We start from the raw sequence: 115343 nt of genomic DNA on the forward strand, positions 1-115343 counted from the left end.
ATAATCGCCCCTTCCAATCCCGCAGCCCTGGCCGCTTCCATCGCGCGGCGGATCACATTTTGATGGCCGCGGTGCACGCCATCGAAATGCCCGATCGCCAGCGTCTTGGGAACGGCCGTCAGCACTGCCGAGGACGAAGCAATCGGATAATGAAGAGAGATAATTTCCACTGCAGTCACACCTGCTTTATGTTCTTCGCTATTCTCCTGTCTTGGTAAACACCTTGACAGCTTTAAGCGTTGCCGATTCTTCGTCCTGCTGGAACAACCCGACGAAGGAATCGTCTACGCCGTAGACGCGGATAATCGAGTTCGGCCCAAAGGCTTCATGCTCAAGTAGAGCATTCAGATAGATCCGCTTCCCTTGGAATGCACGCTGTACATTCTCCATGCTTACGGTCGCGCGCGGAAAGTGATCAAGCGCCACATCGGACGGCGTCAGCTTCCCCTCCAGCTCGCCGGCTGCATGAAGCTCTGCAATTTGATCCAGCGTCAAACACTGCTCTTTAGAAAATCCCCCCGACATCGTTCGAGTCAGCTGCGCCATGACCGCGGGCACGCCCAGCGCTTGTCCGATATCGACGCATAGCGTTCGGATATAGGTCCCTTTCGAGCATTCCACCGAGAATCGGATCGTCGGATGCGGCTGGTCAAGCTGCATGTCCAGCAGATCCAGTGAATAAATCGTCACCTTTCTGGTTTTCCGCTCGATGACTTGGCCTTCCCGAGCCAGCTCGTACAACCGCTTGCCGTCTACGCGGACAGCCGAGTACATTGGCGGCACCTGCTCGATTTCGCCGATAAACGAAGCCAAGACGCGCCGGATCTCCGATTCGGACAATTCCACGGAAGGGAGTTCTTTGGTGACGTTACCGGTCAAGTCCTCGGTATCGGTCGCCAGTCCGAACTGCATCACCGCTTCATAGCTTTTAGGCCGTTCCTGCACGTATTCAACCACTCGCGTGGCCCGTCCGATACAAAGCGGAAGCACGCCGGTAACGGCAGGATCAAGCGTTCCTGTATGGCCGATCCGCTTGACCTTCGTGATGCCTCTGACCTTCGCGACAACGTCGTGCGACGTCCAGCCGGCCGGTTTCCAGACTGCCAAAATGCCATCCATCATGGGTTCAGCGCCTCGCTTACGGCTTGGATGACGGTCGACATCGCATCCTGCATCGGCTGTTCCAGACGGCAGCCGGACGCACGGACATGCCCCCCGCCGCCAAACGATTGCGCAATCGCCGCAACGTCGGCTTTCCCAGAGGAACGCATGCTGACTTTCACGTCGCCGTTCTCGGTTTCTTTAAACAAAATGCCGACATCCACGCCTTCTACATTAAGCGCGTAATTGACGAGGCCTTCGAGATCGTCGCCTACCGCGCCTGTTTCCGCCATATCGGCGAAAGCGACATAGAGCCAGGCGATCCGGTTATCGTCCGAGAACGCCAGCCGGTTTAATCCGCGCTGCAAGAGCAGCAGCTGCGGCTTGGTCATTTGCTCGAGCAAATGATTCGCGATCCAATGGCCCGCAACGTCTTCCTCCAGCATGCGCGAGGCGGCTTGCATGACCCTTGGCGTCGTATTGGAATAACGAAAGCCTCCGGTATCAGTAAGTAATCCGGTATAAATGGCGGTTGCCGCTTCACGGTTAAATGGGATCGCTCCGAACTCAATGAGATCGTAAAGGATCTCGACCGTCGCGGCAGCATCGACCCGAATGAGATTAACCGTGCCGAACGCATCGTTGGTCGGATGATGATCGATATTAAGCAGTTGAGCGGATTCGGCAAATATCTCTTTCACGCGTCCGATCCGGCGGGAATCCGCGCAATCGATCGCGATGATCCGGTCGTAGGTTTCGTTCGGCAGCTGCTTGCTGTAGTTCACGATTTCCGCCGAAGCATCCAGGAACTGCATACGAACCGGTACGGCGCCTTCATTCATCATGACAGCTTGCTTGCCTAATTGCCGGAGAAGCCAGCCGACCGTCAGCGTTGAGCTGATCGCGTCGCCGTCCGGCTGAACATGCGAGACGACAAGAAACCGATTGCCGTCCCGTATGAAATCAAGCGCAGCTTGCAGCTGGTTGTTGTATGCGGCCGGAAAGGCCGCGGCTTTCGCCGCGGTCATTTGCCGCTCCCGTCATTAATGGTGTGCAGGAGCGCTTCGATCTTGCTGCCGTACTCGATGCTGCTGTCGAATTTAAACAACAGCTCCGGCGTATGGCGGAAGCGAATCCGTTTGCCGAGCTCCGAGCGGAGGAAACCGGTACCGCGGGCTAGTGCCTTCAGCGTTTCTTCTTTCTGCTCCTCGCTGCCGAGCACGCTTAGATAAACGCGCGCTTGCGACAGGTCGTTGGTCAAATCCACGCCGGTTACGGTAATGAAACCGATGCGCGGATCTTTGAGTTCAGTTTGGATCAGCTGGCTCAGTTCTTTCTTGATTTGCTCACCTACACGTCCTACGCGGACTTTAGCCATAGGTTAATCACCTCTCTACGCTTTCCAAGACATAAGCCTCGATGATGTCTCCTTCTTTGATGTCATTCATCTTATCGAGCGTTATGCCGCATTCATAGCCTTGCGCGACTTCTTTCGCATCATCCTTGAACCGTTTGAGCGATTCGATCTCGCTTTCGAAAACTACGATGCCGCCGCGGATCAAGCGAGCTTTGGCATTCCGCGTGATTTTGCCGGAAGTAACCATGCAGCCTGCAATAACACCGACCTTGGTGACTTTGAAAATATTGCGTACTTCTGCCTGGCCGATGACGACTTCCTTGTAGACCGGATCCAGCATCCCTTTCATAGCGTGCTCGATTTCGTCGATCACGTTATAAATAATGTTATGCAGACGGATATCGACCTTCTCCTGCTCGGCCGTTGCAAGCGCCTGCGGCTCCGGACGAACGTTGAAGCCGATTACGATAGCGCTGGACGCCGCTGCAAGGTTGATATCGGACTCGGTGATCGCGCCTGCGCCGCTGTGGATGATCTTGACGCGAACGCCTTCGATATCGATCTTGGCAAGCGAGCCTTTCAACGCTTCCGTGGAACCTTGTACGTCGGCCTTGATGATGACGTTTAGATCTTTGATCTCGCCTTCTTTAATATGATTGTACAAATCTTCGAGCGTTACTCTCGAGTTTGCGCCAAGTTCGGATTGACGCTGCTTGATCGCACGGCGCTCCGCAATGGCGCGCGCTTTGCGCTCGTCCTCGAACACGAGGAACGGATCGCCGGCTTGCGGTACTTCCGTTAAGCCCGTAATCTCGATCGGCGTGCTTGGGCCCGCTTCTTTGAGACGGCGGCCTTTATCGTTAACCATGGCGCGAACGCGGCCGAAACAGTTGCCTGCAACGAAAGCATCGCCGATTTTAAGCGTACCGTGCTGAACCAGAACGCGCGCGACCGGACCTTTGCCTTTGTCAAGCTCAGCTTCGATAACCGTACCGCGGGCACGCTTGTTCGGATTAGCTTTGTAGTCGTTGACTTCGGCAACGAGCAGAATCATCTCAAGCAGTTCTTCCAGGTTGATTCGCTGCTTAGCGGAAACGTTGACGAAGATCGTGTCGCCGCCCCACTCTTCCGGTACTAGCTGGTACTCGGTCAAGCTTTGCTTGATTTTGTCCGGATCCGCGCCAGGCTTATCGATTTTGTTGACGGCCACGATTATCGGAACGCCTGCCGCTTTGGCATGGTTGATCGCTTCGACCGTCTGAGGCATAACGCCGTCGTCCGCCGCAACAACGATGATCGTAATATCTGTAACTTGTGCGCCGCGGGCACGCATGAGCGTAAACGCTTCGTGACCCGGCGTATCGAGGAACGTAATTTTCTTGTGGTTAATTTCGACTTGGTACGCGCCGATATGCTGCGTAATGCCGCCAGCTTCGCCGCTCGTTACGCTAGTATGGCGAATCGCATCGAGCAGCGTCGTTTTACCGTGGTCGACGTGACCCATAATCGTAACAACCGGCGGACGAGTTTCGAGCGTAGCTTCTTCGTCCTTCTCTTCGATTGTCTCAAATGCGTCTTCTTCCACCGGAATTTTCACTTCGACTTCAACGCCGTATTCCGCTGCGATCAGTTGAACGGTATCCAGGTCAACCTCTTGGTTGATCGTCGCCATAACGCCCAGCGTAATGAGCTTCTTAATGACTTCGGAAGCGTCTTTATGCAGCAATTTCGCTAATTCGCCAACCGTGACTTCACCGCGGACGATGATTTTCTTCGGCGTATTGTCGATTTTCTCTCTGCGCTCAGGCTGTTGGCCTCTGCCGCGGTTGTTCTTGCCGCCGCGGTTCTTGAAATTGCCCGTACGATTATCGTCAAACCCTTTTTTCGAGCCGTAGTTGTTGTTCGCGGACTTAGGGTTGTTTCTCTTCTTCGCGTGATCGTCGGACGTTCCGCGGGAATCAAAAGACCTCGCCGGTGCATTGTTACGGCTAGGCTGCTGCTGCTGCTGCGCTGGCGGAGCCGAACGGAAGCCGCCTTGGCCGCCGCCTTGATTCGACGAGCCTTGACCCGATGGACGGTTGCCTTGATAGCCGCCACCGCCGCCTTGACCGCCTTGCGGACGATTGCCTTGGTAGCCGCCTTGACCGCCTTGCGGACGTTGACCCTGGCCGCCTTGGCCCTGCGGACGGTTGCCTTGGTAGCCGCCGCCTTGACCGCCTTGCGGACGGTTGCCTTGATAGCCGCCGCCTTGACCGCCTTGCGGACGTTGGCCCTGGCCGCCTTGGCCTTGCGGACGGTTGCCTTGATAGCCGCCGCCTTGACCGCCTTGCGGACGGTTGCCTTGGTAGCCGCCGCCTTGACCGCCTTGCGGACGGTTGCCTTGGTAGCCGCCGCCTTGGCCGCCCTGCGGGCGATTGCCTTGGTAGCCTTGACCTTGCGGACGCTGCTGGTTGTTCGAATGTTGTTGCGCAGGCTGAGTGTTAGTCGTCGATGGCGTGTTTGCGTCGGATGCTTGAGCTTGGCTGTTAGCCTGCTTGGCCGCAGTATCCGCAGACGAAGCTGCGTTCGTGCCAGGTGCTTGTGTATTTGTTATATTCATATTCCCCTGCTGTTCCTGAGTATTTTTGTTTACCTGTCCTTGTCCCTGCGCTGCGGCATTCGTGCTCGGCTGCGGTTTGCGCTCCGGTTGACCCTGCTGCTGGCGATTGGACTGAGCGGCTGCAGACACGGTCGCGCTCTCCTGGGCGCGTTTCGCGGCTGCATTCGCTTTGATGTCGCGGAAGAAGCCTTCCACTTTGGAAACCATTTCGTTCTCCATCACGCTCATATGATTGTTTACGGGAAGATTGAGGCGTTTCAGGATCGTAATGATTTCTTTGCTGCTCATATTCAATGACTTTGCGTATTCATAGACTCGTAATTTGTCTTTGTCTTGTTGTTTAGTCAATATACTCCACCTCCGAAGGTTCAGTTAAGCTCTGTGCAATACTATTGGAAAAGCCGGAGTCGGTTACACCAAGAAGCACCCGCTCAGACTTGCCGATTGCTTCCCCAAGCGTAATTCGGTCGAATGCTTCTACGTGTTTGACCTTGTAGGAGGCACATTTGTCCCGGAACTTCTTCTTCGTATTATCTGATGCATCACCGGCAACTATGACAAGTTTCGCCTTGCCTTGCTGGACCGCTTTTAGGACCGTTTCATCCCCTGTTACGAGCTTACCGGCCCGCATGGCCATGCCCAGCATTTGGAGCGCTTTATGCTTCGTCCTCGTCATCCATCTCATCCTTATTTGCGTTAAACGTATCCTCTACCGCGATAAAATCCTGCTCGAGCTGATCATAAATCTCGGAACCTACCGCATGTTTTAACGCCCGGTCGAGCGCTTTGCTCTTCTTGGCGAGCTTGAAGCATGCGACTTTGCCGCACAGATAGGCGCCGCGGCCTGCCTTTTTCCCCGTCAAATCGATCAAAACCGCTTCATCCGGCGTCCGAACGACGCGGATCAGCTCTTTCTTCGCCATCATTTGCTGGCATGCCACGCATTTGCGCAGCGGAATTTTTCTAGGTCTCACCGGTCATCCCCCCTCAGCATAAAACGGTTAGTCGATGGAGACGGAATCCTGATGCATCGTGCTCATCGGCGATTTCGGGCGGCCAAACTCCTGCTCGGCCTGCGTTTCGCTCTTAATGTCGATCTTCCAGCCGGTCAGCTTCGCCGCCAAACGGGCGTTCTGGCCCTTGATGCCGATCGCGAGCGACAGCTGGTAATCCGGCACGATGACGCGCGCCATCTTCTCTTGCTCATACACGATAACCTCGATGACTTTGGAAGGGCTAAGCGCATTGGCGACGTATTCTTCCACGTTTTCCGACCAGCGGACGATGTCGATTTTCTCGCCCTTGAGCTCGGTCACGATCGTTTGCACGCGCATTCCTTTTTGCCCTACGCACGAACCTACCGGATCTACCTCAGGGTTGCGGGAATGAACCGCGATCTTGGAACGGAAGCCCGCTTCGCGCGCGACGGAGCGAATCTCTACGACACCGTCGTAGATTTCCGGCACTTCCAGTTCAAACAGACGCTTCAGCAGGCCCGGATGCGTACGGGAAAGGAAGATTTGCGGGCCTTTCGTCGTATTTTCCACCTTGGTAATAAACGATTTCACGCGGTCGCCGTGCTTGAATTTGTCCGTAGGCATCAATTCCGTCAACGGCAGAACCGCCTCGACTTTGCCTAGGTCGATAAACAGGTTGCGCACGTCTTGACGTTGTACGATCCCGTTTACGATGTCTTCTTCTTTATCGATGAAGGCATTGTAGATCAGGCCGCGTTCGGCTTCGCGAATGCGCTGCGTCACGACCTGTTTAGCCGTTTGCGCCGCAATCCGGCCGAAGTCGCGAGGCGTTACTTCGATCTCCGCGATATCGTCCAGCTGGTAGTGCGGGTTAATTTCGCGGGACGCTTCCACCGAAATTTCGAGGCGCGGGTCCAGCACGTCCTCAACTACGGTTTTGCGCGCGTATACTTTGATGACGCCCGTAAACCGGTTGATATCTACACGTACGTTCTGGGCGGTATTAAAATTGCGTTTGTAGCTCGAGATCAAGGCTGCTTCAATCGCTTCCAGCAAAATATCTTTGCTGATCCCTTTCTCTCTTTCGATTTCCGACAATGCTTCAATAAAATCCATGCTCATTGGAAATGAGTTCCCCCTTTCGACTGGTTACCCTAACGTTATCATCAAGCCGCTCGCCTTCTTTCTTAGAAAACGATGGCTAAACGGGCGCTTGCTACCTTGGTATAAGGAATGGTGTGCTTCTTCTTGCCGATTTCGATGACGATCTCTTCTCCGTCAAACGAGAGGAGTGTGCCTTCAAACTCTTTCAAGCCGCCAACCGGCTCATAGGTCGTAGCATAGACATGCTTGCCGACCGCTCTGCGGACATCCTCCGGCTTCTTGAGCGGACGTTCCGCCCCAGGCGAGGACACTTCGAGAAAGTACGCATCGGAGATCGGATCGTTCTCATCGAGCTTCTCGCTCAAATATTCGCTGATCCGGCCGCATTCATCAATGTCGATGTTGCCTTCTTTGTCGACGTAGACGCGAAGGAACCAGTTGCTTCCTTCTTTGACGTACTCCACGTCAACGAGTTCAAATCCATGTTCGTCGAGATACGGTTTAACCATTTCCTCAACAGCGGTTTTGATTTTGGATGTGCTCAAAAAACATGTACCTCCTACTGCAGCTATGCGCCACATCAGAGGCGGCGAACTGTCAGTTTTAAATTTTCAGCCGAATGTCACCCTATTGCAGACTGCTTCTGCCTTCATCGTATAGGTAAAAAGGTGCAGACAAAACGTAAAGAGTGGGTTTCCCCACTCTTCTGCGAAAAGGTCGTATCATCAGCATTACCAAAAAGATTATAGCATAACCATGATGTGGTGACAATACGGGCGGCGCTGGAGAGTGCGCTCTGGGCGCGATCACTCCGTTCGAGGTGCGCCTGCGGCCGCTGTTGGAGGATGCGCTCGGCGCGCTCGGCGCGCTCGGCGCGCGGTCGCTCCATTCGAGGTGCGCCTGCGGCCACTGTTGAACCCAGGATGCTGGAGGGGGCGCTCGGCGCGCTCGGCGCGCGTCCGCTCCGTTCGAGGTGCGCCTGCGGCCGCTGTTGAACCCGGGATGCTGGATTGATCTTCAGCAAGGTTGCATCCCGGGTTCAAAGGCGGCACGTAAACTCTCCGGCTGCACCTCGAACTCCACTCCCTTCTCCCCCTCGCTTACCGGCGCGGGAAAGGCAGAGGCCGAAGCTGCCTAGGTCTTCCGGCAACTTCAGCCCCAATTGTAACGAACTCAGTATTGCTTATTTGTAATCAATCGTTAGTTGTTGGCCAGCTAACGAATTGAGGAATCGTTATTTGCTCCAAAATGCTAGCAATCACCCGACTCAGGCCAAATAACATCGCTGGAATTCGTTAGCTCAAAAGTAAAGCCTTTTTCGGCCAAATAGGCACTATACAATTCGTTAGCGGAGCTAACACATATGCGGCACAATAGAATAATTGCTCAAAACCGTATATGAAACCTAAAACAATGACAGTTGATTCGACTCCGGCAAGCCCCGGAAGCAGCCCATTTGCGTCAGTACTTCGACGATCGTTTTGGTCGCTTTCGACTTCTGCTGGAAGTCTTCAACGGACAGGAACTCGCCGAAATCGCGGGCGGCCGCGATGTTGCGCGCCGCGTTCTCGCCGATGCCGCTGATCGCGCCGAACGGCGGGATGATCGAGCTGCCGTCGATGATGAACCGCGTCGCTTCCGAACGGTACAGATCGACCGGCTTGAAGGAGAAGCCGCGAGCCGTCATCTCCAGCGCCATCTCAAGCAAGGATACGCTGTTTTTCTCTTTCGGCGTCGCGCTGAAACCCTTTGCCTCGATCTCAATCAACCGCTTCAGGATGGCATCGTAGCCCTTGCAGAGCAGCTCCAAATCGAAATCCTCCGCCCGGATCGAGAAGTACGTCGCGTAGTAGGCGATCGGGTAGTACAGTTTGAAGAATGCCGTACGAACCGCCGAAATTACATAAGCGGCCGCGTGGGCTTTCGGGAACATGTACTCGATCTTGAGACAGGAATCGATGTACCATTGAGGCACCTTGCAGCGCTTCATTTCCTCGATCCACTCCGGCGTCAGGCCACGGCCTTTACGCACGCTCTCGGTGATTTTAAAGGCAAGCCCCGCATCCATGCCCGCTTTGTAAATCAAGTAAAGCATAATATCGTCACGGCACCCGATAACGGTCTTGATCGTACAGGTGCGGTTCTTGATCAGCTCTTGCGCATTGCCAAGCCAAACGCCGGTACCGTGGGACAAGCCCGAAATTTGCAGCAAGTCCGCAAAGGTCGATGGCTTCGTTTCCTCCAACATCTGGCGCACGAACTTCGTGCCCATCTCCGGAACGCCGTAAGTGGCGACGGATGACCGGATTTGATCCGGCATAACGCCAAGCGCATCGGTCGAGCTGAACATGCTCATGACCTTCGAATCGTTCATCGGGATCGTCGTCGGATCGACGCCGGTCAAATCCTGCAGCATCCGCATCATCGTCGGATCATCGTGTCCGAGTATATCGAGCTTAAGCAGGTTGTCCTCGAAAGCGTGATAGTCAAAATGGGTCGTTTTCCACTCGGCGCTCAGATCATCCGCCGGATACTGAACCGGCGTTACATCCTCGACCTCGATATAGTCCGGCACGACGACGATGCCGCCTGGATGCTGCCCGGTGCTTCGCTTGACGCCGGTACATCCGTTGGCAAGCCGCGCCAGCTCGGCGCCGCGCCATTTTTTGCCGTATTCCTCTTCGTATTTCTTCGCGAAGCCATAGGCCGTCTTTTCCGCGACCGTACCGATCGTTCCGGCACGGAACACGTTCTCGGCGCCGAACATGATCTTGGTGAAGTTATGGGCAACCGCCTGATATTCGCCGGAGAAGTTCAAGTCGATATCGGGAACTTTATCGCCTTTAAAGCCGAGGAACGTCTCGAACGGAATATCCTGCCCTTCTCCTTTCAACGGTTGACCGCAATTCGGGCATATCTTGTCCGGCAGGTCGAAGCCGCTCGGGTAGCTGCCGTCCAGGAACCATTCGCTGTACTTGCACGCTTCGTTCAGGCACGTATAATGCGCAGGCAGCGGGTTTACCTCCGATATGCCGAGGAACGTCGCTACGATGGACGAACCTACGGAACCACGGGAACCGACCAGATAGCCGTCTTCATTCGATTTCTTAACGAGCTTAGCCGAGATCAAATAGTTAGCTGCAAAGCCCGCCTTCGTAATCGGCACAAGCTCCCGCTCCAGCCGCTCGACGACAACGTCGGGCAGCGGTTCGCCGTATAACCTCCGTGCCGTGTCGTAGCACGTATCGCGCATCTCGTCGTCGGCGCCTTCCAGGATCGGAACGAAAAGCTTCGGCGGGAACATATCGAACGGCTCGAACCGGTCCGCCAGCTCCGACGTGTTCTTGACGACGACTTCGTAAGCGCGGGCTTCCCCGAGGAACGAGAACTCCTGCAGCATTTCCTTCGTCGTGCGGAAATGGGCATCCGGTTTGCGGATATCCTTCAGCGGGCTAAAGCCGGTAATGCCATGGATCGTAATATCGCGGAACAGCTTGTCCCGCTGCAGCAAGTAATGGACGTTGCCCGTGGCGATGACCGGCTTGCCGAGCTTGTCGCCGATTTCGCACACGCGGCGGATCGCCTGCTCGATTTCGGCGCGGCTCGCTACAAAGCCTTTTTCGACCAGATGCATATAGAAGTCGATTGGTTGGATTTCCAGAACATCGTAATACTGGGCAACCTCTTCGGCTTCTTCAATCGACTTGTTCATAACAGCTTCGAAGAACTCGCCCTTCTCGCAGCCCGAGACCACCAGCAAACCTTCGCGCAGTTCTGTTAATTTACTCTTAGGAATGATTGCAACACGCTTAAAATGTTCCGTATGAGACAATGAGATCAGCTTGAACAAGTTTTTCTTGCCGGTACCGTTCAGCGCATATATGCAGCTGTGGAACGGACGCATGTTCGACAGGTCAAGGCCGACATAGTCGTTCAACATATGAAGGCCAGTAATGTTGCGCGCCGCCGCATCGTTGACGAGACCGAACAGAACGCCGCCGAGCGCGATGGAATCATCGATTGCGCGGTGATGGTTTTCGAGCGAAATTTTATATTTATCCGCTAACGTATTCAGCCTGTGGTTCTTCATCGCCGGATGCAGGAAGCGGGCTAGCTCCAGCGTATCGAGAACCGGATTTTTCACTTCAGGAAGGCCGTGCAGCTTGCAAGCCGCCTGGATAAAGCCCATATCGAACCGCGCATTGTGGGCGACCAGCACGGCATCGCCGATAAATTCGATGAACTCATGGATTTTCGGACCAAGCTCCGGCGCATCCTGAACCATTTCATTCGTAATATTAGTCAGCTGCTGAATGTTGTACGGAATTTGTTCATGCGGATTAATGAAGGTGGAGAAACGGCCGATTTCCTTGCCCTCGTGCATCTTCACGCCCGCAAGCTCGATAATCTTGTTGTTTACGACGGACAGACCGGTCGTCTCGACGTCGAATACGACGTATACCGCGGACTGCATGGATTCCTCGCGAGAATTCATGACCATCGGAACGGCATCGTTGACGATGTTCGCTTCCAGGCCGAACAATGCTTTAACCCCATGCTTCTTCGCAGCCTTGGCCGCCTCGGGATAGCACTGAACATTGCCGTGATCCGTAATCGCGATCGCTTTATGCCCCCATTTAGCCGCTTGCTTGATGTAGGCATCCACGGACGTCACCGCATCCATCGTGCTCATCGTCGTGTGCAAATGGAATTCGACGCGCTTCTCTTCCGCATCGTCCTTCGCCTCTTTAGGCGCAACTACCTCATGGAGGTCGGAAGGCATCATGACAAGCTCCGGCTCCATCATGAAGCGATCGTATTCAACGCGGCCGCGCGCTTTGATCCATTTGCCGTTAGCCAGCTGCTTCAATACTTTAACGTCTTCCTTCGTCTTGGCGAACATCTTCATCGCAATCGAATCCGAAAAGTCGGTCACGTTAAACGTAAACAGCGTGCTGCCGTTGCGAAGCTCTTTCTCATCCAGTCCGAAAACGGCGCCTTGCACCGTAATCTTCTTCTCTTCCTCGATAATGTTCATGATCGGCACGGCTTCATCGCGAATATCGTATCCAATCACGAGGCGAACATCGCCTTCCTCGACGGTTGGCGCTTCCGGCGCCGGAGCCGTCATCATCTGTTCGATAACTTCCCGCTCTTCTTGGATCCGCTTCTGGGTGAACTGCTCATATGCTTCTTGATTGGATTCGGCTACAACCATTTTCACGCGGCAAGTTATTGCGAACTGCCGTTTGAAGAACTCAACCGCCAGCTCATCGATCTTTTTCTTCTTCGCAAGCTCAAGGCCCATCTCGTCCATCAATTGGATCGTGACAAGCTCGCCTTCGACGTCCATCTTCGACTTGCTGATCCAGCCGTTTACGGTCGGATTGCTATGCAGCAGCCACTCCAAGAAAGCCGGCCAGTATTCTTGAATCACTTCGTACTTCCGCACTTCGCCGCCAAACTGGAACTGAAACGAGATTTGCGCAATATGAGCGAATTTCGAGACAACCGCGCGGCAAAAAACAGTAAAAGCCGGTAAAGGAACCAAGGCCGTCTTCACGATGCAAAACGTCCATTCCCGGTTACTCCGGCTTACGATTACTCGGTCTATATACCCATCGCTGAAATGCTCAGCCATCAATTGCTGCGGAAGTTCTGCCTGCTTCATCAGCAGCTCGAACCGTTGCCGCTTTTCCCCGGTTTGGTTCATATTGTTCCTCCCCCAAAAAGAAACGGCTGTCGCCGCTCTAAAGCGAATACAGCCGTTTATTCCCTTTTTACTCCCTTGCAGCAGGCGATTAGTACGCCCGTGCAAACACGACCGAGTGCTCGGCTTTCTCGCCGCACACCAGACATGATGTTTTATGCTCCGCAGGCTCGAACGGAATGTTACGGCTCGTTGCGCCCGTTTCTTCCTTCACCTGAGCCTCGCATGCGTCCGATCCGCACCATCCTGCTAGTGCGAAGCCGCGTTTCTCTTCAAAGAGCGACTTCATTTCATCGAGCGTCCCGACGGAATAGGAGTGCTCCGCACGGAATTGCATTGCACGCTCAAGCATATCATTATGCGTCTCTTGCAGCATACGATCAATTTCTTCCTTCAAATTGCTTTGAAGAACGATGCGCTTCTCGCCGGTAATCCGTGAAACGAGAACGACTTGTCCATTCTCCATGTCACGAGGTCCAAGCTCCAAGCGGACCGGTACGCCGCGCATTTCGTATTCGTTGAATTTCCAGCCCGGACTTACATCGCTGCGGTCATCCACCTTCACGCGGATGCCTGCTTTTTTCAGCTCGGCGTACAGCTCGTCCACACGGCCAACGACTTGCTCGCGCGTCTTAGGAGGGCCGATCGGAATCATGATGACCTGCGTAGGCGCTACCTTCGGCGGAAGCGCAAGACCTCGGTCATCGCCATGCACCATGATCATGGCGCCCATCAGACGCGTCGAAACGCCCCATGACGTGGTGTGCACGTACTGCTGCGTGTTTTCGCGATCCAAATACTTAATGTCGAACGCGACTGCAAACTTGTTGCCAAGATAATGAGAAGTACCCGCTTGAACGGCGCGGCCGTCTCTCATCATCGCTTCGATGGAATACGTATCTACCGCGCCGGCAAACCGCTCGGAAGGCGTCTTCTGCCCCATGATAACCGGAATGGCCAGGTAATTCTCGCAAAAATCACGGTAAATCTCAAGCATCCGGCTTGTCTCTTCGCGTGCTTCCGTTTCCGTTTCATGAGCCGTATGGCCTTCCTGCCACAGAAACTCGGTCGTCCGCAGGAACGGCAGCGTCCGCTTCTCCCAGCGCACGACGTTCGCCCATTGATTGATCAAGACCGGCAAATCGCGGTACGATTGAATCCATTTCGCGTACATATGGCCGATAATCGTTTCCGAGGTCGGACGGATCGCGAGCCGCTCCTCCAGCTTCTCGCCGCCCGCTTCCGTTACCCACGGCAGCTCCGGATTGAAGCCTTCGACGTGCTCTTTCTCCTTCAAGAAGAAGCTCTCCGGAATGAACATCGGGAAGTACGCGTTGCGGTGGCCGGTTTCCTTGAACCTGCGGTCCAACTCATCCTTCATATGCTCCCAAATTTCGAAGCCTTCCGGACGGAATACGATACAGCCGCGCACAGGCGAGTAATCCATTAATTCCGCTTTTTTGATAACATCGATATACCACCGCGAAAAATCCTCGTTCTGCGGCGTAATTTCCGTAACGAACTGCTTATCTTTCGACATGACCGACTCAGTGCTCCCCTCGTACCAATCGCAAAATATCATTATAGGTAACGGCCAGCATGAGCAGCATCAGCATCGCAAAGCCGATAAAATGCACCATGCTCTCGCGGTTCGGATCAACCGGACGGCCGCGTATTGCTTCAAAGCCTAGGAAGACCAAGCGGCTTCCATCCAGCGCCGGAATCGGCAGCAGGTTAAAGATCCCCAAATACAGGCTCAGCACAGCGACCCATGACGTCAGCTGAACGATGCCTTCATTCGCGATTTGGCTTGTCACCTGGGCAGTCCGCACCGGTCCGCCAAGATCCTCCATCTTGAAATCGCCGAGGATCAGTTTCTTAAATCCGTCAAAAATCATGATCGTCATGTTCTTCATCGCTTTGCCTGCGAACGTGAACGTTTCGACGAACGTAACGGAGCGCGTTGGCACAGCTGCCTGGATGCCGAGCTTGCCGACGCCTGTCGCCGGATCCGGCTTCGGCGTAATTTTGAAGGATATCGGCTTCCCGTCGCGAATGACGTTGAACACAAGCGGCACGTTTACCGACTTGCTGATCAGGTCGATCATTTTGGCGGAATCGCCGCCGATCTTCTCACCGTTCACGCTATCGATCACATCGCCTACGCGCAGATCGGTTTTGGCAGCCGGCATTCCTTCCACAACGCTGCCGATGAGCAGCTTATCCGGATTCTCCATCGGAACGCCCGCCATTTGGAAATAGAGCCCAAACAGCACAAAAGCCAGCACAAAATTCATCACCGGTCCGGCTACGATCGCCAGAGCCCGTTGCCCGACGGTTTTGCTGCCGAATTGACGGTCAATCGGCGCAATTTGCGTCTCTTTGCCTTTGCTGATCATCAGCGCTTGCGGATGAACATCGTAGGAATCCGTAATCCCGTCCGCGTTTAGAGCAAGCTTCAGCCTGCGTTCGATATCGATCGTCTCGACTTCGCCGCGCACCACATTGCTCCGATCATCCAACCGGTCCAAGTAAATGCGCGTCACTTTATTGTCCTTCACCCGCACGGCAACGGTTTGTCCGGGGTGAATCTCGATGAGCTCCGGGTCTTCGCCGGCCATGCGCACGAATCCGCCTGCCGGAACGAGCCGAAGGGTATACCTCGTTTCACCGCGTTTGATGGAGAACAGCTTCGGGCCAAACCCGATCGCAAACTCCCTTACCAATATGCCGGCTCGCTTCGCAAAATAAAAGTGACCCCATTCATGAATGGTCACGATAACGAAGAAGACCATTACCGTCAAAAAGACGACTTGAATCATATGCATCGTTCCCCTCGCCTCCTGTTCGTAACGGCCTGTACTTAGATTATCATTATTCTCCCGTTCGATACAAGAGAACCAACGGTTAGATGCTCGCCGCTTCTCTCCTTGCCCAGGCATCCACGGCAGCGATCGAAGCTACATCCGGCACATCCACGATCTGATGCCGATCCAACACGGTCGCGATGACCGATTCGATCTCCAGGAACGTTATCTCGCCTGCCAAGAACCTGGCCACGGCCGTTTCATTTGCCGCATTGAATACGGTTGGAGCGGATTTGCCCGCTTGTCCGCTCTCGTAAGCGAAACGCAGACATGGATAACGGTCGAAATCCATTTCGCGGAAATGAAGCGCGGCGAGCTTGGCCAGGTTAAGCGATTCCGTCGGCGTCGGCCTGCGTTCCGGGTACGTCAAAGCGTATTGGATCGGCACGCGCATATCCGGAAGCCCGAGCTGCGCAATAATGCTATGATCGACAAATTCGACGTACGAATGAATGATGCTCTCCGGATGAATGATAACATCGATTTGATTGTAAGCCAGATCAAAAAGCCAATGGGCTTCTATAACCTCGAGGCCTTTGTTTGCCATCGTCGCGGAGTCGATCGTAATTTTGGCGCCCATCGACCAGTTCGGATGGTTGAGCGCTTGTTCAACCGTTACGCCCTCCAATTCGGACCGCTTGCGATCACGAAACGAACCGCCTGATGCGGTTAACGTAATCCGGCGAACGTCGCTGCGTCTCTCTCCGTTCAAGCATTGAAAGATCGCGGAATGCTCACTGTCGATCGGCAGGATTGAAACCCCGCGCTCCTCCGCTCTTCTGATCACGATATGGCCGGCAGTAACGAGTGTTTCTTTATTGGCAAGTCCAATGTGCTTGCCGGCATCGATAGCTGCGAGAGTCGCCTCCAGCCCTCTGCTTCCAACGATAGCCGTCACGACCGTATCCGCTTCGCTATCTGCAGCAAGCTCGATCAAGCCTTCGTTCCCATACAACACTTTCGTACCAAGCGGAAGATGACCGCGAGCTTCATCCGCCAGCTCTTTCGTCGATAAACAGACGCTCTTGGGCTTGTACCGGTTCGCTTGTTCAATCAGCAGCCGCAGGTTATTTCCGGCAGCCAAGCCTTCAACCTGATACCGTTCGGGTTCATGACTGAGAATATCCAGGGTTTGCGTCCCGATCGAACCGGTGGAACCGAGAATCGTAATTTTTTTCAATGGTGGGGCCTCCTCATGTTCATAACGGAAGCAAATCGGTCATAACGAGCAGCGGAAATACGATCAGCCAGCTGTCGCAGCGGTCGAGTACGCCGCCATGTCCAGGCAATAAAGCACCGGTATCCTTGATTCCTCGAATCCGTTTGTAAGCCGACTGAATCAAATCTCCCAACTGGCCTGCAACAGCCGCGGTCAGACCGATGAGCAAAGCCCGGCTGATGGTAATGACATCGGGATAAACCAATGCAAAAACGACTGCGATGGCAAGTGCGAGCACAATACCGCCAATCGAGCCTTCAATTGTTTTGTTTGGGCTAATGGATGGCCACAGCTTATGTTTTCCGATCGCTCGCCCAGTAAAATAGGCTCCGATATCGGACGCCCAGATCGCACCGAACGCCATGCATGTCGTCAGCAGGCCATGCGATTCCGCGTTGCGGACCTCAAACATCGCATGAAAACCGTAACCTACATATAAAGCGCCGAGCAGCATCAAAGCGGCTCCGTCTATCGTGATCGCATTTTTCGTCAGAACGGTAACCGCAAGCAGCAGAAATAGCAGCAACCATAGCGTATGTATCGCTGCAGGCGACTCCAGTCCAATTTCATCCCATGGAATGAATAGAACCAGCATCCCCGCAAACCCGATTAAAGACAACGGATGCGTGGCGGAGACGCCATTCATCCGCGCATATTCCTTAAATCCGATAACGGCAAGTAAAAGGAGGAGTGCAAAGAAAAACCATCCGCCGAGAACAGTTAAAAATATAAATGCCGCTCCGCCAATGAGGCCGGTAATAATTCGTTGTTTCACCTGAAAGGACACGCTCCAGTAAGGCCGATTTTACAGTCCGCCGTAGCGTCGGCCGCGCCGCTGATATTCACGGACGGCTTCGTAAAAATGCTCTTCGGTAAACTCAGGCCAATAAACGTCTGTAAACCACATCTCGCTATAAGCGAGCTGCCAAAGCATAAAGTTGCTCAGCCGAAGCTCCCCGCTAGTACGGATCAGTAAATCCGGATCCGGGATGCCTGCTGAAAGAAGATGAGCCTCCATCGTGGATTCATCGATATCCGCCGGCGAAAGCTTGCCTTCGCTAACCGCTTGCCCAATATCTCGTACCGCTTCGATCATTTCTTTGCGGCTGCCGTAATTCAAGGCAAAGTTGAGAACCAAACCGTCATTGTTAGCGGTTTGGGCGATTGCCTCTTCGACCGCTTTCAACGTATGGTCCGGCAAATCTCCCTTATGCCCCATCATGCGAACCTGCACGTTATTCTCGATGAGCTCTTTCAGCTCAATGGAGAGAAATTCCTGCGGCAGCTTCATTAGAAATTCCACTTCGGCCTTCGGCCGTTTCCAATTCTCCGTAGAGAAAGCATAGAGCGTCAAATATTTAACCCCAAGCCGGTCCGCAGCCATTGTGATCCGCTTAACCGTCTTCATGCCGGAGTGATGACCGGCCATTCTAGGCAATCCGCGGTTTTTGGCCCATCGGCCGTTGCCGTCCATAATGATGGCAATATGCTTCGGGATGGCTTCCGGATCAAGCGCCGGCGAAGTCGGTTTCGCAGACGCTTTTCCGAATAAAGCCTTTAGTCGCTGTAACACATGCTCGTCCTCCCACGCTAACGTTGATTGATGCAACAAACCCCACCATTCGGAGGGGCCGGAGAGCTTGCATTATACTTCCATGATGTCTTTCTCTTTCGCAGCGAGTACTTTCTCAACCTCTGCGATGAATTTATCCGTTGACTTCTGTACATCGTCTTGATGACGGCGCGACTCATCTTCGGAAAGCTCTGTTTTTTCGAGCTTCTTGATATCGTCGTTCGCATCGCGGCGCACGTTACGAATGGCCACTTTTGCTTCTTCGCCGAATTTCTTCGTCATTTTGACGAGTTCTGTGCGGCGCTCTTCGGTCAGCATCGGAATGTTGATGCGAATGCTAACGCCATCGTTGGAAGGCGTCAAGCCGAGATCCGATTTCAAGATCGCTTTCTCGATCGCAGCTAAGGATGACTTATCCCACGGCTGAATCATGATCGTACGCGAGTCTGGCGTATTGATGTTCGCCAATTGGTTAACCGGCGTCATTGCTCCGTAATATTCAACTTGGACTCGGTCAAGCAGCGCCGGTGTAGCTCGGCCTGCGCGAAGCGTTGCAAGATCGCGTTTCAGGGCGCCGATCGCTTTCTCCATGCGCTCTTCGGCATTTTTTTTGATGGACTGTGGCATTAGCCTGCACTTCCTTTCATCACGATAGTCCCGATCTTCTCGCCAAGCACAACCCGTTTAATATTCCCTTGCTCCGTAATATTGAAGACGACAAGCGGAATATCGTTGTCCATGCAAAGCGACGAAGCCGTGGAATCCATAACACCCAGGTTACGGTTAAGCACTTCCATATACGTCAGCGTTTCAAACTTCTCCGCTGTCGCGTCTTTAAATGGATCTGCGGAATATACGCCATCCACTTTGTTTTTCGCCATTAGAATGACTTCCGCCTCGATTTCGGCTGCGCGCAGTGCTGCTGTAGTATCGGTCGAGAAGAACGGATTGCCTGTGCCTGCCGCAAAAATGACGACGCGCCCTTTTTCAAGGTGACGGATCGCCCGGCGGCGTATGTAAGGCTCAGCGATTTGCTGCATGGCGATCGACGTTTGGACGCGCGTAGGGACATCGATTTGCTCGAGCGCGTCTTGAAGCGCAAGCGAGTTCATTACTGTAGCCAGCATCCCCATGTAGTCCGCCGTAGCACGGTCAATCCCTTTCTCGGATCCAGCGATGCCGCGCCAGATGTTTCCGCCGCCGCACACGATGGCGACCTCTACATTCATTTCCACAACTTCTTTAACTTGCTCTGCAATGGATGAGATCATCGCGGAGTCGATTCCGTAACCATTGTTACCCGAGAGCGATTCGCCGCTCACTTTCAGCACTACACGTTTGTACACGGGACTTTGCAACGTGGGATACCTCCATCTTTAACTTTGTTTAAAGGCCGTATACTGACATACAAAATTAGACCTATTTATAGGAAATAGGCGGGGCGAACGCCCCGCCCCGCTACTTGCGTTCGGATTACAATTTAGCTTGAGACATAACTTCTTGAACGAAGTTGTCTTCTTTTTTCTCAAGGCCTTCGCCAAGCTCGAAGCGAGCGAAACGACGGATAGAAATATTTTCTCCAATTGTGCTGATTTTTTCGTTCAGCAGCGTTTGGATAGTTTTGTCTGGATCTTTGATGAACGCTTGCTCGAGCAAGCAGTATTCTTCGTAGTATTTGCTGATACGGCCTTCAACCATTTTCTCAACGATTTTTTCCGGCTTGCCTTCGTTCAGCGCTTGTGCTTTCAAGATTTCGCGCTCTTTGTTGAGCTCTTCTTGAGAAACTTCGTCGCGGCTTACAAACTTAGGGTTTGCTGCTGCGATTTGCATAGCGATGTCGCGAGCGAACTCGCGGAATTGATCGGTTTTACCTACGAAGTCTGTTTCGCAGTTGATTTCAACCAGAACGCCGATACGGCCGCCGGCGTGGATGTAAGATTCTACTGTACCTTCTGTAGCTACACGGCCTGCTTTGTTCGCTGCAGCCGCCAGACCTTTTTCGCGAAGCAGGTCGACCGCTTTCGCGATGTCGCCGTTTGTTTCGTCAAGCGCTTTTTTGCAATCGAGCATACCTGCGCCTGTTCTTTCACGCAATTCTTTTACTGCACTAGCACTAACTGCCATGATGAAAACCTCCTGAAATGGTTGATTTTGGATCCATACATTCGAAAAAAGGATGGTGAGAGGTTTGCACCTTCTGACCACCCTTTCCAGTCGTATCTTAATTCAATTAAGCCGTTGTTACTTCGCCTTGGCGCGATTCAACGATGGCATCAGCCATTTTCGCCGTCAGCAATTTAACTGCACGGATTGCATCGTCGTTACCTGGGATAACGTAGTCGATTTCGTCCGGATCGCAGTTTGTATCAACGATACCAACGATTGGGATACCAAGTTTGCGAGCTTCAGCAACCGCGATGCGCTCTTTGCGCGGGTCGATGACGAACAGTGCGCTTGGCAGGCCTCTCATGCCTTTGATACCGCCGAGGAATTTCTCAAGACGATCTTTCTCTTTACGGAGAATGATGACTTCTTTCTTAGGAAGAACGTCGAAAGTGCCGTCCTCTTCCCACTTCTCGAGCGTTTTCAGACGATCGATACGTTTTTGGATTGTTGAGAAGTTAGTCAGCGTACCGCCGAGCCAACGTTGGTTGATATAGAAGTTGCCGCAACGCTCTGCTTCTTCTTTAACCGAATCTTGAGCTTGTTTCTTAGTACCTACGAAGAGAATCGTTCCGCCTTCTTCGCCGATCGAACGTACGAAGTTGTAAGCTTCTTCGACTTTCTTAACTGTTTTTTGCAAGTCAATAATGTAAATCCCGTTACGTTCTGTGAAGATATAACGATCCATTTTCGGGTTCCAACGACGTGTTTGGTGACCGAAGTGTACCCCAGCTTCTAGAAGCTGCTTCATGGAAATTACCGCCATCTCTTCAACACCTCCTGTTAAATGGTTTTTAGTGGTTACCTCCGCCAATCGCATCTTTCGTCATCACTTCGACCGGGTCGAAGCACCAATGGCGAAATTAATCGGCGTGTGTTTTTAACACCGTCAATTACTATACCACATCATAATGCACCGTTGCAACCTCGATTGACAGGTTTTGAGACCCGATTCTGGACGAGCCGCCTTATTGACCGGAGGCGGGCATATCCGCTTCGGATGAGTTCGGTTTGCTGGTGATCACGTTACGAACTTGATCCATGGATAACCCGGCTTTAAAAGCAAAATAACCTGCACGTATCTTCGTGTTACGCATCAGGTCGATAAAAGCTTGCTTATCCGAAATAACGCCCTTCGCTTCCAATTGATCCGCCGTCTCCGTAATGTTTGAATTCGGAGGAATCCGCACGACAGTCGATTTTGCGGCTGATTCTTTGTCCTTCTTGGCGGACGCCGCTTCCTTTTGCAGCTGTTGTTGCTGCTTCAGCTCGTCTTCAACCCGCTTGCGCTCATCGGCGACCGCTTTATCCAACTCTTCTTGCGAATAGGCGAGCGGCTCCGAGATGTCTTGAGTAAGCGGATCGGGCACGTTCACCTGTTTCTCGCCAATCAGCATGAGCTGGAGCAGCGCTGCGCCGATCATAATGCCGATTCCGACGCCAAATAGAAAAATCCGTTTATTCATGGCGGGCCGCTTCCTCCTGCTTCGACAGCTGCAAAATCAGCTGTACCTCGCCTTTGTTTCTGCCTAGCTTCTTGGCAATCGCATCGATGGATTTGCCGCTTTGATACAGCTCGAACAGCTCGGCATAACGGTGGCGGATCGACAAGCTTGATTCTTCGGGCACTGCGGGATCAGCCTCGCTGATCGGTTCGATGTTCGATAACGGTTGTACAACAGGCTGCTGGCGCACCGATGCCGCATCATATAGATTCGCTTGGGCAGCCAGAAGCTGCTCAAGCTCGGCGCACCTGTTCTCCAGCTGCTCAATACGCTCATCGCGCTTCTTCGTCTGCAGCTGCGCTTCTCGGGCGGACTTGCTTACCAGATCGGCAAGCTCCCGATTATCCGCTTCCATATTCTCCATAAACTGCTCCAGCGCCGTTTCCATATTACGAACGGTTTGGGTCGAATCGTCCTGCTTGACGCTTGCTGCCCTGCGGGGCAGTATGGCAGCACAGACGACTACGATACCGCCGATGAGCATGATCGTTTGCCATGATTCCATCATTATTCACCTGCAATTTCGTCGCTACATTGAAATATCGATATGCTTTCCTTTATAAGGATGCTTTTGCTGTTCTTGAACTGACTCAGACATAAGGAGCCATGACGATATCGCCTTCGGAATATCGAAACGAGACCCGCTGGGCTGTGTCTTTGACATAACGGATGTACCGGCCGATTACGATCTTAATGCCGCCGTAAACGACGTTCACCGCATCGACTCTTGCGCGGTCCGTGTCTTCAAGCGACCTCTCGATTTCGAGCACGCGGTCCTTAGCTCGAGCGATTTCTTCAATCGTAGCCCGCTTCGTCGAGCTCAGCTTCATGCGCAGCGCCAATTTGTCCTGAGACAGTTGTCCGGCCGCGACTAATTGATCCAACAGATTGAGCGCTTTCTCCGTTTTATCTAGATTGTCCGCAGCCTGCTTGTTCTGCGCCCGAAGCTCCGTCAGCTCCGCTCTTAATTCCGGTCGCACGCCAACTTCGATCGTGGTAGCCGTCGACATCGTGTTGCCGATCGTTCTCGCTACGACCCGATCGCCGGCTTGAACGATGCCGCCGACGATCAACCCTTTCGCACCGCTGCAGATGACGTTCCTTCCCGCGCGCACATGGGAATGCATGATGCTCTGGGAGACGATAACATCCTCGCCGGCCGTTACGTTGCTGTCTTGAATGAAGGAGCTCTTTACATTGCGTGCAGCTTTTATGGATCCTTTATTGCTTGCGAGTATGCCTCCGGTAATTTCAATCGAGCCATCCGATTCCAGTATCGCGCCTTCAACGCCGCCGACAATTCGAATATCGCCGGAAGCTTTTATTTTAAAGCCCGTCAATACGTTGCCGCGAACGACGACCGTACCGACAAAGTCGATGTTGCCGATCTTATAATCGACGTCTCCCTTAACCTCATAGACCGGAAATACGTTGATTTTGCTCTTGTCCGTGAGTGTAATGAGCCCGTCGATCGTAGCGTACAAAGCGGTTTGCTCCGGGTTAAGCACGACATTTTTGCCGATTTTGAAGTAGGCTTCCTTCCCGTTTCGGCAAGCAATCGGCTCGCCGGTTACCGCGATGCCGTCTTTTCCCTGGTTGGCCATGACTCTCTCCGCGATAAGCTGGCCCCGTCTGACGTTCTTTAACTGCGTCACTTCTTTAAAATCGATCTTGCCGTCTTCGAGTTCAACCGGGCGGTACACGCCTTCGTTCATATCATACGAGTACTTGATGTATCCGTCCTCGCCGCTAACCGGCGGCTCGCCTTGCGCGATTACATGCTGGCTGTAAAAATGCGCGCTCGGGCATTGAACGATCTTGCTGAGTATATCGTGCCGGATGCCATGGCGGATGCCGTGACTTTTCAAAAACTCTTCGAGTTGGCTTAGCGTGCACGAAAACTTCTCATCCGCAACATTAAATTGAAGCGTAGCGGTCAGTTTATCTTGGGCAAGCTGAACAACGAGATGCGATTGTAGCGTTTCAGACGTAGTCAATAATGGCCCTCCCATATTGAGTTAATGCTGCATTAATTGATCCTTTTGTTTTTCCAATGCACCCCGTAGTCTCAAAATTGCTTTCGAATGAAGCTGTGAGATCCGCGATGGCGACAACGACATCACTTCGGCGATTTCACTGAGTGACAGTTCTTCGTAATAGAAAAGAGAAACGACGGTTCTTTCTTTTTCGGTTAAACGGTCGATCCCGCGTATGAGCGATTCCTTCAAATAAAATTCATGCACCTTGTAGTCCGGGTTTTTCGCCTTCTCGTCGACCAGCAGGGACAATCTTGTCTCCGACTCTTCCTCGCGGATCGGATCCTCGAGCGAACACACGGTCGTCACGGCAATCTCCTGCTGCATGACGCCAAATTCTTTCTCGGAAACATCTAAATAATGGCTGACTTCCGCATCCGACACTGAGCGCATATACTGCTGCTCGAGCAGCTGGTAGGCCTCCTCGATACGCTTGGCCTTCTCTCGTACCGAACGGGGCACCCAATCGCCCTGGCGGAGTCCATCGATAATGGCTCCCCGAATTCTCCAAGATGCGTACGTTTCGAATTGCAGACCGCGTCTGTAATCGAATTTTTCGATCGCATCGATCAGCCCCATAACCCCGTTGCTTGCAAGATCATCCTTGGACACGTTTTTCGGCAATCCGATGGCCATGCGATTGCTCACATAATCAACCAGCGTTAAATATTGCTCGATTAGCCGTTTCTTTGACTCCATGTCCCCGTCTTCTTTCCACTTCCGCCAAATCTCGATATTAGACAAATGAGGGGCTTTCGGCTCAATCATCGGTTCACCCTCCTGTTAGGTGACGTATTGCTTTTGCCAATTCTTCCGGCTCTCTGTTCTGCGTTGATACTAATTTCGGAGGTTTCAGCGGTTGAAATATCGGTTGTTGGCCTAATTCAAGCACTACGTTTCCATCCATTTGATTTTTAAGCAATTCATTCAATTCATCGCTCTGATCCGGCGTTGCATAGTCGACCGCTTGCCCTTTAGCACTCTCGTCGCTAACCGTCTGCCGATAAGCAGCGGCAGCCGACGTGCGGGGCGTTAAGGTTAATGCCGCAAGAACCCGGAATAGAAAAGCCAGTGCAAAAAAAGCAAGAAATGCGTATAGGCACCGGAGACTGGTAATCGCCAGCCCATTCCTGCCCAGCGAAAAAATAAGCGTAAGCAAACTGCCGCCGACTCCAAGCGTCACATTCCAGCGCCATGACCCAACCATGTTAAATCTCCTTTACTCCTTGCTGCACGCTGCGGATGACAAGCACGCCGCTTGAACTGTTGAATTCAATCGTTCTCCCGTAGTTAGCGCCGGTATCCTCCGCAATGAGAGGAATCGAAAACTGACGCAGCATCTCTTTGCAGGACTCGACATTGCGCGGACCGATCCGCATCGAGTCACTTTTCGAGTTGAAAGCGAACATTTGCGCGCCGCCTGCCATTTTGGCTACGAATCTTCTCGGTTCTGCGCCTGCCTGCTTCATGAGCCCAATCAAATGAGGTAATGACGTATCCGCATATTTGGCGATATTGATCGGAGTCTCTCTTGCGATCTCCGAGGATGGCAGCATCACATGCACCATGCCCGCCACCTTGGAGCGTTCGTCAAACAAAGTCAAGCCAACGCATGAGCCGAGCCCCGTCGTTTTCAAAATTGCGCCGGTCGTCGCAATCTGCATGTCGGCCATGCCCACTTTCACGAAATTTTCCTGCATCATTCGTTAGGCACTCCTAAAGCGCTGAATATTTTATCGAAGGATTCCGGGTCCGGAATAAGGAAGAAATGGCCTGCCAGTTCCTCCCGTCCTTCAAGAAACGTGGTATTGATCAGCAGCGCGGAATCGCCCATTTCACCGTATTGAACAAGTCCGCAGCTCAGAATGGCACCGGCCATGTCCACTGCGATGGCAGGGACGGTCGGTGACAAGCACAATTGCGTGAAATCGGCCAAAGAAGATAAATAGGAGCCTGCCAGGATGTTTCCGATTTCACTCAATGCGGAAAATTCCATTTCGGAATAGCCTGCCTCTTCGGATGGCTCGATGGCAAGCAGGTTGCGCAGCAGTTTTCGGGCCGAATGCTCATCGATGATGAAGAACATGTTCCCTGGGGCATCGCCTTCAACCCGAAGGAAGACGGCGATGACGACCTGCTCAAACCCTCCGACCCGGTCTGCGACTCGTTCAAACGGAATTAAACTGACAGTGGGGACATTCATATCGACAGGCTTGTCCAGAAGCCGGGACAGCGCCGTCGCCGCATTGCCGGCTCCGATGTTCCCGACTTCCTTCAATACATCAAGCTTGAATGCTTCCAGCTTCGCCAATGGATTCACGCGGCTTAAACCTCTTGCTCTTCCAATTGAATGATTTCGTTCTTGTTGAGCACCTCGGAGAGGTTAAGCATGATGAGCAGCCGGCTGCCCCCGATTTTGGCTACACCGCGCAAATATTTGGCTTTAATGCCGCCGACAACCTCCGGGGGCAATTCGATGCTGTCTGTATTGATATCGATGACATCGTTAGCCGAATCGACGATAAAGCCGACCTCCAGATCATTCACCGCAACGATAATAATTCTGGAGCTATCGGTTGCGTCCGACTCCGGCAAGCCGAAGCGGCCTCGAAGATCGATGACGGGAAGAACGACGCCGCGCAGATTGATAACTCCTTTAATGAAGGCAAGCGTCTTGGGAACGCGCGTAATCGGCATCATGCGCTCGATCGTGCGCACCTTATCGACCTCGATTCCGTATTCCTCGTGTGCAAGGCCAAATACGATAACTTTGATTTCCTCAGCCACTCGCAATCCCTCCTTTATTTAATAAGCGCATTAGGATCGACGATCAAAGCAACTTGCCCGTCGCCTAGTATGGTTGCGCCAGAAATAGCTTCAATATTGGTCAAATATGCGCCCAGCGATTTTAAGACGATTTCGCTTTGGCCGATGAATTCGTCCACCGTGAGGGCACCTGTTTTATCGCCCTTGCGGATGACGACGATTTCCGTTTCCTGTTCCTCTTCCTCCAGGAAGGAGTTCGCTTCGAGCACTTGGCTGAGCGAGATGAGCGGGATGAGCGAACCGCGGTAATCGATCATGCGGTTGCCGTGGATCTTCCGGATCTGCTCGCGCGGTATGATGCCCGTCTCCACGATGGAGGAGAGCGGAATGGCGTATTTCTCCGTCCCCAGCTTCACGAGCATCGCTGAAATAATCGATAGCGTAAGCGGCAATTGGATGGAGAATTTCGTGCCCTTTCCTTCCTTGGATTCAACGCTTACATTTCCGCCAATCGAAGCGATTTTGGATTTGACAACGTCAAGCCCAACGCCGCGCCCCGAAATATCGGAAATTTTGTCGGCCGTACTAAAGCCCGGCTCGAAGATGAGCATATTGATTTCGCTGTCTGTCAGCCGTTTCGCCTCATCTGCCGTAACGACGCCGTTCTTGATCGCAATCTGTTTGACCTTCTCACGGTTAATGCCGCTTCCGTCCTCTTCGACCTCGATGAATACATGGTTTCCGCTATGAAATGCGCGAAGATGAACCGTTCCGGTCTCCGGCTTGCCTGCTGCAACTCGGCTGGCGGAAGGCTCGATCCCATGGTCCAGCGAGTTCCGTAGCAGGTGAACAAGCGGATCGCCGATTTCGTCAATGACGGTGCGGTCAAGCTCCGTGTCCGCTCCTGAAATAATGAGCTCGACTTTCTTGTCAAGCGTCTTGGCGAGGTCGCGGACCATCCGAGGGAACCGGTTAAATACCGATTCGATCGGCACCATTCTCAGCTTCAGCACGATATTTTGCAAATCGCCGCTGACGCGGGTCATATGCTCAACGGTCTCGGTTAAGTCGTTGCGGCGAATTTCCGCAGCCAGCTGTTCAAGCCGAACGCGATCGATCAGCAGCTCGCTGAACAGGTTCATCAACGCGTCGAGCCGCTTGATATCGACGCGGATCGTACGCGTAACGCTGCCGCCGGCTGCTTGTGCAGGCGCTGCAGGCACAGGCGCCGGCGCTAGGGCTGATGCTGCTGCCGTTTGCGATTGGGCAGCGTTAACTTCAGCTTGCGCCGCCAGCGGGCTTGCCGAAGCAACCGATGCTCCTTGCGCTGCCGAACCGCCCAGCTGCAGCAGCGATTCGCGGTCAAGCTTCGTAATGACGGCCGCTTCGATTTCGGATACCGATTCGATGCCTTGACGCAGCTCCTCTTCCGAGATGCCGGCTATCGTAAAAACAGTGAATGAGCGGTCGAACTTCTCTTGCTCGATCTCTTGGACGCTTGGCGCAGATGTGACAATCTCGCCGCTTCGTTCCAAGAAGTCGAACACCATGTAAGCGCGGGCTGCTTTCAAAATGCAGTCTTCGCGGACGGTTACGACGACGTGGTAGACGGACAGGCCGGCATCGATGGATTGAAGCATAATCGAGCTCTGAAAATCATCTAGCCCAGCACCTTCGATCGATGATCCGAATGCGGCCGCTTCGCTGGCTGCTGCTTTGTTCGTGTAGTCGCCCTTCACGATAGCCTGTAAGGATGCGACGATCGGGGTCACCTCCGCCTTGCCGGTTCCTCCGCCGATGATATCCTGTACCATCGATTCAAGCGCATCCAGCCCTTTGAACAGCGTATCGAAAATGAAATGGTCCATCTTGAGCTTATTGTTGCGGACTAGATCAAGCACATTTTCCATTTCATGGGTGAGCGATGCGAGGTCTTCGAAGCCCATGGTCGCAGACATGCCCTTTAATGTATGGGCGGACCGGAATATCACTTGCACGATGCCGATATCTTCCGGCGCGCCTTCCAGCTTCAACAGATTTTCGTTTAAGGCTTGCAGATGATCCTTGGATTCATCGATGAACATTGATAGATAGGCATTCATATCCATTTCCATGCACCTCCTGTATAAATGGCAGCAATACAATTATGTAGGCCTCACTTTCGAACGGCGCTAGTAATGGCCGCTGCAATTTGGCGAAGGGGCATAACCGATTTGGCGACCCCCGCTTCAACTGCGGAACGCGGCATGCCATACACGATGCACGATTCTTCGGCTTCGGCAATCGCGCTCTCTGCTCCGCTATCGATAAGAGCTTTCATTCCCTTAACCCCGTCGCTTCCCATGCCGGTCATGATTACCGCATGTCTGCGCAGCTCCGGGTATGCGGCGCAAGATTCGAACATCGTGTCGACGGACGGCCGATGACCGGCGCGCGGCGCTTCCTCCGACAATTTAATCGCGTACCCGCCGCTGTCCTTGGCTAGTTCCATATGGTAGCCGCCGGGAGCGATGTACACGACTCCGGCTTGCACTCGCTCGCCATGCGAAGCTTCCGTCACATGCAAGGAGCTGAAGGAGTCCAAACGCTGCGCTAGCGAACGTGTGAATTTGGGCGGCATGTGCTGTACGACCAGCACCGGAGCCGGGAAATCGGACGGAAGCGTCGTGATGACTTCATGGAGGGCGCGCGGCCCGCCAGTCGATGTACCGATTGCGACCAAATGCTTGAACGTTCTGTTCGTGCCTGGCTTGTTCGGTTTAACCGACCGTCCCGCCGCATCAGCCTCGACTTTGAAATCGGCAACAGGAAGTTTTGGCTCCGTTTCCCGCTTCTTCGCAGCATGCTTGTCCGCTTTGGAAAGGGCTGCTGCAGCCGGCTTCAACGGCTTCTCCACTGCATCGGCTATAGGACTAAGCGGCGCTTCAAAGCCGATCTTCTGCTTTGTTGTCGGCGGCGCAACCGACTGACTTGGCGCAGGTAACGGCTGTACAGGCTGAAACAAGCAGGAATGGCGTTTGGTCAAGACGGCGATCCGAAGCTTCTCGAGCAGCTGCTCGCCGACCATGTGAATATCGGGCGATTGAGGGCCCGATGGTTTGCGGATGAAGTCGAAAGCGCCGGTTTGCAACGCCCTGATCGTTTCTCTCATCCCGTCATCGCTAATGCTAGAGAGCATAATGATCGGTACCGGATGGATCCTCATAATGCGCTCAAGCGCCTCGAGTCCGTTCAATTCGGGCATTTCCAGATCCATCGTGATGACGTCCGGCTTCAGAGCGCGAACAGCTTCGACCGCTTCGCGGCCGTTGTCCGCGGTCGCGATAATTTCGAACTGAGGATCCATCGCAATCAGATCACAAAGAATTTTCCGCATGAATGCGGAGTCATCGACAACCAAAACGCGAGCAGTAGAATGCAAAGGCGCGACACCTCGTTTTCAAAGGATCAATATGTAAGTCTGAACATCTTATGTAAGAACCCTTTGACACCGCCGCTCGCTGCGGCAGGAGCCGCGGGAACGTCAGCGTATCGTTTGGCGATTTCCAGAATCGATTTCGACGCGTCCGTACCCGGAAACGCAATTGTAAAAGGCACTTGTTTCTTTACGGCTTTCGTTACGTTCGGATCATCCGGCAATATCCCTAGTACCGGCAGCTCTATATTGAGAAAGCGCTGCGACACGAGGCCGATCTTGTCCGCGGTTGCGCGGCCTTCCTTGGTATCGGTCGCCCGATTCACGATCAGCTTGAACTTGACTTCATGCTTCATCGCCGTGACCATCTTGATCAGCGCGTATGCATCCGTAATGGAGGTCGGCTCCGGCGTCGTCACGACGATCGTTTCCTGGGCAGCGGCAATAAACTTCACCGTTTCCTTGGATAACCCGGCTCCCGTATCGAACAGAATGACATCATACTGACCGTGCAGCCGGTTAATCTGAGCTGCGAAGTAATCCAGCTGAGCGGCCGATAGGTCGAGCAAATCCGTGAACCCGGAACCGCCTGCGATAAAATGAACGCCACCGGGTCCTTCCTGGATAATCTCCCAAATCGTTTTTTCCTGCTTCAATAGATGATAGAGGCTATACGGCGACGAAACGCCCATTAACACGTCGATATTGGCCATTGCGATATCGGCATCAAAGATGAGCGTTTTCATGCCGATGCGCTGCAGCGCGAGCGCGAAGTTCAAGCTGAAATTCGATTTGCCGACTCCGCCTTTACCGCTTGTAACGGTAATAATTCGGGTTGACCGCCCCTCGTTCTGCTGCTCGCGATTGCGGACCATATTGCGAAGGGCTTCCGCCTGATCGTTAATCATTGAGCCTCCCCCAACAATTGTGAGACATAACGCGCCGCCTTGAACGGCGCTATATCATCCGGAACGGTTTGACCATATGCGATATAGGTCGGACGCAATCCGTGTTCCATAGCCAGATTAAGAATAGCGCCGTATGCGTTGGTTTCATCCTGTTTGGTATACAGCACCCGGTTGATGCCGTACTTGGCAAAATTTTCGGCGACCATCGACATATCTTTGAATTTGCCTGTCAAACTGAGCACCAGGAAGGTCTCTGCTTTGCTGCCGGTCTGGAGCAGGCTGTTCACTTCGGACACGAAAAGCTCGTTGCGGAAATTCCGGCCGGCCGTATCCATGAAGATCAGCTCGCGTTCTTCCAGCTGCTTGAAAGCTCTGGCTACCTCGGATGGCGAGAAAACGACCTCCAGCGGCACATTCAAAATCGTAGCGTACGTCCGCAATTGATCGACGGCAGCTATCCGGTACGTATCCGATGTTATGAAGCCGACTTTGCGGCCGGCCTTCAACGTTTGTTCCGCCGCAAGCTTCGCAATGGATGTCGTTTTGCCTACCCCTGTTGGACCGACAAAATGGATCACCTGCGTATCGCTGCTGATGACGCCCGATTCAAATTCCTTCAACCATTCAAGCAGCGTCTGTTCAGCGGTGCTCCAAACGATCATTTGATCGACGGCGACTGGTTGATCCAACAAACCGGCCGCTTCCAGTTTCTGCTCCACCTGCTCGATCAGCCGGTCGGCCCACGTTTGGCAAACCTCTTGTTCTAGCAGCCTGTCATATAGAGCTTGAATTGCTTCAGGTCTTGCTTGAAGCTGCTGCTGCTTCGACATGCGGACAATCCACTGCTTCATGTCGCGGATTTCGGCGAGCAGTTCGTCTTCATTAAAGCGCTGCTTCCCGCTCTCGGGAGCTGGCTGCTGCTTTACCGCTGTTCTAGCTTCGTAAGCTGTCGAAGAGGTTAGGCGCGGCACATCCATTTCCGGCTCTAGCAGCGCGGTAGCGCTCTGTTTTGCGGCCGGCCGCTTCGCGGATTGCCTTTCCGCCATGTGTGAAGATGCCAGGCTGGCAATCGACGCGATCGTTTCGGGAGTAACCGCATGCGCGGCGCGCTTGGCAGCCTGCACCGTTTGCGGTCGTGCCGGCGGTTTGGCAGCCGTGCTGCCACCGGCTTCTACCGCAGCAATGACTTCGGTTTTCTTCTTGCCGAACATGCCAAGAAACCCGCCAATGCGAATCTCTTTCGTATTCAAAATAATGGCGTCTGCGCCTAGTTCATTGCGAATCATCGGCAGGGCTTCGGGCAATGCATTGACCACGTAGCGCTTTACCTTCATAGATTCACCACCCCAATGCTTTGAACTTCAATGCTAGGCTCAAGCTCGCTATATGACAGAACCGGGATATCTTGCATCGTCCGCTCCACGATTTGACGCAAATACATGCGAATCGTCGGCGAAGCCAGCACGATCGGTTGATGGCCGGACTGAATTTGCTTGTTGACCTGCTCGTTCAGCTTCTGATAAATCGTTTGCGTGGAAACCGGGTCAAGCGCGAGATAGCTGCCTTGGTCCGAGCTTTGCACCGACTCAGCTATCTTCTTCTCCAGCATCGGCCCGACCGTAATGACGCGCAGCGTATCGCCGTTGTGGGAGTACTGCTGCGTAATTTGTCTTGAGAGCGCCTGTCGAACATATTCGGTCAGAATATCCGGATCCTTGGTATAAGGCCCATGATCCGCAAGCGACTCGAAAATCGTGACCATGTCGCGAATGGAGATCTTTTCCCGAAGCAGCTTAGCGAGCACCTTCTGAACATCCCCGATATTGAGGATCGAAGGAATGAGCTCATCGACCAATGCAGGATAAGAGTCTTTCACGTTATCAATGAGCGCCTTCGTTTCTTGGCGTCCGATCAATTCATGCGCATGGCGCTTGATCAATTCCGTGAGATGCGTCGCCACAACCGACGGCGGATCTACGACCGTATACCCCATCAATTCCGCGCGCTCCTTGGTTGCTTCGTCGATCCAGATCGCAGGCAAGCCGAAAGCCGGCTCAACGGTTTCGATCCCGATAATCGACTCGTCATCGAAGCCCGGGCTCATCGCCAGGTAGTGATTGAGCAAGAGCTCGCCTCGCGCGACTGTGTTTCCTTTGATTTTGATTATGTATTCGTTCGGTTTAAGCTGAATGTTATCGCGAATGCGGATGACCGGCACCACGAGACCGAGCTCGAGCGCGCATTGCCGCCGAATCATAATAATCCGGTCAAGCAAGTCTCCGCCTTGCTGCGTATCGGCGAGCGGGATCAGACCATAGCCGAATTCGAACTCGATCGGGTCGACCTGCAGCAAACTGATGACGCTTTCTGGGCTTCGGACTTCCTCAATTTCCTGCTCTTCCACGAGCATTTCCTGTGCCTGCTGTTCTTTTGCAAGCGAATTTTGCATGCGGTATGCGCCGAATGTGATAATGGCGGCGAAAGGCAATGTCGCAACCGGGCCGATCGGCGTTCCGATGCCGAGCAGCGCAATCGTTCCGGCTACGATATAGAGCAGCTTCGGATATCGAAACAGCTGTGCCGTTACGTCTTGAGCCAGGTTGCCGTCGGATGCGGCGCGCGTTACGATCAAGCCGGTCGCCGTGGAAATGAGCAAGGCCGGAATCTGGCTGACAAGACCGTCACCGATCGTAAGAACCGAGAAGGTGTGCAGCGAATCGGAAAAACTCATGCCATGGACGGACATGCCGATTACAAATCCGCCGATCAGGTTAATGATTAGAATGATGATGGATGCGATGGCATCCCCTTTAACGAATTTGCTGGCACCGTCCATGGAGCCGTAGAAGTCGGCTTCTCTTTCGATTTTTTGCCGGCGTTCCTTCGCTTGCTGTTCATTGATCAGTCCGGCGTTCAAATCTGCGTCGATACTCATCTGTTTACCTGGCATGGCATCCAAGGTGAATCGGGCGGCTACTTCGGCCACTCGCTCAGATCCTTTCGTGATGACGATAAACTGTACGACGACCAAAATTAAGAAGACGACGAAGCCGATCGCGATTTGGCCGCCGGCCACCCAGTTGCCGAACGTTTCGACGACTTTGCCTGCATGAGCTTCGGCTAAAATATTTCTTGTCGTCGATACGTTGAGCGCCAGACGGAACAAGGTCGTAAGAAGCAAAAGCGCCGGAAATATGGAGAATTGGAGCGCGTCCTGCGTATTCATCGAAATGAGCAGAATCATGAGTGCCGCGGATATGTTGACAATCAGGAGCACATCTAGCAGAGCAGGTGGGATCGGAATGACCATCATAAGCACGATGCCGATGATCCCGATAAGTATGGTCAAGTCTTTAGCCTTCATGACGCCCCACCTCCGTCGTTGTTAGTTGGTTACTTCACATTTTTTTTGAGCTTGTATACATAAGCCAGCACTTCCGCCACAGCCTGAAACAAGTCGGAGGGAACCGTGTCGCCGATTTCCGTCCGATCATACAGCGCTCTGGCAAGCGGCCTGTTTTCCATCATGATGACGCCATGTTCCTTCGCGACATCTTTCATGCGAAGAGCCACGAAATCCATCCCCTTGGCGATCACTTTCGGGGCCTCCATCTTCGCACCGTCATATTGAAGCGCGATAGCAAAGTGAGTCGGGTTTGTGATGACGACGTCCGCCTTCGGCACGTCCTGCATCATACGCTGCAGAGCCATGCGCCGCTGGCGCTCCTTGATCTTGCCTTTGATCAGCGGATCGCCTTCCGCTTTCTTGAATTCATCCTTGATGTCCTGTTTAGACATCCGCAGGCTCTTCTCGTGCTCGTAACGCTTGTACATATAGTCGAGAATAGCCAATACGGCGAGGATGGCGCCGATTTCCAATCCCAGCTTAATCGTCACGCTTGCGATATAGGTGAAGATGTCACCGATCGATACAGACGCGAGCTGCATGATCACATCCAATTCGCGCCATAGGACGGAATAAACGATAAAGCCGATAAGCAGCAGCTTTAAGATGTTCTTAATGAATTCAACTACAGCATGCATCGAGAATATCTGTTTGAAGCCTTTAATCGGATCGAGCTTGCTCAGCTTCATCTTGAGCGGCTCGCCCGTAAACAAGAATCCGATTTGAGCATAGTTGCCGAGTACTGCAATGAGGAACGCAATGGCAAAAATCGGTGCGAGAAGCATAAATCCCTGCATCATTAAATCGGCAAACAATGTAATGACGTTGTCCGCCGTCACTTCCATCAGCAGTTTCTGTTCGAAGAGCGATCCGAACAAGCGCAGCAGACGCGTTTTATAATAGCCGCCCAACATCATAAAGCTGAGAAAAACAAAGAAGAGAATGAGCGCAGCCGGAACTTCCTGGCTCTTGGCCGTCTGGCCCTTCTGACGTGCTTCCTGTCTTTTCTTCGGTGTCGCACGCTCTGTTTTTTCTTGGGAGAACAGCTGAAGATCGAGCGTCCAACGATAGTTACCCATAATGACTGCCCTCCTACCTATGCCGCAGGACCTTGCAAAATATCGAATAGCTTCCGCATGGCAGTGAACATCTGTTCAAACAAGTGCTCATACAGCGCAATGAGACCCGGCATCATCACGGCCAGCATCAGAAAGCCGACGATGATTTTAATCGGAATCCCGATTACGAACACATTGTATTGCGGCGCAGTACGCGCTAGAAAACCTAAACCGACGTCGGTTAAAAACATGGCAACGACTAAAGGCGCGGACATCTGGATCGCGAGCAGAAAGGTCTGCCCCAGCATGCTTGTCAGATAGCTGGACACGCTCCCCGCACTGACGTGGGCAAACAACGGATTGGTCAGCGGTATCCATTCATAGCTTTGCAGCAGCGCGGAAAGCAAATAATGATGGCCATTGATCGACAGGAACAGAAGCGTTGCGATCATGCCTTTGAAGTTTCCCATCAGCGGTGCGGAGGCGCCGGTCATCGGATCGATGATGTTCGCCATCCCGAAGCCCATCTGCATGTCGATCAAACTGCCCGCCGTATTTACGATGGTAAAGAACAGATATGCTGCGAACCCGAGCAGGACACCTGCCAATATCTCGCGAATGACCGCCAACATATATTCGGCATCCGGGACGATCGTCTGCTTCAGGCCATAGGTTAGAAAAACAAGCAGCGAGACAAAAAAGCAGAACCCCAATTTAAACGTATTCGGCACATTTCGAGTCGAAAACACGGGCGCTACGACGAAAAACGCAGTAATTCGACAAAAAATCAGCAAAAAAATAGGGAATCCTTGAAGGAACAACTCCATCGATCCACAGCCTATCCGATGTATTTATACAAGTTATTCAGCAGGTTGTAGGTGAAATCGACCAGCGTATTCAGAATCCACGGCCCAAATAGCAGGATGGAGAGCAGTACGGCCGCCACTTTTGGAACAAAGGCCAGTGTCTGCTCTTGGATTTGCGTAGTAGCTTGAAAAATACTAACAATCAAGCCGACGATAAGTCCAATTACCAGCATTGGCGCACTGGCTTTCAATATGGTATAGACGGCCTGTCCGGCTAAGGCGATGATGAAATCGGAACTCATGCTTGTACTCCTTCCTAGCGGAACCTACGTGTTAAAACTAAGCAAAAGCGACTTGACGACCAGGTACCAGCCGTCTACCAGAACAAATAGCAAAATTTTGAATGGCAGCGAGATCATGACCGGCGGAAGCATCATCATCCCCATCGCCATTAACGTACTGGCCACAACCATATCGATAACGAGGAACGGAATGAAGATCATGAAGCCCATCTGAAATGACGTTCGGAGCTCGCTTAGCGCATAAGCCGGAACCATGACCGTAATCGGTACGTCCTTAATCGATTTCGGCTTCTCCGTCTTCGTATATTTCAAGAATAAAAGCAAATCCTTCTCGCGTGTCTGCTTCATCATAAATGTCTTCATCGGTTCAGCCGCTTTGCTGAGCGCTTCCGTTTGCGTCAGTTCGCCTTTGAGATAAGGCTGTAGTGCGACTTGGTTCACCGTGCCCAGAGTCGGTGCCATGATGAAGAAGGTTAGAAACATGGCAAGGCCGACGAGCACTTGGTTCGGCGGTGTCGTCTGCGTGCCAAGCGAAGTACGAACGAAGCCAAGAACAATGATAATTCGCGTAAAGCTTGTCATAAGCACGAGAATTGCCGGGGCTACGCTTAGAACCGTAATTATGAGAAGCAGCGAAAGGGCGCTCGTCCCTGGAGACTCGCTGCCGCTGTCTCCGATGCTTACGCTGACGTTTGGCAGCGGCTCGGCGAAGGCTTGGGAATGCAGCAGCGTGCCAAGCAATTGTAAGACAGCAGCCGTCAGTACGATTTTTTTATTCATTTGTCCAACAACCGATCATTGTGATTTTGCTCTCTAAGCAGCTCTTCTACTTTTTGCTTCTGATCCGACTGACGCATCATGCCGTTATTAAGCAGCTCCTTGAAGGAAGCCGCAGCTTGCCATGGCTCGCTTGCAGGCTCATCCTCTTTGCCGCTTCTGCGGAACCAGCCGATCAAATCCGCCAAGCTCGGCGAGTTCCAGGAGCGGCCATTCTGCTGTTCAATTGCTTCCAGTACGGCTGCCGCCGTTTCCGGATCGTCAATCTTATCTAGCAGCGTAATGCTCTCTCCTACTCCGACCACGTAAACGCGACCGGACAACTCTACCACTTGCAGCGATTTATTCTGGCCTAACGGAATGCCCCCTAAGGAGCGAAGCGCCCGATTGGTCCCCCATCCGCGGTTGCGGCTGGCCAGCCACCTAATAACGAGAATAATGAGTCCGATGACCAGCATGAGCGCAACGATGACCCAGATGTAATAACCGATGCCCGTACCGATTACGGGTTTTTCCTCGTCGCCGTTTATTTCCGCTGACGCGAGACTTGCTGTCATCAGCCAGCCGGAGACAGCCATTGCAGCAAGTAGGATTCCCTTTGAAACTTTCATTCTACTAACCTATTGTTTTCTTGATCGCTTCAATAACGCGGTCAGCCTGAAATGGTTTTACGATGAAGTCTTTAGCACCGGCTTGAATGGCATCGATAACCATGGCTTGTTGTCCCATCGCGGAGCACATAATGACTTTGGCATTGCCGTCAAGCTTCTTGATTTCCTTGAGCGCGACGATCCCGTCCATCTCTGGCATCGTGATGTCCATCGTAATCAAGTCAGGCTTCAATTCTTTGTACTTTTCGATTGCTTGCGCGCCGTCTTGCGCTTCCCCAACTACTTCGTATCCGTTCTTCGTCAATATATCGCGGATCATCATTCTCATGAATGCTGCGTCGTCTACGATCAAAATGCGATTTGCCATCGTTTCTTCCCCCTAAGGTGTTATTGTAATTTTTGGATACGATCCCATTGGCTGACGATATCTGTAACGCGAACGCCGAAGTTCTCGTCGATAACGACGACTTCGCCTTTGGCTATGAGTTTGTTATTGACCAAGATATCGACCGGCTCCCCGGCCAGCTTGTCCAGCTCAATGATCGAACCCTGCGACAACTCAAGAATTTCCTTAATTTGCTTCTGAGTCCTTCCTAATTCTACTGTGACCTTAAGCGGTATGTCGAGCAGCAAATTCAAATTAGAATCATCCTGCTGCACATAAGGCGCGCCTTGAAAATTAGCGAATTGCACAGGCTGTACATTGATGTTCCGGTTCGGAACACCGCCATACGTTTGGGGCCCGGCAGGCGGTGCTGCATAGTACGGCATAGCCGGCATTGGCGGCTGCATATATGCGGCTGGCTGCTGCGCGTAGGCCTCAGGTGACGGCATATATGCAGTCGGCTGCTGCACGTAGGCCTCAGGTGACGGCATGGATGCAGTCGGCTGCTGCACGTAGGTTTCAGGAGGCGGCATATATGCGGCCGGCGCTTCCGGTATGTAAGCCGGCGGCGTATGTACTGGCACAGGCGCATAGGCTGGCGCAGGCGCATAGGCTGGCGCAGGCGCATAGGCTGGCGCAGGCGCATAGGCTGGCGCCGATGCGGGTGCCTGCATGGCTGCTGGCGTTGGCGCGGGTGCCGGTGTTGGTGCAGGTGCCGGTGCAGGCTCTGAAGCTCCGCCCATAAGCGTGTCTACCATTTCCTTGGCGAATGAAATCGGCAGCAGCTGCATGATGGTCGAATCGATCAGATCGCCGATCGCCAAGCGGAACGATACTTTAATGAAGAGATCGTCCGGAGGCAGCTTCTCCACGCCGGTTCCGCTGTGCATATCCAAGATATCGATGCCTGGCGGCGAGATGTTAACAAAACGGTTGAAAATCGTCGACATCGAGGTGGCGGAGGAGCCCATCATTTGATTCATCGCTTCCTGAACGGCACTGATGTGAATATCGTTCAGCTCCGAACCGAGCAACTTGCCTTCGCCGCCCAGCATCAAATCGGCGATTGTCTGGGCGTCCTTCGTCTTGATGACCAAAGAATTGATCCCTTGAAACCCATCCACATAGCTCACCGACACGGCTACATGCGGCTTCGGAAACTCATCGTCCAGCTCATTGCGACTAATGAGCGAGACTTGAGGCGTCGTGATATCTACTTTTCTGCCCAGCAGCGTCGATAGCGCCGTTGCCGCGCTGCCGAACGTAATATTGCCGATCTCGCCCAACGCATCTTGTTCGATCGCGCTGAGATACTTATTTAACTCTTGCTCCCGTTTAAACGGTGCCGGCATATCGAGCTCATCGGAAGATTGTCGCAGCAAGGCATCGATCTCTTCTTGCGATAAATAGTCTTTACTCGTCATACCCTTCCTCCACTCCTTCAGTGAGGATTTCATCGATTTGAACGGCCATCCGGTCTTTGACCGAACCCGGACTCCCGATAAATTTCAGCTTATCCCCGACTTTTATGTCAAGTCCTTGATCTATTGGCTTTTTGAGCGATATGACATCTCCGATCGACAGCCCTAAAAACTCGCGAATCGAAATGCTGGACTGGCCTAGCTCGCAGACGATCGGCAGCGTGGCTTTGCTGACGCGCTGCTTAAGCACCTCAATTTCTTCCGGCGCTCTCGTCTTCTTCTGTGAAACGAACCAATGATGCACCGAAAGCCTTGGCATGATCGGTTCGATTACGACATGCGGGATACACAGGTTGATCATCCCTGTCGTATCGCCGATCTTCGTGCTAAGCGAGATCAACGCGATCGTCTCGTTCGGGGAAACGATCTGCATGAACTGCGGATTCGTTTCGAGCGCTTCCATGCGAGGCGAAATATCGATGATCGTCTTCCATGCTTCTTGCAGGCTTTCGAAGGCGCGGCTGAAAATCCGTTCCATGATCGTCGTTTCGATCTCCGTGAGCGCGTTGATTTTGGAAGGAGCTACGCCTTGTCCTCCGAGCAGCCGATCCAGCATCGCATAGGCGACGTTCGGGTGAACCTCCAGCACCATTCTGCCTTCGAGCGGATCCGCTTCAAATATATTCAGAATCGTCATCTTCGGAATCGAACGGATAAACTCGTCATAAGGCAGCTGTTCGACATCGACGACGCTGATTTGAACAAATGTACGAAGCTGCGCTGAGAAATAGGTGGTCAAATATCGCGCGAAGTTTTCGTGTATCCGGGTCAAGCTGCGGATATGATCCTTCGAGAAACGGACCGCGCGTTTGAATTCATAAACACGTATTTTCTTCTGCGTTTCTTCCTTTTTTAATTCTTCAGCATCCATTTCACCGGATGATAGGGCAGCGAGCAACGCGTCAATCTCGTTCTGCGACAGAACATCAACCAATTATTTCACCCCCTTCAAAGGAATACATCATAGGTATGTGATGATTACAGCCTCGTAACGATGTAGTCGGTTACTTCGATTTTTACCAGCTTGCCTTCCGGCAGAACCGGATTGATCAGATTAAGCAGCTTCGCGCAGAGCTCGTCTTTTCCCGCAGAGCCGTTAATTTGCTCCGGCTTCATGTCGGAGAGCGTGCGGATGATGATCGGTTTGATTTGAATGTTGCTGATTTTATCGAAATCCTCTTTCGTCGATTTCTCATCTAATTGAAAAGCAAGCCCGAGAACCGCGATATACTCCGGATCCGCAAGGTTTGTTTTTATATCCTTAATTTCGCTGGTCAATTCCACGCGTTCATCCGCATCAAGCATTTCCGCTTGGACGGCTTCCGCATTGCTTGCCGCCTTGCCGGCAGCATCCTTCGGCTCTTCGCTCATCATGGACTTATACAAAATAACGGCTACGATTGCGATCAGCGTAATGGCTAGCAGGATAGTAATGAGCCAGGGCAGCATTTTTTTCATGTCGGCGGTCCCTCCGATTGTTCGCTCTTTATGGTCGCCGCATAGACGCCGATTGAGCGAAGATACGACTGTATGGAGGAAATGACTTCGTTTGCTTTCTCCAACACCAATATTTTCTTTCCGGTAGTCAACGTAATAAGCGTATCCGGCGTTTCTTCGACCAGCTCGATAAGGAGCGCGTTAATATGTAAGGTTTTTCCGTTTAAACGCGTTACGGCAATCATGGGCTTCCTCCTTAACCTGGCGGGGAGGCGGTTAACCCCCCTCGGTTATTTACCTATCGTTTTAAATTAACGACCTCTTGCAAAATCTCGTCGGATGTCGTGATGATCCGCGAATTTGCTTGGAAACCGCGCTGCGCAACGATCATCTCGGTAAACTCCGAAGTCAAATCGACGTTCGACATTTCCAGCTGGCCGGAAATGATTGCGCCTGTTCCGGCTTCCGCATCGCCTGCCGTCGTCATGACCACTTCGCCGTCGAGGTTCGCGTTCGGCGTCATGCGGTACAGGTTGCCGCCGATTTTCTCAAGGCCGTTCGGGTTCGTCACTTTCACGACGCCGAGCTGGAAGCCCGATGGCTGGCTCTCGCCGTCAGCTCCGACTGCGATAATGGAACCGTCCTGCGCGATCGTAAACGATTTGACCTCGGCTGGATCGAGCGTAATCGGTCCGCCATTGGCGTCGAGGACGAACATGCCGTCTCCGTTTACTAGCTGGCCCGCACCATCAAGCGTAAAGTTGCCGGCACGCGTAAGGAATGGAACCTCGCCGCCGTCTGCCGAAGGGGAAACCGCGAAAAACCCGTCTCCGTCGATACGCACGTCTGTCGGATTGTTCGTCGTCATAGCACTGCCTGGCGTGTGAATCGTATCGATGGCTGCAATCGCAACGCCCAGACCGACTTGCTTCGCGTTTACGCCGCCTGTCGTTCCTTCCTCCGGACGCGTCACGCCGGAAACGGTCTGGCTCAAAATATCTTTGAACATGACGCGGCCCGCTTTAAAGCCTACTGTATTTACGTTCGCGATATTGTTGCCGATGACATCAAGCTTCGTTTGAAAACCGCGCATGCCGGATACGCCGGAGTACATTGATCTTAACATTTCGGTTCAACCTCCTAGTGGTGTAAGTCCAGTTTGACTGACTTGCGAATTGTCCATTGTTCGAACCGCTTCCGTCGATCCGCGGTTCTTCGGCTTCCTATCCAGAGGTCCAGCCGATTAAGAAACAATGACTGCACTATCAATTTGGGTAAACACATTGTCTTGCATCGAGCTGCCGTCCATTGCGGTGACGACCGTTCGGCTAGGCACATTAACGATCATCGCGATGTCGCGGTATAGAACCAAGGAATCCTTTGCTCCTTTGGCAGCTGCTTGATCAATCGCGTTTACGATCTTATTAAGGGTTTCGGGCTTCAGCGATATCCCCCGTTGCTCCATCCGCAGCTCAGCATGGCTGCTGAACTTGAGTACGTTCCGGTCCAGCATTTCTTTAAACGTTGCCGCTCCTGGAGCGGCGGTTTCCTGCTGATTAGCCTTGCGAGGCTGAACGCTGCCGGTTAAGCGTAAATGGCCGATTTTCATAATCTCATCCATTTGAAGCTTCACCGCCTTGATCTGCGATCGATACGATGTCGTCCAGCTTGATATCCTTCTCTCCGACTCGGGCGTACTGCACTTTGTCTTTAATGAGGATGGAATCCACTTTGCCGCTCATCGCGATCATATCGCCGGTATCGGCGTACTCATACCACTGCACGTCTTTACCGATCATGCTGGATGCCATGCCGAGATTCTGACGCAGCATCGTTAATTGATCCGACATGTTCACAAGCTGTTCGACGGATGAAAATTGCGCCATCTGCGCGATAAAATCCTTATCCTGAAGCGGCTGCATCGGATCCTGGTTCTGCAGCTGCGTGACTAGAATGCGCAGAAAGTCGTCTTTGCCTAGAGAGGAATCTGCCTTCTTCTCAGCGGCAGCCTGCACGTTGCTGGCACTATAGTAAGGCCATACGTTTCGTGTAGATACACGGTCGTCGGACATGGTTCACGTCACCTCCGTTCTGTAGGTTCATCACTCCCGGCCGACTGAGCCGGCAACGATTATGCGGTCGTATGAATCCCCCTGCCCAAGCCCAAATCACGGTCAACCGACAGCTGAGTCGAAATCTCATCCAAGTCGGAATTGAAATCGATTTCGTTAACCGAGTCGTTGTCAGGGCTGTTTCGTTTAGACGGGCTTTGATCTCTTCCGCCATGACCTTGCCGGTCTTGGAACAGATTCGTCTGAACCTGCGTTTGGGAAACCTCAAGCTTATCTACGTGAAGCCCGTGGGATTGCAGAGCGGACCGCAGGTGTGCCATTTGATTCTCAAGCATGTCTTTCGCCGTCGCCGTATCCGTCAGGAACTGCGCGGTCAGCGTTCCATTATGCATGGTAATGTTGACATTAACCTGTCCTAGATGCTCCGGGTACAAGGTCAGCTGGGCGTTCGAGATTCCGTTACCTGCCGTTACGTGAAACTGCTTAACAACCATGCCTTGGATCGTCGATGCGAATTGCTGAACGGGTACCGGTTCGGCGCCGATTTGCTTGGATGCCGCCAGCTGTTGACGCTGCAGCTCTTGACTGCCTGTGAAAGCCGCCAAGTTTATGCTATTTGGATCCATCGCCAGCTGAAGCGGCGCCCCTTCATGCTCCTGTTCCGGCTTTGCGTATGCTTTTAGCAATCCGACATGGAGGAACTGATGTGACATACGCTGCAGGTGAGTGTTCGATGCAGGTACGGATTGCAGCGAACGGATGGCGGAAACTGCTGCATCCCCTTGTACATCCGCTGTTGCAGTACCGGTCGCCGAAGCAGAATCGGCCTTCGTCCCGCTCAGTAATTGCTCAAGAGCAACCAGCTGCTTGCTAATGATCGCATTCTGTTCTCGGCCGGTTGCGCTTCTTTTCTGCTGCTGCGCGAGCATTCGCAACTCTTGCAGTGCATCCTGCAAGCCCGATTTCAGAGCTTCTAGAACTTCGAAATGGACGGTTGCCGAAGCTTGAGAATCAGATGCTTCAAGCCCGCCGTCAGGAACTTGCGCAGGCTGCAGGACCGGCATTCCGGATAGCATGCTGAGCAAATCGTCCAGCAGAACCAACGCATCGCTTAGTTGGCCTTCCGACGTCGTTTGAGCCAGTTCCTCGGCATCTGTTTCGCTCAGCCTATTAAGCAGCTCCTCGATCGCGGCCAGCAAATCCGCAGAAGAGCTATTTTCGCCTAGCAGCGAAGCTAGCGCACTAACAGGCACGGCAGCGACGACGTTCGTCCCAGCGGCTGTCTGGATGCTTGCCGCCGCAGTTTCCGGACTTGCCAACGTCTGAACCAGTGTTTGATTGAACTCATTGCCGGCCTCAGCCCCTTTGGCAGCAGCACTTGTTCCTTGAGCCGTCGTGCGCGGCGCCGCGTTCGATATCGACATTTGCATGTGGTTCACCTCCTTCCATGAAATGAGATGTTGATTAACTTTCCTCCTTACTTGCCAAGCATCAATTTCGAAACCAGCTGCGCCGTAATATCTTTGTTCGCCGCGGACATTTCCGAGAGAATCTTAGATCGTGCGGCATCATCGACTGCGTTTAGAATCCGGAGCACTTTGCTCGGGCTGACATCCGCCATCTTCAGCAGCAGTTCGGCTGAACGCTGCGGATCCATCGTGGAGAACGTTGAATTCAGCTGCTCCTTGCTAAGCACGCTTTCAGGCTGTGATGCGGCAGATTCCTGCTTCTTGATTCTTGCTTGCAGCGCGGCAATTTGACGATCCTTTGCCGTCTTCACGTCCTTCAGCCTTATCGTCACTTCCGCCGCCCGCTTCGGCGACATTTTCTCCAGTACAAGCACGCGAGCGTCCGGCTTCATCGCATCTAGCACGAGAACCGCTTCGTCGATTTCCATGCTTTCGAGAATCGGCGCGGCTTTGCTTGGCGTAATTTTGCCGTACATCATGGCCAGCTCATTGATCTTGCCTTGGTACTCCGCATCCTCAAGCGCTTTTTCGGCACCATCTTGCTTGAGCTGCTCAACCTGAGCTTGAAGATCCTTCACTTGCTGCGCCAGTTTCGTTTTCTCGTCCGCCGCTTTGCTCAGCTGCGCCTCTTTCGTCGTCAGCTGTGCGCGCAGCTCGCTGATCTTCGCCGCCGTATTCTCGGCTTTGATTTTGTTCTCGTCCACGAGATTCTCGTCCGTCACCGGATCCGGCAGCACGTTGCTTACAAACGGAATCGTATTCCCGATCTCCAGCGCTTTGTTTCGCAAATCGAAATTAAACAGCGTCACCAGTACGCCTAGCAGAATCATCGTGAACAGAATCGGCGTTACAAAGAACATGAACCGTTCAAACCCGCTGTAACCTTGCTTTTCCATCTCTATATCTGCCAAAATAGGTTCCCTCCCTCGGGCATTCGCTCCCGATTCGCCAAAACTTCTTAAGGAGCCGCATACATGAACCGGGCCGTTGCCAGCTCATCCAGCTCATTCTGTTCCTTTACCGTCATGTCGGCACGAAAGCGCTGCATCGCGTTTTCCTTCGATTTCTGCCAAACCTTCTCGTCCCTCATCCGGTCGGACAAGACCGCCCGTTTTTCTTCCACCGCTGTCTCCGCCTTGCTCACATCGATCTGCTTGCGCTTAATAGAAACATTCAGATAATCGATGTACTCCTGCATGACCATCAGGTCGGTAAGCGCTACGGCTTGATTGGAAACCTGCTGCAGGCGCTTGCTCCAGGAAGAGCGCTCTTCAAGAAGCGTTTGCAGCGATTTCTCTTCATTCTGAAGCTTGCCGACGACAACGGACAGCTGCCACTCCGCTTGCGATTTCGCGCTAGTTTTTAAATCGACGATTTTTTGATAGGCGTATTGAAATCGTGCCATCTAACCGGATCATCTCCCATGAAAGGTATGGAAATCGCGGATAAGCCGCTCCTTTGATTCCTCGTAGCCATTCTTCTCGTTCGTTTTTTGACGGGTGAAGGACCATATATGATCGATCGATTCGATAGCTTGATCAATTTTTTCGTTGGAACCCCTTTGGTACGCCCCAATATTAATCAGATCTTCCGAATCTTTATAAATGGAAAGCAATCGTTTCAATTCATTGGCCGCATCCTGCTGCTCCTCGGGTACAATTTCCTTCATGACCCGGCTAATGGAAGCCAGCACGTCGATCGCGGGAAAATGACCTTTGTGCGCCAATTGACGGCTTAACACGATATGACCGTCCAAAATACCGCGAACAGCGTCGGCAATCGGTTCGTTCATATCGTCGCCATCCACGAGGACCGTGTAAAACGCGGTAATCGAGCCTCGCTCGCCTGTTCCGGCTCGTTCTAGCAGCTTAGGCAGGTTAGCGAAAACCGAAGGCGTGTAGCCTCGCGTAGCAGGCGGCTCACCGATGGCTAGTCCGACTTCCCGCAGCGCCATCGCGTAACGGGTGACGGAATCCATCATGAGCATGACATTAAGGCCGCGGTCACGGAAGCATTCCGCGATCGTAGTCGCAATCAGCGCGCCTTTGATACGAATTAATGCGGGTTGATCCGACGTTGCAACGATGACGACGGAGCGCGCAAGTCCTTCGGGACCGAGATCTTTCTCGATAAATTCCAGCACTTCGCGGCCGCGTTCGCCGATCAGCGCGATGACATTCACGTCAGCGGACGTGTTCCGTGCAACCATACCGAGCAGCGTACTCTTCCCTACGCCTGAGCCTGCAAATATACCGACGCGCTGGCCTTGACCGACTGTCAACAGTCCATCAATCGCGCGAACGCCGGTGCTAAGCGGGTGCTTCACTCTCGGACGGCTAAGAGGATTGCTAGGCAGATTATGCGTCGAATGGTGCGGCATGCGGCTTGGGATGAATGAACCGTCCAGTGGCTGACCGAGACCATCCAGCACTTTGCCGAGCAGCTCTGATCCGACTTGGACAGTTAGCGGTTTGCCGGTACCTACGACATCGCAGCCGGGTCCGATCGATTGCAATTCGCCGAGCGGCATCAAGATGACTTTGTTGTCGCGGAAACCGACAACTTCAGCTTTCAGAGGCTTGCTCGATTTAACGGGATAGATCAGGCAAACGTCGCCGATGCTCGCATCCGGCCCTTCGGATTCGACGGTTAGCCCAATGACTTGGGTTACCTTGCCATTAACGCGAACCGGATCAAGCGGCCGCAAATGCTCTATGTAACGTTCAGCGTTCAATCTATCAATTGTCATAATCGGTAGATCCTCGCTCATCCGCTTGGAGCGCAAGCTGGATAAGTTCGCGTTTGATTTCGGCGAGCTGCGTATCAATTCTCGCATCGATGCTGCCGAAGGACGAACGAATGACGCAGCCGAACTCCCTCACCGATACATCCGGTACGATTTGAAGCTCCGCTTGCGAATCGATTACAAGAGACAGTTCCTCCCGCGCAGCCTGCACGAACGTCAGCTGCTGAGGGGAGACGCACAAGGTGATGACGCCCTGCTCCCGCCGACGCTCCAGCGACTTGCGGATCAAATCGAGCGACCATTCAGGATCGATCGTCAGCTGTTTATGAATGATTTTCTCGGCAATTGCCGTACTAAGCGCAACTACGAACGGCTCGGCTTCTTGAATGATCTGTTCTTTCGTCTCATAGGCGGAATCGAGAATTGCGCGAGCTTCGGTCAGCATGACTTCCCACTTGGCATGAACGTCGGCTTCCGCCCGCGTTTTGCCTTCCCGGTAGCCTTTCTGAAAGCTCTCTTGATGGATCTGCTCCATCAGCTCGGCATCCTGCAGACGGCGCTCCAGCCACCATTGGTCGATTTGAGCGTTCGCGTCCGCAAACATCCTTTCCATTTGCTCGCCGGTCTCCTGGATGCGCTGGTTGGCAAAATGCTCGGCATCCTCCAAAATTTGATCGCGCAGCGTCAAGGTCTCTTCACTAGGCCCTGCGGGCTCAGCTTGCGGAATCGGTGTTTGAACATATTTGTTATACCATTCAAGCCGCTTTAAATCTTCTACCGAAATGACATTCGAAGATTTATATAAGCTAGACAATGATATCATCCCCTCCGCCGCGGGCGATGATGATCTCGCCGGACTCTTCGAGTCTGCGGATCGTTGCTACGATGCGCGTTTGAGCTTCCTCAACGTCACGCAGCCGGACAGGACCCATATATTCCATTTCTTCTTTGAAGGTCTCGGACATCCGCTTGGACATGTTGCGGAATATCGCTTCCCGGACCTCTTCGCTCGCAACCTTAAGTGCAAGCTGCAAATCGGCATTCTCGATATCGCGGATGATGCGCTGGATAGAGCGATTGTCGATGTTGACGATGTCCTCGAAGACGAACATTCTTTTCTTGATTTCTTCCGCAAGTTCGGGATCCTGAATCTCGAGCGCGTCCAAAATGGTACGTTCCGTACCCCGGTCGACGCCATTCAATATATGTACGATTGATTCAATTCCGCCCGCGCTTGTGTAATCTTGAGTAACGGTAGCGGAAAGCTTCTGTTCGAGAATGCGTTCCACCTGCGAGATAACCTCCGGGGAAGTGCTGTCCATCAGCGCTACGCGGCGAGCGACTTCGGCTTGCTTCTCTTGCGGCAAAGACGAAAGAATTTGCGAGGCTTGTTCGGCTTGCAAATAGGAAAGGACCAAAGCGATCGTTTGCGAATTCTCGTTTTGAATGAAATTGAGAATTTGGCTGGCTTCAGCCTTACGCGCAAAATCAAATGGCCGAACCTGCAACGTAGCCGTCAAACGGTTAATCACTTCCATCGCTTTGCTTTCGCCCAGCGCTTTCTCGAGAATTTCGCGAGCATAAGTGATGCCGCCTTGCGAAATATATTCTTGAGCGACGCAAATTTGATGGAAATCGTTTAAAATATTTTCTTTCTCGATGCTGTCAACCTTACGCACATTCGCGATCTCAAGCGTTAATTGCTCGATTTCATCTTCTCTCAAATGCTTAAAGATTTGAGCCGAAACTTCCGGGCCTAACGAGATCAACAAAATTGCCGCTTTTTGGCGGCCGCTGAAACCATTTTGTACCCTTGCCACCTTAGCCACTCCTATTCGTCAACCAGCCAAGTCCGGAGCAAATTAACAAATTCCTCTGGTTTGCGCTTGGCAAGTGTTTCAAGCTGTTTGCGAACTTGACTTTCGTTTTGAACATTCTCTAGATCGATTGTCGGGTATTCGGCTTTTCCGGGCGCTGCCGCCATTTCTTCGACCAGCGCAGCTTGCTTGCGGCGTCTGACAACGACGTAGCCCAAACCGCCGATAAGGGCGAGCGCGGCAAGTCCGATTGCGGTAAGCCATCCCGTGGACAAGAATGCGGGGGAAGCAGCGCTGTCGTTCTCAACAAACGTTTGAGCCATAATTGAAACCTTCTTGACCATTAGAGCGTCATCATTAACATCCTGACCGGACTCGACGAGCTGCGAGCGAACGAGGTTTGTCAGGAAATTCGTCATGTCCGTTCTTGCTTCATCGTTCAGCTTGCTCTTCTCGACGCCGATGCTGATGGACAAATCCTTGATGGCATACGGTCCGGATTCGATTTGATTGTGAATTTTATCATACTCGTAATTCGTCGTCCGGCTGTTCTCTTCCGAGGTGCCGCCTGCTCCCTGATCGGCCGTGTAGCCAGGAACATCCGTTTCGCCCGTTCCTGCAACTCCGCCTGCGGCGCCTGCGCCTGTCGACGTTTTGTTATCGATTGTTTCACTGACGACAATGCCGTTGTTATTGTTATTTTCCAGGGGTCTAACGAGGTTCTGGTCGGAAATTTTCTTCTCGAAATTAAGCGCGCTCGACACGTTAACCACCAGGTTCTCCATGCCGACCATCGGTGCCAGAAAGCTTTGAACCTTCTGTTTCAAGTCGTTCTCGTACTTGCGTTGCAACTGATAGTGCGTTTCGATCAAGTCGCCGCCGGTGGCTGCACCGTCAACGCCGTCAGAGGCAAGCAGCTCGCCTTCCGGACTAGAGACCGTAATATTCTCGGCCTTGATATTCGGAACCGCAGTTTTCACGAGGTTAAAATATCCGTCTACTTCCTTCTGCGTCGGTCGATAGCCCGGACGGAACGTAATCATGATCGAAGCGGAGGATTGCTCTTTCTCTTCCTCGGACATGAACGGCGATTCATTCGGAATGGTCACAAGCACATTCGACTTCTGTACGCCTTGCATGCCGTTGAGCAGTTGTTGGATTTCGCCGTTCAGCGCTTCCCGGTATTTCACGTCGAACTCGCGATCTGTTGAGCCGAACACCGACTCGTTTTCGCTGAACGCTTCAAATCCGATGGATCCGTTACGGACAAGCCCCTGAGAGCCTGCTTCGATTTTGACTCTTGAGGCATCCGCCGCCGGTACAAGAATACTTTGGCCGCCGTTCTCAAGCTTATAAGGAATGTTGCTCGCATTCAGATATTCCATTACCGCTGCGGCATCCGTATTATCCAAATCGCGGAACGCAACATCATATTCCACTCTCGAAAAAATCATGGTCAGCATCACGATGGATAGGATGAGTATGCCGACTGAAGCCCCGAGCCAAATCTTCTGTTTCTTCTCCATTACGTTCCAATATTGAGCTATCTTCGCTCGATACTGGGCAAATTTCTCGTTCACGATTCCACCTCACCGTAGTCCTCTAATGATGTCGAACTTAGATTTGCATCCGCATAATCTCTTGGTAAGCCTCTATCACTTTGTTGCGGACTTGTGAGGTAAGCTGCAATCCGAGCTCCGCTTGCTGCGAAGCAACCATGACCTGCGATAGATCCACATTGCCTAGTAAGTATTGATCCGTTAGCTTATGTACGTTCTTTTCTTGCTCGCCTACGCCATCCAGCGCTTTCTTCAGGAAGTCTCCGAATGATTGCGTCATTTCCGACGGCGTCGTTTCATTCGATGCGATTCCGGAATCAAACAATTTAACCGATTGCGATTGCAGCTTATGTAAGGTCATGGGGTTAATCAATGGTATCCCTCCGCTTTATCTCTGTTTACTTGCCGATTTCCAGCGCCTTCATGAACATCCCCTTTGTTGCATTCAACGCCGTTACGTTTGCTTCATACGAGCGGGAAGCCGAAATCATATCGACCATTTCCTTGAGCACGTCCACGTTCGGCATCTTTACATAGCCGTTCTCATCGGCATCGGGATGACTCGGGTTATAAACCAGCTTCGACGGCGTCTGATCCTCGATAATCCGCGACGCTTTCACGCCGGGCGAAGAGCCTTTGCCGTCCAGTTTTCCGCTTAAGATATTCGCAAACGATTGAGAAGTAGGCTCGAGCACGACCATCTTGCGTTTGTAAGGTTCATAACGCCCGTTCACAAATTGCGCCCTCGTCGTCTCGGCGTTCGCGATATTCGAGGAAATGACGTCCATCCGCAGCCGTTGAGCGGTCAATGCGGAAGCACTGGCATCAAATCCGTTTGTTAACCTCACGTTTAAGCTCTCCCTTCAATGCCAAGCCGCATCATTTTGACTTCATGGTTCATTTGCTGAACGTAGAAGTTGTAGTTCAGTTGATTCTTCGCAAGAAGAGACATTTCTCGGTCTATGTCGACATTGTTGATATCGTTGTTCATGACCGATGATTCATCCGTTATCACCTTCGCGCCGGGGACCGAAGTCGTTCCGCCGATCGGAATATGTCTGGCATTCGTTCTTCTTCCCATGACTTGGGATTGATTACCGCCCATGCTCTGCTCCAGCAGCTGCTCGAAAACAATCTCGGAGCGTTTGAATTTCGGCGTATCTACATTGGCTATATTGTTGGAAATGACGCGCTGGCGCATCTCCGCTGCATGCATAGCGCCCTGTAACCTGCTGAATTCCGGGCTATTCAACACGTTCACTGAAAACCCTCCACTTTCCACATTGTGTATGTACCAATTCAACAGCTTCTCTCACATTCCTCTTTTATTCGACAAAGATTTAAAGAATCTTTGTAATTATGAAAGAGTTGTGTCGAACAATTCTATAAACTAATCTTCCTCATTTTTCTAATTTGAGACAATAAGAAAAAAGCCCTATCTTTGTCGAAAATAGGACTTGAAACAGGGATATTTGTACTGGTTTTTGAATGTTTTTGTAATGCTATTGTGGACTTGTTAATTTTTATTCTTTTTCAGCTCCTGTAGAAGCTGGGTATTTAGTATCCTAATATAGGTACCTTTCATCCCGAGCGAACGCGTCTCAATGACCCCGGCGCTCTCCAATTTACGAAGCGCATTCACAATAACCGATCTTGTAATGCCGACCCGGTCGGCGATTTTGGAGGCAACGAGAAGACCTTCTTTCCCATCTAGCTCCTCGAAAATATGCTCGACCGCTTCGAGCTCGCTGAACGAAAGCGACCCTACCGCGACAGCCACGACGGTACGGCTTCTGGCCTCCTGTTCGATTTCCTCCGCGCGTTCCCGCAGGATTTCCATCCCGACGATCGTACTGCCGTATTCCGCAAGGATAAGTTCGTCATCCCCAAATGGCTCGGAATTGCGAAGAAGCACGAGCGTGCCGATTCGATCACGGCCGCCTACGATCGGCACAACTGTCATTTTGCGTTGACCGGACATCATCGGGAACGATTCTACGACGCCTTCGTCCGTTTCGACGTTCGTCACGGTTTCTTGCAAATTCATGAAGCGTTCGTTGCTCTCGGGCGAGAACCGCAGATCCGCTGCCGGCAGCGCTCGCAGCTGTTCATGCTGGAACGGCCCGACCGCCGCGCAGCCTAGCACCTTCCCTTTGCGGCTCACGACGAATACGTCCGCCTGGATCGTTGAACAGAGCACCTCCGCCATCTCTTTAAAGTTGAGCGCTCCGCCGGCCGCACGTTGCAGCAGCCGGTTGAGCGTTCTTGTTTTTGCCAATAAAATCATTGCTTATGCCTCCTACTTTCCTTGCCGGTCCTTTACAGTATATATTGACTTAAATCGCGATTTTTCGCAATGCCGCCTAATTTTTCTCTTACATACTCCGGCGTGATGATCAATTCGTCCAGCGACAGCTCCGGCGCCTCGAAGGACAAATCCTCCAGCAGCTTCTCCAAAATCGTATGAAGACGGCGCGCGCCGATATTTTCCGTATTTTTATTAACTTCGGCGGCGATGGAGGCCAGCTCGCGGATCGCATCATCGGAGAACGTAATGGTGATGCCCTCCGTTTCCAGCAGCGCCGTATATTGCGTTGTCAATGCATTTTTAGGCTCGGTTAATATTTTCACGAAATCCTCGAGAGTTAAAGAAGTCAACTCTACCCGAATCGGGAACCGCCCCTGAAGCTCCGGAATCAAATCGGACGGTTTAGCCATATGAAATGCTCCTGCGGCAATAAACAGCACATAGTCCGTTTTGACCGGTCCGTACTTCGTCATAACGGTGGAGCCTTCGACAATCGGCAAAATATCCCGCTGCACGCCTTCCCGAGACACATCCGGTCCCGAGCCTCTGGAAGAGCTTGCGATTTTGTCAATCTCGTCAATGAAAATAATGCCGGACTGCTCTGCGCGGCTGACGGATTCCGAGATGACGTCATCCATATCGATCAGCTTATTCGCCTCTTCCTGCGTAAGCGCCTTGCGCGCCTCCTTCACAGGCAGCTTCCGTTTCTTCGCGCGCTTCGGCATGAGCTGCCCGAAGAGCTCCTGCATATTGGCACCCATGCCCATATTGTCGTTGCCGCCCTGTCCTGCGATCATATCGAGCATGTTCGGGGTGTTATCCTCAACCTCGATCTCGATGATCTCGCTCTCAAGCTTGCCGGCGGCAAGCTGCTCCTTCACTTGTTTGCGGCGCTCCAGAACCGAAGCGCTCTCTTCCGGCTCCGCTTCCGGTTCTTTCGTTCCGGAATTGTTGCCAAACAGCATTTCCAACGGGTTTTTCGGCGATTTCGGCTTTGCAGACGATGGTACGAGCAGTGCGACGATGCGTTCGTTCGCCTGTTTCTCCGCCTTATCCTTCACCTTTTCCGTCCGTTCCTGCTTCACCATGCGGATTGCCGTTTCCACCAGATCGCGCACCATCGATTCCACATCGCGTCCGACATAGCCTACCTCGGTAAATTTCGTTGCCTCTACCTTAACGAAAGGCGCATTGACCAGCTTAGCGAGCCGTCTGGCAATTTCGGTTTTACCTACGCCTGTAGGTCCGATCATCAAAATATTTTTCGGCACGATTTCGTCCCTTATCGCCTCATCGAGGCGGCTTCTCCGGTATCTATTGCGCAGCGCAACCGCAACCGAACGTTTAGCTTGCTTTTGCCCGACGATATATTTATCAAGCTCTGTCACAATTTGCCTCGGTGTCATCGCTTCATTCGCCATCTCTGATCCCTCCAAATAAGTCCGGTTATGATCCAGCCGCTTTATCCAATCTCTTCAACGATAATATTGCGGTTAGTAAAAACGCAGATATCAGCCGCGATTTCAAGGGCCGATTTAACCATGTCTTTCGCTTCAAGCTGCGGCGCATGCTGATGCAGCGCGCGTGCGGCCGCGAGCGCGAAGCTGCCTCCGGAGCCGATCGCCAAGATTCCGTCATCAGGCTCGATGATTTCTCCGTTTCCGGAGATCAACAGCAGTCCGGTCGTATCCATAACGATCATCATCGCCTCCAGCTTGCGCAGCACGCGGTCCGAGCGCCAATCCTTGGCGAGCTCGACAGCAGCGCGCTGCAAGTTGCCGTGATGCTCCTCCAATTTGCCCTCGAACTTTTCAAACAGCGAGATTGCGTCAGCTACCGAACCCGCAAAGCCGGCAATGACTTGCCCGCGGTAAAGACGCCGAACCTTCTTCGCATGATGCTTCATGACCATACTATTGCCGAACGTGACCTGCCCGTCACCTGCAATCGCGCCTTTCCCATTGTGGCGAACCGCACAGATCGTCGTTGCATGGAACTGCATTTCCATCGATAGAACCTCCTCAAAGTTTCGCTTTCAACCAAACGGGACGGCTTTGGAAAAATCATATAAACGCGAATAAAACTACTTCGTAAGAATAGCTTGAGTTTTGCAAAAACTTCTATAAAAAGGAAGCAGCGGCCATGGATTCGATCAAAGCCGCTGCTCATGCCTGATGAATGTAGACGGGGTTAGTCGCTTACCGGTTCCGGTTCTGCTGCTTCCGGTTCAGCCGGGTAGCCCAGCTGCTCCGCTTTGAACCGAGCAAGCTGCGATAAGGCGCGATTCGCAATCGCATCGTTCTTATCCTTCTTGCTGCGCATCCGCTTCTCAAGCGGCGGGAACAAGCCGAAATTCGCGTTCATCGGCTGGAAGTGTTTGAAATCCGCAGTCGTAATGTACTGCGCCATGCTGCCAAGCGTCGTATCCGCCGGCAAAACGAGCGGTTCCAGGCCGCGGGCCAGTCTTCCAGCATTCAAGCCTGCAATCAGGCCCGAGGCGGCAGATTCGACATAGCCTTCCACACCCGTCATTTGACCCGCAAAGAACAGCGTATCGCGGATAAGGGTTTGATACGTCGGCTGAAGCAGCTTAGGCGAATTGATAAACGTGTTGCGATGCATCACGCCATAACGGACGAATTCCGCGTTCTCGAGTCCTGGAATCAACGACAGCACCCGCTTCTGCTCGCCCCATTTCAGATGGGTCTGGAAGCCGACCAAATTATAGAGCGTGCCTGCAGCGTTGTCCTGACGCAGCTGAACGACGGCATGGGGCAGCTTGCCGGTATGGGGATTCATTAGCCCTACCGGCTTCATCGGACCAAAGAGCACCGTCTGCTTGCCGCGGCTCGCCATAACCTCGATCGGCATGCAGCCTTCGAAATACTGCTCCTTCTCGAATTCTTTCAACGCTGCCGTTTCGGCCGTAATAAGCGCGTCATAGAACCGGTCAAACTCCTCTTCCGTCATCGGACAGTTCAGGTAAGCCGCTTCCCCCTTATCGTAGCGCGAAGCGAGGTATACCTTCGACATGTCGATGGAATCCTTCTCCACGATCGGCGCTGCCGCATCGTAGAAATAGAAGTACTCTTGACCCAGCAGCTGCTGGATCTGGGCGGATAACTCCGGTGCTGTAAGCGGCCCCGTAGCAATAACTACGATGCCGTCCTTCGGAATTTCTTTCACTTCCTCCGTCCGCACGTCGATAAGCGGATGCTCCTTCAACATTCTCGTAACATCTCCGGAGAACCCGTCGCGGTCAACGGCAAGCGCTCCTCCTGCCGGTACCGCATTCCGATCGGCGCAATCAAGAATCAAGGAATTCATTCTGCGCATTTCTTCTTTTAGTACGCCGACGGCGTTTGTAAGCCCGTTTGCGCGCAGACTGTTGCTGCACACAAGCTCAGCGAAATTGTTTGTATGGTGAGCAGGCGTCTTCGTCGCCGGTCTCATTTCGTAAAGTGTAACAGGCACTCCCTGCGAAGCGATTTGCCAAGCAGCCTCACTGCCTGCAAGACCTGCGCCGATGACTGTTACACGCTTTAATTCTGACAATGAACTTACCATCCTTTCAATCTTTAACCTTCAGCCGGCTCTTGCTCCTCAAGCACTTCTTCCGTGTATTCGCACTGTGTGCAGGCAAGCTTAGCGCCGCTGCGGTTCCGTTTCTCTACCATCAAGCTGCCGCATTGCGGACAAGGCTTCGTTGTCGGCTTATCCCAAGACACATAATCGCAGCCCGGATACTGATCGCAGCCGTAGAAAACGCGTCCTTTCTTGCTGCGGCGCTCGATAATCTTACCTTCCTCGCATTTTGGGCAAGGTACGCCGATATCTTTGACGATCGGCTTCGTGGTGCGGCAGTCCGGGAAGCCCGAGCAGGCCAGAAACTTGCCGAAACGGCCCATTTTGTATACCAAATGGCGGCCGCATTTCTCGCAAATCTCATCGGAGATTTCGTCTTGCAGCTCCACTTCCTTCATCTCGTCCTCGGCTACTTCCAACCGTTTCTCAAACGAGGTATAGAAGTTCGCAAGTACTTTCACCCAATCTTCTTTGCCATCCTCCACATGGTCGAGGTCGTCTTCCATATGCGCGGTAAATTCCGCATCGAGGATTTCCGGGAAGAACTCCTCCATCATTTGAATGACAAGCTCGCCAAGCTCGGTCGGAAAGAACTTCTTCTCTTCGATCGCGACATAGCCCCGCTTCTGGATCGTTTCAAGCGTCGGCGCATATGTACTCGGACGGCCGATCCCGACTTCCTCCATCATCCGGACAAGACGCGCTTCGGAATAACGCGGCGGAGGCTGCGTGAAGTGCTGTTTCGGTTCAACCGATTCCGTACCGACAACATTGCCGACTGCAAGCGGAGGGAGAAACTTCTCTTCATCCGTCGTGCCGTCGTCATTGCCTTCGACATAGATTTTCATAAAGCCGTGAAACTTCACTTTTGAGCCGACGGCACGGAACACGGCACCGTTGCCGACTAAGAAATCGACCGTCATCGTATCCAACACAGCCGAGGACATTTGACTCGAAACAAAACGTTCCCATACTAGCTTATACAGTCTGAATTGGTCGCGGCTCAGGAACTCCTTAACCGTATCGGGATCGCGCAGCACGGAGGTCGGCCGAACCGCTTCATGCGCATCCTGCGCGTTGCTGTTCTTCTTCGCGTACACGCGCGGCTGCTCCGGCACGAAGGCGGCGCCGTATTTCTCTTCAATATAAGTCTTCGCTTCCTCTTGAGCGACAGGCGAAATACGCGTCGAATCCGTTCTCATATAGGTGATGAGACCGACTGTGCCTTCCTTGCCAAGGTCGACGCCTTCATACAGCTGCTGAGCGACCGACATCGTTTTGGACGCGCGGAAGCCGAGCTTGCGCGCAGCCTCTTGCTGAAGCGAGCTCGTGATGAAAGGTGCCGCCGGATTGCGCTGGCGCTCCTTCTCCTTCACTTCTTGAACCGTGAAAGCGGAGTCGCCCATCGCTTTCAGCACCTCTTGCACTTCGCCTTCGTTGCCCAGGTCCCGCTTCTCTCCGTTAAGAGAGTGATACTTCGCTTCAAAGGTCGTCGATCCTTGCTTGAGTTGTGCCGTAATGGACCAATATTCTTCGGGAACAAACGCGTCGATCTCGTTCTCCCGGTCGATGATCAGCTTCACGGCTACGGATTGCACCCGCCCGGCGGACAGGCCTTTCTTAACCTTCTTCCATAGCAGCGGGCTGATCTTATAGCCGACCAAGCGATCCAGGATGCGCCGCGCCTGCTGCGCGTTCACCAGATCCATATTGATCGGTCTCGGCGTTTTAAACGCGTCTTTGACCGCCTGCTTCGTGATCTCATTAAACACGACCCGGCAGGTGTCTTTCTCGTCTATTTCCAGATAATGCGCCAAATGCCACGCTATCGCTTCACCCTCGCGATCAGGGTCGGCTGCGAGATAGACTTTTTTCACTTTTTTGCTGGCATCCTTTAATTCCTTCAGGACACTGCCTTTACCGCGGATCGTTATATATTTAGGTTGAAAATCATTTTCAACTTCGACGCCGATCTGGCTTTTGGGCAAATCGCGGATATGGCCCATCGATGCTTTGACGATGTATTTGCTGCCTAGATATTTGCCTATTGTTTTCGCTTTTGCCGGTGATTCGACGATGACAAGTGAATCCGCCATGGATGCGCCCTCCTCTCCAATGCATGCTACATTACACTATATATGGAACCCGGATGCTGTTCAATCTTCCGTTTTATAGTTAAATTTATCAGAACTGAATGCAAAAGTCCAAAAGGAAAGGAAGAGAGCTCGTGCAAACGGTCTGTCGACAGCGGCCCATCCTGCAGCAAACCCAGTAAATAAGCCTCATTCTCATCCAGTTCTGCTTCTGTCGATTGGGACCTGCCAGCTGTATCGGATAAACTTGCCGCCTTTTGCTTCAATAGGCCGGCATAGTCTTCCAATATATCTTCGGCGGATGCGACCAGCTTGGCGCCTTGCCGGATTAAGTCGTTCGTCCCGGCGCTCTTGGGCGATGATATCGGCCCTGGGACGGCAAATACGTCACGCGACATCTCGAGCGCTTGATCGGCCGTAATAAGAGAACCGCTCCGCGCAGCCGCTTCAACGATGACTGTTCCTAATGATAGACCGGCAATAATCCGGTTGCGAAGCGGAAATAGTCCCGGATGAAAAGGCGTACCTGGCGCTACCTCCGATACGATAACCCCTCGTTTGGCGATTTCGTGATAGAGCGCTCGATTGTCGAGGGGATAGATTTTATCGACAGGCGTCCCAAGCACCGCAACCGTGCTGCCAGCGCCTTCTAACGCGCCCTCGTGGGCCAGCGCATCAATCCCCCGCGCCATCCCGCTGACAACCGTCAGCCCTCGCTCTGAGAGCCTTCTAGCCAGCTCTGACGCTGTTTTTCTGCCATAAGCGGTAGGTCCTCTCGTTCCTACTATTGCGATCGCAGGCTTATGGAGCAGCTCCGCATTCCCGATTGTATACAGAACCCAGGGCGGCTGCGGCGTTTCTCTCAGCAGCTCCGGATAATCATCGTCGAACCATGTCAATACTTGAATGCCTTGCCTAGATAACCGTTCAGAACGATCGGCCACTCTTACCGTTGCGAACGCATTTGACACAGCCTGCGCCTGATCCGGCTTTAGACCAACCGTTGACATCCACGCTTCAGGGGAAAATCGTTCATATTGCTTCCACTGACCGCATGCTGCAGCTTTGCGTATGGACTGCCATCCGATACCCGGCGTTTCGTGCAGCGTAAGCAGCAGCTCGCGCCATTCTAAATTTTCCTTCATTAATAATGCACCGTCCTTTGTTATGACGGCTTACACTCATTCTTATTTTGACTGCAAGGAATAGAGAATGCAAGCCGAGTATGATGGATCAATAAAAAAAGCAACCCTCCGAAAGCCCGGGCGGGCGGATCGGAAGGTTGCTTACCTTCAATTGATGCTTATCTGCTATCCAATTGTTAATGCGTTTTGCATTTCTCGAGCATGCCGCGCTCTTCCAGAACGCTGACAAGCGTGGACCCCATATCGGAAGGAGTAGGAGCAACGCGAATGCCGCATTTCTCAAGCGTAGCGATTTTCTCGGCAGCAGTACCTTTACCGCCGGAAATGATCGCGCCTGCATGTCCCATCCGTTTGCCTGGAGGAGCTGTTGCGCCGCCGATGAAGCCGACAACCGGCTTCTTCATGTTGGCTTTTACCCACTCGGCCGCTTCTTCTTCAGCGGAACCGCCGATTTCGCCGATCATAATGACGGCATACGTATCCGGATCTTCATTGAACATGCTCAAAATGTCAATGAACTCGGAGCCTTTTACAGGGTCGCCGCCGATGCCAATCGCGGAGGATTGACCGATACCGCGTGTAGTCAGCTGGTGTACAGCCTCGTATGTAAGCGTTCCGGAACGGGAAACGACGCCTACATGGCCTTTCGTATGGATGTAGCCCGGCATGATGCCGATTTTGCACTCGCCCGGCGTGATTACGCCTGGGCAGTTCGGTCCGATCAGGCGCGTTTTGCGGCCTTCCATGTACCGTTTAACTTTAATCATGTCGATGACGGGAATGCCTTCGGTAATGCAGATAACCAAATCAAGCTCCGCATCGACAGCTTCCATAATGGAGTCAGCCGCGAAAGCAGGCGGTACGTAAATAACGGATGCCGTTGCACCTGTTTTGGCAACCGCCTCGGCTACTGTATTGAAAACCGGAAGGGAAACAACGTTACCGTTCTCCAGCGTAATATCGACGTTTGTTCCGCCTTTGCCCGGCGTAACGCCGCCAACCATTTGGGTACCGTAATCCAGGGCGCCCTTCGCATGAAACAAACCTGTAGCGCCGGTAATACCTTGGGTAATGACTTTTGTATTTTTGTCTACCAAAATGCTCATCGAAACTCACATCCCCTAAATGAATTCGTATGCCGCCTAAGCGCGACACTCATGTCTTACTTCACTAGCGCGACGATTTTTTGCGCACCGTCGGCCATAGAGTCGGCAGCCACGATGTTTAGTCCGGATTCGTTCAACATTTTTTTGCCGAGTTCCACGTTCGTGCCTTCCAGGCGAACGACGAGCGGACGGTCAAGACCGAGCTCCTTCGCTGCCGAAATTACACCGTCTGCGATAATATCGCACTTCATGATACCGCCGAAAATGTTAACGAAAATGCCCTTAACCTTCTCGTCGGAGAGAATGATTTTGAATGCTTCCGTTACTTTCTCTTTGGTTGCGCCGCCCCCTACGTCAAGGAAGTTGGCAGGGTCGCCGCCGTAGTATTTGATAATATCCATTGTCGCCATCGCAAGACCTGCGCCGTTAACCATGCAGCCGATGTTGCCATCGAGCGCGATGTAGCTCAGATCGAACTTGGACGCTTGAATTTCCTTCTCGTCTTCCTCGTCCAAATCGCGCAGCTCAAGAACGTCTTTGTGACGGTAAAGCGCGTTGGAATCGAAGTTCAGCTTCGCGTCAAGCGCCATTACGTTGCCGTCGCCTGTTACGACGAGCGGATTGATCTCTGCGATCGAGCAATCCTTCTCAACGAACGCTGTGTACAGTGCAAGCATGAACTTGGCGGCTTTGCCCACCAGCTCGTTTGGAATGTTGATGGAGTAAGCCAGCTTGCGCGCTTGGAACACTTGAAGTCCGACCGCGGGATCGATCACTTCTTTGAAAATCTTCTCCGGCGTGTGCTCTGCTACCTCTTCAATCTCAGTGCCGCCTTCTTCGGACGCCATCATGACGATGCGGCCGGTAACGCGGTCTACGACAAGACCGATGTAGTATTCCTTTTTAATGTCGCAGCCTTGCTCGATAAGCAGGCGCTTAACTTCTTTCCCCTCTGGACCCGTTTGATGGGTTACAAGCACTTTACCGAGAATTTGGTCAGCATAGCTGCGAACCTCATCCAAATTTTTGGCAACTTTTACACCGCCCGCTTTACCGCGGCCGCCTGCGTGAATTTGTGCTTTAACGACGACAACCGGCGTACCCAGCGCTTCCGCTGCAGCCACCGCTTCATCGACAGAGAACGCCACTTTACCTTCCGGTACGACTACCCCATACTGCTTAAGCAGTTGTTTACCCTGATACTCATGGATATTCATTGAACGAAAATCCTCCTATCCGCAGTTAAATCCTACGTATGTACACAAAACCATAGAGTATTGTAACACGTTTCGTCATGGCTTTCCTATTTTTTTAGCCTAAAATGCCATCCTTTTTGATATTAGTTTCATCTCATATCGATATGAAAACTATGAAATGTCGCATCTTTGGAGATGACTTAGACGGCCCGAAGCCAATGCCCCCATCTTAAGCACGGTTACCTGACTAGTATTGCCTAAGTTTTACAAAATATTGACAGGAACGTTTGTTCGTGTTAAGCTATATACACCAACTCAATGAAAGGGGCAAATGAGGGTGAGCAACTACTTATTGTCAGCATTTCAATCGCTAGTCCCGTTCGCAAATTCTTTGCGCACGCTGCCTCATCATCTGTGGAACGCCCCGCTTAAGCCTGAAAAGTGGTCGACAAGAGCCGTAATCGGACATATCATGCTCTGGGACAAGCATTTCCTGCAAGAAGCGATCCGTCCAATTGCCGAAGGAAAACCGCTGACGCTCAAATCGATTGATTTCAACGACTTTAACCGCGAAGCTGCCGCCTATGCGAACGAAACAAGCCCGGAGCAGCTTTTGAACGAATGCGTTTCGGTTCGGGAAGAGCTTTTTAAGCTGTTGTCCGAACTGTCTCCGGAGAAATGGGGAGCTTCATATACCGACGGGGACGGCAAGCCGTTTACGATCGAGGAATATCTTGAGGATTTCGTGTCGCATGACCGGCATCACCGCGAAGAAATCGAACGCTTTATTGCGGGATGAGATTGTGTTTCGTTGATAATCGTTCAACCGTCACGCTAAGATGGAACCCAATTGTTTGAAATACGGACCTGTGAGGAAGCACCTTCATCCGATTACGATGGAGGTGTTTTTTGTTTTGTACACTCAAATTTGCAGCGGCAGCGTATATGGCGTGGAGGGAAGAATCATTACGGTCGAGGTCGACATTTCGAACGGGCTGCCTCAAGTAAATATTGTCGGACTGCCCGATCCCGCAGTCAGAGAATCGGTGGAACGCGTTCGCGCGGCAGTGAAGAATTGCGGGTTTACGTTCCCTATGGAGCGAATCACGGTGAACCTTGCCCCTGCGGATCTCCGCAAAGAAGGAACCGCATTCGATCTGGCGATCGCGGCAGGCATTCTTACGGCAAGCGGGCAGCTGAAGAGCCGGTTGTTCCAAGGTTTGCTGGTGCTTGGGGAGCTCGCGCTGAATGGGGAGCTGCGCGCCATTCCGGGCGTGCTGGCAATGGTCGAGCAGGCGAGGCTAAGCGGCATTACGAAAGTGCTGCTGCCCAAATCGAACGCAGCCGAAGCCGCATGTTTGGAAGGCATGCAGCTGTTCGGCGTCACCCATTTAAGCGAGCTTAGTAATGCTGCCGTTGATGAATCGGCTTGGGAGCAGCTTCGTTATAGGGCAGACTGCTCCATAGATTCGGCGAGTATGGGCCTCTGCAAAGAGAAAGGTATCGGCAGCGACGATTTCGGCGATGTACTCGGACAGCACCATGCGAAACGAGCGCTGCTTATCGCAGCCTGCGGTCAACATAATGTGCTTTTATCGGGTCCTCCGGGAACCGGCAAAACGATGCTGGCCAGGCGGCTGCCAGGCATCATGCCTCCGCTGAGCGATGTAGAAGCGCTTCAAGTCACGAAAATCTATAGTGCCGCCGGGAAGCTTCCGGGTGGCATTCCGACGCTGATGCGGGAACGCCCTTTCCGAAGTCCGCATCACACGATTTCCTCAGCTGGCTTAATTGGGGGCGGTTCCATTCCAAGACCGGGCGAAGTAACGCTGGCTCATCGAGGTCTGCTGTTTTTGGACGAGCTCCCCGAATTTTCGCGATCGGCACTGGAAGTACTGCGTCAGCCGCTGGAGGACCGCGAGGTCACGATTTCCAGGTCTCGCGCCGTATTCCGCTTTCCGTCGCATTTTCTGTTAGCCGCTTCTATGAATCCGTGTCCCTGCGGCTACTATGGTCACGATACCGATGAGCATCGCTGTGTTTGCAGCGAGCTCGCCCTTGCCCGCTACCGGGCCAAAATTTCCGGACCGCTGCTTGACCGTATCGATATGCATATCGAAGTACCTCGGCCCCCTTCAACCGAAGGGCTGAAAAGCGGCATGAACTCCGCGCAAATGAGAGAAATCGTGTTGGCGGCCACAGAACGCCGTAATGCCAGAACAACGAAAGGTTCTATGCGGCCACCAGCTGAGCTGGCAGGAGCTTCACTTCGCAAAGCGGTGCACATGACAAGAGAAGCCGAGCAATTGCTCCGTTCGGCTTTCGACAACCTAGGAGTAAGCTTGCGCGCGCATGACCGGATCTTGAAGCTATCACGCACGATAGCCGACTTGGAAGCAAGCGATTGCGTAGACAGCCAACATGTAGCCGAAGCGATCGGGTATCGCAGCTTGGACCGGAAGCTGCATGCAATCTAATAAAAATGAGATGCAGCCGCATCTCATTGAAATGTGCAAGTATTCTCAGAGTCTTTAGAACGCAGATTCTATATGCTTCAACTCGATTACTTCATATGGTTGTAGTCGATCTGTTCCAGCAGCCGCTGTTATCGCAATCACATCGAATCTTACTTGTGAATGATGCAGCTTATTCATTGCCAGATAGACCTCCGTTGTCGATCTGACTTGAAGCTGCTTTCGCGCATCGACCGATTCCGCAGCCGTGCCGAACCGCCCTCCTGCTCTGCGCGTCCGCACCTCGACAACGACGACTGCGGAATTGCGTTTCGCGACGATATCCAGTTCGCCGGACCGGCATCGCCAATTACGATGCGCGATGACGTAGCCCTGCTCCATCAAGTACCGGACCGCTTCATCTTCACCGAACTTGCCGATGGCTTGTCTCGTATCGGTTTTAAGTGTCTTTTTATTAGGCTTCATACTTTGCTGCCACCTGCCCGCTTATCGGAACGGTAAACGAAGGACAGTATTTCGGCTACCAGCGTGTAAAGCTCAGGCGGTACCTCCTGATCCAAATCAAGCTTCGAGAGCACCTCTACCAGCGATGTATCTTGTTGAATGGGAACCCCGCTTTGGGCGGCCTTATCCATGATGGCTTCCGCCATTCTGCCTGTTCCTTTTGCCACAACGACAGGGGCATTGCGATCGCCAGGTTCGTATTTTAGCGCCACCGCTTTGAGGCGCGGGGCGAGATGCCCGCCCTTTACCACGGACGGCGAGGGTTTATCATTTTGCTTGTTCATGCCCGATAATCCACTCCCTTATATGGCTTCGTGGACCATTCCGTTCTGCTGGATCCCGGAGCCTTTGCCTCCGCCTCATTCAACCGCTGTATCACTCGATCCGGCATCGGCGTCGCCTTCAACGAAAGCAGCTGATAACCGGCATTTCGCAGCGCTTCGGCAAGCTCGGTACGTGAAGATTCGATTATTGTCGCAGAGAGCGGGTGATCGTTCCATAAATTTAAATTGACAATTTTATCGACGACCTGTACGTCCACCACGGTTTCTCCTAAGGAGTTCATCCGCAGGTCAAACAGCAGCCTGCAATTATTCGCATCGAGCTCGCCTTTGCGGCCGCGCCGTGTCTGGATGTGTACGGATGCCGTTTGACTGCCGTTTTCCCCTTGCAAAGGGATAAACATCGTCACGTGTGAAAACAAAGAGCTTGTCCGTTCCGGAGTGAGCAGCAGCTGCTGACCCGTGATGTGTGAAACGAGCTGTTGAGCCGCATCTCGAAGGGGCTTCGGAACATCCTCCGCGGATGCTAATGTCATGAGCGCACTCTTAAGCGTATCGGCTGCGTGTTTGGCCGGATCTGCCGCATTGTCCTCGATCGGCGCAGCCGGAAGAGACGCGCTTCCCGGTTGAATTTGCATTCGGTCACGAAGGATAGTCTCTATGGCAGAATCCATGGCAGTTCCTTTGGCCATTTCCATGGACTGATCTGTCTGCTGCCGCCCTTTCCCATGCAGCGTTCGGGCTTCGGCTTCAGTCGGCGACTGCCTCGGCGTTTCAAGCAGCTTGCCGGCTTTCAGCTGTTCGTTGGCGGCTGACGCAGCGAGCAAGCGCTCGTGATCTACGCCAAGCCATTTCATCATCTGTCCCACCCAGTTGGACGATGAGTTCGCCGCGGCCTGCGGCCCTTGCCCTTGCGCTGCCGTGCCGGCGCCTTGGGCGCTTGCGCCGCTAGTCGCGGCCGCTTCCGGCGCGGGCGCCGCGGTGCCGGCCGGCGCAATGGCCGCCGCAGGCGCCTGCGGCTGCGACGCCGCTCGCGCCGCGGGCTGCGCGCCTGCCGCGGCTGCGCCTCCGGCGCCCGGCGCGGCCGTGCCCGCCGCAGCGCTGCGCGGCGCATCAGCGGGAGCAGCAGCGATGCCCGCTGCTCCCGCTGATGCCGGCTCCGCTGCGGCGCCTCGCGCGCCTGCGGCGAATGCGGGCGGCTGCGCCTCCGCCCCGCCCTGCGCTGCGCGCATCAACGCTGCGCCTTCGGCCAGCAGCGTTTGCAGCTTCGCCGCGGCCGCCTGCCCCGCCGTGCGCGGCTGCGCGGACTCGTCTGCCGCATCCCCGGCGGACGCGCCGCTCCAGGCGGCAAGCCCCCGCTCCAGCGCTGCAAGCAGCTCATGCGCCGGCGCGCCCGAGAGCGTCTGCGCAAGCGCGCCGATTGTCGCGCTTGTCATCGGCAGGCCGCGTTTGAAAGCCAGCGCGGCCGCCCCCGACCATGACCGCGCATCGCTGCCGGCGGGCATGGCAGCGAACGCTTGCTTAAACTGACTCGCCGTTTCCCGTGTCAATGCACCGCCATCCCGACGGAGATCCCGAACCAGCTCCGCTGACCATTTCTGCTCCGGCAAGCCAGCAGCCTTCAACCAATCTTTCACGCTCGCCTCCGGCAGCGCAGCCGCCTGCTGGTCTACCATCTTCAAGACGAGCGTCCCGTCAAGCGAATGCGGCTGCACCTGGAGTAGTGTTGACTGTCCCGGCTGCAGAGGAGCTTCCAGTTTCGCTTGCACCTGCATGCCGTTTATTTGAATGACCGCTTCTTGGTCGCTAAGCATTTTCATAAGCACGCCCCGTACGATCTGGCCGACCTTCAGCTCAAGCGCCTTGCTGTCAACTGGCTGCACGTCGCCAAGCAGCCCTTTCATCAGTTGTCCTATCGATAATGTCATGATGCGCCGCTTCCTTCCATTTCTGACCCGAGGCCCGCCTTCCGGCGGTTGTCAGTCTATTAACCTTAATCCTATTATCGGCTCGGATCGCGATGCAGATTAATAAACGCCACAAAAAACCGTTCATCCCATTAAAGAGAACGAACGGTTTACCAACATTCGCACTTCCGTACAATTCTTTCATTCACTTCTTTCATTATATGAAAAAAAGACCGAAAAAAGCATTAACGCCTCTTTCGGTCTTCGTTTCAGCTTCAATCAATCCAAAACCTCATTCAACGCCGGAACATGCTGTTTCACATACTCCCGGACGGCAGCTGCATCTTCCAACTCCAGTACCTTATCAGCCAAGTCAATTAGTTTACCGCGATCCAGCTCTGCTATGAGCGCGCGAGCCGGCAATACCGCTGCCGCGCTCATACTGAACTCGTCGAGACCCATTCCGAGCAGAATGGGCAGTGCCATCGGCTGACCGGCCATTTCGCCGCACATGCCTGCCCATTTATTTTCCCTGTGAGCTGCGCGGATCACCATCTCAATCAGCCGCAGCACCGCCGGATGCAGCGGATCCGATAAATACCCGAGCTTCGAATTCATTCGATCAGCAGCCATTGTATATTGAACTAAGTCATTGGTTCCGATACTGAAGAAATCCGCTTCGCGCGCGAAACGGTCGGCCAAAAGGGCCGCCGCGGGAATCTCGATCATAATCCCCGCCTCGATTCGCTCGTTATATGGAACTCCTTCGGTAGTCAGCTCCTGCTTGCACGCTTCCAGCAGCCCTTTAGCTTTCCGCCATTCTTCCAGCGTAGCGATCATCGGAAACATGACCTTCAGATTCCCATAGGCGCTGGCCTTCAATATCGCCCGCAGCTGAGTCTTAAACAACTCCGGACGATCAAGGGAGATTCGAATCGCCCGGTAACCTAGGAACGGGTTCTCCTCCCGATCCAGCTGCAAACTAGGCAATTCCTTGTCGCCCCCGATATCCATCGTACGGATCACAATCGGCGCATCTTTGCCGAATGTCTCCGCCACGGAGCGATACGCCGCAAACTGCTCGTCCTCTTTCGGCAAATCCGGACGTCCCATAAAAAGAAACTCGGTACGAAACAACCCTATTCCTTCTGCCCCTTGCTTCAGCGCTTGCTGGGCATCCTGTACGGATCCGATATTGGCCACGAGCTCAACGCGATGACCGTCGGCGCTGACTGACGGCAAGCCGTGAAAAGGCTTCAATCGTTCTTGCCTAGCCGCCTGTCTGCGCTGCAGCTCGCGATAGTGCGCGAGTTCGCTTTCCGTTGGCTCTACCAGTACAATTCCTGTTCCGCCATCTACGATGACAAGCTGGCCGTCTTTCACTTCATCGATCGCCTTGCCGGTACCGACTACCGCAGGAATGCCCACCGAACGGGCGATAATCGCCGAGTGCGATGTTCGCCCGCCTATGGCGGTTATAAACCCGGCTATTGAAGCCGTATCAAGCTGCGCCGTATCCGATGGCGTCAAATCATGAGCGATCAGAACCGATTTCTCTGATCGCTCAAGCCCCTCGTCATTTCCCACAAACGCCAAGACTCCATCGGGTCCTTGTCCGGCGCGCAGCAGGCGAATAACCCTCCGGCTCACGTCACGTATGTCGGCTGCTCTCTCCCGCAAATAGGCGTCGTCCAAGCTCGCGAGCAGCTCCGCTACTTTGTCTGCGGCATCGGACATGGCCGAGTCAGCCGAGAAGCGCTGCTCGCGGATGGACGACTGTGCCTGTCCAATCAGCTCTTCATCTTCAAGCAGCATCAAATGCGCTTCAAATATCTCGGCTTCCTGCTCCCGCTCTTCGGCTTCCATACGGCTTCGTAAAGCTTCCAGCTCTTGAGCGGCAGCCGCGACTGCGCGATCGAACCGCAGCAGCTCCGCTTCCTCGGCACCGGCCTCGATATAGGCCATCGCCTGTGGGGCAGCTTCCTCGCGCATCACGACCGCACGGCCGATGGCTAACCCTTCCGATGCGGCAGTCCCCATCAATTCCCGCAATGCCATGGCTACCGCCTCCTAGTGTACTTCAACGGCGGCAAATACCGTCCCAATTGCTTCGATTGCGGCTTCTGCCTGATCGCCCTCCGCGCTGACCGTTACCGTATCGCCATGCTTCGCTCCAATGGCCAGCACGTTTACAAGACTTTTTGCGCTAACCTTCTTATCGTCCTTCTCCAGCAGTACAGCTCCGCTGCACAGCTTCGCTGCCTCGACGATTTTTTTGGCAGGACGGGCATGAATGCCTGTCGGGTTCATGACAATAAATGATTTCTCCACCATAGCTCCTCCTCATAGTCGCTTATTATCTAGTCAATCTCAAACAGTGATCTACATCTTGCGCTTGATTTGTTCTTTCAACCGTTCCGACTGCGTTCCGAAAATCGCTTGAACCGTGCCTTTGCCAAGCCTCATGACGCCCGATGCGCCCAGCTTCTTCAATTCAACGTCATTTACGGCTCGCTCATCTTTAACAACCAGGCGCAGCCGCGTAATGCATGCATCTATGCTCTCGATGTTACCCGCTCCGCCAAGCGCTGCTAGCACCAAATCAGCTTTCTCACCGCCCGTGGCATTGCCGACTGTCGCATGCTCTACGTCTTCATTGTCCTCCTCGCGCCCCGGTGTCTTCAAATTCAGCGCAACGATAACGATTCGGAACAGCACATAGTACACAACCGCATACACGAGGCCGATCGGAATGAGCAGCAGCGGTTTCGTCGCTAGCGGGTAGTTAATTGCGTAATCCAGGAAACCGGCTGAAAACCCGAATCCGTGATGGATGCCCATCTCGGTTACGATAAATGCGGATAAACCGGTCAACAAAGCATGAATGATATAAAGCACCGGTGCCACGAACATAAAGGCGAATTCGAGCGGTTCGGTAATCCCTGTCAGGAATGAACATAGCGCCGTGCCAAGGAAAATCGAAGAGATCAGTTTTCTCTTCTCGGGTTTTGCCGTATGAATAATGGCAAAAGCCGCTGCCGGCAGCGCAAACATCATGATCGGGAAGAACCCGGTCATAAACATGCCCGCCGTCTTGTCTCCGGCGAAGAAACGGTGCAAGTCGCCATGGACCACATTGCCGGCCGCATCGGTGAAATCGCCGATTTGGAACCAGGCAATCGAGTTGAGAACGTGATGGAGACCGAAAGGGATGAGCAATCGGTTAGCCGTCATAAAGATAAACGCGCCTACGCCGCCAAGCTCGACGATCCACCGGCCGAAGCTGTCCAGCGCCCCTTGTACCGGACCCCAAATCAAGCCGAACAACAGACCGACAAGCACCATCACGAATGAGGTAATAATCGGCACAAACCGTTTGCCTCCGAAAAATCCAAGCCAATCCGGCAACTTGATGTCATGGTATTTCTTATACAAGTAAGAAGCGACAAGTCCGGCAAGGATACCGCCGAGAACCCCCATGTTCAGGGTCGTATCCTTTTCGACTAAGTTGGCGAACACGATCGGAATTTTCGCCAGTACATTCGTAAGCACCATGTAGGCAATGACCGCAGCCAGCGTAGCTACAGCATCGCCAGCCATCCCAATGGCTACGCCAATGGCGAAAATGAGCGGCAAATTATCGAAAATCGCCGCGCCGCCCGCTGCCAGAAACGGAGCGATATACTGATTTAAAAACTCTCCCGCGCCGCCCATGTTGAAATCTTTGACATAGTCGATGTTTCCGAAACGGAGCAGCAGTGCGGCCGCAGGTAAAGCAGCAACAGGAAGCATGAGAGATTTACCGATTTTTTGCAAAAAAGCAAGCATGATGACCTTCCTCCTGGGTATATAATTACGATGATTTCAAAGATATGCTTAGCACTGCCGGATCGCCGGCCGTGACCGGATTAAAAGAGCATTCCACCTTCTCCGGTTCATCTTCATTCACGACGATGATTGGCGTTACCGTTGAATAGCCGGATTTACGAATAAACTCCGGATTGAATTCAATGAGCGGCTGACCAGATTTTACCGTATCTCCGGTCTGGACCAACGCCTTATATCCCTCGCCTTTCAGCGCAACCGTATTAATGCCGATGTGAATGAGCAGCTGCAAGCCGGACGCATGCTCCACGATTACGGCATGATGCGTATCAATCAAGTGACTGATCACCCCGTCGAACGGTGCAACGACAAGTCCTTCCGACGGTTCAATCGCTACCCCGTCTCCCATCAAGCCTTGCGCGAACGCCTCATCCGGCACGCTTTGCAACGGTACTAGCTCTCCGCTGACCGGAGCCGCTACATCTATTTTCATCTTCGAAGCCTTGCTGCCAAAAAGTTTGGAAATCATGTCTGTCCACTCCTTGTTGTTATTGAACGCCTACTTATCTGCAAGCTGGGCTAATCGGTAGAGATGCATCGCTAGAAAACCAGCCTCGTCAGGCTGCACCTGAAGGTCAAGCTCAGCTTCGATCAGTTTCGCCAATTCTAAAGCGAACTGATATTCCTTCGGATATTGGTCACGGATCTCATGTACGAATGGATTTGCAACCGTCTTATGCCGGGTGATCCGTTCTAACGCATAGCGCAGGTGAGTGATCAGCCTTGCGTAATCGGCGCTGTCCCGAGAAAACGGCTTTCCACGCCATTGCTCGATTCGTTCGACGACTGCGTTCATCAGCTCGGTCATTTTGACGAGCTGTCCAGCCGATACCGATCCGGAGGCAGAATGGATGTGAAACGTTAAGAAGCCAATTTCGTCCTCCGGAATCCGGACGTCAAACTTGTCGCTGATGATCTCGGCTGCTCGGGAGGCGATTTCGTAATCCTCCGGGTAACACATTTTCGTTTCGTACAGAAAAGGGTTCGTAATGTCCATGCCGTTCCGAAGCCGATACACCGCAAATTGAATGTGGCTCGGAAGGGCAAAGTAAACCTTCGGGTCAACCGGAACACCCCGCCGTTTCTGCAATTCGGCGATGATCTGCTCGGAAATTTGAACAACCTCCGGATCCAGCTCTTCCAGCAAGAGATGGTACTGCCGGGCTTGATTTTTATCATCGAGCCGGTACCTCTTCTCAATGCGGGGATCTTCGGCATCGATGTGCTGCTGTTCCTTGCAAGAAAAACCAAGCCCTTTGCCGAACAGCACATACTCGAGCAATGACTCCGGATCGAACGTCAAAATGACATTATTGCCGACGATCCGGTCGATCTGCAGCTTGCCCCTAAGCACCAAAACAAACCCTCCTTTGAGAATAAACTCCCCGTTCAGGACAAAAAAAAACCAAGGAAAGAGACACCGGAACGATCCGGTGACGCTCTTTCCTTGGCTTATGCCTAGTCGGACTAGTAACACGCCAAGCAGCTTTGCTTGTTCTTATTTCATTGGCTAGTGATAACTATAAGTTATGAAAGCGATTCCGTCAACAGGGAAATTCGATCCAGCCTTGTCACTTGGTGCATGCAATCGAAGAAAAAGTGGAAAACCTAAAGAACGTTGAAAGCCGGAACTTTTCCGATGTTTCCAAATCAGGCAGGCTGCCTAGCAAGGAGTTGTCGTCAAACGCATGAACGTATTAACCTTCGATTCCGACGAGAAATTGAACGAAGCCTGTGCGAATATGATTACCAGCTTGGTACAAACAAATCCGCATGCGGTGCTCGGCTTAGCTACGGGAGGAACGCCGGTCGGCATTTATGAACAAGTGGTACGGGACTACCAGCGCGGCTTCGTCAGCTTTCATGAGGTTACGTCCTTTAATTTGGATGAATATGTCGGCCTTCCGTCCGATCATCCCGAAAGCTATCGTTCGTATATGCGGAAGCATTTATTTGCCCATATTGATCTGCAGCCTGCACAGGCACATATTCCCGACGGAAATGAGGCCGATTTGGAAGCGGAATGCCGTCGCTACGATCAGCTTATCGAGGATGTCGGTCCGATCGATCTGCAGCTGCTCGGCCTTGGTCATAACGGGCATATCGGCTTTAACGAGCCCGCTCACGCTCTGCTGCGCGGCACGCATATCGTAGAGCTGGCCGACAAGACGCGCCAGGCAAACGCTCGCTTCTTTGACCGTCCTGAACTGGTTCCGCGCCATGCCATCACAATGGGGGTAGGTACCATTTTGCAAGCCAAAATGATTGTGCTGGTTGTGCGCGGCGCGGACAAAGCGGAAATCGTTAACCGCGCGCTGAATGGCCCCATCACAACGGAATGCCCGGCATCATTGCTGCAAACTCACCCTCATCTGGTCGTCCTGCTGAACGAACAAGCGGGTAAATTGCTGAAACCGAGTTAGTGGCAGACAGGGTTCCCGCTTAGGGAGCCCTCTATTTTAAAACAAAACCTGCTGCTCCACAAACAGCTTCCCGAGGAAGCTTTGGCGGTGCATGGGGCTCGCTCCGTATTCCAGCAGTTTCTCTCGGTGCAGCTTCGTTGCATAGCCTTTATGTATCGCGATGCCGTACTCCGGATACAGCCGATCCCACTCGTCCTTGCACAGCCGATCCCGCGTCACCTTGGCAACGATAGAAGCAGCTGCAATGGATTGGCTTCGCGCATCGCCTTTAATGATCGCTTCCTGCGGAAGTGGAATATCCACCTTCTCCGCATCGACGAGCAAATAATCAGGCCGGATGGTTAGCAGCTCGACCGCCTGCCTCATCGCAAGCCGCGCCGCCTGCTTGATATTGATTTCATCCACGACGGCCGCATTGACGCAGGAAACCGCCCAAGCTTCCGCTTGGTCCGTAATGAGCTCGTACAGCTCCTCGCGCTTTTTCTCGGTCAGCTTCTTCGAATCATCAATGCCGTCCAGCACCAGTCCCTCCGGTAATATCACGGCAGCCGCCACGACATCGCCGAACAAACAACCGCGCCCAACCTCATCAATGCCGGCAATGCTTCTATACCCCTGCTCCCACAGCGGCTTCTCGAATTCCAACACGACCAGTTCCCCCGCTTCCCCTGTAAACTTAAAAAACAAACGGCTCCCTAACCATGTAGGCAGCCGTTCATTCTTACATCAAATCATCCGGTGATTCCAGTGAAATCCGGCCAAGATTGCCGGCACGCAATTCACGCAAAATAATGCCGGATGCCTTTTCCAGATCGACGCGGCCGCCGCTGACCAGACATCCCCGCTTCCTTCCGATATCCTCCATCACGCGCACGATTTCGTCGGCATCGTCGAGATCGCTCGGCGGCGCCGTCGTCAAACCGAACCGTTCCACAAGCTCTGGCCAGTAGCGCTTGGCCAGCTCCTTCACGGCAAAGAACGCAATGTCTTCAATGTTCAGTACCTGCTCGCGAATCGCTCCGGTCATGGCAAGCCGCTGTCCGACAAGCTGGTCTTCGAACTTCGGCCATAAAATACCCGGCGTATCGAGCAGTTCCATCTCCGTGCCGACTTTGATCCATTGCTGTCCCTTCGTCACGCCGGGACGATCGCCGGTTGCCGCAATGCTCCGGCCTGCCAGCCGATTGATCAGAGTCGATTTCCCCACGTTCGGAATGCCGACGATCAAGCCGCGGATCGCTCTCGGCTTCATGCCTTTCAAAATTTGCTTCTCGATTTTGTCATGGAGCAATTGCTTTACTTTAACCGGAATTTCATTGACCCTTGTTCCTGTCGAAGAATCGATGGCCAAGCTCGTATGACCTAAGCCAGCAAAGTAAGCCATCCACTTTTCCGTTGTACGGGCATCCGCCAAATCCGCTTTGTTTAGTAAAATCAATCTAGGTTTATTCAAGAGGATCTCATCAATCATCGGGTTTCGGCTCGACAGCGGCACGCGGGCATCCAGCAGCTCGATCGCAATGTCAATCAGCTTGAGCTTGTCTTGGATTTCCCTGCGCGCTCTCGTCATATGGCCGGGAAACCATTGAATCGTCATGTTGCCTGTCACCTCATTCGTGGTTCACAAGAGAAATTTTGTCCATCGGCCAGAAAATAATGTCCGCCCGGCCGACGATCTCCTTCGTCGAGATAAAGCCGATCATCCGGCTGTCCTTGCTGTTGCGGCGATTGTCGCCGAAAGCAAGCACCGTGCCTTCAGGCACGACGTCTGTCGTGAAGTTCGCGTTCGGGAAGTTGCGGTCTGCCCCTTGATTATTGAAATCCTCGCCCTGCGCATTCGCCTCGGCTATCGATTCCTTCAAGTAAGGCTCATCAACCTTCTTCCCGTTAATGTACAGATCATCGCCTTCGTATTTGACCTTATCGCCGGGAACTGCGATGACGCGCTTAATGAAATCTCTTCCCTCTTCGGGAACATGGAATACAATCACTTCGCCGCGCTGCGGCTTCCGGATGTCGTAGATCACTTTATTTACGATAAGTCGTTCACCCGTATAGAAGGTCGGTTCCATCGACGGCCCGTCCACGATAAACGGCGCGAACAAAAAATAACGAATGACGAGCACGAGAATGGCAGCAATCGCGAGCGCTTTTACCCACTCGAACACTTCCTTCTGCGCGCGGCTTCCATTCGTGCGGCTGCCTCTTGTCACCGTTGGCTCCGAACCGTCATCCCCAGCACGCACGTGCTCCTGCTGTCCCATATCGGTTGAGTTTTGCCTTGTCTCTTCTGTGCGGTGCTGCTGATCCACAAAATCCACCCTCTTCTATGCTGGGAGTATCGTTATGTAAAAAAACGAAAAGGGACTTGTTTGCGCAAGTCCCCTCTTGTCGTTGATTAGCGAATTTCTTTAATTCTCGCAGCTTTACCGCGAAGGTTGCGAAGATAGTACAGTTTCGCGCGGCGAACTTTACCACGGCGAGCAACTTCGATCTTCTCAATTTTCGGCGAGTTAAGCGGGAAAGTTCTTTCCACACCAACGCCATACGAGATTTTACGCACTGTAAAAGTAGCGCTGATACCGCCGCCGCGACGTTTGATAACAACGCCTTCGAACAGCTGGATACGCTCGCGGGAACCCTCGATAACTTTTACGTGCACCTTCAACGTATCGCCTGGGCGAAAGTTAGGAAGGTCAGTACGAAGATTTTCTTGCGCAATGACTTGTAAAAGATTCATTGTAGTTTTCACTCCTTCCACCATAGACGTTCATATAAGCTAGCCGAGCAGCCAGTGCTGCCGGATTGCGGCTTGATAGCGGACCGTCCGAGTTAACAAAGCAACATTTGAAATTTTAACACATTCGCGCCTAGATTACAACATCGGAGTGGAACTTTTTCGAGAGATTCGCTCAATCATCAGCTTCTTTATTTTGCTCCCTGATGCGAATCTGTTCATCCAGCCATTGCCTTTCCTTCTTCGTGAGTTCTGCGGCGTTCAACAGCTCCGGACGGCGCTCCAGCGTACGCAATATCGATTGCTGGCGGCGCCACACTTCCACGTTGGCATGATGTCCGGACATGAGCACTTCCGGCACTGCCCAATCGCGGAATACTGCAGGCCGCGTATAGTGCGGATGCTCGAGCAGTCCCGTGCTGAACGAATCGGTAACAGCCGAGGTTTCATTGCCGAGTACTCCTGGCAGCAGCCGAACGATGCTGTCGATCATGACCATAGCCGGCAGCTCGCCGCCCGTCAACACATAATCACCCAAAGAAATTTCATCTGTCACAAGATGCTGCCGAATGCGCTCGTCGTAGCCTTCGTAATGGCCGCAGACGAACACTAAATGCCGGCTCGCCGACAGCTCTTCAGCCTTCTTCTGCGTGTAAGGCTCGCCTTGCGGGCAAAGCAGGATGACGCGCGGACGTTCACCGCCTTCGGGCATCAAGTCTTCGACCGCGGCAAACAGCGGCTCCGGCTTCAGCACCATGCCTCCCCCGCCGCCATAGGGATAGTCGTCAACCGTATTATGCTTATTATTCGCATAGTCACGGAAGTTAACCGCATTCAAGCTGACAATGCCTTTCTCCTTCGCTTTCCCGAGAATGCTGGCACCGAATACGCCATGGAACATCTCAGGAAACAGCGTAAGCACATCAATACGCATCGCGTTAGATCAGTCCTTCCATCAGATGGACCTTCACGAGCTTCGCTTCCACGTTGACATCCAGCACCACGTCGTCGATGACGGGAATGAGCAGCTGCTTGCCTTTCGGCCTTTGAATCACCCAAACATCGTTTGCGCCCGGCGACAAAATTTCCGTGATAACGCCGAGTTCTTCGCCATCATCCGTATTGACCTTGCAGCCGATGATTTGATGATGATAATATTCGCCTTCCTCGAGATCAACAAGGTCGTTCTTGGACACCTTTAACTCCCAGCCTTTGTATTTCTCCACATCGTTAATGTTATCGTAGCCGCGGAATTTCACGATGTACATATTTTTGTGCAGGCGGGCCGATTGAACTTCAACCTCGAGCGTCTGCTTCGTTTCAGGCTGAAGGAGCGTAAGCACGTTGCGTGGTGCGAAACGCTCTTCCGGGAAATCGGTTTGGGATACGACTTTGACCTCGCCGCGAATCCCGTGCGTATTGACTAATTTACCGACAGATAACCATTGATCCATAGTGTTCTCCTGCCTCTTTCGTATTTTGCCATCGAAAAAGGGCTAGGATACGTACGTATCCTAACCCTGCTTCGATGTACGATCGCTACGAAATAATATCGACCATGACACGCTTATGCGTTTTGACGGCTGCCGAGGTGACAACCGTCCTCAGCGCTTTGGCAATCCGTCCTTGTTTGCCAATGACTTTCCCGACATCGTCAGGATTCACGGACAACAGATAGACGGTGCCGCGATCGTCTTCTTTCACGTCGACACGTACGTCCTCCGGGTAATCCACTAAAGCCTTCGCTATGACAAGAATCAAATCTTTCATCACAATAGGCCCCCCGCATCGAGTAGTTATTTTTGAAGCTTAGCTTCGTGGTGTTTCGCCAAGATACCGGCTTTGGAAAGCAAGTTGCGGACTGTGTCCGAAGCTTGAGCACCGTCTTGAAGCCACTTAAGAGCTTTCTCTTCATCAATGTTCACTTGAGCCGGTTGTGCAACCGGGTTATAAGTGCCGATTTCTTCAATGAAGCGACCGTCACGCGGGGAACGGGAGTCGGATACTACCACACGGTAGAAAGGCGCTTTGTGCGCACCGATACGTTTCAAACGAATACGTACTGCCATGGAAATTCACCTCCTTAAAAAAATTCAAATGCCTTTTATAGTTAAAACGGGAATTTCATTCCTTTAGGAAGCATCCCTTTGAGACCTTTCATACCGCCCTTCGGACCTTTAGGGCCCATCATAGACGAGAACTGCTTCATCATCTTCTTCATATCGTCGAACTGCTTGATCAGCCGGTTCACTTCCGTAATGGACGTTCCGCTGCCCGCAGCAATGCGCTTACGTCTGCTGTGGTTCAGAATTTCGGGCTTCTGCTTCTCGGCCTTCGTCATCGATTTGACGATAGCTTCCACGCGTCCGATCTGCTTCTCATCCACTTTGAAATTTTTCATTTCCTTCATCTTACCCATTCCGGGCATCATATCAAGCAGCTGGTCGAGCGGCCCTAGCTTGCGAACCTGCTCCATCTGCTCAAGGAAATCCTCGAACGTAAACTCCGCCGTGCGCATCTTGCGTTCCATCTCGGCCGCTTTCTCGGCGTCGATCGTGGAATGGGCTTTCTCGATCAGAGAGAGCATATCGCCCATGCCGAGAATACGCGATGCCATCCGCTCCGGATGGAACGGCTCAAGCGGTTCGATCTTCTCGCCGGTTGCCGCGAATTTAATCGGACAGCCAGTTACCGCTTTGACGGACAATGCGGCACCGCCGCGGGTATCGCCGTCGAGCTTAGTAAGAATAACACCTGTAAGCTCCAGTTGGCTATGGAAACTTTGAGCAACGTTTACCGCTTCTTGACCGGTCATCGCATCGACGACGAGCAGCACTTCGTCAGGCTTCGTCGCTTCATGAATCTGGCGAAGCTCAGCCATAAGCGCTTCATCGATATGAAGGCGGCCGGCGGTATCGATAATGACATAATCATGTCCGTTTTCTTTCGCCAGCTGCAGGCCTTGGCGCGCGATTTCGACCGGCGACGTTTGATCGCCAAGCGTAAAGACCGGAACGCCGATTTGCTCGCCCAGCACTTGCAGCTGCTTGATTGCAGCCGGCCGGTAAATATCGCCTGCGATCATTAGCGGCTTGTGCTTGTCCTTCAGGAGCAGCTTCGCCAGTTTGGCGGTGGACGTCGTTTTACCGGCGCCCTGCAAGCCCGCCATCAAGATGACGGTCGGCGGCTTGTTTGCTTTCGCAAGCTTCGATTGGGTACCGCCCATCAATTCGGTTAACTCTTTATTAACGATATCGACAACGACCATACCGGGCGTGAAGCTCTTCATGACTTCCAGTCCGACAGCCCGTTCCTTCACCTTTGCGATGAAATCCTTGACGACTTTGAAGTTAACGTCCGCCTCCAGAAGCGCAAGCCGTACTTCGCGCATCGCTTCGTTAACATCATCCTCAGACACTTTCCCTTTGCCGCGCAGCTTGCCGAATACGTTCTGCAGTCTGCTGGACAACCCTTCAAATGCCATGCTCGTCACCTCCTAGTCGCTGCTATGTAACACCTTGCACATGAGCGCGGAAGCTCTGTGCGAATTTTTGCAGTTCCGTGCCAATTTCCTTCTGTGCTTCAGCTTGTTCCGTCAGCCGGTCAAGCTCGGCCAGCAATCGTTCCGCCGCCTCATGCTTGGCAAGCAGCTGAAGCTTGCTCTCGTAGCTTTCCAGCACGGACTCGGCGCGCTTCACATGCTCATAGACCGCCTGCCTGCTAATATCGAACTCGGCCGCAATTTCGCCAAGCGTATAATCGTCATGAAAATAATATTTGAGAAAGGTTTGCTGCTTCTCTGTCAGCAGCTTCTCGTAGAAGTCGAACAGCATATTCACGCGGTTAGTCTTCGCCAGGGCGTCAGCTTCATGGACCGTCTTCATACCAGCCACTCCTTTGCGTCAAGGCAATTACCTTTACACCAAATCCACGACGATTATCATAACGCAGCCGCCTATGCACTGTCAAGTAGTTTTCCTTGTCACCTGTCTTCAGCCCTGGTGCAAAGCCGATAACCAATCCGTTTCACCGGCTTTGCACCTTATTCAGCAGATTCCTCTTCTTCCACGCTTTGAAGAAGGCCGCCGAACAACGCATGAACGAATTGCTCGGAATCGAATTCTTGGAGATCGTCCATTTTTTCGCCAAGACCGACCAGCTTGACCGGCAGATTCAGCTCGTTGCGGATCGCGATGACGATGCCGCCTTTTGCCGTGCCGTCGAGCTTCGTCAGCACGAGACCGGTAACGCCGCTCTTCTCGCCGAACAGCTTCGCTTGGCTGAGAGCGTTTTGCCCTGTCGTCGCATCGAGCACGAGCAGCACTTCATGCGGCGCGTTCGGCACTTCACGCTGGATGACGCGGAATATTTTGTTCAGCTCTTCCATCAGGTTATGCTTGTTCTGCAAACGGCCGGCCGTATCGCACAGCAGCACATCGACGCCGCGCTGCTTCGCCGCGTGAACGGCATCGTACATGACGGCTGCCGGATCCGCGCCTGACTCCTGCTTGATCACGTCAACGCCGACGCGCTTACCCCACACCTCAAGCTGCTCGATTGCGCCGGCGCGGAACGTATCTCCGGCTGCCAGCAAGACGCTCTTGCCTTCGCTTTTGAACTTGTGCGCTAACTTGCCGATCGTGGTTGTTTTGCCGACGCCGTTAACGCCGACGAACAGAAAGACGGTCATGCCTTGCTCGGCCATGCGCAGTTCAACCTTCTCGCCGCCCTTCAGCAGCTCAACCAGCTTCTCCGACAGGACCGGCTGCAGCTCTGCGGCATTTTCGATTTTGCGCTTCTTCACTTCGGCGCGCAATTCGTCAATGAGCTCCATGACCGTATTGACGCCGACGTCCGCGCCGATCAGAATCTCCTCAAGCTCCTCGTAGAACGCTTCATCGATTTTTTTGCGCCGCGTGATAAGCTCTTCGATCTTGCCGACGAACGCCGTTCTCGTCTTGGTCAAGCCTTCCTTGAACTTGGACGTTACCGCTTCGGTTTTCTGGGCAATGCTTTCTTTCAGTCGTTTAAAGAAACTCATGGGCTGATCCTCCATCCTTTACTTGCAAAAGCCGGGCTGTGACGCGGGGTGCGCCAAGCTCCGGCTTCTCAATATACGTGTATATGGAATCGTTTGATTCGTAATTATGCGGAAACCGCTTCGTCGTCGTCATCTTCCAGACGAACCGATACGAGCTTCGAGACGCCGCCTTCTTCCATCGTTACCCCGTAGAGAACGTCCGCTTCCTCCATCGTTCCTTTCCGGTGCGTAACGACGATAAACTGCGTCAGTTCCGAGAACTCGCGCAAATATTGCGCGAACCGCGCCACGTTCGCTTCGTCGAGCGCCGCTTCGACCTCGTCGAGCACGCAGAACGGAACAGGCTTTACCTGCAAAATCGCAAACAGCAGCGCGATCGCCGTCAGCGCCCGCTCGCCGCCGGAGAGGAGCTGCAAATTTTGCAGCTTTTTGCCCGGAGGCTGCGCGACGATGTCGATGCCGCTTTCGAGCACGCGCTCCGGATCAACCATGACCAGATCCGCGCGGCCGCCGCCGAACAGCTTCGCGAAGACGACGACGAAGTGTCCCCGGATCGCTTCGAACGTTTGGCGGAACCGTTTGCTCATCTCGTCATCCATTTCGCGGATCACTTGATAGAGCGTCGTCTTCGCCTCAATCAGATCGTTCTTCTGATCGTTCAGGAACGTGTAACGTTCCTGAACCCGCTCGTACTCGTCGATCGCGCCGAGATTGACCTCGCCCAAGCCGGAGATGCGCCGCTTCAGATCGCGAACCTCGTTCTGGGCGGCAACCACGTCCTCCGGAACCGGGTAACGCTCCTTCGCCAGCTCGTAGCTGAGCTCATATTCCTCGCTCAGCTTGCGCAGCAGGTTGTCCAGCTCGACATCGAGACGATTCACGGCGATTTCAATCTGACGCAGCTGATCCTCGATGCCGCGAAGCTGCGTACGCTGCTCCTTCGTTTCGCTTTCGCCCTGCTCCAGTTCGCGGGTAAGCTCCGCCCGCTGTGCCCGCTTCAAGTCCGTCTGCTCCGCGCAGCCGTCCTTTTGCAGCTTCAGCTCGTTGAGCTGCTCGACCTGCTTCATGCTCTCGGCCTGATGCTGCTCGGCCTCTTCCTCTTGGCGCTGCAGCAAGTCGCGCAGACCCGCAAGCTCCTGCTTCGCGCGGCCGATATCCGACCGAATGCGGGCCGCTTGGTCCTCGAAGGACATTTTCTCCTGGTCCGTCTTCGCAAGCGCGATCTTCAAGTCGGTCAGCTGATCCTGCAGCTGCTCCTTCGCGGATTCGCCGGCTTTGCGGCGCTCCTCCGCAACCCGGATATCTTCCTGCAAGCGGGCCTCCTCTTTCGTCAGCTGCTCCAAACGCGCCTCCGCATCCTTCGCGGACTGGCTGATTTGCTGATGCTCGGACTTGTGGCCGGCGCTGTCCGCCTGGAACAACTGAGCCTGCTCGTCGAGGTGCCGCTTCTCGTTTTCCAGCTGCTGAAGCTCGGCGCGAATGTGCTGCTCATCGATTCGCTGCTGCTCGCCCTGACTCCGCAATTCATCGACATTTTGGTTGCGGATCGACTGCTCTTTGCGCAAATCGCTGATGCGATCGCGCAGTTTGGCAGTTTGCTCATCCGCCGTGCGGATCTCCTGGTCCAGCTGCTCGATTTGACGCTGCCGGCCAAGCAGGTTGGCGCCTTTCTTCTGGATGCTGCCGCCCGTCATGGAGCCGCCAGCGTTTACGACGTCGCCTTCCAGCGTGACGACGCGGAACCGGTACTGGCATTTTGCCGCGATCCGGTTCGCATGCTCGAGCGTCTCGGAAATCAGCACGTTGCCGAGCAAATTCTCGGCGATGTGCGCATATTTCGCATCGCAGGAAATCAGTTCGGACGCGACGCCGACAAAACCTTCCATGCCTGCTACCGTTCGCTTGTCATGCTCCGGTATATTCCTGCCCCGAATGACATCGAGCGGCAGGAAAGTCGCCCGGCCCAGCTGGCGCTGCTTGAGGAACGCGATCGCAGCGCGGGCGGTCCGTTCGTCATTCATGACGACATGCTGCAGCGCGCCGCCAAGTGCGGTCTCGATTGCCAGTTCGACCTTCTCCGGCACGCGAATCAGCTCGGCAACCGCGCCATGAACGCCTTCGACGCCGCCGCTTGCGCGGCGTGAATTTTTCAGGATTTCCCGGACGCCTTGCATGAAGCCGTCGAGATCGTCCTGCATTTCCTTCATCGTATCGCGTCTCGACGTCAACGCGTCGACCTTCTGCTCCCATTTCCGCATCGAAGCTTGCGCTTCCTCGAGCAGTTTCTGGCCGCTCGACAGATGCTCCGCTTCGGTAATGTATTTGTTGCGCAGCTTATTGATATCCGCTAGCGTCGTCTCCAGCCGCTTCTGCAGCTCGCTCCGTCTCGCGCTTACCCGCTCGTGCTGCTCCTGCCATTTGGTGTATTCTTCGCCGAGCCGCTCCATCCGACGCTGCAGCGCTTCTTCCTGCTGATTGGCGTAACGGATTTCGTTGCGCAGCTGCGCCATCGTGCTCAGCACATCGAGCAGCTCGCCCTTAAGCGATTCCTCCGCGTCGCCGGAGGCGGATGCCGTCGTACCGAGAAGCTGTGCTTCTTCTTCGGCCAGCTTTTGCCTGATCGCATTCAAATCGTTCTCCAGCGAAGCCGCTTTCGCGCGGAATTCGGCTTCTTCCTTCGTCAACGAGACGATCCGTTCGTTCTGCGCGGCAATCGTTGCCTCCAGCTGTGCGCGATTCTGCTCCAGGTTCCGCTTTCGCTCCTTGAGCACCTCGCCGAAGCCTTCGCACTTCTCGTAGTCTTCGCTGTATTGCAGCATCGATTCGTGAAGCCGGTCAAGCGCTTCCTCCAGCTCGCGCAGCTTTAAGCGGTCCTTCTCGAGCACCGCATCATGCTTGCTGACGACCGTGGAGAGCGCAAGCTGTTCTTCCTGCAGCTTCGCCATGCGGGCGTTGGATTCGCTCCACGTCTTATGGACGGTTTCAATGTTATGTACATACATCGAAATCTCGGCATGCTTCAGCTGCTCGCGCAGCTCCTTGAACTGCTTCGCCTTCTCGGATTGAACGCGCAGCGGCTCGACTTGATCCTCTAGCTCGGTCACCAAGTCATGAATCCGCAGCAGATTCGATTCCGTCTCCTCCAGCTTTCGCTGAGCCTCGCGCTTCCGTGATTTATATTTGACGATACCGGACGCCTCTTCGAAGATGCCGCGGCGATCCTCGGAGCGCGTACTGAGAATCTCTTCAATCCGGCCTTGTCCGATGATGGAATAGGCTTCCTTGCCGATCCCCGTATCCATGAATAGTTCCGTAATATCCTTCAGCCGGCATGACTGCTTATTGATCAAATATTCGCTTTCGCCGCTGCGATGAACGCGGCGCGTGACGGTGACTTCCGCAAAATCAAGCGGCAGCGCGCCTTCCGAATTATCCAGCGTAAGCGATACTTCGCCGAAATTGACCGCTTTGCGCGCGTCGCTTCCCGCAAAGATAATATCCTCCATCTTGCCGCCGCGCAGACTCTTCGCGCTTTGTTCCCCCAATACCCAGCGAATGCTGTCGCTGATATTGCTCTTGCCGCTGCCGTTAGGACCAACGACCGCCGTTATACCACGGACGAATTCAAGCTCCGTCTTATCCGCAAACGACTTAAATCCTGCCAACTCAATCCTTTTCAGGAACATCGTTTACCTTCACCTCGACGTTTATTGTACCATACTTGTTTGAAAAGGTCAGGTCGAAAAAAGTCGAAAATTCACTGGTGCCGCATACGTTTCCCGTTAAAACTTCGCCTTGTAAATGCAAAAAATCCCGGTTACCAATGGCGACCAGAATTTTGTTCAAACCAAGATGTCAAGCCAGCTTGCGCCATGCCTCCGCAGCCGCCTGTTGTTCGGCTTCCTTCTTCGTTCGGCCTGAGCCGGAGCCGAAGCAAGTATCGCCAACATAGACTTCAACGATAAACTCCCGGTCATGAGCCGGTCCGCGTTCCTCTACGATGCGATACTCGATCGTACCCATGCCGGCATGCTGCGCCTTTTCCTGCAGATTCGACTTGAAATCCTTGACGAGCAGGCCGCCGTCACTGTCGATATGCGGAAACATGTGAGCGGACAGAAACGTGCGCACGGTATCCAGGCCTTGATCCAAGTAGATCGCCCCGACAAACGCCTCGAATAAATCGGCCAGCAGCGCAGGGCGTTGACGACCGCCGAGCTGCTCCTCGCCGCGCCCTAGCAGCACGTGAGAGCCTAAATCGAGCATGTCGGCGAAGCGTGCCAGCGAAGGTTCGCAAACGATGGAAGCCCGCATGCGCGTCAGCTGGCCTTCCGGCCGTTCCGGGAACGTCTTGTACAGAAATTCCGAAACGGTTAATTGCAAGATCGCATCGCCCAGAAACTCCAGCCGCTCGTTATGCTCCATTGCGCTTTGCCGGTGTTCGTTTACGTACGAGGTGTGGGTAAACGCCTGCTTCAGCAGGCGAGTGGTACGAAAACGGAGCTGCAGTCGCTGCTGCAGCTCTTCGAACTTATCATGCTTCATATTTCTTCATCACGATCGTTGCATTGTGGCCGCCGAAACCGAAGGAATTGGACAGCGCATAATTCAGATCGGCTTTGCGCGCTTGATTCGGCACATAATCGAGATCGCATTCCGGATCTTGATTATCCAGGTTGATGGTCGGCGCGATCATGCCATTCTGCAGCGACAGACCAAGAATAACGGCCTCAACGCCGCCGGCCGCGCCAAGCAGGTGACCCGTCATCGACTTCGTGGAGCTGACAGCCAGCTTGTAAGCATGGTCACCGAACGTTTTCTTGATCGCGGTCGTTTCCGACTTGTCGCCAACCGGCGTCGACGTGCCGTGCGCGTTGATGTAATCGATCTGGGAAGGCTCGATGCCGCCGTCGCGAAGCGCCTTCGTCATGCAGCGCGCTGCTCCGTCCGGATCAGGCTCGGTCATATGGTAAGCGTCGCCGCTCATGCCGTAGCCGACGATTTCCGCGTAAATGCGAGCGCCGCGCTTCTGTGCATGCTCAAGCGATTCCAGAATCAGTACGCCGGAGCCTTCGCCCATGACGAAACCGTCGCGATCCACGTCGAAAGGGCGAGATGCTTTTGTCGGCTCGTCATTTCTTGTCGACATTGCGCGCAAGGAACAGAAGCCGGCCATGCCCGTAGGTCTGATCGTCGCTTCCGCGCCGCCGCAAATCATGACATCGGCATCGCCGCGCTGAATCATTTTGTACGAATCCCCGATGGAATGCGTGCCGGTTGCGCAAGCCGTAACCGCCGTGCTGTTCGGCCCCTTCGCGCCTGTAAGCATGGATACTTGACCGGACGCCATGTTCGCGATCATCATCGGAATGAAGAACGGGCTGACGCGCTTAGGACCTTTCTCCAGCAAAATGTTATGCTGGTCTTCCCACGTGCCAAGACCGCCGATGCCGGAGCCGATCATGACGCCGACGCGCTCTGCATCTACTTCTTCGCCGATGGCAAGCGCGGCGTCCTTAACCGCCAGCAAGCTCGCAACCGAAGCGAATTGAACGAAGCGGTCCATACGACGCGCTTCCTTTTTATCGATCCCGTAATCTTCCGGGTTAAAATTTTTGATTTCGGCGGCAATTCGGGTCGGATATTCGGTAACATCAAACGCATCGATTAAGGAAACGCCTGATTTCCCTTCCATTAAATTGCCCCAAAACGTATCCAAATCGGAACCGAGCGAAGTCATAACTCCCATGCCCGTAACGACTACTCTCTGTTTCATACTTATTCACCTCTGATGGGAAACCCAATTGGTTAATCTATCTATAAAAATCGCTAATGCGCTTACAGCAATTATTAGGGCAAAGCGTGCGAATATGGAGAGAAGTCCCGCCTTTGACAACGGGACTTATCGGTTAAATTTACTTGGAAAGAGAAGATATGTAGTTCACTACTTCTCCTACACTTGTAATTTTCTCTGCATCTTCATCAGAGATTTCCATATCGAACTCGTCTTCCAGCTCCATGACAAGTTCAACGACATCAAGAGAGTCAGCTCCAAGATCTTCTTTGAAAGAAGCCTCAAGAGACACCTCCGACTCGTCAACGCCAAGGCGGTCGACAACGATGCGCTTTACACGATCAAATACATCGGACATCCGGTTCACCTCCTCCATGGTATTATACGAGAATTGCGGACAAATTGCCATACCGGACAAGCATCCGCGCGTATACCTCTTTTCGATTACATGTACATGCCGCCGTCGACGTGAATCGTCTGCCCGGTCATGTACCCGGCTGCATTCGACGCCAAGAAACGCACCGCATTCGCGATGTCTTGCGGATCGCCAAGCCTTGCGAGCGGAATGTCCGCAGCAAGCTTCTCGCGCATGTCTTGCGGGAGTTTATCCGTCATATCGGTTTGAATGAAGCCAGGCGCCACGCAGTTCACCGTAATGCCGCGGGATGCCAGCTCGCGCGCGGATGCCTTCGTCAAACCGATGACGCCTGCTTTCGCCGCCACATAGTTAGCCTGCCCCGGATTGCCCAATACGCCTACTACCGACGAAATATTGATGATTCTGCCGGAACGCTGCTTCATCATTTGGCGCGTTACTGCTTTAATGCCATTGAATACGCCCTTCAGGTTCGTTTCGATGACTTGATCGAATTCTTCTTCCTTCATGCGCATGATTAGATTGTCACGCGTAATGCCGGCGTTATTCACCAAAATATCGATGGCGCCGAACGTCTCCACGACTTGCTTGACCATGCCCTCGAATTCATCGGCTTTGCCCACATTCGCCTTTAGGACGAGCGAACGGCGGCCTAAAGCTTCAACAGCCTGCGCCGTTTCTGCGGCGGCCGACTCGCTGCCGGAGTAGTTGATGGCCACGTCTGCGCCCGCTTCCGCGAGCGCGATCGCGATGGACCGGCCGATTCCGCGGGAAGCGCCCGTGACCAGGGCGATTTTGCCGGATAAATCAGCGAATGACATCGAAAATCCCTCCCTTTATCATTAAATAGCACCTTCAGAAACCAAGCCTGGATCTGTTCGAAAATCTCATGCTTTTCGCGTCTAATGGACATTTCTGTCCGTTAGACGCTGCAGGTTGGACTTTCGAGGCTTATCGAAAGCCCGATGGTGCCTGCGGCATCGCCAGATTAGAGAACAGCCGCTTTCAGCGACTCCAGGCTGTTGATTGAGATGATGTTGACGGATTTGTCGATCTTTTTGATCAGTCCCGCAAGAACGGTGCCGGATCCGATTTCGACAAAGGTGTCAACGCCTTGTTCGATAAGCCAGCGGACGCTGTCTTCCCAAAGCACAGGCGAATAGACTTGCTCCGCCAACAGCTTGCGGATTTCGTCTGCGTTTGTAACCGGCTTAGCGGTTACGTTTGCGATGACAGGAACAGTTGCGTCGTTCAACGTTACCGAAGCTAGAACGCCTTCGAGGCGCTCCGCTGCCGGCTTCATGAGAGACGAGTGGAACGGTCCGCTGACTTCGAGCGGAATAACCCGCTTGGCGCCCGCTTCTTTGCCGCGTTCGACGACGGCATGTACGCCTGCAGCGGTGCCGGATACGACGATTTGCCCCGGACAGTTCACGTTGGCCAGCTCCACTGCGCTAACTTCTGACGATACAGCCGAGCATAGAGATGCAAGCGCTTCGCGTTCCGCGCCTAGTACGGCAGCCATTGCGCCTTGGCCGCTTGGAACAGCTTGCTCCATGAATTCGCCGCGCGCGCGAACGGTGCGAATTGCATCTTGATAGGAAAGCGCGCCTGCAGCGACCAAAGCGCTATATTCGCCAAGGCTGTGGCCTGCGACGAAATCCGGCTTTAAGCCGCGGTCTTTCAACGCTTCCAGCAAGGCGATGCTGACAGCCAGCAGCGCAGGCTGCGTATTCGCAGTTTGCTTAAGCTGCTCCTCCGGGCCGTTGAAAATAATATCGCTCAGTTTAAACCCTAGCGCTTCATCCGCAGCGTCGATGATCGCTTTGGATCCGTCGAACGCTTCATATACGTCTTTACCCATGCCTACCGCTTGCGCGCCTTGGCCGGGAAATACAAATGCGATTTTACTCAAGCTTTACTGCACCTCCGACTTTGAATCGTTAGTAGAACTAAAATAAGTGCGAATCCTTAGCCGTTACCAAATCAGAACCGAGGCGCCCCATGTTAATCCCCCGCCGAAGCCGACCAGCACCAGGCAATCGCCTTCGTTGACGCGGTTCTCTTCGACGGCTTCCGCGAGCGCGATCGGAATGGATGCGGCTGATACGTTGCCGTATTTATGCAAGTTAATCATGCATTTCTCTTCCGGCAAGTTCAGACGGTTCAATGCCGACTGAATGATGCGGATATTCGCCTGATGCGGGATCAGCAGGTCGATTTGGCCTTTGTCGACGCCCGCTTTGCGAAGCGCTTCTTCGGCGGCGTTACCCATGATGCGCACGGCAAACTTGTAAACTTCATTGCCGGCCATATAGATATAATGCTGCTTGTTCGCGATGCTCTCCGGCGAAGAAGGCGTTCTCGAACCGCCCGCGCACACTTTGAGAAGTTCGCCGCCCGCGCCGTCCGCACCCAGTTCGAACGACTTGAAGCCGCGGCCTTCCGGCACTTGGCCAAGCACGACCGCGCCTGCGCCGTCTCCGAACAGAATGCATGTGTTGCGGTCCGTGTAATCCGTAATCCTGGAGAGAGTTTCCGCGCCTACGACCAGAACATGCTTATACATGCCTGTCGCAATCATGTTGGAGGCTGTCGCGAGCCCATAAATGAAGCCGGAGCATGCTGCCGACAAGTCAAACGCGGCCGCTTTCTTCGCGCCGAGCTTTTCCTGAAGCAAGCAAGCCGTCGACGGAAAAAACATATCCGGCGTAATGGTCGCTACGACGATCAAGTCCAGATCTTCCGCCGTGATGCCGGCTGCCTCAAGCGCCTTCTTGGACGCGTGCAGCGCCAAATCGGAAGTCGCTTGCTCCGGAGCGGCAAGGCGGCGTTCCCGCATGCCTGTGCGGGTGACGATCCATTCATCGTTCGTCTCGACCATCTGCTCCAAATCTTTATTCGTCAAAATTCGTTCCGGCACATATTTGCCTGTGCCGATAATGCCTACGGGATGTAGCTGCATTGTCCCACTCACTTCCTGCTTATTTCCGCTGCAATGGATGAAATCAAATTGCTCTCGATTGCTAGTTTCGCTTGGCGCACGGCATTTTTCACAGCCTTCACATCGGACGAGCCGTGGCATTTGACCACTAGCCCGTTCACTCCGAGAAGCGGCGCGCCGCCATGCTCTTTGTAGTCCATTTTGTTCTTGAGCTGCCGAAGCTTCGGTTGAACGATGGCAGCGGCGATTTTGGCCATGAGCGAGCTTGTGAAAACGTCGCGGATCGTTCGAAACAACGTCCCTGCCGTTCCTTCCATCGCTTTAAGCATAATATTGCCCGCGAAACCGTCGCAGATCAGGACGTCGCAATTGCGCACAAGCACATCGCGCGCTTCCACGTTGCCGATAAAATGAATCGGCGCCGTTTCCAGCAGCTCATATGCCGCCTTTGTCAGCTCGTTACCCTTCATCGCTTCCGTCCCCACATTCAGCAAGCCGACGCGAGGCTTCTCCATGCCGTTCATCTTGCTGCGGTAAATGCTGCCCATGATGGCGTATTGAAGCAGATGCTCGGGCTTCGCGTCCATGTTTGCGCCGAGATCGAGCGCCAGAACGCCCTTATCGTCCATCGTCGGAAGCATCGTGACGAGCGCAGGGCGTTCAATCCCTTCCATCCGTCCTACGACAAGCAGCCCGGTCGTCATCAGAGCGCCGGTGTTTCCCGCCGATAGCATGGCATCCGCTTTGCCCTCGCGAACTAGCTGGCCGGCCATGACCATCGAAGAGTTTTTCTTCCGGCGCACGGCTTTCACAGGCTCGTCATCGGGACCGATGACATCATCCGCATGAACGATTTCAATATTGGAAGGCCGCTTGGCGCCAAGATGCGTTTCAATCTTCGCCGTATCTCCCACTAGTAAAAGCTGCAATGCCGGCCATTCCAGCGCCGCTTCAACGGCTCCCAGCACGATCAGGGAAGGAGCGTGGTCGCCCCCCATTGCATCAATTGCGATCCGCACCATCCATTCCTCCTTCGATGCCCGACTCGCCTGCGGAACGGTAGATGACAAAATGGCCTTGGAACACCAATTCGTCGCCTACATACGAGCAAACCTCTACCTTTGCCTTGCTGCGGCCGCCGGATCGAACGTAAGCCTTGGCGATGCATTTCTCGCCAAGCTTGACAGATCGCACAAAGCGAATGTCAGCTGTTGCCGTCAACGCAATTTCGTCGTTAATCACCGCGACCGCGAGTGAGTTCGCTTGAGCAAAGACATGATGTCCGCGGGCGATGCCGGTTCTTGAAAATACATGCTCTTCCTTAATTTCAAATATGGAAATGCCGCTGTGGTCCAGCTGCAAATCCACGATATCCCCGATAACTTCATGAAGCGGCAATGAACGAACGGCGTCATACGAACGCTCCGCCATCAGCTTCATTCGTTCCCGCAGCTCGGGTATGCCAAGCTCCAGACGGTCTAACCGCACCGTTTGGATGCTTACTTTCAACTGTCGTGTCAGCTCCTGATCCGTTATGAACGGGTTATCCTCGATAAGCCCTGTAAGAAGCTGGTGCCTTTGTCGTTTCGGAAGACGTTCGATGGTCCGCACCACCTTTGCCTGATGTTCTAAGTATGTACTTCGAATAATGATCTAACACCGAAGATGGCGCATGCTGCTTACAATCAGCTATTATAACCAGGTACTAATAGTATATAAAAGAAAGCTGCTTCGCGCAATGTTCACCGGCCCATTAAGCAAAAAAATAGCACCTCATCGCGGGATGAAGTACTATTTATGCGCTTATGACTATTGTTTAATGATCTCTCTCGCTTTGTATGTTCCGCAAACTTTGCATACCCGGTGAGCCAATTTCAACTCTCCGCATTGCTCGCATTTAACCATACCCGGCACCGCCAGTTTGAAATGCGTGCGGCGTTTGTCACGACGTGTTTTGGATGTTCTACGTTGTGGTACTGCCATGTTTCCCACCTCCTTAACAGAATTCGGAGAAAATCGTTACTTCTGGAACAAGTCCTTTAAAGCGGCCAGCCTCGGGTCGATCCGATCCGTTTGGCATCCGCATTTTTGCTCATTTAAGTTGGTGCCGCATGAGTGGCAAAGTCCTTTGCAGTCTTCGTCGCAAAGCGGTACGAAAGGCAAAGCGAGCATCAGCATTTCCTCAAGAAACGGCTCAAACTCAAGCTTGTCCTCCTCCACCGGAATGATATCTTCCTCTTCCGAGCCGTTCATTGCCGATTCCGGCTTAAACCGCTCGTGAAACGGGACAACCACATGCTGCTTCGTCGGCTCCAAGCACCGTGAGCATGCAAGCTCGACATCCGCGGTCAGCTCGCCCTCCACATGAGCGATACCTTCTTCGCCCCATGCCGTCATTTTGACGTCGATCGGACTCGCGCTGATGATGTCTTTACGAACCTGCTGCAGCCAGTCGGTGTTTAAGGTAGACTGAAACGGAACTTTCGCTCCTTTGGCTGCTAAATCCCGAACATTGATTTCCATACCATCACTCCAAACAAACAAAGTTTATTATATCGACTATTGAATCATTTTGTCAACATTTTCACGCCGTGATATAGTGAAAAATATACCCTAATTACGTGGAGGGATATCTATCCAATGCGCACCGTCGGGCTTATTGTCGAGTATAACCCATTTCATAACGGTCATCACTATCATTTGCAGCAATCGCTGAAAATAACGGAAAGCGATGCGGTCGTCGCCGTCATGAGCGGCCATTTCCTGCAGCGGGGCGAGCCTGCGCTGCTCAATAAGTGGACGCGGGCGGAAATGGCTTTGCGCGGCGGCTGCGACGTCGTCATCGAGCTGCCCGTCGCGTATTCGACGCAGGCAGCGGAGTGGTTCGGCTACGGCGCCGTAGCGCTTCTCGAGGCAACCGGCGTCGTCGACGCGCTTTGCTTCGGCAGCGAGGCCGGCGACATCGGGCCGCTGCGGCGGGTTGCCCGGCTGCTCGGGCATGAGCCGGCGGCCTTCGGCAAGCTCATGGCGGATTCGCTCGGCACGGGCGCAAGCTATCCGGCGGCTTACAGCGAAGCCGTACGCAAGTTTATGGAAACGGCAGGCGATGACGAAGCCGCCGCTTTCCCGTTCGAGCAGCCCAACAATACGCTGGGGCTGCATTACTTGCTTGCGCTGGAGCGGCTTGGCAGCGCAATCGAGCCGTTCACGGTGCGGCGGGAGAAAGCCGGCTATTCGCAAACGAATATCACGGATACGCAAATTGCCAGCGCTACCGCGATCCGCAAGCTTACGCTGGAAGCCGCCTCGCCCGATGGCGCTGCACCGTTCGTGCCGGGCTCGACGCTTGAGCTGCTGCTGCGCGACCATGCGGCCGGAAGAGGCCGCGGAAGCTGGGAGCAATATGCGAAGCCGCTTCTTCACAAGCTCGTCAGCGAATCGGCAGACCAGCTGGAGCGCTATCACGAAATTAGCGAAGGCCTGGAGCACCGGCTGAAGAAATCGCTCCTTACGCTTGATGCGCTGGCCTTCGAGCCGCTCCTCGATAAGCTTAAGACGAAGCGATATACGCGAACAAAGCTTCAGCGGGCGCTGCTTGCCATTCTTCTCGGCCATTCGAAGGAGCTGCTGTCCCCGGCGAGGCTGCGCGAAGGCATCCGCTATATCCGGGTGCTCGGCTATACGCCGCGCGGCCGGGAACTGTTGAAGCGAATGAGAACGTCCGCCAAGCTGCCGATCCTCAATAGCGCTGCAAAATTCGACGATCCCTACCTGGAGCTCGACGTGCGCGCAACGTCGGTTTACGCCCTCGGGTGGCCGGATGCCGGCCCGCGCGATCTCTTCCGGGACTTTTACGAAAAACCGGTCACGCTATAGGCAGAACAAGCTCCCATGGTCTAACCGGACCTAGACAAGCGTAAACATGTAGGGGCTGTGTTTGTCCCGGCTACTCTACGAGTCTTGGAGTGAAACCGATGACGCGAACGATCATTCTCGCTTGTTTATCGATATTGCTTGTCGCTTCCATCATTACGCGTCCCGACGAGGCGTTCCAAGCCTCGCTGCAAGGGTTGACCGTCTGGTGGAATATCGTCTTTCCCGGGCTGCTTCCCTTTCTCGCATTGATTGAACTGATGATCGCCTTCGGCGCCGTCCATGCCATCGGCGCCCTCTTGCAGCCGCTTATGAGCCGGCTCTTCAGGCTTCCCGGCGAAGCCGGACTCGTCATGGCGCTTGGCTGGACAGGCGGATTTCCATGCGGCGCGGAAGCAACCGCTTCTTTGCGCAAGAGCGGGCATATTACGCCGCGCGAAGGGCAGCGATTGCTCGCCCTTTCCCATGTGCCAAGCCCATTGTTCATGCTGCTGGTCATCGGGAGCGGCTTCCTCCATCGTCCTGCGATTGGCGCGGCAATTGCCGCAGCCGTCTGGAGCTCGGCGCTGCTCGCCTCGCTTTTACATGCTCGATTCGTTAAGACAAATGCAAGCAAACCCGGGAACCAACCGCAGCAAGAAACGAAGGGCAGTCTGCTCAAACAGGCAGCTGCCGCCATGCTGGCGGCTAGAAACCGCGACGGCCGCACCTTCGGCAAAGCGCTCGGCGATGCCGTAACCCTCTCCGTGTATAAGCTCATGGCAGTCGGCGGCTTCATGATGTTCGGTGCCGTTCTTGTACGTCTCGCGGAGCCGTATATGCCTGAAATACTGCCCGCTTTCCTGCTGTCCGGCTTGCTCGAAAGCCACATCGGCACCTATGCCGCCGCTTCAGCCACTTTTGCCGGCGGGCTTCCGTGGAATGCCGCCGCGATCGCCGCCATCCTTAGCTGGGGCGGGGCCAGCGCTTTATTGCAAGCCGGAAGCGCCATTTCCGGTACCGGCATATCGCTGAGCCGCTTGGCTGTCGCGCGCCTCGTTCAAGGCGCGCTTGCCTTCGTGCTGACGCTCGCCGCTTGGAAGCCGCTGACGGCGCTGTTCAGCCGCGTCCTGCCCGCCGCCGCGCCTGCGCTGGAGCAAACAGACAAAACAGGCGCTGCCACGTCTGCGATCGTCCGCGCGGGCGATTTGCATACCTTGTGGCCGTACACGCCTGTTCTTCTGCTATTATTTCTCTTCATGTCAGCCTCGCTAATCGCGGCTTCGTTGCTAGCCTCGCCAAATACCAGAGCCCGCTAAGGCTTGCTCGCATACTTGGCAATTAGCGCTTCCCGTACCTCCGGCGGCACCAGATCCTGAACGTTGCCGTTAAACTTGGCTACTTCCTTGACGATGCTGGAGCTGAGAAACGAATATTTCGGATTCGTCATCATGAAGATCGTTTCGATTTCGCTGTCCAGCTGATGGTTGGTCGAAGCCATCTGAAGCTCGTATTCGAAATCGGTGACGGAGCGGATCCCGCGCACGATAACGTCCGCGTTCCGGGAACGCATAAAATTAACGAGCAGATCCCGAAAGCTGTCGATCGTCACGTTTGGCAGCTCTTTCGTAACTTCCGTCAGAAGCTCTTTGCGCTCATCGACGGAAAACAGCGGATTTTTGCTCGAATTGTTCAGTACGGCTACGATTAAATGATCGAATTGCTTAGCCGCCCTATGGATAATATCCAAATGCCCGCAAGTGACTGGGTCGAAGCTGCCCGGATAAACCGCAACCCGCGGTTTGCGCAGTCCTGTTGTCGTTGTCATGTTCATGCCTCCAATGGTTCGGTCGGCTCCGGCGTCTCTGCGTACCGGTAGATGGTCACCGCCGTATCGCCGTACTGCGAACGCTTGATTTGGTTGAACGCACGGAGCGTCTCCGGATAGGCGTGCTCGGCATCGTGCTCAACGACAATCGTGGCATGCTCTTCCAGCAATCCGCGCTCTGCCAGCTCCTCCATCAAACCGTCCATTTCCTTCATCCGGTACGGCGGATCGAGAAAAACAAGCTTAAACCGAAGCCCGCGCTTCGCAAGCGCCTTAATCGCCCTAGCAGCCTCCGTCCGGTAAATCTCCGCCTGCTCCGATACCCCTGCAGCCTGCACGTTGGATTTGATGACCTCAATGCTTCCTCCGTCCAGGTCGACAAAAACCGCGCGCTCCATCCCTCTGCTCAGCGACTCAATACCCAAGCCGCCGGTTCCGGCGAACAAATCGAGCACGAGCCCTCCATCGAAGAAAGGGCCGATCATGCTGAAGATCGCTTCTTTTACTTTATCGGTCGTCGGACGCGTATTTTTGCCCGGTACCGCCTTTAAGGTCCGGCCTTTAGCCGTGCCTGCAATGACTCTCAAACCCGTTCTTTCCCCTTTCGCCTATTCCTTCCTGCTATCGTACCACAATTTACTCATCAAGTTAAAGGATCGGCGGGCCGGATAGTCATGACTTCGCGGCCTCGCGTCTATATATAACCATGCAGTTCATCATCGTATCCGCATTGGAGGGATTCCATTGAATAATGAACGACAGCAGGTTACGGTCCTTCCCGTCCCGTTTCACTACGGAGCCAGCAAGCCCGGCGCGAGCGGCGGTCCTGAGGCAGTGCTGCAGGCAGGGTTAGCGGAAAAACTTCGCCATCTGAATCTGCCCCATTCCCTGTTCCCGTGGAAAGAACCGGCCGAATTAGCGACGGACCGCCGGTCCTTGGAACGTATGCGCAATTGGGGACGGGTACTGACGATGAGCGAAGCCGTCGCGGAAGCCGTTCAATCGATTATGGAGAGTGAAGCCCTCCCGCTTACGATTGGCGGTGACCATAGCGTTTCAATCGGTACGATAGCCGGCGTTACGGCGCATGTCCAGCAGCTAGGCGTCGTTTGGATCGATGCCCATGCCGATTTGAATACGCCGCAAACCTCGCACACCGGCAATCTTCACGGCATGGCCTTGGCCGCTAGTCTCGGGCTGGGGGATACCAGATTTACGGAGCTGCTCGGGCGGTCGCCGAAGCTGCAGCCGAAGCGCGTTGTGCTGGTCGGTGTCAGGGAGCTGGATGAGGGGGAGAAAAAACATATCTACGAAACCGGCGTGACCTGCTTCACGATGCACGATATTGACCGGCACGGCATGGGCCGCGTGATGGAAAAGGCGATCGCCATCGCCTCTTACGGCTCCGAAGGCGTCCATGTGAGCTTCGACATCGACAGCGTCGATCCAGGTGAAGCGCCCGGAACCGGCACGCCCGTGAGGGGCGGACTGAATTACAGGGAAGCCCACTTGGCCATGGAAATGCTGTATGACTGCGGCATGGTCACGTCTGCGGATATTGTCGAAGTGAACCCGCTTCTGGATACGAACGGGCGGACAGCCCGGCTTGCGGTCGAGCTGATCGGATCGCTTCTAGGCGAACGGATTCTGTGAACGGCAAAAGACGCTTCGCCGCAGGCGGCGAAGCGTCTTCTCTATTTATTATGCATAATGGCAAGCAGCCCAGTGATTCGGTTCCACTTCGCGGAACTCCGGCACTTCGGCAGCGCATTTCTCTGTCGCGAACGGGCAGCGTGTACGGAATTGACAACCGCTCGGCGGATTTACCGGGCTCGGCAAATCGCCTGTCAGCACGATACGTTCTTTCGTCGCTTCAATGTCTGGATCCGGAACCGGAATCGCCGACATGAGCGCTTTCGTATACGGGTGCTTAGGATTCGCGTAGAGCTCTTCACTCTCCGCCAGCTCAACCATTTTACCCAAGTACATAACAGCAACGCGGTCACTGATATGTTTAACCATCGCAAGGTCATGCGCAATGAACAAGTACGTCAAACCATACTCACGCTGCAAATCTTGCAGCAGGTTAACGACTTGCGCTTGAATGGAAACGTCAAGAGCTGAGATCGGCTCATCGCAAACGATGAACTTCGGATTCACAGCAAGCGCACGTGCAATTCCGATACGTTGACGCTGTCCGCCGGAGAACTCATGCGGGTAGCGTCTTGCATGCTCGGAACGAAGACCTACACGGTCAAGCAAACGCTCAACCTGCATTTTGCGATCTTTTGCCCCATTAGCAAGGCCGTGAATATCAAGCGGCTCTGCGATCAAATCTTCTACTTTCCAGCGCGGATTCAGCGATGCGTATGGATCTTGGAAGATCATCGCCATTTCGCGGCGAAGCGCTTTAAGCGTAGATCCGCTTGCTTTCATAATGTTTTTGCCTTGGAACGATACAGCTCCGGAAGTTGGCTCATAGAGACGGAGAATTGTACGGCCTGCAGTCGATTTACCACAGCCGGACTCACCAACCATACCGAGTGTTTCGCCTTCACGGATACCGAACGTCAGGTCGTTAACCGCTTTGAGGCGATTACCTTTGCCGACGTCAAAATATTTTTTAAGCTGATCGACTTCGATCAACATTTGGTTGTTTGATTTCATGCGCTTTCTCCCCCTTTAAGGGCCGAGTCATGCAGCCAGCATTTCGCAGCTTGCGTCTCACTGATGACATATGCCGCAGGGTCGTTGTCGACGCAAATCCGCATCGCTTCATCGCATCGCGCACAGAATGCACAGCCTTTCGGCGGCGAAGACATATCTGGCGGCGTACCGATGATCGGAATGAGCGGCTCATTCTTGTCATGATCCAGACGCGGAAGTGAACGAAGAAGACCTCTCGTATACGGATGCTGCGGATTTTTGAAAATTTCTTGCTTCGTTCCTGTTTCGACAACTTTACCTGCATACATAACAACAACGCGGTCGCACATGTCAGCAACGATGCCAAGGTCATGCGTGATCAGAATGATGGACGTTCCTGTCTTCTTCTGGAGCTCCTTCATCAGCGTCATGATTTGAGCTTGAATCGTTACGTCAAGCGCCGTTGTTGGCTCATCGGCGATCAGAAGCGAAGGATTGCATGCAAGCGCAATTGCAATCATAACGCGCTGGCGCATACCGCCCGAAAATTGATGCGGATATTGACGAATACGTTCAGGCGCATTCGGAATGCCTACAAGTGTAAGCAGCTCGATTGCACGCTTCTCCGCATCGTCTTTGTTCATATTTTGATGTTTATACAGCACTTCAGTAATTTGACGACCTACTGTCAAAGTAGGGTTAAGCGAAGTCATTGGATCTTGGAAAATCATACCGATTTCCTTACCGCGAATCGCTTCCATCTCACGTTCAGTCTTCGCTAGCAGATCTTCACCTTTAAACTTGATCGTTCCTTGTTTATATTCACCAGGAGGCGTCGGAATAAGACGAAGAATAGATTGAGCTGTTACGCTCTTGCCTGAGCCGGACTCGCCGACGATAGCAACGGACTCGCCGCGGTTAATTTCAAGATCTACACCGCGAACCGCCTGAACCTCTCCACCGCGCACGTGAAACGAGATATGCAAATCAGAAATACTTAGAATCGGATTATTCATAAGCTCACTCCCTGCGCTGTTATTTTTTCATTTTCGGATCGAATGCATCTTGCAGCGCGTCGCCGAAAATGTTGAAGGCAAGCATTGTAATGCTGAGTAGCGATGCCGGAATGAGCATTACCCACGGATAGAGCGTAAATACCGAAACTGCTTCGGAAATTAGCGTACCGAGTGAAGCAGCCGGCGTTTGAACGCCAAGACCAAGGAAGCTAAGGAATGCTTCGGCAAATATAGCAGACGGAACCGACAACGTAACCGTTACAATAATCGGTCCAAGTGTATTCGGAATCAAGTGGCGGAACAAAATACGCGAGCCGCTTGCGCCCATCGATTGAGCTGCGAGCACGTACTCCTGATTTTTGAGCTGCAAAATTTGACCGCGTACAATCCATGACATCGTAATCCAACCCGTAATCGACAAGGCGATAATGATCGTCGTTAAACCGTTGCCCATAACAACACCAAGCAAAATGACGACGAGCAAATACGGGATCGCGTACAAAATTTCAGCAAACTTGTTCATAACGCCGCCAAGTCTTTTGCCGCTAAAGCCCATAATTCCGCCGTAAACGACGCCAATCATGAGGTCGATCAACGCTGCCGTAAAACCGACGATCAACGAGATTCGAACGCCAAGCCATGTTCTGACGAACAAATCACGGCCCAAATTGTCCGTTCCGAACCAGTGGTCGCTGTTCGGCGCTAAATACGTATTGTCCAAATCGTTCGTGTACGAATTGTAAGGCGAAATCATCGGACATACAATCGCGAGAACAATGATTGCAATCAGGACATATAATCCGGACATCGCATATTTATTTTTGCGAAGTTTTGCCCAGCTCTCTTGAAACGTAGAGCGGCTTTCCGCAGTAATGATTTCGGACTCCGTATGTCTTTGCGGCAGCTTCGCGAACGGTGAATTCGCAGCTTGCTCGCTAGTCACGACATCTTTCAATTGAGTACTCATTTCTTAACGACACCTCCGCTAACTTTAATACGCGGATCAACAAAAATGTAAACAATATCGGTGATGAAACGGGCAGCCATCAAGATTACGGCGTAGAAAATCGTAATACCCATGATGAGCGTGTAATCGCGGTTAGAAATACTTTCAACGAAATGTCCGCCCAAGCCAGGAAGACCAAAAATACGTTCGACAACGACCGAACCGGTAATAATGTTTGCCGTCATCGGGCCTAGATACGTGACAACCGGCAAAATACCGTTACGAAGTCCGTGCTGCCAAAGAATTGCATGTGGCGACAAGCCTTTCGCTTTCGCAGTTCGTATATAGTCCGAAGTTAATACTTCGAGCATTGTTGAGCGAGTAAGCCTCGCGATGAATGCAATAGGAAGTGTAGAAAGAGCGATTGTCGGAAGGACATAATCTAGCGGCCCTTCAAGCCCTTGTACAGTAAAGATCGGAAATTTTACACCAAGGAAATATTGAAGCAATGCCCCAATAACGAAGTTCGGAATCGAAATACCGATAACCGCAATGAACATTGCCGCATTATCGATTAGCTTCTTATGCCTTAAAGCAGCCATCATACCGAGATATATTCCGACGATGACGGATACGATGATCGCAATAGCACCAACCTTAGCGGAAGTAGCAAAGGATTCTTTAATGATTGTCGTTACAGAGCGATTCTGACTTTTCATCGATTCGCCCAAATCAAGCTGAAACAAGTTTTTCATGTAAACCAAGTACTGCGTGCCTAGCGGCTTGTCCAATCCGTAATGCGCCATAATATTCGCCTTAATTTCAGGCGGAATTGCCTTCTCTTGAGTAAAAGGGTCCCCTGGGACAGCTTTCATCAAGAAAAAGGTTGCGGTGGCTAGAACTAGCAGTGAAATAATAATGTTAAAAAGCTTACCACCCAAATAACGAGCCATCCCAAGCCCCTCCCCCAATCATAAGAGAAGGGATATATATGGGAACCATATATATCCCTCTACCCTTAAATTCATTTCAAACTTAATTATTTCTCAATTGTGATACGGCTGTAATCCAAGTTACCGCTGAAATCAACGGAGTAGTTTTTCACATAAGGCTTGATCAATTGAGCCGAAGTGTAGTAGTAGATTGGCATAATCGCTTGATTGTCGCCAATCAGGATTTTCTCCGCTTTAGCCATTGCATCTACACGAGCTTTTTGATCGTTAGTCGCATATGCTTCCTTAACAAGCGCATCGTATTCAGTGTTCTTGAAGCCGATGTCGTTGTTACCGCCGCCTGTTGTGAACATGTCGATGAACGTCATTGGATCGTTGTAGTCAGCGCCCCAACCAGCACGAGCAATGTCATAGTTCAAGCTTTGACGGTTTTTCAGGAATACTTTCCACTCTTGAACTTCAAGCTTAACGTTAACGCCAAGGTTTTCTTTCCACATGTTAGCGATCGCTTCAGCTACAGTCTTGTGCAGACCTTCGTTGAAGGAAAGCGTGAATTCAGGCATTTCAGTCATGCCTTCTTCTTGAAGACCTTCAGCAAGCAATTTCTTAGCTTCTGCTACATCTTCCTTGAAGTAGTCGTCTTTCACTTCGGAGCGGTATTCGCCTGCAACGCCGAAGATACCAGTGGAAACAAATCCGTATGCAGGAACTTGACCTGCTTTAGTTACTTTTTCAACGATATCCGTACGGTTAATTGCCATCGAAAGCGCCTTACGTACTTTCACGTTGTTGAAAGGCTTCTTCTCGTTGTTGAAGTTGTAATAATAAGTGCTTGCTACGCCTTTAATTTGAAGCTCTTTGTTGTTCTCTTTGCGGAACTTGTCCAGTTGCTCTACAGGAATATCGCCAGTTGGCTTACCTGTCCAGTCAAGCTTGCCTGTTTGGTACATGCTAAGCTCAGTGTTTGCATCTGCAACCATCGAGAATTTAACTTTGGACAATTTGATTTCATCTTTTGCCCAGTAGTTTTCGTTCGGTACAAGCTCAAGGGAATCGCCATGTTTCCAAGCAGACATTTTGAACGGTCCGTTGCTGATGTAGTCTTTTGCTTCAGCAGCCCAGTTCGCGTTCGTTTGAGCCGATTTATGAATTGGATACAGCGTGAAGAAAGCTGTAAGGTTCAAGAAGTAAGGAGTTGGGTTTTCCAATTCAACTTCAAGCGTTTTTTCGTCGATCGCTTTAACGCCCAGTTGTGCAGCGTCAGTTACGCCATCTTTCGTGTTGTACTTAGCGCCGTTCTTGATGTAGTAAAGTTGGTAAGCGTAAGGAGCCGGTGGGTTCAAGTTCGGATCCAGCGTACGCTTCCAGGAGTATTCAAAGTCCTGTGCTGTTACAGGGTCGCCATTGGACCATTTTGCATCAGAGCGAAGGTGGAACGTATATTTCTTGCTGTCGTCCGAAACTTCCCATTTCTCAGCTACGCCCGGAACGACTTTACCAGTCGCATCCAGACGAGTCAAACCTTCAAAAAGGCCTGTAAGCACTGTGAACGATACTTGGTCTTGTGCTTGTGAAACATCCAAACTAGGTGGTTCGGTCGTCAGGTTCATTCTGAACTCTTGATCAGCACCGGAACCGCTTTTGCCACAGGCAGACAATACGCCTGTGAGGACAAGCATGAGTGAAACTAGAACTAGCAATTTCTTTTTCATTCTTCGAACCCGCCTCCGAAAGTTTGTTTATTTTTTTAAACCCGTAGCCAATAATACACCCAATTTAACAATTTGTAAAACACATTTTGAACACTTGTAAAGATTTTCTATCTGTCCATGTTATGTTAACTGACAAACAGCTGACGGGAAAGTTGCAAACCATTGTAATCTCTGACTTTCTCGTCCCTATTATGCCACAAAAGAAGACGACCGCAGCAGGCCAAATGTTGCCTGCAACGGTCGTCTTTGCATCTTACCTGGAATATTATTGTCCGTTCGTGCCTGCGTTTGCAGCCGGCACTTCAGCGTTAGTCGCATCATCCGCTGTCAACGTGTTTGTGATATTCGCTTTGCTCTTCAGATCCTCCAGCCAAGCCTGGGAAAGCTCTTGCACCTTCTGGGAAATGAGCTGTTCCTTGATTTCGGCCTTCTTCTCATCCAGCGTAGCCGCTTTCGCTTCCTTGTGCTCGGCCCCTTTGATGATGTGGTAGCCGTAATCCGTCTTAATCGGCTCGCTGAGCTCGTCTTTCTTCAGCTTGAACGCTGCGGCTTCGAAAGCCGGGTCCATATCGCCTTTGCCGAAGAAGCCAAGGTCGCCGCCTTGGTCTTTGCTGCCAGGGTCAGTGGATTTCTCTTTCGCCAGCTGCGCGAAATCCGCGCCTTCTTTCAGCTGCTTCAGAATGGCATCGGCCTCTTCCTTCGTAGCCACCAAAATGTGCGAAGCCCTCACTTGCTCCGGCTGGTCGAATTGCGCTTTGTTCTCTTCGAAAAATTTCTTCACATCTTCGTCCGTTACTTTCGTTTGCGGTTCCAGCAGCTTTTTGATCCGAAGCTGCATCGGCGTTTGTTTCTTCAAATCTTCGACCGTCATATTGGCCTGCATCAAGGCAGCCTGGAAATCATCTTCGGTCGGGAATTGCTTCTTGATGTTGTCGATTTCCTTGTCAACGTCAGCATCCGTAATCTTGATGCCCGCTTTGTCCGCTTCCTGCTTGATCAGCTCGTCCTGGATCAGGTTGTCCAGCGTTTGCTGGCCGCCAAGCTTGACCATTTCGTCATACAGCTGATCTTTCGAGATGGAAACTCCATTTACCGAGCCGACCGTCTCGTTCTTGCCGCCGCCAAACGGGGAAATCAATACGACCAGCAATACGAGTGCGAGTCCGATGGAAATGTACATCCAAGCTTTGCCGCCGCCGCTCTTGGCTGCCGGAGCCGACGATGTCGCCGCAGCTGCGCGGCGCTTGTCCCGCTCCTCTTCCTCATCTCCCTCTAGCTCGTTGTCTATATCCGAATCAGCAAGCTCCGTTTCGGGCGCTTCGGACGCATTCTTCGCGTAGACATTACCTTTCTTATCCTGTTCTACAGCCTCAAGCTCAAGCTCGTTCTCGTTACCTTGCTTCTCTTTCTCGTTCAACTTGAAAACTCCCTTCGGCAAATGAAAATCAGTAACGCTTCTGTGTCACTATACCAGATAATGCCCGGCCAAACCTTAAGATAACATGAAATAGAGCGAAATAAATCGAAACCCGTCAAAGCAGCCAGGCATGAACCGGCAGCAAAAGGACGGGCGTGAACACCGTGCAAGCGGCCATGGAGAATCCGCTTAATCCTCCTTGTTCCTCCGATTCGGACAGCAGCTTCGCCGAACCGATCCCGTGCGCAGCCGCACCGATCGCGATCGAAGATGCAATGACGCTGTCTACTCGGCACAGCCGAAGGAGCGGCAGTCCCGCTACGCTGCCGACAAGACCGGTCAGTACGGTTAACGCGGCCGTCAGCTCAGGCGATCCGCCGAGCCAACCGGACAAATCCACGGCTACCGCCGTTGTGACCGACTTTGGCAGCGTCGAGCGAAGAAAGGATTCCGTTCCGCCAAGCAGCAGAACGGACAAGCCGTTGATAAGAATGCCCGCCGCGCTTCCGACCAAGGCTCCGGCAAGCAGCGACGGCAGCATATGCTTTAGCCGCATCGCATGCTTATATAGCGGTACGGCCATCGCCACCGTCGCAGGACCAAGAAAGAACGTTACCAAATCGCCGCCTTCCCGGTAAGCGGCAAACGGAATATCGCCGATCCGCAAAACCAGATAGACGATTAGCGGGGCGCTAAGCAGCGGATGCAGCCAATTAAGCTTTCGACGGATGAGAATTGCCAGCACGTAAGCTCCCACTGACAGCACGGTGCCGAACATTGGATCGGCAAAACGTTCAGCTGCCATCGTGCTCACTTCCTTTCGGCCGCTTGACCAGCCTTTTCGTAGCCAGCCCGGTTATGAGCAAGATCGCAAGCGTCCCTGCGGTTAGACTCCCGATCGCGGCGAGCCAAGAGCTGCCGATAACGGACGCGTACGCGGCTGCGCCCGCAAGCAGCGGCACGAAGAACAGCATCATATGCTTCGTCAAAAATGCCGCGCTTTGTTCCACCCATTCAAGCTTCACGATTTGCAAAAATAAAGCTGCTGTCAGCAGCAGCAGCCCCAGAACATGCGACGGAAGCGGTACGCCCGCGAATTGGTGCAGCAGCCACCCCAGCCCGTCAAAGCCGATAATGATGCTTAATCCCCGCATTCGATCAGTTCACCCGGTTACGGACATCGCCCTGCTGGAACGAACGCAGATTCGATGCCGCAATCCCCATCAGCCTGCTGCGCGCTTCGACCGTTGCCCAGCCGATATGAGGCGTGATCGCGCAGTTCGCTGCATTCAGGAGAGGTTGATCTACGGGAGGCGGCTCGACGCTCAGCACATCCAATCCGGCTCCCGCGATACGACCGTTGTTGAGCGCGTCGGCCAAATCCTGCTCCGCGATATGTCCGCCGCGAGCCGTATTAATCAGATATGCCGTATGTTTCATCAGCCCAAGCGTTCGTGCGTTTACCAGCCCGGTCGTCTCGGGTGTGAGCGGACAGTGCAGCGTAACGATATCCGAATTCCGGAACAAATCATCAAGCGGCATAAATTGAACGGCTTCCAATCCTGGAACGGCTTTCTCCGTTCGCGTATGTACGACGACCTTCATGCCGAAGGCAAGAGCAGCCTTCGCGACCTGCTGGCCGATCTGGCCATAGCCGACGATTCCGATTGTTTTCCCGGCGAGCTCCATGAGAGGATGAAGAGAAAACGTAAAATCCGGACCGGCCGACCAGCGGCCATTATGTACGGCTTTGCTATGCTCGCTTACGCGGTAAGCATGCTCCATCAGCAGCGCAAACACGAGCTGGACCACCGAATGCGTGCTATAGTCCGGTACGTTCGTTACGGCCACGCCATGCTCCGCAGCCGCCTTCGTATCGACAATATTATACCCAGTAGCCAGTACGCCGATGTATCGCAGACCCGGTAGACTGCGGATCGTTTCCGCCGAGAACGGCGTCTTATTCGTCAATATGGCTTCCGCGCCAGCCGCGCGGCTTACGATATCTTCGCGGGCAGTCCGGTCATATACGACCAGCTCGCCAAGCTTGCCTAATTCATCCCAATTCAAATCGCCCGGGTTCAACGTGTACCCGTCCAGTACAACAATTTTCATCTGTTTTCCCGCTCCTTTCCTAATCGCCAAATCATCGAATTCGTCTAAATGATAATGCTATGTAGATCATACCTTATCTAGGCCAAGAAGCGAACAAGTTTTGACAAAAAACCGCACTATCGGAATGTTGCTTCACCGCGTCGACGCATATCTGGGTTGTAGCTTCATTACTGTAAAGCTTTTGCTCTAAAAAGTTTCTTCTATTATATAGTAGAGAAATTTGAATAATCTCTCCTATTAATAGAGAGCTGGAATATCCGATGCGATTTCATTGCTCCGGCTGGTGACCGGTTGAACCGATTGTTCCTATTCGTCCGCTCCGATCGCCAATCGGAGTCATTTCTTAGCGGAGCTTATATGCCTGTTCGGTCAAACGCAGCATTCGGTCTATCGACTATACAACAAGTGCAACAAAAAACCTCCGATTCATCATCGGAGGTTAATGGTTGGATTAAGAGGCAGCTTTTTGCCCCTTACCTATAGTTACAATGGCATCATGATCGACGGGGTTGAATTCTTTTTCGCTCTTAGCGATCACGACGGTTGCAACGCTGTTTCCGATCAGGTTCGTTATGGCGCGCGCTTCCGACATGAAGCGGTCAACGCCGAGCAGGAGCGCCATGCCTTCGACTGGAATGACATTGTTCGGGATGGCGGCAAGCGTCGCTGCGAGTGTAACGAAACCGGAGCCGGTGACGCCGGCTGCGCCTTTCGAGGTCACCATTAGGACGCCAAGCAGAACGAGCACTTGCACCAAGGTCAGATGAACGCCGTACGCTTGGCTGATGAACAGCGCCGCCATCGATAAGTAGATCGACGTTCCATCAAGGTTAAAGGAGTATCCGGTCGGTACGACCAGGCCGACAACCGGTTTGGAACAGCCGAACTTCTCCAGCTTCTGCATGACGCGCGGCAAAGCGGATTCGGAAGACGATGTGCCGAGCACGAGCAATATCTCGTCTTTGATATAACCCAGCAGCTTGAACAGGCTAAAGCCGTTGTAGCGGGCAATCAGATTCAAAACGATGACAACGAACAAGAACATGGTCAGGTAAACGGAGCCCATCATTTTGCCGATGGAGAATAGGGAACCCACGCCGAATTTACCGATGGTATAGGACATCGCGCCGAAGGCTGCGAATGGGGACACCTTCATGATCATGCCCACCAAACGGAAGAACACTTCGTTCAGCTTCTCGAACAGCGAGGTTACCGGCTTCCCTTTCTCGCCAAGGCCGGATAGCGCAAGACCGAACAGAACGGAGAAGAACAGCACCGGCAGCATATCGCCCTTAGAGAAGGCCGCCATCACGTTATCCGGGACGATGCCGGCGATAAAGTCGATGAACCCATGGCTGGTCTCGGCCGCTTGCTGCGTATACTTTTCCACATCCGACGCTTTCACGCCGCTATGGTTCATACCGGCACCCGGCTGAATCAGGTACATAACCCCGATGCCGATCGCCATCGCAAAGGTCGTGATCACTTCAAAATAGAGCAGCGCCTTTCCGCCGATACGCCCGATCTTCTTCATATCGCCCATGCCGGCGAAGCCGACGACGATCGTAAAGAACACGATTGGCGTGATGACCATTTTGATCATTTTGATAAAAATATCGCTGATGACCTTCATATTGTCCGCCCAGCTTGGGAATATAATGCCAACGATAATGCCTAGCACGATAGCGGCCAACACTTGAACGGACAAATTTTTGGCAAGCTTCTTCATAGTTGTTTAACCCTCCCGTTACAAATTAATGGCTTAACGCGGCACTTGGCTCGCGCTGCTGATCGCGGTCCGTGCCGCGTGCGCTTTCGCGGGCGCGCCGGGCGACGCCCGCCTCGTATGCGGCTTCGATAACCGCCTCCCGCACTCGCTCCACAACCGCTTGATTAAACACGCTTGGAATAATGTAATGCTCATTCAATTCGTCCGCGCTTACCACTGAAGCGATTGCTCTGGCAGCGGCCAATTTCATGCCTTCCGTGACGCGGGACGCCCGGCAATCGAGCACGCCGCGGAACATGCCCGGGAAGCACAGCACGTTATTAATCTGGTTCGGGTAATCCGAGCGTCCGGTAGCCATCACTCGCACGTAAGGCTCCGCTTCCTCCGGCAATATCTCCGGCGTCGGATTAGCCATCGCGAACACGATCGGATCCTTCGCCATGCGCTTTACGTCGTCAGGCTTTAACACGCCCGGGCCTGACACGCCAATGAAGATATCGGCGTCCTGGATCACATCCGACAGCAGGCCGGTCTCCTTGTTCGGATTCGTGTGCTCCGCAAACCACTGCCAGGCCGGGTTGTCGTAGCTGCCCCCGCGAATGATGGCTCCCTGACGGTCGACGCCGACGACGTTCGCAACCCCTGCCGCCATCAGCATCTTGGTGCATGCGGTACCTGCCGCACCTAAGCCGCAAACAACAACTTTGCAATGTTCAAGCCGCTTGCCGACCAGCTTAACGGCGTTCAGCAATCCGGACAAGAGGACGACGGCCGTACCGTGCTGGTCGTCGTGGAACACCGGTATATCAAGCTCCTGTACAAGCCGTTCCTCGATTTCAAAGCAACGAGGCGCGGAAATATCCTCGAGATTAATGCCTCCGAACGTAGGCGCCATCGCCTTTACGATGCGGATAATCTCTTCCGTATCCTGCGTATCCAGACAGATCGGGAACGCGTCGACACCGCCAAGCTGTTTGAACAGCATGGCTTTGCCCTCCATGACCGGCATCGCGGCCTCCGGACCGATGTTGCCGAGTCCGAGCACGGCTGAACCGTCGGACACGACCGCAACCGTATTTCTTTTGATGGTCAGCGTGTGGGCAAGAGAAGGCTTTTCCGCAATCGCGGTGCACACGCGGGCAACTCCAGGCGTATATACGCGGGACAGATCATCCCGGTTCTTGATGGGGTACTTCGTGCTCATTTCGATCTTGCCCCCGAGGTGAAGAAGGAAGGTTTGATCCGATACATGGATGACGCGAACCCCGGGCAGCTTGCCGATCAGACTGACAATAAGCTCCGTATGCTTGGAATCGTAGACGTTTATGGTTAGATCCCGAACGGTCGTCATTTTCTCGGTGCGAACCACGTCTATCGCGACAATATCGCCGCCGCTTTCGCTGATCGCGGTTGCGATCGTTCCGAATGAAGCGTTTTCTTTTTGCAGCTCTAATCTTAAGATGACGCTGGTATTGGCTCCTGTTGGCATCGACATGGGTATATCCCCTCTCCAAAATCACATTTCTATGTCTTGTGTGCTTCATGTTAACGCTTTCATGCTAAATTGGGAATCATTCGGCCATATTGTGCGTTTTGGTCATTTTGGTCTCGGGAAACAAAAAAAAGCGAACCGCTGCTGCAGCGGTTCGCCTTTTAGCCATCCCTATTCCTGTTTCATCCGATATCGGTTAACGGGGCGGCCGACTCCGCCATACTGCACGTCAAGGGCCAGCTCACCGCTCTTCTCCATGTATTCCAAATACCGCCTCGCCGTTACCCGAGCCAGCCCAACCCCTTCCGAAACCTCTTCTGCCGAACAGGCCTTGACTTGGCCGAGCAGAAAGGCGCGGATCGCCTTCAGCGTCATCCCCTGCAGCCCTTTAGGCAGTTCCCCTTGGGTGTCGGATCCCTTCGTACTATCCCCGACTTCTCCAGGAACGGCCATATGGTTGTGCCGCTTCAGCATCCGGTCTAGTTCAAGCTGCGTCAGCTCCCCGCCTGCATCTATCGCTCTGTGTAGCGTAAGATAATGCTCAAGCGCGCTTTTTACCCGGTCGTACTTGAACGGCTTCATAATATAGTCGAGTGCCCCCAACTGCAGGACTCGGCGTATCGTCGGGGGATCGTTCGCCGCAGTAATGGCGATGACATCGGTGCCGGCTCCTTCGGCGCGAAGCTGCTGAAGCGTCTGCAGGCCGTCCTGCTTAGGCATGAAAATATCCAAGATGGCGAGATGCGGCTTATGCCGGCGAACCATTTCCAGCCCTTCGATCCCGTTCGACGCCTCCGCCACCACGCGGAAAGGGGCAACCCTCTCCACAAATTGGCGGTGTATGTCCCGAACCATCGGATCGTCCTCAATGAGAACGACGTTAATGGCCTGCATCGATGTTCTCTCCATCGCCGTCTCCTCCTTGCCGCTGCATAGGTAAGGTCAGCATCATGGCGGTCCCCTGCCCCTCGGCCGTTTCGATTCTCATAACGCCGCCCGCCTTCCTTACGATTTCGTCGATGAGGTACATGCCAATCCCACGGCTCTCCCCCTCTTTGGTGGAATACCCTCGTTCAAACAGGCGCCGTTTCGTCTCCTCATCCATCCCGCAGCCGTTATCTTCAACGAGGATGGAGAGCACATCCTCATCCTGTTCGATACTGATGAACACTTCCTTGTCTCCTTCGGTTCTCTGCAGCGCATCGAACGCATTCTCAATGAGATTGCCGAGAACGATCACCATGTCGTGGTTGTCAAGTGAAGCCGGCAAGCGCTCGAGCCAGCTCATTTCATCCAGCCGCAACCGGATGCCAAGCTCCTTGCCGCGGCTGATTTTCCCCATGAAGAGCCCTTTTAGGCTGTCACTGCGGATGCGTTGATTAACGAATCGGCTTTGCTCCTCTTGCTGCTCCGTGATCTCGAAGAGATAGTCCATCGCCCGCTTCTTATCGTCCAGCTGCAGCAGTCCGCCGATCGTATGCAGCTTGTTCATATATTCATGACTCTGTACGCGCAGCGCTTCAACGAAGCTTTGCACGCCCGTCAGCTCTTCCGCCATGCGGGTTACCTCGGTCCGATCCCGAAAAGTCGCCACCGCGCCGACCACCTGTCCTCCGACCGTAATCGGGATGCGGTTCGTGACGATGTGTGCCGGCCCAATGAACAGATCCTGGTTGTAGACGGGGCGATTTAGCTCGATAATTTCGGGCAGGCGCGTATCGGGGAGCACTTCCTCAATCGGCTTGCCAATCATATCCCCATTCACTCTCAGCATCGTTTTCGCCATATCGTTAAAGATCGTGATCCGCTTCGTTTTGTCGATTGCGATAATGCCCTCATGCATCGCCTGGAACGTAGCCGTCCGCTCGACGACAAGCTGCGCGATCTCATCCGGCTCCAACTCGAACATCTGCTTCTTGATATGCCCGGCCAACAACCATGAGCCCCATGTTCCGAACAGCAGGGTCAAGAACGCAATCACATAGATTTCTCCGCTCATGTCCCTAATCACGGCAGACAGCTTTGGAAGCAGCTTCCCCACCAAAACTACGCCTACCTGCTCGCGGTTCTCATTCATCACCGGCACGAATGCGCGAAGCGCGGTCCCTTTCTCCCCTTTGGCTCTGGACAGGTACGTATGCTCGGCAAACGACGACTTCTCATCCGTGCCGCGCGAGATTGTGCCGACTACAGCGTCCGTCGGATGAGTGCGGCGAATGCCGTTCATATCCATGACGACAATGTAATCGACGTCATTGACGATCCGAACCCGTTCCGCCGTATTCTTCATGCGAACGGCTTTCTCTGTTGAACTTGGGTCGACCAGTCCCTCCGTTACCGGCGGCAGCTCCGCGACGGTGCGAGCCGTAACCATTAATCGCCTTCCGAGCTCCTTCTCTTGAAGGTCGGCGATATGACCGGTTAGAACGACGCCTCCGATACATAGAGCAAACAATAGAATACCGAGCGACAAAATGGTGATTTTCCAGTTTATCCGTAACCGTCGCAGCATCCGCACACCTCATCCGCTGTCAAGCAGCCCTTGTCCTTAGTCGAATTATTGATTATCATAGCGTATATTACTCGAAAAGCGTAAACAATTCATTCCTGCGGCATTGAAGCCGATGGAGGAACGATGAAATCCTATATTGCTATCGCAGTTTTTGTTTGCCTTGGACTTCTTTCGGCGATTCTGGTCGGATTCCACTCCCGATTCGGCTCCGAGCCGCTGCCATACGATGACGAACAGGCCGAGCTAGGCCGCGATCTGGTGATCAAATTCAGTTACGTGGTCGCGGAAAACACGCCCAAGGGACAAGCCGCAGCCGACTTCGCCAAACGTGTGCGCGAGAAGACCAACGACCGGGTCAAAGTCGAGCTCTTCCCGAACGGCATGCTATTTAACGAAGATAATGAGGTCGAAGCTCTGCAGCACGGCTCGATCCAGATGATCGCGCCAAGCTTCTCCAATATCTCGAGTTTGTCACCGCCGTGGCTGCTGATGGACCTGCCTTTCGCGTTTCCTTCGGACGATGCGGTAAGCGAAGCGTTCCAAGGCGATATCGGCAAGCGTTTAATGGATTTGCTTGAACGAAGCAACATTGTCGGGCTTGCGTTCTGGGAGAATGGCTTCCGGCAACTAACGAGCAGCAAAGGACCGATTAAAACGCCGGAAGACCTGCGCAACTTGCGTTTTCGCATTCAGCCGAGCCGAGTAATCGATGCCCAGTACCGAACTTTAGGTGCCGAAACGCTCGCTTTGCCGTTCAATCAAGTGTACCGCAGTCTGGAAAATGGCACCGTAGACGGAGAAGAGAACAGCATCTCCAACATTTACTCCAAGAAGCTGTACCAGGTTCAAGACTATCTGACCTTGTCGAATCATAGCTATCTCGGTTACGGCGTGCTCATGAACAAAACGTTCTGGGATCAGCTGCCTCCGGAACTTCAGCGCGCGATTTCGGAAGCGATGGCAGAGACGACGATATGGGCCAACCGCAACGCTCGGATCATCAACCAAAAGCAGTGGCGCGAAATGCAGGCCGATTCAAACCTGCAGGTGTACGCATTGAGCAAGGATGATCAATCGCATTGGAGGCAGCTTCTGCAACCCGTCTATGATGAGTTTAGTCCTGTGATCGGACGCGAGCTGATGAGCGATTTGGAGCGGCTGCAGTTGAAGTACGCGGGCAAATAAACAAAAAACAGGCTGTATCATTGACGCCGATACAGCCTGCCTCTGATTCCGTTATGGCGTGTCATGTTCCTCTACCCCTAGCTTTCGAGCCATCCAAGCGGTTGAACTCGCTTGCAGCAGTATTGTCAGCATAATCGCCATGAACGTAACCGATGCGATTACATCGGAATGGGCAACGCCCAGCCCGGTAAGCATGCCCGAAAGCGCTGCCGGTATGACCCCAGTCTCCCGAACCCAAACCATAAACAACATTTCGCGCAAGGACCACCGTGATTTACGGTCTGGAACGGCTGAAGCGAAAACGGTTGCGGGCCGCGCAATAAACATCAACGCAAGAACGACAAGCAGGCTTTGCCACCAATAATCGACGAGTAAGTTGAAATCGACCTGACTCCCAAGCAAAATAAAGATGAGCATTCTCATAATAACGGTGATATTATCAGAAAAATGGATCATTTCCTGATGTTTTTCTTCCATATGCAGGCCAAAATCCGAAGAATTGCCCCATATCAGCCCAGCTACGAAGGTTGCCATAAAACCGCTAACGTGAATGATTTCGCCAATCAAATAGGCGCTTAAGGCAGTCAACATCATTGCAATCGTCGTATAATCGCGTAAAAAACCTATGCGCGTATGCGCGACCAAATAGCTAATGATGAATCCGACTATTAATCCGAGAACGATGCCGCCGACCGCAGTACGGATAAAATCCCAAGTAATTGTACCAACATCGAGTGCGGTCTCGCCTGTTGCGGCTGCAAGCAAAGCGAACGTTACGATCGAACCGGTCGCATCGTTGAACGCTGACTCGCTTTCGACCGTTTCCCGCACGCGTTCTCGAATCCTCACTTGCCGAAAGACCGGTATGATCGAAGCCGGATCTGTTGATGCAATCACTGCAGCTGCAAGCAGTGC

The 115343-nt window shown here is 53.2% G+C and carries 117 protein-coding genes (2 of these 117 running past the window's edge); 7 read left to right on the forward strand and 110 right to left on the reverse strand.

The genetic code is table 11. From position 1 onward, the window contains the following. The 64 genes from DL346_RS12470 to sucC form a co-directional block, all read right to left on the reverse strand. Positions 1-170, reverse strand: partial view of a bifunctional riboflavin kinase/FAD synthetase gene (locus tag DL346_RS12470; RefSeq protein ID WP_112882438.1) — the beginning only. Its footprint begins 784 nt before the window's first position; 170 of the gene's 954 nt are visible here — the first part of the coding sequence; its start codon is at positions 168-170; the stop codon falls past the left edge of the window. A 28-nt stretch (positions 171-198) separates the two neighbouring features. Beyond that, complete coding sequence (gene truB, locus DL346_RS12475; RefSeq protein WP_338066301.1) at positions 199-1122, reverse strand: tRNA pseudouridine(55) synthase TruB; 924 nt, start codon at positions 1120-1122, stop codon at positions 199-201. Continuing rightward, positions 1119-2129, reverse strand: a complete 1011-nt coding sequence (locus DL346_RS12480; protein ID WP_112882439.1) for a DHH family phosphoesterase — start codon at positions 2127-2129, stop codon at positions 1119-1121. The genes truB and DL346_RS12480 overlap by 4 nt, the downstream gene beginning before the upstream one ends. Then, positions 2126-2479, reverse strand: a complete 354-nt coding sequence (gene rbfA, locus DL346_RS12485; RefSeq protein ID WP_112882440.1) for a 30S ribosome-binding factor RbfA — start codon at positions 2477-2479, stop codon at positions 2126-2128. Before rbfA ends, DL346_RS12480 begins: the two co-directional genes overlap by 4 nt. 7 nt (positions 2480-2486) lie before the next feature. Further along, on the reverse strand, positions 2487-5405 hold the full coding sequence (gene infB / locus DL346_RS12490) for a translation initiation factor IF-2 (protein WP_112882441.1): 2919 nt from the start codon (positions 5403-5405) through the stop codon (positions 2487-2489). Next, positions 5398-5733 carry a L7Ae/L30e/S12e/Gadd45 family ribosomal protein gene (locus DL346_RS12495; protein ID WP_420849556.1) on the reverse strand — a complete coding sequence of 112 codons (336 nt, stop codon included), beginning with the start codon at positions 5731-5733 and terminating at the stop codon, positions 5398-5400. Before DL346_RS12495 ends, infB begins: the two co-directional genes overlap by 8 nt. After that, positions 5714-6031 carry an RNase P modulator RnpM gene (gene rnpM / locus DL346_RS12500; RefSeq protein ID WP_112882443.1) on the reverse strand — a complete coding sequence of 106 codons (318 nt, stop codon included), beginning with the start codon at positions 6029-6031 and terminating at the stop codon, positions 5714-5716. Before rnpM ends, DL346_RS12495 begins: the two co-directional genes overlap by 20 nt. Before the next feature lie 27 nt (positions 6032-6058). Further along, positions 6059-7156: a transcription termination factor NusA gene (gene nusA / locus DL346_RS12505; RefSeq protein WP_112882444.1), complete on the reverse strand. Its 1098-nt coding sequence runs from the start codon at positions 7154-7156 to the stop codon at positions 6059-6061. Positions 7157-7221: 65 nt separating this feature from the next. Next, a complete protein-coding gene (gene rimP, locus DL346_RS12510) occupies positions 7222-7683 on the reverse strand; it encodes a ribosome maturation factor RimP (protein WP_112882445.1) in 462 nt (153 codons plus the stop codon). Between the two features lie 104 nt (positions 7684-7787). After that, a complete protein-coding gene (locus tag DL346_RS28800) occupies positions 7788-8027 on the reverse strand; it encodes a hypothetical protein (RefSeq protein ID WP_133257529.1) in 240 nt (79 codons plus the stop codon). Between the two features lie 516 nt (positions 8028-8543). After that, positions 8544-12851 (reverse strand): PolC-type DNA polymerase III, encoded by a 4308-nt coding sequence (locus tag DL346_RS12515; protein WP_112882446.1) that lies wholly within the window; start codon positions 12849-12851, stop codon positions 8544-8546. A gap of 88 nt (positions 12852-12939) precedes the next feature. Beyond that, a complete protein-coding gene (gene proS, locus DL346_RS12520) occupies positions 12940-14388 on the reverse strand; it encodes a proline--tRNA ligase (RefSeq protein WP_112882447.1) in 1449 nt (482 codons plus the stop codon). A gap of 7 nt (positions 14389-14395) precedes the next feature. Beyond that, entirely contained in the window at positions 14396-15676 is a 1281-nt protein-coding gene (rseP, locus tag DL346_RS12525; RefSeq protein WP_112882448.1) for an RIP metalloprotease RseP, read from the reverse strand. A 79-nt stretch (positions 15677-15755) separates the two neighbouring features. Continuing rightward, a complete protein-coding gene (locus DL346_RS12530; RefSeq protein ID WP_112882449.1) occupies positions 15756-16895 on the reverse strand; it encodes a 1-deoxy-D-xylulose-5-phosphate reductoisomerase in 1140 nt (379 codons plus the stop codon). A gap of 19 nt (positions 16896-16914) precedes the next feature. Continuing rightward, the gene (locus tag DL346_RS12535) at positions 16915-17709 is read right to left on the reverse strand and encodes a phosphatidate cytidylyltransferase (protein ID WP_112882450.1); all 795 of its coding nucleotides are present in this window, start codon (positions 17707-17709) and stop codon (positions 16915-16917) included. A gap of 30 nt (positions 17710-17739) precedes the next feature. Next, a complete protein-coding gene (locus DL346_RS12540; protein WP_112882451.1) occupies positions 17740-18507 on the reverse strand; it encodes an isoprenyl transferase in 768 nt (255 codons plus the stop codon). Between the two features lie 72 nt (positions 18508-18579). Continuing rightward, positions 18580-19134 carry a ribosome recycling factor gene (frr, locus tag DL346_RS12545; protein WP_112882452.1) on the reverse strand — a complete coding sequence of 185 codons (555 nt, stop codon included), beginning with the start codon at positions 19132-19134 and terminating at the stop codon, positions 18580-18582. Beyond that, the gene (gene pyrH / locus DL346_RS12550; protein ID WP_112882453.1) at positions 19134-19865 is read right to left on the reverse strand and encodes a UMP kinase; all 732 of its coding nucleotides are present in this window, start codon (positions 19863-19865) and stop codon (positions 19134-19136) included. Before pyrH ends, frr begins: the two co-directional genes overlap by 1 nt. Positions 19866-19980: 115 nt before the next feature. Next, entirely contained in the window at positions 19981-20631 is a 651-nt protein-coding gene (gene tsf / locus DL346_RS12555; RefSeq protein WP_112882454.1) for a translation elongation factor Ts, read from the reverse strand. 106 nt (positions 20632-20737) lie between these two features. Further along, positions 20738-21436, reverse strand: a complete 699-nt coding sequence (gene rpsB, locus DL346_RS12560) for a 30S ribosomal protein S2 (protein WP_112882455.1) — start codon at positions 21434-21436, stop codon at positions 20738-20740. Between the two features lie 202 nt (positions 21437-21638). Continuing rightward, positions 21639-22136, reverse strand: coding sequence for an endolytic transglycosylase MltG (locus DL346_RS12565; protein ID WP_112882456.1), 498 nt, complete (start codon positions 22134-22136; stop codon positions 21639-21641). Then, a complete protein-coding gene (locus DL346_RS12570; protein ID WP_133257530.1) occupies positions 22129-22683 on the reverse strand; it encodes a hypothetical protein in 555 nt (184 codons plus the stop codon). Before DL346_RS12570 ends, DL346_RS12565 begins: the two co-directional genes overlap by 8 nt. 82 nt (positions 22684-22765) lie before the next feature. Continuing rightward, entirely contained in the window at positions 22766-24172 is a 1407-nt protein-coding gene (locus DL346_RS12575) for a DUF342 domain-containing protein (RefSeq protein ID WP_240633148.1), read from the reverse strand. A gap of 21 nt (positions 24173-24193) precedes the next feature. Next, positions 24194-24979, reverse strand: coding sequence for a FliA/WhiG family RNA polymerase sigma factor (locus tag DL346_RS12580; protein ID WP_112882459.1), 786 nt, complete (start codon positions 24977-24979; stop codon positions 24194-24196). 4 nt (positions 24980-24983) lie between these two features. After that, positions 24984-25418, reverse strand: a complete 435-nt coding sequence (locus tag DL346_RS12585; RefSeq protein ID WP_112882460.1) for a hypothetical protein — start codon at positions 25416-25418, stop codon at positions 24984-24986. 1 nt (position 25419) lies between these two features. Then, positions 25420-25914 carry a chemotaxis protein CheD gene (locus DL346_RS12590; protein ID WP_112882461.1) on the reverse strand — a complete coding sequence of 165 codons (495 nt, stop codon included), beginning with the start codon at positions 25912-25914 and terminating at the stop codon, positions 25420-25422. After that, positions 25911-26531, reverse strand: a complete 621-nt coding sequence (locus tag DL346_RS12595) for a chemotaxis protein CheC (protein ID WP_112882462.1) — start codon at positions 26529-26531, stop codon at positions 25911-25913. The genes DL346_RS12590 and DL346_RS12595 overlap by 4 nt, the downstream gene beginning before the upstream one ends. A 5-nt stretch (positions 26532-26536) precedes the next feature. After that, complete coding sequence (locus DL346_RS12600; protein WP_112882463.1) at positions 26537-26998, reverse strand: chemotaxis protein CheW; 462 nt, start codon at positions 26996-26998, stop codon at positions 26537-26539. 14 nt (positions 26999-27012) lie between these two features. Further along, entirely contained in the window at positions 27013-29085 is a 2073-nt protein-coding gene (locus tag DL346_RS12605; RefSeq protein ID WP_112882464.1) for a chemotaxis protein CheA, read from the reverse strand. Positions 29086-29132: 47 nt separating this feature from the next. Further along, on the reverse strand, positions 29133-30398 hold the full coding sequence (locus DL346_RS12610; RefSeq protein WP_276311544.1) for a protein-glutamate methylesterase/protein-glutamine glutaminase: 1266 nt from the start codon (positions 30396-30398) through the stop codon (positions 29133-29135). Positions 30399-30424: 26 nt separating this feature from the next. Beyond that, positions 30425-31297, reverse strand: coding sequence for a MinD/ParA family protein (locus tag DL346_RS12615; RefSeq protein WP_112883093.1), 873 nt, complete (start codon positions 31295-31297; stop codon positions 30425-30427). After that, a complete protein-coding gene (flhF, locus tag DL346_RS12620) occupies positions 31297-32634 on the reverse strand; it encodes a flagellar biosynthesis GTPase FlhF (protein ID WP_112882465.1) in 1338 nt (445 codons plus the stop codon). Before flhF ends, DL346_RS12615 begins: the two co-directional genes overlap by 1 nt. Beyond that, positions 32631-34664 (reverse strand): flagellar biosynthesis protein FlhA, encoded by a 2034-nt coding sequence (gene flhA / locus DL346_RS12625; RefSeq protein ID WP_112882466.1) that lies wholly within the window; start codon positions 34662-34664, stop codon positions 32631-32633. The genes flhF and flhA overlap by 4 nt, the downstream gene beginning before the upstream one ends. Positions 34665-34693: 29 nt before the next feature. Beyond that, on the reverse strand, positions 34694-35785 hold the full coding sequence (gene flhB / locus DL346_RS12630; protein ID WP_112882467.1) for a flagellar biosynthesis protein FlhB: 1092 nt from the start codon (positions 35783-35785) through the stop codon (positions 34694-34696). Between the two features lie 17 nt (positions 35786-35802). After that, entirely contained in the window at positions 35803-36591 is a 789-nt protein-coding gene (fliR, locus tag DL346_RS12635) for a flagellar biosynthetic protein FliR (protein ID WP_112882468.1), read from the reverse strand. Between the two features lie 11 nt (positions 36592-36602). Beyond that, complete coding sequence (gene fliQ / locus DL346_RS12640) at positions 36603-36872, reverse strand: flagellar biosynthesis protein FliQ (RefSeq protein WP_112882469.1); 270 nt, start codon at positions 36870-36872, stop codon at positions 36603-36605. Positions 36873-36896: 24 nt separating this feature from the next. Next, positions 36897-37652, reverse strand: a complete 756-nt coding sequence (gene fliP, locus DL346_RS12645; RefSeq protein WP_112882470.1) for a flagellar type III secretion system pore protein FliP — start codon at positions 37650-37652, stop codon at positions 36897-36899. After that, a complete protein-coding gene (locus tag DL346_RS12650) occupies positions 37649-38260 on the reverse strand; it encodes a flagellar biosynthetic protein FliO (protein ID WP_112882471.1) in 612 nt (203 codons plus the stop codon). Before DL346_RS12650 ends, fliP begins: the two co-directional genes overlap by 4 nt. A 4-nt stretch (positions 38261-38264) precedes the next feature. Further along, the gene (locus tag DL346_RS12655; RefSeq protein WP_112882472.1) at positions 38265-38627 is read right to left on the reverse strand and encodes a response regulator; all 363 of its coding nucleotides are present in this window, start codon (positions 38625-38627) and stop codon (positions 38265-38267) included. Between the two features lie 20 nt (positions 38628-38647). Further along, positions 38648-40069 carry a flagellar motor switch phosphatase FliY gene (gene fliY / locus DL346_RS12660; protein ID WP_112882473.1) on the reverse strand — a complete coding sequence of 474 codons (1422 nt, stop codon included), beginning with the start codon at positions 40067-40069 and terminating at the stop codon, positions 38648-38650. Continuing rightward, positions 40059-41060: a flagellar motor switch protein FliM gene (gene fliM, locus DL346_RS12665; protein ID WP_112882474.1), complete on the reverse strand. Its 1002-nt coding sequence runs from the start codon at positions 41058-41060 to the stop codon at positions 40059-40061. The genes fliY and fliM overlap by 11 nt, the downstream gene beginning before the upstream one ends. Before the next feature lie 44 nt (positions 41061-41104). Next, positions 41105-41584, reverse strand: coding sequence for a flagellar basal body-associated FliL family protein (locus DL346_RS12670; RefSeq protein WP_112882475.1), 480 nt, complete (start codon positions 41582-41584; stop codon positions 41105-41107). Next, a complete protein-coding gene (locus tag DL346_RS12675) occupies positions 41581-41808 on the reverse strand; it encodes a flagellar FlbD family protein (RefSeq protein WP_112882476.1) in 228 nt (75 codons plus the stop codon). The genes DL346_RS12670 and DL346_RS12675 overlap by 4 nt, the downstream gene beginning before the upstream one ends. Positions 41809-41861: 53 nt before the next feature. Beyond that, positions 41862-42689, reverse strand: a complete 828-nt coding sequence (gene flgG / locus DL346_RS12680) for a flagellar basal body rod protein FlgG (protein WP_112882477.1) — start codon at positions 42687-42689, stop codon at positions 41862-41864. A 117-nt stretch (positions 42690-42806) separates the two neighbouring features. Then, positions 42807-43184, reverse strand: a complete 378-nt coding sequence (locus DL346_RS12685) for a TIGR02530 family flagellar biosynthesis protein (protein WP_112882478.1) — start codon at positions 43182-43184, stop codon at positions 42807-42809. After that, positions 43177-43635: a flagellar hook capping FlgD N-terminal domain-containing protein gene (locus DL346_RS12690; RefSeq protein WP_112882479.1), complete on the reverse strand. Its 459-nt coding sequence runs from the start codon at positions 43633-43635 to the stop codon at positions 43177-43179. Before DL346_RS12690 ends, DL346_RS12685 begins: the two co-directional genes overlap by 8 nt. A gap of 59 nt (positions 43636-43694) precedes the next feature. After that, entirely contained in the window at positions 43695-45065 is a 1371-nt protein-coding gene (locus tag DL346_RS12695; protein WP_112882480.1) for a flagellar hook-length control protein FliK, read from the reverse strand. Positions 45066-45112: 47 nt separating this feature from the next. Further along, on the reverse strand, positions 45113-46015 hold the full coding sequence (locus tag DL346_RS12700) for a MotE family protein (RefSeq protein WP_112882481.1): 903 nt from the start codon (positions 46013-46015) through the stop codon (positions 45113-45115). Between the two features lie 47 nt (positions 46016-46062). Next, the gene (gene fliJ / locus DL346_RS12705) at positions 46063-46509 is read right to left on the reverse strand and encodes a flagellar export protein FliJ (RefSeq protein ID WP_112882482.1); all 447 of its coding nucleotides are present in this window, start codon (positions 46507-46509) and stop codon (positions 46063-46065) included. 9 nt (positions 46510-46518) lie between these two features. Further along, the gene (gene fliI / locus DL346_RS12710) at positions 46519-47853 is read right to left on the reverse strand and encodes a flagellar protein export ATPase FliI (protein ID WP_206098513.1); all 1335 of its coding nucleotides are present in this window, start codon (positions 47851-47853) and stop codon (positions 46519-46521) included. Further along, positions 47843-48664 carry a FliH/SctL family protein gene (locus DL346_RS12715; RefSeq protein ID WP_112882483.1) on the reverse strand — a complete coding sequence of 274 codons (822 nt, stop codon included), beginning with the start codon at positions 48662-48664 and terminating at the stop codon, positions 47843-47845. The genes fliI and DL346_RS12715 overlap by 11 nt, the downstream gene beginning before the upstream one ends. Continuing rightward, positions 48657-49670, reverse strand: a complete 1014-nt coding sequence (fliG, locus tag DL346_RS12720) for a flagellar motor switch protein FliG (RefSeq protein WP_112882484.1) — start codon at positions 49668-49670, stop codon at positions 48657-48659. Before fliG ends, DL346_RS12715 begins: the two co-directional genes overlap by 8 nt. Before the next feature lie 11 nt (positions 49671-49681). Next, positions 49682-51247: a flagellar basal-body MS-ring/collar protein FliF gene (gene fliF / locus DL346_RS12725; RefSeq protein WP_112882485.1), complete on the reverse strand. Its 1566-nt coding sequence runs from the start codon at positions 51245-51247 to the stop codon at positions 49682-49684. A 37-nt stretch (positions 51248-51284) separates the two neighbouring features. Then, positions 51285-51587 carry a flagellar hook-basal body complex protein FliE gene (gene fliE / locus DL346_RS12730; protein ID WP_112883095.1) on the reverse strand — a complete coding sequence of 101 codons (303 nt, stop codon included), beginning with the start codon at positions 51585-51587 and terminating at the stop codon, positions 51285-51287. 37 nt (positions 51588-51624) lie between these two features. Then, positions 51625-52074: a flagellar basal body rod protein FlgC gene (flgC, locus tag DL346_RS12735; protein ID WP_112882486.1), complete on the reverse strand. Its 450-nt coding sequence runs from the start codon at positions 52072-52074 to the stop codon at positions 51625-51627. Positions 52075-52076: 2 nt separating this feature from the next. Beyond that, on the reverse strand, positions 52077-52487 hold the full coding sequence (flgB, locus tag DL346_RS12740; RefSeq protein ID WP_112882487.1) for a flagellar basal body rod protein FlgB: 411 nt from the start codon (positions 52485-52487) through the stop codon (positions 52077-52079). A 255-nt stretch (positions 52488-52742) separates the two neighbouring features. After that, the gene (codY, locus tag DL346_RS12745; RefSeq protein WP_112882488.1) at positions 52743-53513 is read right to left on the reverse strand and encodes a GTP-sensing pleiotropic transcriptional regulator CodY; all 771 of its coding nucleotides are present in this window, start codon (positions 53511-53513) and stop codon (positions 52743-52745) included. Between the two features lie 32 nt (positions 53514-53545). Beyond that, on the reverse strand, positions 53546-54955 hold the full coding sequence (gene hslU, locus DL346_RS12750; RefSeq protein ID WP_112882489.1) for an ATP-dependent protease ATPase subunit HslU: 1410 nt from the start codon (positions 54953-54955) through the stop codon (positions 53546-53548). A gap of 41 nt (positions 54956-54996) precedes the next feature. Then, positions 54997-55542 carry an ATP-dependent protease subunit HslV gene (gene hslV / locus DL346_RS12755; RefSeq protein ID WP_112882490.1) on the reverse strand — a complete coding sequence of 182 codons (546 nt, stop codon included), beginning with the start codon at positions 55540-55542 and terminating at the stop codon, positions 54997-54999. 182 nt (positions 55543-55724) lie between these two features. Then, complete coding sequence (trmFO, locus tag DL346_RS12760) at positions 55725-57089, reverse strand: FADH(2)-oxidizing methylenetetrahydrofolate--tRNA-(uracil(54)-C(5))-methyltransferase TrmFO (RefSeq protein ID WP_112882491.1); 1365 nt, start codon at positions 57087-57089, stop codon at positions 55725-55727. Between the two features lie 23 nt (positions 57090-57112). Next, positions 57113-59215, reverse strand: a complete 2103-nt coding sequence (gene topA, locus DL346_RS12765; RefSeq protein WP_112882492.1) for a type I DNA topoisomerase — start codon at positions 59213-59215, stop codon at positions 57113-57115. Between the two features lie 26 nt (positions 59216-59241). Next, positions 59242-60357 carry a DNA-processing protein DprA gene (dprA, locus tag DL346_RS12770; RefSeq protein ID WP_112882493.1) on the reverse strand — a complete coding sequence of 372 codons (1116 nt, stop codon included), beginning with the start codon at positions 60355-60357 and terminating at the stop codon, positions 59242-59244. A gap of 176 nt (positions 60358-60533) precedes the next feature. After that, the gene (gene sucD, locus DL346_RS12775; protein WP_112882494.1) at positions 60534-61463 is read right to left on the reverse strand and encodes a succinate--CoA ligase subunit alpha; all 930 of its coding nucleotides are present in this window, start codon (positions 61461-61463) and stop codon (positions 60534-60536) included. A gap of 56 nt (positions 61464-61519) precedes the next feature. Next, entirely contained in the window at positions 61520-62680 is a 1161-nt protein-coding gene (sucC, locus tag DL346_RS12780; protein WP_112882495.1) for an ADP-forming succinate--CoA ligase subunit beta, read from the reverse strand. Between the two features lie 316 nt (positions 62681-62996). On the opposite strand from sucC, the gene DL346_RS12785 reads away from it, so the two are divergent. Together DL346_RS12785 and DL346_RS12790 are read left to right on the forward strand one after the other, a co-directional pair. Further along, positions 62997-63458 carry a DinB family protein gene (locus DL346_RS12785; protein ID WP_165822496.1) on the forward strand — a complete coding sequence of 154 codons (462 nt, stop codon included), beginning with the start codon at positions 62997-62999 and terminating at the stop codon, positions 63456-63458. A gap of 115 nt (positions 63459-63573) precedes the next feature. Then, a complete protein-coding gene (locus DL346_RS12790) occupies positions 63574-65136 on the forward strand; it encodes a YifB family Mg chelatase-like AAA ATPase (protein WP_206098514.1) in 1563 nt (520 codons plus the stop codon). A 54-nt stretch (positions 65137-65190) separates the two neighbouring features. Here the strand turns inward: DL346_RS12790 and DL346_RS12795 are convergent, their stop codons facing one another. From DL346_RS12795 to DL346_RS12830, 8 genes are all read right to left on the reverse strand, one after another. Continuing rightward, positions 65191-65598: a YraN family protein gene (locus DL346_RS12795; protein ID WP_112882497.1), complete on the reverse strand. Its 408-nt coding sequence runs from the start codon at positions 65596-65598 to the stop codon at positions 65191-65193. Further along, positions 65595-65921 (reverse strand): EscU/YscU/HrcU family type III secretion system export apparatus switch protein, encoded by a 327-nt coding sequence (locus tag DL346_RS12800; RefSeq protein WP_112882498.1) that lies wholly within the window; start codon positions 65919-65921, stop codon positions 65595-65597. The genes DL346_RS12795 and DL346_RS12800 overlap by 4 nt, the downstream gene beginning before the upstream one ends. Further along, positions 65918-67846 carry a flagellar hook-length control protein FliK gene (locus tag DL346_RS12805; protein ID WP_112882499.1) on the reverse strand — a complete coding sequence of 643 codons (1929 nt, stop codon included), beginning with the start codon at positions 67844-67846 and terminating at the stop codon, positions 65918-65920. The genes DL346_RS12800 and DL346_RS12805 overlap by 4 nt, the downstream gene beginning before the upstream one ends. Positions 67847-68104: 258 nt before the next feature. Further along, positions 68105-69883 (reverse strand): phosphoenolpyruvate--protein phosphotransferase, encoded by a 1779-nt coding sequence (gene ptsP / locus DL346_RS12810; RefSeq protein WP_112882500.1) that lies wholly within the window; start codon positions 69881-69883, stop codon positions 68105-68107. Between the two features lie 12 nt (positions 69884-69895). Further along, positions 69896-70159 (reverse strand): HPr family phosphocarrier protein, encoded by a 264-nt coding sequence (locus DL346_RS12815; protein ID WP_240633150.1) that lies wholly within the window; start codon positions 70157-70159, stop codon positions 69896-69898. Between the two features lie 48 nt (positions 70160-70207). Continuing rightward, positions 70208-71653 carry an N-acetylglucosamine-specific PTS transporter subunit IIBC gene (gene nagE, locus DL346_RS12820; protein WP_112882501.1) on the reverse strand — a complete coding sequence of 482 codons (1446 nt, stop codon included), beginning with the start codon at positions 71651-71653 and terminating at the stop codon, positions 70208-70210. Positions 71654-71678: 25 nt separating this feature from the next. After that, positions 71679-72179, reverse strand: coding sequence for a PTS sugar transporter subunit IIA (locus tag DL346_RS12825; protein WP_112882502.1), 501 nt, complete (start codon positions 72177-72179; stop codon positions 71679-71681). 30 nt (positions 72180-72209) lie between these two features. Further along, on the reverse strand, positions 72210-73064 hold the full coding sequence (locus tag DL346_RS12830; protein WP_240633151.1) for a PRD domain-containing protein: 855 nt from the start codon (positions 73062-73064) through the stop codon (positions 72210-72212). A 334-nt stretch (positions 73065-73398) separates the two neighbouring features. Between DL346_RS12830 and nagB the strand changes: the two genes are divergently transcribed. Next, positions 73399-74133 carry a glucosamine-6-phosphate deaminase gene (nagB, locus tag DL346_RS12835; RefSeq protein ID WP_112882504.1) on the forward strand — a complete coding sequence of 245 codons (735 nt, stop codon included), beginning with the start codon at positions 73399-73401 and terminating at the stop codon, positions 74131-74133. 36 nt (positions 74134-74169) lie between these two features. Here the strand turns inward: nagB and DL346_RS12840 are convergent, their stop codons facing one another. The 22 genes from DL346_RS12840 to DL346_RS12945 form a co-directional block, all read right to left on the reverse strand. Continuing rightward, on the reverse strand, positions 74170-74781 hold the full coding sequence (locus DL346_RS12840; protein WP_112883098.1) for a ribonuclease HII: 612 nt from the start codon (positions 74779-74781) through the stop codon (positions 74170-74172). Between the two features lie 73 nt (positions 74782-74854). Next, the gene (ylqF, locus tag DL346_RS12845; protein WP_112882505.1) at positions 74855-75730 is read right to left on the reverse strand and encodes a ribosome biogenesis GTPase YlqF; all 876 of its coding nucleotides are present in this window, start codon (positions 75728-75730) and stop codon (positions 74855-74857) included. Between the two features lie 13 nt (positions 75731-75743). Continuing rightward, positions 75744-76397 carry a signal peptidase I gene (gene lepB / locus DL346_RS12850; RefSeq protein WP_112883099.1) on the reverse strand — a complete coding sequence of 218 codons (654 nt, stop codon included), beginning with the start codon at positions 76395-76397 and terminating at the stop codon, positions 75744-75746. A 134-nt stretch (positions 76398-76531) separates the two neighbouring features. Next, on the reverse strand, positions 76532-76873 hold the full coding sequence (gene rplS / locus DL346_RS12855; RefSeq protein WP_112882506.1) for a 50S ribosomal protein L19: 342 nt from the start codon (positions 76871-76873) through the stop codon (positions 76532-76534). A gap of 172 nt (positions 76874-77045) precedes the next feature. Next, on the reverse strand, positions 77046-77804 hold the full coding sequence (gene trmD, locus DL346_RS12860) for a tRNA (guanosine(37)-N1)-methyltransferase TrmD (protein WP_112882507.1): 759 nt from the start codon (positions 77802-77804) through the stop codon (positions 77046-77048). A 4-nt stretch (positions 77805-77808) separates the two neighbouring features. Next, positions 77809-78324: a ribosome maturation factor RimM gene (rimM, locus tag DL346_RS12865; RefSeq protein WP_112882508.1), complete on the reverse strand. Its 516-nt coding sequence runs from the start codon at positions 78322-78324 to the stop codon at positions 77809-77811. Between the two features lie 85 nt (positions 78325-78409). Beyond that, the gene (locus DL346_RS12870) at positions 78410-78640 is read right to left on the reverse strand and encodes a KH domain-containing protein (RefSeq protein WP_112882509.1); all 231 of its coding nucleotides are present in this window, start codon (positions 78638-78640) and stop codon (positions 78410-78412) included. Between the two features lie 26 nt (positions 78641-78666). Continuing rightward, positions 78667-78939, reverse strand: a complete 273-nt coding sequence (rpsP, locus tag DL346_RS12875) for a 30S ribosomal protein S16 (protein WP_112882510.1) — start codon at positions 78937-78939, stop codon at positions 78667-78669. 41 nt (positions 78940-78980) lie between these two features. Next, the gene (gene ffh / locus DL346_RS12880; protein ID WP_112882511.1) at positions 78981-80354 is read right to left on the reverse strand and encodes a signal recognition particle protein; all 1374 of its coding nucleotides are present in this window, start codon (positions 80352-80354) and stop codon (positions 78981-78983) included. A 22-nt stretch (positions 80355-80376) separates the two neighbouring features. After that, positions 80377-80754, reverse strand: coding sequence for a YlxM family DNA-binding protein (ylxM, locus tag DL346_RS12885; RefSeq protein WP_112882512.1), 378 nt, complete (start codon positions 80752-80754; stop codon positions 80377-80379). A gap of 158 nt (positions 80755-80912) precedes the next feature. After that, the gene (ftsY, locus tag DL346_RS12890; RefSeq protein WP_112882513.1) at positions 80913-81911 is read right to left on the reverse strand and encodes a signal recognition particle-docking protein FtsY; all 999 of its coding nucleotides are present in this window, start codon (positions 81909-81911) and stop codon (positions 80913-80915) included. A 104-nt stretch (positions 81912-82015) separates the two neighbouring features. After that, the gene (gene smc, locus DL346_RS12895) at positions 82016-85597 is read right to left on the reverse strand and encodes a chromosome segregation protein SMC (RefSeq protein ID WP_112882514.1); all 3582 of its coding nucleotides are present in this window, start codon (positions 85595-85597) and stop codon (positions 82016-82018) included. Between the two features lie 169 nt (positions 85598-85766). Then, positions 85767-86456, reverse strand: a complete 690-nt coding sequence (rnc, locus tag DL346_RS12900) for a ribonuclease III (protein WP_112882515.1) — start codon at positions 86454-86456, stop codon at positions 85767-85769. After that, on the reverse strand, positions 86446-87687 hold the full coding sequence (fabF, locus tag DL346_RS12905; protein WP_112882516.1) for a beta-ketoacyl-ACP synthase II: 1242 nt from the start codon (positions 87685-87687) through the stop codon (positions 86446-86448). The genes rnc and fabF overlap by 11 nt, the downstream gene beginning before the upstream one ends. 139 nt (positions 87688-87826) lie before the next feature. Then, the gene (gene acpP, locus DL346_RS12910; RefSeq protein ID WP_112882517.1) at positions 87827-88063 is read right to left on the reverse strand and encodes an acyl carrier protein; all 237 of its coding nucleotides are present in this window, start codon (positions 88061-88063) and stop codon (positions 87827-87829) included. An 86-nt stretch (positions 88064-88149) separates the two neighbouring features. After that, on the reverse strand, positions 88150-88902 hold the full coding sequence (fabG, locus tag DL346_RS12915) for a 3-oxoacyl-[acyl-carrier-protein] reductase (RefSeq protein WP_112882518.1): 753 nt from the start codon (positions 88900-88902) through the stop codon (positions 88150-88152). 167 nt (positions 88903-89069) lie between these two features. Continuing rightward, positions 89070-89996, reverse strand: a complete 927-nt coding sequence (gene fabD / locus DL346_RS12920; protein ID WP_112882519.1) for an ACP S-malonyltransferase — start codon at positions 89994-89996, stop codon at positions 89070-89072. A gap of 63 nt (positions 89997-90059) precedes the next feature. Further along, positions 90060-91046: a beta-ketoacyl-ACP synthase III gene (locus tag DL346_RS12925; protein WP_112882520.1), complete on the reverse strand. Its 987-nt coding sequence runs from the start codon at positions 91044-91046 to the stop codon at positions 90060-90062. 8 nt (positions 91047-91054) lie between these two features. Continuing rightward, on the reverse strand, positions 91055-92044 hold the full coding sequence (plsX, locus tag DL346_RS12930) for a phosphate acyltransferase PlsX (RefSeq protein WP_112883100.1): 990 nt from the start codon (positions 92042-92044) through the stop codon (positions 91055-91057). Then, a complete protein-coding gene (gene fapR / locus DL346_RS12935; RefSeq protein WP_112882521.1) occupies positions 92028-92639 on the reverse strand; it encodes a transcription factor FapR in 612 nt (203 codons plus the stop codon). Before fapR ends, plsX begins: the two co-directional genes overlap by 17 nt. A 195-nt stretch (positions 92640-92834) precedes the next feature. Further along, positions 92835-93008, reverse strand: a complete 174-nt coding sequence (gene rpmF, locus DL346_RS12940; protein ID WP_006211382.1) for a 50S ribosomal protein L32 — start codon at positions 93006-93008, stop codon at positions 92835-92837. Positions 93009-93044: 36 nt separating this feature from the next. Further along, the gene (locus DL346_RS12945; RefSeq protein ID WP_112882522.1) at positions 93045-93548 is read right to left on the reverse strand and encodes a YceD family protein; all 504 of its coding nucleotides are present in this window, start codon (positions 93546-93548) and stop codon (positions 93045-93047) included. A gap of 117 nt (positions 93549-93665) precedes the next feature. Between DL346_RS12945 and DL346_RS12950 the strand changes: the two genes are divergently transcribed. Both DL346_RS12950 and DL346_RS12955 read left to right on the forward strand, forming a co-directional pair. After that, positions 93666-94901 carry a nucleotidyltransferase gene (locus DL346_RS12950; RefSeq protein ID WP_112882523.1) on the forward strand — a complete coding sequence of 412 codons (1236 nt, stop codon included), beginning with the start codon at positions 93666-93668 and terminating at the stop codon, positions 94899-94901. Positions 94902-94999: 98 nt separating this feature from the next. Further along, complete coding sequence (locus DL346_RS12955) at positions 95000-96196, forward strand: nucleoside recognition domain-containing protein (protein ID WP_112882524.1); 1197 nt, start codon at positions 95000-95002, stop codon at positions 96194-96196. Here DL346_RS12955 and coaD read toward each other — a convergent pair. Both coaD and rsmD read right to left on the reverse strand, forming a co-directional pair. Next, entirely contained in the window at positions 96193-96705 is a 513-nt protein-coding gene (gene coaD / locus DL346_RS12960; protein WP_112882525.1) for a pantetheine-phosphate adenylyltransferase, read from the reverse strand. The two genes, DL346_RS12955 and coaD, sit on opposite strands and share 4 nt — an antisense overlap. A gap of 2 nt (positions 96706-96707) precedes the next feature. Then, on the reverse strand, positions 96708-97292 hold the full coding sequence (gene rsmD, locus DL346_RS12965; protein WP_112882526.1) for a 16S rRNA (guanine(966)-N(2))-methyltransferase RsmD: 585 nt from the start codon (positions 97290-97292) through the stop codon (positions 96708-96710). Between the two features lie 157 nt (positions 97293-97449). Here rsmD and rocF point away from each other — a divergent pair, with 157 nt between their 5' ends. Beyond that, entirely contained in the window at positions 97450-98358 is a 909-nt protein-coding gene (gene rocF / locus DL346_RS12970; protein WP_112882527.1) for an arginase, read from the forward strand. A 48-nt stretch (positions 98359-98406) separates the two neighbouring features. Here the strand turns inward: rocF and DL346_RS12975 are convergent, their stop codons facing one another. The 13 genes from DL346_RS12975 to DL346_RS13035 all read right to left on the reverse strand — a co-directional run bounded on the left by DL346_RS12975 (position 98407) and on the right by DL346_RS13035 (position 113243). Beyond that, entirely contained in the window at positions 98407-99372 is a 966-nt protein-coding gene (locus DL346_RS12975; protein ID WP_112882528.1) for an ABC transporter ATP-binding protein, read from the reverse strand. Next, positions 99369-100367: an ABC transporter ATP-binding protein gene (locus DL346_RS12980; RefSeq protein ID WP_112882529.1), complete on the reverse strand. Its 999-nt coding sequence runs from the start codon at positions 100365-100367 to the stop codon at positions 99369-99371. Before DL346_RS12980 ends, DL346_RS12975 begins: the two co-directional genes overlap by 4 nt. Positions 100368-100386: 19 nt before the next feature. Then, complete coding sequence (locus DL346_RS12985) at positions 100387-101334, reverse strand: ABC transporter permease (RefSeq protein WP_112882530.1); 948 nt, start codon at positions 101332-101334, stop codon at positions 100387-100389. Further along, positions 101331-102266, reverse strand: coding sequence for an ABC transporter permease (locus DL346_RS12990; RefSeq protein ID WP_112882531.1), 936 nt, complete (start codon positions 102264-102266; stop codon positions 101331-101333). The genes DL346_RS12985 and DL346_RS12990 overlap by 4 nt, the downstream gene beginning before the upstream one ends. 86 nt (positions 102267-102352) lie before the next feature. Beyond that, entirely contained in the window at positions 102353-103978 is a 1626-nt protein-coding gene (locus DL346_RS12995) for a peptide ABC transporter substrate-binding protein (protein ID WP_112882532.1), read from the reverse strand. Between the two features lie 265 nt (positions 103979-104243). Beyond that, positions 104244-105395: a foldase protein PrsA gene (locus tag DL346_RS13000; RefSeq protein WP_112882533.1), complete on the reverse strand. Its 1152-nt coding sequence runs from the start codon at positions 105393-105395 to the stop codon at positions 104244-104246. 115 nt (positions 105396-105510) lie between these two features. Further along, on the reverse strand, positions 105511-106200 hold the full coding sequence (locus DL346_RS13005; RefSeq protein ID WP_112882534.1) for an LrgB family protein: 690 nt from the start codon (positions 106198-106200) through the stop codon (positions 105511-105513). After that, positions 106190-106549 (reverse strand): CidA/LrgA family protein, encoded by a 360-nt coding sequence (locus tag DL346_RS13010; RefSeq protein ID WP_112882535.1) that lies wholly within the window; start codon positions 106547-106549, stop codon positions 106190-106192. The genes DL346_RS13005 and DL346_RS13010 overlap by 11 nt, the downstream gene beginning before the upstream one ends. Before the next feature lie 4 nt (positions 106550-106553). Further along, positions 106554-107510, reverse strand: coding sequence for a D-2-hydroxyacid dehydrogenase (locus DL346_RS13015; RefSeq protein WP_112882536.1), 957 nt, complete (start codon positions 107508-107510; stop codon positions 106554-106556). A 451-nt stretch (positions 107511-107961) separates the two neighbouring features. Further along, positions 107962-109239 (reverse strand): C4-dicarboxylate transporter DctA, encoded by a 1278-nt coding sequence (gene dctA / locus DL346_RS13020; protein WP_112882537.1) that lies wholly within the window; start codon positions 109237-109239, stop codon positions 107962-107964. Positions 109240-109264: 25 nt separating this feature from the next. Further along, a complete protein-coding gene (locus tag DL346_RS13025) occupies positions 109265-110734 on the reverse strand; it encodes an NAD-dependent malic enzyme (protein ID WP_112882538.1) in 1470 nt (489 codons plus the stop codon). Positions 110735-110902: 168 nt separating this feature from the next. Further along, positions 110903-111640, reverse strand: coding sequence for a response regulator (locus DL346_RS13030; protein ID WP_240633153.1), 738 nt, complete (start codon positions 111638-111640; stop codon positions 110903-110905). Next, the gene (locus DL346_RS13035) at positions 111612-113243 is read right to left on the reverse strand and encodes an ATP-binding protein (RefSeq protein WP_112882539.1); all 1632 of its coding nucleotides are present in this window, start codon (positions 113241-113243) and stop codon (positions 111612-111614) included. Before DL346_RS13035 ends, DL346_RS13030 begins: the two co-directional genes overlap by 29 nt. A gap of 123 nt (positions 113244-113366) precedes the next feature. Here DL346_RS13035 and DL346_RS13040 point away from each other — a divergent pair, with 123 nt between their 5' ends. Further along, positions 113367-114428, forward strand: a complete 1062-nt coding sequence (locus DL346_RS13040; protein WP_112882540.1) for a DctP family TRAP transporter solute-binding subunit — start codon at positions 113367-113369, stop codon at positions 114426-114428. 51 nt (positions 114429-114479) lie between these two features. Here the strand turns inward: DL346_RS13040 and DL346_RS13045 are convergent, their stop codons facing one another. Next, a protein-coding gene (locus DL346_RS13045; protein WP_112882541.1) for a cation:proton antiporter crosses the window boundary here: on the reverse strand, positions 114480-115343 show its 3' portion. 372 nt of this gene lie beyond the right edge of the window; only the last 864 of its 1236 coding nucleotides appear in the window; its start codon lies beyond the right edge, outside the window; it ends in the stop codon at positions 114480-114482.

The sequence above is a fragment of the Paenibacillus montanisoli genome (assembly GCF_003268025.1).
GTDB classification, from domain to species: domain Bacteria; phylum Bacillota; class Bacilli; order Paenibacillales; family Paenibacillaceae; genus Paenibacillus_Z; species Paenibacillus_Z montanisoli.

What these genes read in the sequence shown, in the direction of transcription:
- truB (WP_338066301.1), bottom strand. Translation starts at nt 1,122, where the DNA reads ATGATGGATGGCATTTTGGCAGTCTGGAAACCGGCCGGCTGGACGTCG.
- DL346_RS12480 (WP_112882439.1), bottom strand. Translation starts at nt 2,129, where the DNA reads ATGACCGCGGCGAAAGCCGCGGCCTTTCCGGCCGCATACAACAACCAG.
- rbfA (WP_112882440.1), bottom strand. Translation starts at nt 2,479, where the DNA reads ATGGCTAAAGTCCGCGTAGGACGTGTAGGTGAGCAAATCAAGAAAGAA.
- DL346_RS12495 (WP_420849556.1), bottom strand. Translation starts at nt 5,733, where the DNA reads ATGACGAGGACGAAGCATAAAGCGCTCCAAATGCTGGGCATGGCCATG.
- nusA (WP_112882444.1), bottom strand. Translation starts at nt 7,156, where the DNA reads ATGAGCATGGATTTTATTGAAGCATTGTCGGAAATCGAAAGAGAGAAA.
- DL346_RS28800 (WP_133257529.1), bottom strand. Translation starts at nt 8,027, where the DNA reads ATGGAGCGACCGCGCGCCGAGCGCGCCGAGCGCGCCGAGCGCATCCTC.
- DL346_RS12515 (WP_112882446.1), bottom strand. Translation starts at nt 12,851, where the DNA reads ATGAACCAAACCGGGGAAAAGCGGCAACGGTTCGAGCTGCTGATGAAG.
- proS (WP_112882447.1), bottom strand. Translation starts at nt 14,388, where the DNA reads ATGTCGAAAGATAAGCAGTTCGTTACGGAAATTACGCCGCAGAACGAG.
- rseP (WP_112882448.1), bottom strand. Translation starts at nt 15,676, where the DNA reads ATGCATATGATTCAAGTCGTCTTTTTGACGGTAATGGTCTTCTTCGTT.
- frr (WP_112882452.1), bottom strand. Translation starts at nt 19,134, where the DNA reads ATGCCACAGTCCATCAAAAAAAATGCCGAAGAGCGCATGGAGAAAGCG.
- tsf (WP_112882454.1), bottom strand. Translation starts at nt 20,631, where the DNA reads ATGGCAGTTAGTGCTAGTGCAGTAAAAGAATTGCGTGAAAGAACAGGC.
- rpsB (WP_112882455.1), bottom strand. Translation starts at nt 21,436, where the DNA reads ATGGCGGTAATTTCCATGAAGCAGCTTCTAGAAGCTGGGGTACACTTC.
- DL346_RS12565 (WP_112882456.1), bottom strand. Translation starts at nt 22,136, where the DNA reads ATGAATAAACGGATTTTTCTATTTGGCGTCGGAATCGGCATTATGATC.
- DL346_RS12570 (WP_133257530.1), bottom strand. Translation starts at nt 22,683, where the DNA reads ATGATGGAATCATGGCAAACGATCATGCTCATCGGCGGTATCGTAGTC.
- DL346_RS12580 (WP_112882459.1), bottom strand. Translation starts at nt 24,979, where the DNA reads ATGATTGAGCCGAAAGCCCCTCATTTGTCTAATATCGAGATTTGGCGG.
- DL346_RS12585 (WP_112882460.1), bottom strand. Translation starts at nt 25,418, where the DNA reads ATGGTTGGGTCATGGCGCTGGAATGTGACGCTTGGAGTCGGCGGCAGT.
- DL346_RS12590 (WP_112882461.1), bottom strand. Translation starts at nt 25,914, where the DNA reads ATGATGCAGGAAAATTTCGTGAAAGTGGGCATGGCCGACATGCAGATT.
- DL346_RS12605 (WP_112882464.1), bottom strand. Translation starts at nt 29,085, where the DNA reads ATGGATATGAATGCCTATCTATCAATGTTCATCGATGAATCCAAGGAT.
- flhF (WP_112882465.1), bottom strand. Translation starts at nt 32,634, where the DNA reads ATGAAGGTAAAGCGCTACGTGGTCAATGCATTGCCCGAAGCCCTGCCG.
- flhA (WP_112882466.1), bottom strand. Translation starts at nt 34,664, where the DNA reads ATGAAGGCTAAAGACTTGACCATACTTATCGGGATCATCGGCATCGTG.
- flhB (WP_112882467.1), bottom strand. Translation starts at nt 35,785, where the DNA reads ATGGGTAACTATCGTTGGACGCTCGATCTTCAGCTGTTCTCCCAAGAA.
- fliR (WP_112882468.1), bottom strand. Translation starts at nt 36,591, where the DNA reads ATGGAGTTGTTCCTTCAAGGATTCCCTATTTTTTTGCTGATTTTTTGT.
- fliQ (WP_112882469.1), bottom strand. Translation starts at nt 36,872, where the DNA reads ATGAGTTCCGATTTCATCATCGCCTTAGCCGGACAGGCCGTCTATACC.
- fliP (WP_112882470.1), bottom strand. Translation starts at nt 37,652, where the DNA reads ATGAATAAAAAAATCGTACTGACGGCTGCTGTCTTACAATTGCTTGGC.
- DL346_RS12650 (WP_112882471.1), bottom strand. Translation starts at nt 38,260, where the DNA reads ATGAAAGTTTCAAAGGGAATCCTACTTGCTGCAATGGCTGTCTCCGGC.
- DL346_RS12655 (WP_112882472.1), bottom strand. Translation starts at nt 38,627, where the DNA reads ATGGCAAATCGCATTTTGATCGTAGACGACGCAGCATTCATGAGAATG.
- fliY (WP_112882473.1), bottom strand. Translation starts at nt 40,069, where the DNA reads ATGACGAGTAAAGACTATTTATCGCAAGAAGAGATCGATGCCTTGCTG.
- DL346_RS12670 (WP_112882475.1), bottom strand. Translation starts at nt 41,584, where the DNA reads ATGAAAAAAATGCTGCCCTGGCTCATTACTATCCTGCTAGCCATTACG.
- DL346_RS12675 (WP_112882476.1), bottom strand. Translation starts at nt 41,808, where the DNA reads ATGATTGCCGTAACGCGTTTAAACGGAAAAACCTTACATATTAACGCG.
- flgG (WP_112882477.1), bottom strand. Translation starts at nt 42,689, where the DNA reads ATGTTAAGATCAATGTACTCCGGCGTATCCGGCATGCGCGGTTTTCAA.
- DL346_RS12685 (WP_112882478.1), bottom strand. Translation starts at nt 43,184, where the DNA reads ATGGATGAGATTATGAAAATCGGCCATTTACGCTTAACCGGCAGCGTT.
- DL346_RS12690 (WP_112882479.1), bottom strand. Translation starts at nt 43,635, where the DNA reads ATGTCCGACGACCGTGTATCTACACGAAACGTATGGCCTTACTATAGT.
- DL346_RS12695 (WP_112882480.1), bottom strand. Translation starts at nt 45,065, where the DNA reads ATGCAAATGTCGATATCGAACGCGGCGCCGCGCACGACGGCTCAAGGA.
- fliJ (WP_112882482.1), bottom strand. Translation starts at nt 46,509, where the DNA reads ATGGCACGATTTCAATACGCCTATCAAAAAATCGTCGATTTAAAAACT.
- fliI (WP_206098513.1), bottom strand. Translation starts at nt 47,853, where the DNA reads ATGACAATTGATAGATTGAACGCTGAACGTTACATAGAGCATTTGCGG.
- fliE (WP_112883095.1), bottom strand. Translation starts at nt 51,587, where the DNA reads ATGACCTTACATAAGCTGCAATCGCAATCGGTTAAATTGTTTGATTCC.
- codY (WP_112882488.1), bottom strand. Translation starts at nt 53,513, where the DNA reads ATGATTTTATTGGCAAAAACAAGAACGCTCAACCGGCTGCTGCAACGT.
- hslU (WP_112882489.1), bottom strand. Translation starts at nt 54,955, where the DNA reads ATGGCGAATGAAGCGATGACACCGAGGCAAATTGTGACAGAGCTTGAT.
- hslV (WP_112882490.1), bottom strand. Translation starts at nt 55,542, where the DNA reads ATGGAAATGCAGTTCCATGCAACGACGATCTGTGCGGTTCGCCACAAT.
- topA (WP_112882492.1), bottom strand. Translation starts at nt 59,215, where the DNA reads ATGGCGGATTCACTTGTCATCGTCGAATCACCGGCAAAAGCGAAAACA.
- dprA (WP_112882493.1), bottom strand. Translation starts at nt 60,357, where the DNA reads ATGAAGGAAAATTTAGAATGGCGCGAGCTGCTGCTTACGCTGCACGAA.
- sucD (WP_112882494.1), bottom strand. Translation starts at nt 61,463, where the DNA reads ATGAGCATTTTGGTAGACAAAAATACAAAAGTCATTACCCAAGGTATT.
- sucC (WP_112882495.1), bottom strand. Translation starts at nt 62,680, where the DNA reads ATGAATATCCATGAGTATCAGGGTAAACAACTGCTTAAGCAGTATGGG.
- DL346_RS12795 (WP_112882497.1), bottom strand. Translation starts at nt 65,598, where the DNA reads ATGAAGCCTAATAAAAAGACACTTAAAACCGATACGAGACAAGCCATC.
- DL346_RS12800 (WP_112882498.1), bottom strand. Translation starts at nt 65,921, where the DNA reads ATGAACAAGCAAAATGATAAACCCTCGCCGTCCGTGGTAAAGGGCGGG.
- DL346_RS12805 (WP_112882499.1), bottom strand. Translation starts at nt 67,846, where the DNA reads ATGACATTATCGATAGGACAACTGATGAAAGGGCTGCTTGGCGACGTG.
- ptsP (WP_112882500.1), bottom strand. Translation starts at nt 69,883, where the DNA reads ATGGCATTGCGGGAATTGATGGGGACTGCCGCATCGGAAGGGTTAGCC.
- DL346_RS12815 (WP_240633150.1), bottom strand. Translation starts at nt 70,159, where the DNA reads ATGGTGGAGAAATCATTTATTGTCATGAACCCGACAGGCATTCATGCC.
- nagE (WP_112882501.1), bottom strand. Translation starts at nt 71,653, where the DNA reads ATGCTTGCTTTTTTGCAAAAAATCGGTAAATCTCTCATGCTTCCTGTT.
- DL346_RS12825 (WP_112882502.1), bottom strand. Translation starts at nt 72,179, where the DNA reads ATGATTTCCAAACTTTTTGGCAGCAAGGCTTCGAAGATGAAAATAGAT.
- nagB (WP_112882504.1), top strand. Translation starts at nt 73,399, where the DNA reads ATGAACGTATTAACCTTCGATTCCGACGAGAAATTGAACGAAGCCTGT.
- ylqF (WP_112882505.1), bottom strand. Translation starts at nt 75,730, where the DNA reads ATGACGATTCAATGGTTTCCCGGCCATATGACGAGAGCGCGCAGGGAA.
- lepB (WP_112883099.1), bottom strand. Translation starts at nt 76,397, where the DNA reads ATGGGACAGCAGGAGCACGTGCGTGCTGGGGATGACGGTTCGGAGCCA.
- rplS (WP_112882506.1), bottom strand. Translation starts at nt 76,873, where the DNA reads ATGAATCTTTTACAAGTCATTGCGCAAGAAAATCTTCGTACTGACCTT.
- trmD (WP_112882507.1), bottom strand. Translation starts at nt 77,804, where the DNA reads ATGCGTATTGATGTGCTTACGCTGTTTCCTGAGATGTTCCATGGCGTA.
- rimM (WP_112882508.1), bottom strand. Translation starts at nt 78,324, where the DNA reads ATGGATCAATGGTTATCTGTCGGTAAATTAGTCAATACGCACGGGATT.
- DL346_RS12870 (WP_112882509.1), bottom strand. Translation starts at nt 78,640, where the DNA reads ATGAAAGATTTGATTCTTGTCATAGCGAAGGCTTTAGTGGATTACCCG.
- rpsP (WP_112882510.1), bottom strand. Translation starts at nt 78,939, where the DNA reads ATGGCAGTACGTATTCGTTTGAAACGTATCGGTGCGCACAAAGCGCCT.
- ffh (WP_112882511.1), bottom strand. Translation starts at nt 80,354, where the DNA reads ATGGCATTTGAAGGGTTGTCCAGCAGACTGCAGAACGTATTCGGCAAG.
- ylxM (WP_112882512.1), bottom strand. Translation starts at nt 80,754, where the DNA reads ATGAAGACGGTCCATGAAGCTGACGCCCTGGCGAAGACTAACCGCGTG.
- ftsY (WP_112882513.1), bottom strand. Translation starts at nt 81,911, where the DNA reads ATGAGTTTCTTTAAACGACTGAAAGAAAGCATTGCCCAGAAAACCGAA.
- smc (WP_112882514.1), bottom strand. Translation starts at nt 85,597, where the DNA reads ATGTTCCTGAAAAGGATTGAGTTGGCAGGATTTAAGTCGTTTGCGGAT.
- rnc (WP_112882515.1), bottom strand. Translation starts at nt 86,456, where the DNA reads ATGAAGCATGATAAGTTCGAAGAGCTGCAGCAGCGACTGCAGCTCCGT.
- fabF (WP_112882516.1), bottom strand. Translation starts at nt 87,687, where the DNA reads ATGAAACAGAGAGTAGTCGTTACGGGCATGGGAGTTATGACTTCGCTC.
- acpP (WP_112882517.1), bottom strand. Translation starts at nt 88,063, where the DNA reads ATGTCCGATGTATTTGATCGTGTAAAGCGCATCGTTGTCGACCGCCTT.
- fabG (WP_112882518.1), bottom strand. Translation starts at nt 88,902, where the DNA reads ATGTCATTCGCTGATTTATCCGGCAAAATCGCCCTGGTCACGGGCGCT.
- DL346_RS12925 (WP_112882520.1), bottom strand. Translation starts at nt 91,046, where the DNA reads ATGCAGCTACATCCCGTAGGCATTATCGGCACAGGCAAATATGTGCCG.
- rpmF (WP_006211382.1), bottom strand. Translation starts at nt 93,008, where the DNA reads ATGGCAGTACCACAACGTAGAACATCCAAAACACGTCGTGACAAACGC.
- DL346_RS12945 (WP_112882522.1), bottom strand. Translation starts at nt 93,548, where the DNA reads ATGGAAATCAATGTTCGGGATTTAGCAGCCAAAGGAGCGAAAGTTCCG.
- DL346_RS12950 (WP_112882523.1), top strand. Translation starts at nt 93,666, where the DNA reads ATGCGCACCGTCGGGCTTATTGTCGAGTATAACCCATTTCATAACGGT.
- DL346_RS12955 (WP_112882524.1), top strand. Translation starts at nt 95,000, where the DNA reads ATGACGCGAACGATCATTCTCGCTTGTTTATCGATATTGCTTGTCGCT.
- coaD (WP_112882525.1), bottom strand. Translation starts at nt 96,705, where the DNA reads ATGACAACGACAACAGGACTGCGCAAACCGCGGGTTGCGGTTTATCCG.
- DL346_RS12975 (WP_112882528.1), bottom strand. Translation starts at nt 99,372, where the DNA reads ATGAAATCAAACAACCAAATGTTGATCGAAGTCGATCAGCTTAAAAAA.
- DL346_RS12980 (WP_112882529.1), bottom strand. Translation starts at nt 100,367, where the DNA reads ATGAATAATCCGATTCTAAGTATTTCTGATTTGCATATCTCGTTTCAC.
- DL346_RS12985 (WP_112882530.1), bottom strand. Translation starts at nt 101,334, where the DNA reads ATGAGTACTCAATTGAAAGATGTCGTGACTAGCGAGCAAGCTGCGAAT.
- DL346_RS12990 (WP_112882531.1), bottom strand. Translation starts at nt 102,266, where the DNA reads ATGGCTCGTTATTTGGGTGGTAAGCTTTTTAACATTATTATTTCACTG.
- DL346_RS12995 (WP_112882532.1), bottom strand. Translation starts at nt 103,978, where the DNA reads ATGAAAAAGAAATTGCTAGTTCTAGTTTCACTCATGCTTGTCCTCACA.
- DL346_RS13005 (WP_112882534.1), bottom strand. Translation starts at nt 106,200, where the DNA reads ATGGCAGCTGAACGTTTTGCCGATCCAATGTTCGGCACCGTGCTGTCA.
- DL346_RS13010 (WP_112882535.1), bottom strand. Translation starts at nt 106,549, where the DNA reads ATGCGGGGATTAAGCATCATTATCGGCTTTGACGGGCTGGGGTGGCTG.
- DL346_RS13015 (WP_112882536.1), bottom strand. Translation starts at nt 107,510, where the DNA reads ATGAAAATTGTTGTACTGGACGGGTACACGTTGAACCCGGGCGATTTG.
- dctA (WP_112882537.1), bottom strand. Translation starts at nt 109,239, where the DNA reads ATGAAGAAGCTTGCCAAAAATTTGTCCGTTCAAGTGTTGGCCGCTATC.
- DL346_RS13025 (WP_112882538.1), bottom strand. Translation starts at nt 110,734, where the DNA reads ATGTCGATGCCAACAGGAGCCAATACCAGCGTCATCTTAAGATTAGAG.
- DL346_RS13030 (WP_240633153.1), bottom strand. Translation starts at nt 111,640, where the DNA reads ATGGAGAGAACATCGATGCAGGCCATTAACGTCGTTCTCATTGAGGAC.
- DL346_RS13035 (WP_112882539.1), bottom strand. Translation starts at nt 113,243, where the DNA reads ATGCTGCGACGGTTACGGATAAACTGGAAAATCACCATTTTGTCGCTC.
- DL346_RS13040 (WP_112882540.1), top strand. Translation starts at nt 113,367, where the DNA reads ATGAAATCCTATATTGCTATCGCAGTTTTTGTTTGCCTTGGACTTCTT.